Source organism: Cellulomonas sp. P4_H12, from assembly GCF_056400905.1.
The window spans coordinates 1-113,931 of record NZ_JBFUKJ010000007.1; the positions used below are offsets into that span (position 1 = coordinate 1).

Here is a 113,931-nt window from a genome sequence, read left to right on the forward strand (position 1 = left end):
CCGGTCGTGCCGCGCGAGGCRCCACCCGTCGAGCCGCCGCCGCGCGGCGCGCCCCCGGTGCCGGACCCTCCGCGGTAGCCGCCGCTGTCGCGGGAATCGCCGCCGCYGGAACCGCCGCGGTACCCGCCGCTGTCGCGCGAGTCGCCGCCGCCGGAACCGCCGCGGTACCCGCCGCTGCCACCGCGCGAGTCGCCGCCGCCGGAGCCACCGCGGTACCCGCTGCCGCCACCGCTGCTGCGGTACCCGTCGCCGCCGCCCGTGCTGCCGCGGTAGCCCTCGCCGCCGCCGGCGCCGCGGTACCCGCCGCCGCCCGACGTGCTGCCCGACCCACCGGAGCCGCCGCGGTACCCGCCGGACCCGCCCGCGCTGCCGCCGCGGTTCCCGCCTGCGCTGCCGCCGCGGCTCGCGCCGGATCCGCCGCTGCCGCGGGGTGCACCGGAGCGGGGCGCGCCAGATCCTCCGCGCGAACCCGACTGTCCGCCGGACGAGCCGGAGCCGCCTGTTCGTCGTTCCTGCGGGCTCATCTGTTGTCTCCGATCGCCTGGTCGACACCCTCGAAGGAGTCGATGTCCGGCAGGTAGGGCGCGAGCGGGGGCATCTCGTCCAGGCTGGACAGCCCCATCCGCTCCAAGAAGTATCCCGTGGTCTGGTAGAGGACGGCACCGCTCGACGGATCGGTCCCCACCTCGGCGACGAGCCCGCGCGTCGTCAGGGTGCGCACGACGCCGTCGACGTTGACGCCACGGACCGCCGACACCTGGCCGCGCGTCACCGGCTGGCGGTACGCGATCACCGCGAGCGTCTCGAGCGCCGCCTGGGTGAGCCGGGCCGTCTGCCCGTCGAGGACGAAGCGCCCGACGACGTCGGCGTAGACCGGCGCCGAGTAGATCCGCCAGCCCTCCCCCGCGCGCCGCACCTCGAACCCTCGCGGGCGGCCACCCAGGTCGCCGCGGTACTCGGCGGCGAGCTCGTCGAGCAGCGCCTCGACGCGCGCCGTCGGCAGCGCGAGGACGGTCGCYAGCCGGACGGCGGGGATCGGCTCGTCCGCGACCATGAGCACCGCCTCGAGCGCGGCCAGCGCACCGCCGGGCAGGTCGTCGACGTCGAAGGCCAGCTCGTCGGCCGCGGCCGACTCCCCCACCGCCAGCTCATCGGCCGCGTCAGCCAGAGCCTCGTCGGGCGTCGACTGCTCGGGCACTGCGTCGTCCGTCATGCGTCCTCCTCGGCCGACCCGTCACGGGCCAGCTCGGCGTCCAGCGTGGTGTCCAGCGTGTCGAAGTCGTCGCTCACCTCGACCTCGCCGTCCTCGGCGCCGGTCCATCGCACGGTCAGCTCGCCGAGGGGCGTGACCTGGTCGAACGCGACCGCACCTTCCCGGAACAGCTCGAGCAGGGCGAGGAACCGGGCGACGACGACGATGGTCGCGTCCGCGTCCGCGGTCAGGGCGCGGAACGACATCGAGCCCACGTGACGCAGCCGGTCCACGAGGACGGCGGCCTGCTCCCGGACGCTCACGGCTGGGGCGTGCAGGTGGCTGATGTCGACGCCGGCGGGGGCGGCCCGGGGCATCGCGGCCTTGGCCGCCAGCATCGCCAGCTGCTCGGGGCCGATCTGCCAGACCAGCTCGGGCAGCAGCGCGGCCAGGTGCGGCTCGAGCGTCACCAGGCGCGGGAACCGGCGGCCCTCGGTGGCGAACCGCTCGGCCAGGTCCGCCGCCACCAGCTTGTAGGCGCGGTACTGCAGCAGGCGCGCGAACAGCAGGTCCCGCGCCTCCAGCAGCTCGAGGTCCTCGGCGTCCTCGACGTCGGCCGACGGCAGCAGCCGGGCGGCCTTCATGTCGAGCAAGGTCGCGGCGATGACGAGGAACTCGCTCGCCTGGCCGAGGTCCCACTCCTTCTCCGCGGCGCGGATGTGCGCGATGAACTCGTCGGTGACCTGCGCGAGCGCGACCTCGGTGATGTCGAGCTTGTGCTTCGCGATCAGGCCCAGCAGCAGGTCGAACGGGCCGCTGAAGTTGGTGAGGTGGACCTCGAAGGCCTGGGTGCCGACGGGCGCGGGCGTCGAGACGGGCTGCTCGGGCGGGACCGCGCGCCGGTCAGGCGGCGTCGCCACGAGCGACGAGCTCACGAGCCAGCTGACGGTAGGCCGCCGCACCGGCGTGCGTCGGGGCGTAGGTGGTGATGGGCTCGGCCGCGACCGTGGCGTCGGGGAACTTCACCGTCCGGCTGATCACCGTGTGCAGCAGCGTGTCCCCGAACGCCTCGCTGACGCGCGCGACGACCTCGCGGGCGTGCAGCGTGCGGGGGTCGTACATGGTCGCCAGGATGCCGTCGACCTCGAGCCGCGGGTTCAGCCGGTCCCGCACCTTCTCGATGGTCTCCACCAGCAGAGCGACGCCGCGCAGCGCGAAGAACTCGCACTCGAGCGGGATCAGCACGCCGTGCGCTGCCGTGAGCGCGTTGACCGTGAGCAGGCCGAGCGACGGCTGGCAGTCGATCATCACGACGTCGTAGTCGTCGAGGATCGGGCGCAGGGTCCGGGACAGCACCGACTCGCGGGCGACCTCGCCCACCAGCTGCACCTCGGCCGCGGACAGGTCGATGTTCGCGGGCAGCAGGTCCAGACCCGGGGTCGCGGTCTGCTGGATCAGCGACCGGATGTCCGCGTCCCGCTCCATGAGCAGGTTGTAGACGGTGCGGTCCAGCTCGTGCGGGCTGATCCCCAGGCCCACCGAGGCGGCACCCTGCGGGTCGAAGTCGACGATGAGCACCTTGCGCCCGTACTCGGCGAGCGCGGCGGCCAGGTTGATGGTGGTCGTCGTCTTGCCGACGCCGCCCTTCTGGTTGCACAGCGCGATGACGCGGGCAGGACCGTGGGAGGCGAGCGGCGGGGGCTCGGGGAACACGGGCATCGGCCGCCCGACGGCGTCGAGCTGCGGGTCGGTCGTCTGCTGGCTCACCACGCGGGACAACCTACCGGAGCGCGCGGCCCGATGACCGCGCGACAGACCGAGGCGGGCGTGACGCTCATCGCGCCCGCGGGTGGGCCGCGGCGTAGACCTCGCGCAGCGTGTCGGGCGTGACCATCGTGTAGATCTGCGTCGTCGTGACCGACGCGTGCCCGAGCAGCTCCTGCACCACCCGGACGTCCGCGCCGCCGGCCAGCAGGTGGGTGGCGAACGAGTGCCGGAGCGTGTGCGGCGAGATGTGCTCGGCGCCGGCCAGGCCGGCGCGCTCCGCCGCGACGCGCAGCACGGCCCACGCGCTCTGCCGGCTGAGCCGGGCCCCGCGCGTGTTGAGGAAGATGCCGGGCGAGCCGCCCTTGCTGCCCACCGCCAGGGCCGGGCGTCCCCGCACCAGGTACGCCTCGAGGGCCTCCAGCGCGAACGACCCGAGCGGCACCACGCGCTCCTTGCTGCCCTTGCCGAACAGCCGCACGGCGGCCCGACCGGGGGTGCGGTCCAGGTCGTCGACGTCCAGCCCGACCGCCTCCGAGATGCGCGCGCCGGTGCCGTACACGAGCTCGAGCAGCGCCCGGTCGCGCAGCGGGACGCAGCCGTCGCCCAGACCGGCCGCGTCCAGCAGCCGTTCCACGTCGTCCACGGAGATCGCCTTCGGCAGCCGCTTCGGCTGGGCCGGGGGCTTGACCGTGCTGGCCGGGTCGAGGCTGGTCATCCCGTCCAGGAGCAGGAACTTGTGCCAGCCMCGGACGGCGACCACGATGCGCGCCGCCGACGACGCCGACAGAGCGCTGCGCCCGTCCGATCCCGTGCGCACCGCCAGCAGGAAGTCCTCGACGTCMTGCTCGTCGACCTCGACGGGCGTCGTGCGGCCCCGCCCGAGCAGGAAGGCCGTGTACCGCGCGAGGTCGCGGCGGTAGGCGAGCAGCGTGTTGGTGGACAGCCCGCGCTCGACGGTCAGGTGCGCGAGGTAGACCTCCAGCGCCTCGTCGATCACCGTGCCAGTCATCGCCCGCTCATCAGAACGGCAGGAACACGTCCACCGCGATCGCGACGGACAGCAGCGTGAGGTACGTGATCGACGCGTGGAAGACGCTCATCGCCTTGAGCTTGCCCGCCTCCGGGTGCTCCGCCCGCCGCAGCAGGCCGATGCACGACCAGAGGAACCAGGCGCCGAGGGCCAGCGCGACGACGCCGTACACCCAGGTCATGCCCTGCACGGGGACCAGGAGCAGCGAGCACGCGATCATCGCCACCGTGTACGCGATCATCTCGCGCGCGACCTTGGTGTCCTTGGCGACGACGGGAAGCATCGGCACGCCCGCGGCCGCGTAGTCGCGCCGGAACTTCATCGACAGCGGCCAGTAGTGCGGCGGTGTCCAGAAGAAGATGACGCCGAACAGCAGCGCCGCCGTCCACGAGACGCCGCCCGTGACCGCAGACCAGCCGATGAGGACCGGCATGCAGCCGGCCGCGCCGCCCCACACGATGTTCTGCGGCGTGCGGCGCTTGAGGATCATGGTGTAGCCGACGACGTAGATGAGGATCGCGATCGCGGTCAGCCAGGCGGACGCCGGGTTCACCATGATGGCGAGCCACGCCAGCGACGCGACGCCGAGCGCCAGCCCGAACACCAGGGCCGCCCGCGGGGACACCTCGCCGGTGACGATCGGGCGCCGCTTGGTGCGGTTCATGATCTTGTCGATGTCGCGGTCGAGATAGCAGTTCAGGACGTTGGCGGAGCCGGCGGCGGCCGCTCCTCCGACGAGGGTCGCGACGACCAGGCCGAAGCTCGGGAACCCGCCCTGCGCCAGGATCATCGTCGGCAGCGTGGTGACCAGCAGCAGCTCGATGACGCGCGGCTTCGTCAGGGCGATGTACGGGCCGACCGTGCCGCGGAGACGCGCCCACGCGCTCCGCGGAGGCGCCGGAGCCGGCGGAGCAGCGGCTGTCGGGGTCGACGCGGAGGACGCTCCGGCGTCTTCGACTGACAGGGGGCTGCTGAGGCGCACGCGCTGCGGTTCCGTTCCTGAATCCGACAAGGGTTCCGAGAGGGTCAAGGTCGCGCAGCCATGCTACGGCCTGCACCTGCGCCCGGGCGCGACGCGGGCCCCGGAACGGCGCGGGGACTGTGTGAGATCTGTCGCTCGGCCTCCTGGTGGTCACGCCCGGCGGTGGTGCCTGGGTGCGCTATAGGGTCGGAAGGCACGGTCCGACGACCGCCGAGACGGCGTGACGTCCCACCTGCCCGGCATCCCGCAGTGGGTGCTCGATCTCGTCCGACACGACACCCGGCCGACGGCGCGGGTGGGAATGAGGTGCGGTGAACGCGAAGGCTCCCCTGGCCGAGACGGTCGGATGGACGGACCTCGACCTGCGGGCGGTGGACACGGTGCGTGTCCTGGCCGCCGACGCGGTCGAGAAGGTCGGCAACGGCCACCCCGGGACGGCGATCAGCCTGGCTCCCGCCGCCTACCTGCTCTACCAGAACGTGCTCCGGCACGACCCGAAAGACCCGCACTGGCTCGGCCGGGACCGGTTCGTCCTGTCCGCGGGTCACTCCAGCCTGACGCAGTACATCCAGCTGTACCTCGCGGGCTTTGGCCTCGAGATCGAGGACCTGGAGGCGCTGCGCACCTGGGGCTCCAAGACCCCGGGGCACCCGGAGTACAAGCACACGACGGGCGTCGAGATCACGACCGGCCCGCTGGGCCAGGGCCTCGCGTCGGCGGTCGGCTTCGCCATGGCGTCGCGCCGGGAGCGCGGGCTCCTCGACCCCGAGGCCGCGCCGGGCACCAGCCCGTTCGACCACTTCGTCTACGTCATCGCCTCCGACGGCGACCTGCAGGAGGGCGTCACCTCCGAGGCGTCGTCGATCGCGGGCACGCAGGAGCTCGGCAACCTCATCGTGCTGTGGGACGACAACCACATCTCGATCGAGGGCGACACCGAGATCGCCTTCACCGAGGACGTCGTCGCGCGCTACGAGGCGTACGGCTGGCACGTCCAGTTCGTCGACTGGACCGGCGGGCCCGACGGGTACCGCGAGGACGTCGACGCCCTGCACGCCGCGATCGAGGCGGCCAAGGCCGTGACCGACCGCCCGTCGTTCATCGGCCTGCGCACGCTCATCGCCTGGCCGACGCCGACGAAGACCAACGACCACTCCTCGCACGGCTCGAAGCTGGGCGGCGAGGCGATCAAGGGCCTCAAGGAGCTCCTCGGTTTCGACCCCGAGAAGACGTTCGAGGTCGACCCCGAGGTCCTCGCGCACACCCGCGGCCTGTCCGACCGCACGGCACCGGCGAAGGCCGACTGGCAGGCCGCGTTCGACGCGTGGCGCGCCGCCAACCCCGACAACGCGGCCCTGCTCGACCGCCTCGTCGCCGGCAAGCTGCCCGACGGCTGGAGGGACGCGCTGCCCGTGTTCCCCGCCGGCAAGGCGGTCGCCACCCGCGCGGCCTCCGGCGAGGTGCTCAGCGCGCTGGCGCCCGTGCTGCCCGAGCTGTGGGGCGGCTCCGCCGACCTTGCCGGCTCCAACAACACGACGATGAAGGGCGAGCCGTCCTTCATCCCCGCGAAGCGCTCGACCCACGAGTTCGCGGGCGACGAGTTCGGCCGCACGCTGCACTTCGGCATCCGCGAGCACGCGATGGGCGCGATCCTGTCGGGCATCCGGCTGCACGGCCTGACCCGGCCCTACGGCGGCACGTTCTTCACGTTCAGCGACTACATGCGCGGCTCGGTCCGCCTCGCGTCGCTCATGGGGGTGCCCGCGGTCTACGTGTGGACGCACGACTCCATCGGGCTCGGCGAGGACGGTCCGACGCACCAGCCGATCGAGCACCTGGCCGCCGTCCGCGCGATCCCCGGTCTCACCGTGGTCCGCCCGGCCGACGCCAACGAGACGGCGGCGGCGTGGGCCGCGACCATCGAGCACACGACCGGGCCGGTCGCCCTCGTCCTCACGCGCCAGAACGTCCCGACGTTCCCGCGCGGCGAGGAGGGCTTCGCGACGACCGACGGTGTCGCGAAGGGCGCCTACGTGCTGCTGGAGGCGAGCAGCGGCACGCCGGACGTGATCCTCATCGGCACGGGCTCCGAGGTCCAGCTGGCCGTGGAGGCGCGGACGACGCTCGAGGCCGCCGGGGTGGCCACGCGCGTCGTGTCGGCGCCCTCCCTCGAGTGGTTCGCCGAGCAGGACGAGGACTACCGCCAGTCGGTGCTGCCCTCGTCGGTGAAGGCCCGGGTCTCCGTCGAGGCCGGCATCGCGCTGTCGTGGCACAAGATCGTCGGCGACGCCGGCCGCTCGGTCTCGATCGAGCACTACGGGGCGTCCGCCGACGACAAGACGCTGTTCCGCGAGTTCGGGTTCACGCCCGAGGCGGTCGTCGCGGCGGCGCACGAGTCCATCGCGGCCGCACGCGGCGGCGCCGGACCGGCGACCACCGCGGGCCTGCCGAACAACGCTGGTCTGACGGGCGACCAGCAGGTCTGAGTCTGAACGGTCACGCCGCCCCGGGCAGACCGGGGCGGCGTGCGGGAGAAGGGGATCGACCATGGCACCGAGCAGCACCCCCCTGGCACGGCTGGCGGACGCCGGCGTCGCGATCTGGCTGGACGACCTCTCGCGCGAGCGGCTGCGCACGGGGAACCTCGCCCAGCTGGTCGCCGACAAGGGCGTCGTCGGCGTGACCACCAACCCGTCGATCTTCGCGAGCGCGCTCGCGAAGGGCGACGCCTACGACGAGCAGCTCCGGGAGCTGGCCGCGGACGGCGCCGACGTCGACGCGGCGGTGTTCCGGATCACGACGGACGACGTGCGCCAGGCGGCGGACGTGCTCCGCCCCGTGTACGACGCCACCGACGGCGTGGACGGACGCGTGTCCATCGAGGTGGACCCGCGGCTCGCCAAGGACACCGAGGCCACGATCGCCTCCGCCAAGTCACTCTGGTCGACGGTGGACCGCCCGAACGTCTTCATCAAGATCCCGGCCACCCGCGAGGGCCTCCCGGCGATCACGGCCGTGCTCGCCGAGGGCATCAGCGTCAACGTCACGCTGATCTTCTCGCTCGAGCGCTACGGCGCGGTCCTCGACGCGTTCGAGAGCGGCCTGGAGAAGGCGAAGGCCAACGGGCACGACCTCGCGCCCATCGCCTCCGTCGCCTCGTTCTTCGTGTCGCGCGTGGACACGGCGATCGACCCGCTGCTCGACAAGATCGGCACCCCCGAGGCGGCGGCGCTGCGCGGCAAGGCGGCCACCGCCAACGCCCGCCTCGCGTACGGGCTGTACCAGGAGGTCGTCGCCGACGAGCGCTGGACGGCGCTCGCCGCAGCCGGCGCCCACCCGCAGCGCCCCCTCTGGGCGTCCACGGGCGTCAAGGACCCCGCCTACCCCGACACGCTCTACGTCGACGAGCTCGTCGTGGCCGGCGTGGTCAACACGATGCCGGAGAAGACGCTGGACGCGGTCGCGGACCACGGCGGCGACGCCCACGACACCGTGACGGGGACCCGGGCCGAGTCGGAGGCCGTGATCGCCGGCCTGCGCGACCTCGGCATCGACATCGACGAGGTCACGGAGCAGCTGGAGGTCGAGGGCGTGGACAAGTTCACCGCGAGCTGGGGTGAGCTGCTGACCACCGTCTCCGACGGCCTCGCCGGCGCCGCCGAGCAGGTCACGTCCGGGGACGCCAGGTGAGTCCGAACAAGGTCGGGCCCGGCCAGAACCCGCTCCGGGACCCCCGCGACCGCCGCCTCCCCCGGATCGCCGGCCCCTGCGGGCTCGTGATCTTCGGGGTCACGGGCGACCTCGCGCGCAAGAAGCTCATGCCGGCGGTCTACGACCTCACCAACCGCGGCCTTCTCCCGCCCGGCTTCGCGCTCACCGGCTTCGCCCGGCGCGACTGGGCGACGCAGGACTTCGCCGAGATCGTGCACGACTCGGTCAAGGAGCACGCCCGGACGCCGTTCCGGGAGGCCACGTGGCGCCAGCTGTCGGAGGGCATCCGGTTCGTCCAGGGCACCTTTGACGACGACGACGCGTTCGACCGGCTGCGCGACACCGTCGAGGAGCTCGACGTGTCCCGCGGCACGGGCGGCAACCACGCGTTCTACCTGTCGATCCCGCCCAGCTCGTTCCCGGTCGTCTGCAAGCAGCTGGCCCGGTCCGGGCTGTCGCAGCCCGAGGAGGGCACCTGGCGCCGCGTCGTCATCGAGAAGCCGTTCGGCCACGACCTCGCCAGCGCGCGCGAGCTCAACGAGATCGTGTCGGACGTCTTCCGGCCCGACGACATCTTCCGGATCGACCACTACCTCGGCAAGGAGACGGTGCAGAACCTGCTCGCGCTCCGCTTCGCCAACCAGCTGTACGAGCCCATCTGGAACGCGAACTACGTCGACCACGTCCAGATCACCATGGCCGAGGACATCGGCATCGGCGGCCGCGCGGGGTACTACGACGGCATCGGCGCGGCGCGTGACGTCATCCAGAACCACCTGCTGCAGCTGCTCGCGCTCACGGCGATGGAGGAGCCCGCGTCGTTCGAGGCGAAGAGCCTGACCGCGGAGAAGATCAAGGTCCTCTCGGCCGTCAAGCTCCCTCGCGACCTGGGCAAGCACACGGCCCGCGGGCAGTACGCGGCGGGCTGGCAGGGCGGCGAGAAGGTCGTCGGCTACCTCGAGGAGGAGGGGTTCAACCCGAACTCCACCACCGAGACGTTCGCCGCCATCCGGGTCGACATCGACAACCGCCGCTGGGCCGGGGTGCCGTTCTACCTGCGCACCGGCAAGCGGCTGGGCCGACGGGTCACCGAGATCGCTGTCGTCTTCAAGCGCGCGCCCCACCTGCCGTTCGAGTCGACGGCCACGGAGGAGCTGGGCAAGAACGCCCTGGTCATCCGCGTGCAGCCCGACGAGGGCGTGACGCTGCGGTTCGGCGCCAAGGTGCCCGGCACGGCCATGGAGGTCCGCGACGTCACGATGGACTTCGGCTACGGCCACGCGTTCACCGAGTCCTCCCCCGAGGCCTACGAGCGCCTCATCCTCGACGTCCTCCTGGGCGACCCGCCGCTGTTCCCGCGGCACGAGGAGGTCGAGCTGTCCTGGCAGGTGCTCGACCCGGTCACGTCGTACTGGGCCGGCAAGGGCAAGCCGGAGGAGTACCGCTCGGGCACGTGGGGCCCGGAGTCGGCGGACAAGATGATGGCCCGCGACGGGCGCGTCTGGAGGCGGCCATGATCATCGAGATGCCCGACACGACCACGCGGGACATCAACAAGCGCCTGCTCAAGGAGCGCGACGAGGGCGGTGCGATCGCCCTCGGGCGGGTGCTGACCCTGATCATCCCGGTGGGCGACCACGATCCCGACGAGGCGATCGACGCCGCGAACGACGCCAGCCGCGAGCACCCGTGCCGCGTCATCGTCATCGCGAACGACACCAAGGAGCGGACGTCCACGCTGGACGCACAGATCCGCCTCGGCGGCGACGCCGGTGCGAGCGAGGTGCTGGTGCTGCGCCCGTCCGGGCAGCTCGAGCGGCACCTCGACACGCTCGTCATCCCGCTGCTGCTCCCCGACACCCCCATCGTCACCTGGTGGCCCTACGAGATCCCCGAGAACGTCGCCGAGGCGCAGCTCGGGCGCATGGCGACCCGCCGCATCACCGACTCGACCCAGGTCGCGCGCCCGAACGCGGCGCTGCGCAAGCTCGCCGCGTCCCACGTCGACGGCAACACGGACCTGGCGTGGACCCGGGCGACCCTGTGGCGCGGGCTCATCGCCGCGACGCTCGACCAGCCGCCGTACGAGCCGGTGCACAAGGCCGTGGTCGTCGGCGAGAGCACGCACCCGTCGGTCGACCTGATGGCCGCGTGGCTGGCCTACGCGCTCAAGATCCCCGTCGAGATCGAGCGCATCAAGGACGCGCCCGCGATCACGCAGGTGCGGCTCGAGCGCTCGTCGGGCGACATCGTGCTCGACCGGCCCGACGGCAAGACCGCCGCGCTGCGGCAGCCCGACCAGCCCGAGCACCGGATCGCCCTGCCCATCCGCCAGCTGCGCGAGTGCCTGGCGGAGGAGCTGCGGCGGCTCGACGCGGACGAGGTCTACGGCGAGGTGCTGCAGAAGGGTCTCGCGAGGATCGACGCATGACCCGCGACGTCGTCGTCCATCCGGACTCCCGGGTGCTCGCCGAGTCCGTCGCGGCGCGGCTGCTCACGCACCTGGTCGACGTGCAGTCGCACCGCTCGCCGGTCCACGTGGTGCTCACCGGCGGCACGGTCGGCATCGCGTCCCTCAAGGCCGTCGCGGCCAGCCCGGTGCGCGACGCCGTCGACTGGTCCGGCGTGCACCTGTGGTGGGGCGACGAGCGCTTCCTGCCCGACGGGGATCCCGACCGCAACGAGACCCAGGCGCGGGACGCCCTGATCGACGCGCTGGGCGACGCCCTGCCGGTGGAGAACGTGCACGCCGTCCCGGCCCAGTCCGACGAGGTGCCGACGCCCGAGGCCTCGGCCGACGCGTACGCGCGGACCTTCGCCGAGGCCGGGTCGCCGGCCTTCGACGTGCTGCTGCTCGGCATGGGACCCGACGGGCACGTCGCGTCGCTGTTCCCCGGCCACGAGGCCCTGTCGGTCACCGGTCGGCCCACCGTCGGCGTGCACGGCTCCCCCAAGCCGCCGCCGGAGCGCGTCTCGCTGACCTACGACGCCATCCAGGCCGCGCGCGAGGTCTGGGTCGTCGCGGCCGGCGCGGAGAAGGCCGCCGCCGTCGCCTCGGCCCTGCGTGGGGCGCCGGTGGAGACGACCCCCGCGTCCGGCGCGCTCGGCACCGAGCGCACGCTCTGGCTGGTCGACATCGCCGCGACCGAAGGCCTGGGCACCTCCGCCGCCCTCTCGACCACCGCCTCGGCGTTCCCGGCACCGGTCGAGTCCCAGGCCGACCTGTGGACCCGGGTCGACCACTACCTCGGCGCGCTCGTCCCCGAGGACGTCGCGCTGGTGGACACCCGGCACTCGGCGTCGGCCGGCGGGCTGCCGGACATCGCCGTGGCCCCCAACCAGGGCAAGTTCCTGCACCTGCTGGCCCAGACCGCGGGCGCCCGCCGCATCCTCGAGATCGGCACCCTGGGCGGCTACAGCACCCTGTGGCTCGCCCGCGCCCTGCCCGCCGACGGGCACCTGACCACCCTCGAGCTCGAGCCGGAGCACGCGCGGGTGGCGACGGAGTCCCTCACGCGCGCGGGCGTCGACGAGCTCGTCGAGGTGCTGGTGGGTCCCGCGGCCGACACGCTCGACCGGCTGATCGCCGACGGGACCGAGCCGTTCGACCTCGTGTTCATCGATGCCGACAAGCAGTCGATCCCGCGCTACCTCGAGCAGACGCTGTCCCTCACGCACCCGGGCTCGGTCGTCGTCGTCGACAACGTGGTGCGCGGCGGAGCCGTGGTCGACCCCGAGCACTCCGACGAGCGCGTCCAGGGCGTCCGCGCCATGGTCGAGCTGCTCACCGACCACCCGCGCTACGACAGCACGGTGATCCAGACGGTGGGCGCCAAGGGCTACGACGGCTTCGCGCTCCTCCGCGTCCTCGACTGACTCCCCCACGACGACGAAGGGCCCCCGAATCGGGGGCCCTTCGTCGTCAGTGCGGTGTCAGCCGCCGCGCTTGGCGCGCAGGGCGGCGAGCGCCTCGTCGAGGATCGCGGCGCCGTCCTCGTCGGACCGCCGCTCCTTCACGTAGGCGAGGTGCGTCTTGTACGGCTCGTTCTTGGACGGCGACGGAGGGTTCTCCTGGTCCTGCCCGGCGGGGAACCCGCAGCGGGGGCAGTCCCACGTCACCGGGGCGTCGAGCGCCGCCTCCTCGGCGAAGCTGGGGCGTGTCTCGTGGCCGTTGGCGCACCAGTACGACACCCAGATCCGTGGAGCGGTGTCCCCGCGCTCGGCCTCGCCCATCGGGCCGGCGCCGACTCGCGACCCCCTGATCGCACTCCCGCTCGCCATCGTCTACCGCCTCAGACCGTGCGCTCGAGGAGACCGAGCAGGATGATGATCGCCGTCCACACGAGGGCGGTGCCGATCGTGATGCGGTTCAGGTTCCGCTCCGCCACGCCCGAGCTGCCCGCGCTGCTCGTGATGCCGCCACCGAACATGTCCGACAGGCCACCGCCCTTGCCCTTGTGCAGCAGGACGAGCGGGATGAGCAGGAGGCTGGTCAGCACCAGCAGCACCTCGAGGGCGATACGAAGGCCAGTCACGTCGGTGTCAGTTCCTTACTGGGCGGGCACGTCGTCGGCGGTGGAGCCAGCGGCGCTGCGGTGGACCGCGGTACAGGGTAGGCGACGAGTGGGGCGATAAGCCACCACCGCGCCCAGGTGGGTCCCAGGAGCTCCCCGGGACCCACCCGTGCCGGCTAGAGGCCGACCGCGTGCGACTGGTAGCGCGCGATCGCCGCGAACTCCTCGGGGTCCAGGCTCGCGCCGCCGACGAGCGCGCCGTCGACGTCGGGCTTGGCCATGATCGAGGCGACGTTCGACGACTTCACCGAGCCGCCGTAGAGCACGCGGACCGCGTCGGCCGTCGCGGCGTCGTACAGCTCGCCGATGCGCGTGCGGATGGCAGCGGCGAGCTCCTGCGCGTCCTCGGGCGTCGCCGTCTCGCCGGTGCCGATGGCCCAGACGGGCTCGTAGGCGACGACGAGCGTGGCGACCTGCTCGGCCGTGAGGCCCGCCAGGGCGCCGTCCAGCTGCGCGAGCGTGTGCGGGACGTGCTCGCCGGCCTTGCGGACCTCGAGGACCTCACCGACGCACAGGATGGGGACCAGGCCCGCGCCGAGCGCGGACTTGACCTTGGCGTTGATCAGCTCGTCGGACTCGTTGTGGTACTCGCGGCGCTCCGAGTGGCCGATCGCGACGTACGTGACGCCGAGCTTGGCCAGGAACAGCGGCGAGATCTCGCCCGTGTACGCCCCCGACGTGTGCGCCGAGACGTCCTGCGCGCCGTAGACGAGCTCGAGCTTGTCGGCGTCGACGAGCGTCTGCACGCTGCGCAGGTCGGTGAACGGCGGCAGCACGCACACCTCGACCTTGCCGAAGTCGTGCCGTGCGTCCTTGAGCGTCCACGCGAGCTTCTGCACGGTGTGCGTGGCCTGGTGGTGGTCCAGGTTCATCTTCCAGTTGCCCGCCATGAGCGGGGTGCGAGTCGCCACGATCAGTCCTCCAGAACGGCGATGCCGGGGAGCGTCTTGCCCTCGAGGAACTCGAGGCTCGCGCCACCACCGGTCGAGATGTGTCCGAACCCGGCCTCGTCGAAGCCGAGCGTGCGCACGGCCGCGGCGGAGTCGCCACCGCCGACGATGGTGAAGCCGCCGTTGGCGCCCGCCTCGATGAGCGCCTGCGCGACGGCGCGCGTGCCGCCCGAGAACGCCTCGAACTCGAACACGCCGGCCGGGCCGTTCCAGACCACGGTCTTGGCGTCGACGATCTTGCTGGCGAAGAGCCGGCTCGAGTCGGGGCCGATGTCGAGCCCGATCTTGCCGTCGGGGATGGCGTCGGCCGCGACGACCTGCGCCGGGGAGTCGGCCTTGAACTCGTCGGCCACGACGATGTCCGTCGGCAGCACGATCTCGACGCCGGCCTCCTCGGCCTGCGCCAGGTAGCCCTTGACCGTGTCGATCTGGTCCGCCTCGAGCAGCGAGTTGCCCACCGAGTAGCCCTTGGCAGCGAGGAACGTGAAGAGCATCCCGCCGCCGATGAGCAGGCGGTCCGCCTTGGTCAGCAGGTTGGCGATGACGCCGAGCTTGTCCGACACCTTCGACCCGCCGAGCACGACGACGTACGGCCGCTCGGGGTCGTCGGTCGCCTTGCGCAGCGACGCGACCTCCTTGAGGACGAGCTTGCCGACGGCGTGCGGGAGCACCAGCGCGACGTCGTAGACGGACGCCTGCTTGCGGTGCACGACGCCGAAGCCGTCGGAGACGAAGACGTCGGCGAGGCCGGCGAGCTCCCCCGCCAGCTCGGCGCGCTCGGCGTCGACCTTGGACGTCTCGCGCGGGTCGAACCGGATGTTCTCGAGCAGGGCGATCTCGCCGTCCTGCAGGGCCGCGACGGTGGCCTTCGCGGAGTCGCCGACGACGTCGGTTGCCAGGGCGACGGGCTGGCCCAGCAGCTCGGACAGCCGGTCCGCGACGGGCTTGAGCGAGTACTTGTCCTCCGGCGCACCCTTCGGGCGGCCGAGGTGGGCCATCACGACGACCCGTGCCCCGGCGGCGAGCAGCGCCTGGAGCGTCGGGAGGGCGGCGCGGACGCGGCCGTCGTCGGTGATGGTCGTGCCGTCGAGCGGCACGTTGAAGTCGGAGCGGACGAGCACGCGCTTGCCGCGCAGGTCGCCGAGGTCCTCGATGGTCTTCATACGTCTTCTTCCCTTGACTGGAGCAGGGCCGGACACGGCAGCGTCCGCGTGCGCCGGGGCCGGAAGGGCCGGGGCGCACGCGGACGCATGACCGTCACTACAGGTGCGACAGGACCGTCAGAGACGCTCGCCGACGTACGAGGTGAGCGCGACGAGGCTGTTCGAGTAGCCCCACTCGTTGTCGTACCAGGCGATGATCTTGACCAGGTCGCCGCTCACCTTGGTGAGCTTCGAGTCGAAGATGCTCTGGTGCGGGTTCGTGACGATGTCGCTCGACACGATCTCGTCCTCGACGTACTCGAGGATGCCCTTGAGGGGGCCCTCGGCGGCGGCCTTGACCGCGGCGTTGACCTCCTCGACCGTGACCTCGCGCGAGGCGGTGAAGGTCAGGTCCGTGGCCGAGCCCGTGATGACGGGGACGCGGAGCGCGAAGCCGTCGAGCTTGCCCTTGAGCTCCGGCAGCACGAGCGCCACGGCCTTGGCCGCACCGGTCGACGTCGGGACGATGTTCTGCGCGGCGGCGCGGGCGCGACGCAGGTCCTTGTGGGGACCGTCCTGCAGGTTCTGGTCACCGGTGTAGGCGTGGATCGTGGTCATGAGACCGCGCTCGATGCCGATCGAGTCGTTGAGCGCCTTGGCCACGGGGGCCAGGCAGTTCGTCGTGCACGACGCGTTCGAGATGATGTGCTGCGTCGCGGCGTCGTACTGCTCGTGGTTCACGCCGACGACGAACGTGCCGTCCTCGTTCTTCGCCGGGGCGGAGATGATGACCTTCTTGGCACCGGCCTCGAGGTGCGCCTTCGCCTTGGTCGCGTCCGTGAAGAAGCCGGTCGACTCGATGACGATGTCCGCGCCCAGCTCCTTCCAGGGGAGGCTGGCGGGGTCACGCTCGGCGAGGGCGCGGATCTTCTTGCCGTCCACGATGATGTTCTCGTCGTCGAAGTCGACGCTCAGCGGGAAGCGGCCGAGCACCGTGTCGTACTTCAGCAGGTGCGCGAGCGTCTTGTTGTCCGTGAGGTCGTTCACGCCGACGATCTCGATGTCGGCACCGGACGCGATGATCGCCCGGTAGAAGTTACGCCCGATACGGCCGAAGCCGTTGATACCGACGCGGATGGTCACTTGCCCTCCTCGGCAGCGCCGACGGGGGGCCGGCGCACACATTTTGGTGATGGGGTCACGCACGCCGCTGTGCGCTCCGGACGCCTACGGCTCGTGCTGCTCCACATGCCCAGCACGTGACCGTCGTGTGACGTTCGGATGACACGACCCTATACCAGGTGACCGGGCTCACGCCGCGACGTAGGTCCCTGGTGAGACTCCCCGGGACGCCGCTCAGAGATCCAGCAGGTCGGGGCTGAGGCCCGCTTCCGTGTCCGGGATCCCCAGCTCCGCGGCGCGCTTGTCCGCGGTGGCCAGCAGGCGCCGGATGCGGCCGGCGACAGCGTCCTTGGTGAGCGTGGGGACGGCCAGCTTGCCCAGCTCCTCCAGCGACGCCTCCTTGTGCGCGAGGCGCAGCTCGCCGGCCTCCCGCAGGTGCTCCGGCAGCTCGTCGCCGAGGATCTCGAAGGCACGCTCGACGCGTGCGCCCGCAGCGACCGCGGCGCGCGCCGAGCGGCGCAGGTTGGCGTCGTCGAAGTTGGCGAGCCGGTTGGCGGTKCCGCGGACCTCGCGACGGACGCGGCGCTCCTCCCAGACCAGGACCGTCTCGTGCGCCCCGAGCCGGGTGAGCATCGCGCTGATGGCGTCCCCGTCCCGGATGACGACGCGGTCGATGCCCCGCACCTCGCGCGCCTTGGCGGCGATGCCCAGGCGGCGTGCGGCCCCGACGAGCGCGAGCGCCGCCTCCGGACCGGGGCACGTGACCTCGAGCGCCGACGACCGACCCGGCTCCGTGAGCGAGCCGTGCGCGAGGAACGCGCCACGCCAGGCCGACTCGGCCTCGGCGACGCCGGCGGACACGACCTGCGGCGGGAGCCCGCGGACCGGACGGCCCCGGTTGTCCAGCAGGCCCGTCTGCCGGGCCAGCGACTCGCCGTCCTTGACCACGCGGACCACGTACCGGCTGCCGCGGCGCAGACCGCCGCCCGAGACGACGATGATCTCGCTCTCGTGCCCGTACACCTCGGCGATCGCCTGTCGCAGACGACGGGCCGCCATGCCCGTGTCCAGCTCCGCCTCGATGACGATCCGACCCGAGATGATGTGCAAGCCCCCGGCGAACCTCAGGGTGGCCGAGACCTCGGCCTTCCGTGAGGACGTCTTGTCCACCTTCAGACGGGCGAGCTCGTCCTTCACCTGTGCCGTCAACGCCATGGCTGCATCCTGCCATTGCAGGACACCTGCCCGGGACCGCTCCCGTCACCTACTCGGGTGGGTTCTCGCGGGTCCCGACGTCCCCGAGGAAGCCGTCCAGCACGTCCGAGTAGGCCCCTGCGAGCCGCAACGGGTCGTGCCGCGGCGTGCCGTCGCCGCGGCTCACCTGCCGCAGCAGGAGACGTGCCCCCAGGTCCGCGCTCCGCGCGGCGAGCGCCGCGACGTCCTCGACGGCCGACGGGTCCGCGACGACGGCGTCCACCCGGAGCTCCGGCGCGTGCACCCGGAGCACGTCGAGGTACTGGTCGGCACTCATCCCGGCGGTCTCGCCTGATTCACCCGACGCCAGGTTCAGCGTGACGATCGTGCGTGCACTCGTCCGGCCCAGCGCGTCGCGCAGGCCCGGCACCAGCAGGTGCGGGAGGACGGACGTGTACCAGGAGCCCGGTCCGAGCACGACCCAGTCCGCCGCCTCGATCGCCGCCACCGCCTCCGGGCACGCAGGCGGGTCGGCCGGTTCCAGCCGTACCTGCGTGATGGTGCCGGTGGTGACCGCCACGGCGCTCTGCCCGACGACCAGGGTCGTGGCCCCGCCGGCGTCGACGACGTCGGCCTCGATGAGCAGCGGCACCGACGCCATCGGCAGCACCCGTCCCCGGGCACCGAGCAGCTTGCCCACCCAGTCGAGGCCCTGGACGGTGTCGCCCAGCAGCTCCCAGAGCGCCACGATGAGCAGGTTCCCGACCGCGTGCTGGTCCAGGTCCCCCGACGAGCGGAACCGGTGCTGCAGCAGGTCGCGCCAGGTCCGGCCCCAGTCGGAGTCGTCGCACAGCGCGGCGAGGGCCATCCGGAGGTCACCGGGCGGGAGGACGCCGAGCTCGTCGCGCAGCCGGCCGGAGGATCCGCCGTCGTCCGCGACCGTGACCACGGCCGTGATCCGGTCGGTCATCAGCCGGAGGGCCGACAGCGACGCCGACAGGCCGTGCCCACCACCCAGAGCGACGACGGCCGGCGCGGCCGCCCTCATTCCTTGCCGAGGTCGCGGGCGGAGACGGCGACCAGGTGTCCCCGCTCCCGCAACCTCGAGGCGATGGCCTCGCTGACGGCCACCGAGCGGTGCTTGCCGCCCGTGCAGCCGACCGCGATGGTCACGTAGCGCTTCTCCTCGTTGAGGTACCCCGCCAGCACCGGCTCGAGCGCGTCGACGTAGCGCTCGATGAACGTCACGGCGCCGGGCAGGCCGAGCACGTAGTCGCGCACGGGCGCGTCCCGGCCCGTGAGGTGGCGGAGCTCGGTGATCCAGTACGGGTTGGCCAGGAACCGCATGTCCACCACGTGGTCGGCGTCGAGCGGGATCCCGTACTTGAAGCCGAACGACACGACCGAGATGCGCAGCGCGTCCTCGGCACCGTTGGCGACGACGGCGCGGACCTCCCGCGCGAGGTCGTGCACGTTGAGCTCGGAGGTGTCGATGACCGTGTCGGCGCGCTCGCGCAGGTCGGCCAGCACCGCGCGCTCCTCCGCGATGCCGTCGAGGATGCGGCCCTGGCCCTGCAGCGGGTGCGGGCGCCGGACCTGCTCGAACCGCCGCACCAGCACCTCGTCCGAGGCGTCGAGGAACAGGATCCGGTACTCGACCCCGGACTCGCGCAGCCCCTGCAGCACCGGCGACAGGTCGCGGAAGAACTCCCGCCCGCGCACGTCGATGACCGCCGCGAGGCGTTGCGCACCGGCGCCGGCCGGCCCGCTGGTGAGCATCCCGACCAGGTGCGTGAGCATCTGGGCCGGCAGGTTGTCGATGACGTACCAGTCGAGGTCCTCGAGCACCGCGGCCGCCCGCGTGCGGCCCGCGCCGGACATGCCGGTGATGATCAGGACCTGCGGCTGGCTCAGGTGGGGCGCCGCGGTGGCCGCCTCGAGGGCGGGGATCCCGGCGGGCACCGTGATCGGCGAGGGCTCGTCGCTCATGCGTCCAGCATGCCAGCCGGCTCGCTCGCCGCGGCCGCCGCCACACCCGGAGCGGCCAGCGCCGCGACGACCGCCGCCGCGGTCCGGTCCCCCATGCCCTGCACCGACGCGATCTCCTCGACGGAGGCGGCCCGCAGGCGCTTCACCGAGCCGAAGTGCCGCAGCAGCGCCGCCTGCCGCGCCGGGCCGAGGCCGGGCACGCCGTCGAGCACCGACGCCGTCATGCCCTTGCTGCGACGCTTGCGGTGGGCGGTGATGGCGAACCGGTGCGCCTCGTCGCGCAGCCGCTGGAGCAGGTAGAGCCCCTCGGAGCTGCGCTGCAGGATCACCGGATACTCCTCCCCCGGCAGCCAGACCTCCTCCAGGCGCTTGGCGAGCCCGACGAGGGCGACGTCGTCGATGCCGAGCTCCGCCATGGCCGCGGCCGCGGCCGCGACCTGCGGTGGCCCGCCATCGACGACGACGAGGTTCGGCGGGTACGCGAAGCGGACCKGCTTGCCGGTGACCTCGTCAATGGGTCCCGAGCGCAGCGGCTGGTCGTCGTCGTCCTCGCCGGTGCCCAGCTCGACGTCCCGCGCGTCGGCGCGGTCCGCCAGGTACCGCCGGAACCGCCGCGTGATGACCTCGTGCATCGCCGCCGTGTCGTCGCGCGCGCCCTGCCCCTCCGGCCCGCGGACGGTGAACAGGCGGTACTCGCTCTTGCGCGCGAGCCCGTCCTCGAACACCACCATGGACGCCGACTGGTACGTCCCCTGGTTGTGCGAGACGTCGTAGCACTCGATGCGCAGCGGGGCCGACGGGAGGTCCAGCGCCTCCTGGATCTCCTGCAGCGCCTGGCTGCGGGTGGTCAGGTCGCCGGCACGGCGGGTGCGGTGCAGCACGAGCGCGTGCTCGGCGTTGCGGTGCACGGTCTCCGCCAGCTCGCGCTTGTCGCCGCGCTGCGGCACCCGGACCGAGACCTTGCTGCCGCGCAGCCCGGTGAGCCACGCCTGCACCTGGTCGACGTCCGGCGGCAGCACCGGGACGAGGACCTCGCGCGGGACCGCCGACGACCCCGGGTCTCCGTCACCGGACGCCTCGTTGCCGTAGATCTGCTGGAGCAGGTGCTCGACCAGCTCGCCGTCGGTCACGTCCTCGACCTTCTCGACGACCCACCCGCGCTGGCCGCGGATGCGTCCGTCGCGCACGTGGAACACCTGGACGGCCGCCTCCAGCTCGTCGCCGGACAGCGCGAAGATGTCCGCGTCCGTGCCGTCGGCCAGCACCACCGCGTTCTTCTCGGTGGCCCGCTCGAGCGTCGCGATGTCGTCGCGCAGCCGCGCGGCCCGCTCGAACTCCAGCTCGGCCGACGCCTCCTTCATGCGCGCCGTCAGCCGCCGCGTGAACTTGGCCGTGTCGCCCGCCATGAAGTCGCAGAAGTCCTGGGCGAGCTGGTGGTGGTCGTCGGGCGAGATGCGCCCGACGCAGGGCGCCGAGCACTTGTCGATGTAGCCCAGCAGGCACGGTCGGCCCTGCTGGCGTGCGCGCTTGAACACGCCCGCCGAGCACGTGCGGACCGGGAACACCCGCAGCAGCAGGTCGACGGTCTCGCGGATCGCCCACGCGTGCGCGTATGGCCCGAAGTACCGCGTGCCCTTGCGCTTGGCGCCGCGCATGACCTGGATGCGCGGGAACTCGTCGGCCATGGTGACCGCGAGGTACGGGTACGACTTGTCGTCCCGGTACTTCACGTTGAAGCGCGGGTCGAACTCCTTGATCCAGGAGTACTCGAGCGCGAGCGCCTCGACCTCCGTGCCCACCACGGTCCACTGCACCGAGGCCGCCGTGGTGACCATCTGCCGGGTGCGCTGGTGCAGGCCCGAGAGGTCCTGGAAGTAGCTGGACAGCCGTGAGCGCAGGCTCTTGGCCTTGCCGACGTAGATGACGCGGCCGTGCTCGTCGCGGAAGCGGTAGACCCCCGGCGAGTCCGGGATCTCCCCCGGCGCGGGGCGGTACGTGGCGGGATCAGCCATGCGTTCGAGCCTAGTTCGCGCGACCGACGCTGCGGACCGCACGCGGCCTTGCCGACGCCGATACCGTGGACCGATGGGCCCCCTGCACACGTACTCCGTCGACGTCACCTGGACCGGCGCCGGCGCCACCGGGACGTCGAGCTACACCTCCTACAGCCGCGACCACGAGGTGCGCATCGGCTCGAAGCCGCCGCTCCTCGGGTCGTCCGACCCGGCGTTCCGCGGAGACCCGTCCCGGTACAACCCGGAGGAGCTGCTGGTCAGCGCCCTGGCCCAGTGCCACATGCTCTGGTTCCTGCACCTGGCCTCGGCGGCCGGCGTGGTCGTGGTCGGGTACGAGGACAAGGCCGTCGGCACCATGCGCATCGAGGCCGCAGGCCAGGGCCAGTTCCGCGAGGTCGTCCTGCGGCCGCGCGTGACCGTCGCCCCCGGCGCCCACCTGCCCGACGGCGGCGCGGTGACGGACGCCGTCCTCGGCGGGATCCATCACCAGGCCCACGAGCACTGCTTCATCTCCCGCTCCGTGAACTTCCCCGTCCGGCACGAGCCCGTCCCGGTCCGGATGGCCGTCGCCGGCTGAGCGCGCGACTGACTCGACCTCAGCCCGCCGGAGGCTGAAGCCGGGGTTCCGCCGCCGGCAGCCGCGACGACGTGCTGCCTCTCGCCCGCGGGCGTCAGCCGACCGGTCACGCGGGGACGCGCTGCTTGACCGCCCGACGCTTGACGGGCTGCGCGACCGGCTCGAGCACCTCGGCGAGGAACCGGCCGGTGTGGCTCTCCTCGACGGACGCCACGTACTCCGGCGTCCCCTCGGCGATGACCAGCCCGCCGCCGCTGCCACCCTCCGGGCCCATGTCGATCACCCAGTCGGCGTTCTTGATGACGTCGAGGTTGTGCTCGATCACGATCACGGAGTTGCCCTTGTCGACCAACGACTGCAGCACGCCGAGCAGCTTGCGGATGTCCTCGAAGTGCAGGCCCGTGGTCGGCTCGTCGAGCACGTAGATGGTGCGCCCGGTCGAGCGGCGCTGCAGCTCCGCCGCGAGCTTGACGCGCTGAGCCTCACCGCCCGAGAGCGTCGGGGCCGGCTGGCCCAGACGCACGTAGCCGAGGCCGACGTCGACCAGCGTGCGCAGGTGCCGGGAGATCGCGGGCACCGCGGCGAAGAACTCCGCGGCCTCCTCGATCGGCATGTTGAGCACGTCGGCGACCGTCTTGCCCTTGAAGTGCACCTCGAGCGTCTCGCGGTTGTAGCGGGCGCCGTGGCAGACCTCGCACGGGACGTAGACGTCCGGCAGGAAGTTCATCTCGATCTTCAGCGTGCCGTCGCCCGAGCAGGCCTCGCAGCGGCCGCCCTTGACGTTGAACGAGAACCGGCCCGGCGTGTACCCACGCACCTTCGCCTCGGTGGTCTCCGCGAACAGCCGGCGGACGTGGTCCCAGACGCCCGTGTACGTGGCCGGGTTGGACCGCGGCGTGCGCCCGATCGGTCCCTGGTCCACGTGCACGACCTTGTCCAGGTGCTCCAGGCCCGTCACGCGCTTGTGCCGGCCCGCCACCTGGCGTGCGCCGTTGAGCTCGTTGGCGAGCACCGTGTAGAGGATCGCGTTGACCAGCGTCGACTTCCCCGAGCCCGACACGCCGGTCACCGCGGTGAGCACGCCGAGCGGGAACGACACGTCGATGCCCTGCAGGTTGTGCTCGCGCGCCCCGACGACCGTCAGCTGGCGCTTCTTGTCGGTGGGGCGCCGCACGTTCGGCATCGGGATGGTCCGGCGGCCCGACAGGTACGCGCCCGTGACCGACTCGGCGGACGACAGCAGCCCGGCGAGGTCGCCCGAGTGGACGACGCGACCGCCGTGCTCGCCGGCGCCCGGCCCGATGTCGACGATCCAGTCCGCGGTGCGGATGGTGTCCTCGTCGTGCTCGACGACGATGAGCGTGTTGCCCAGGTCCCGCAGGCGGGTCAGCGTGTCGATGAGGCGGCGGTTGTCCCGCTGGTGGAGCCCGATCGACGGCTCGTCCAGGACGTAGAGCACGCCGACCAGGCCGGAGCCGATCTGCGTCGCCAGCCGGATGCGCTGCGCCTCGCCGCCGGACAGCGTCGCCGCCGGTCGCGTCAGCGAGAGGTAGTCCAGGCCCACGTCGAGCAGGAACCCGAGCCGCGCCTGGATCTCCTTGAGCACCTGCGCGGCGATCGCGCGCTCGCGCTCGCCCAGCTCCAGCGCGTCGAGGAACTCGCGTGCGTCCCGGATGGGCAGGTTGCAGACCTCAGCGATGGAACGGCCACCGACCTTGACGGCGAGCACCTCGGGCTTGAGGCGCGCACCCTCGCACACGGGGCACGGGACCTCGCGCATGAAGGCCTCGTACTTCTCCTTGCTCCAGTCCGAGTCCGTCTCGTTGTGCCGGCGCTCGAGGAACGTGATGACGCCCTCGAACCCGGTCGAGTACTGCCGCTCACGACCCCAGCGGTTCTTGTAGCGGACCTTCACCTCGTGGTTCTGACCGTGCAGCACCGCGTCCTTGGCCCGCTGCGGCAGCGCGCGCCACGGCACCGACGTCGAGAAGCCCATGTCGGCGGCGAGCGCGCTGAGCACCCGGCCGAAGTACTCGCTCGAGATCTGCGACCACGGGGCGACCGCGCCGTCGTCCAGCGACAGGTCCTCGTCCGGGACGACCAGGTCGGGGTCCACCTCGAGGCGCGAGCCGATGCCGGTGCACTCGGGGCACGCGCCGTACGGGGCGTTGAACGAGAACGTGCGCGGCTCGATCTCGTCGAGGGTGAGCACGTGGTCGTTCGGGCACGCGCGGTGCTCCGAGAACCGACGCTCGCGGTTGAGGTCGTCGATGTCGGCGTCGACCAGCTCGACGACCAGGAGGCCGCCGGCCAGGCCGAGCGCGGTCTCCACGGAGTCGGTGAGCCGGCGCTGCACGCCCTCGCGCGCGACGAGGCGGTCGATGACCACCTCGATGTCGTGCTTGAGCTTCTTCTCCAGCGCGGGCGGCTCGGTGAGCTGCACGACCTCGCCGTCGACGCGGGCGCGGGCGAAGCCCTTGGCCTGCAGCTCCTTGAAGAGGTCGGCGTACTCGCCCTTGCGGCCGCGCACGACCGGCGCGAGGACCTGGTACCGCGTCCCCTCGGGGAGCTCGAGCAGCCGGTCCACGATCTGCTGCGGGGTCTGGGCGGTGACGCGCTCCCCGCAGACCGGGCAGTACTGCGTGCCCGCGCGCGCGTAGAGCAGGCGCAGGTAGTCGTAGACCTCGGTGATGGTCCCGACCGTCGACCGCGGGTTGCGGTTGGTCGACTTCTGGTCGATGGACACCGCCGGCGAGAGGCCCTCGATGAAGTCGACGTCGGGCTTGTCCATCTGCCCGAGGAACTGGCGCGCGTACGCCGACAGCGACTCGACGTAGCGCCGCTGGCCCTCCGCGAAGATCGTGTCGAACGCCAAGGACGACTTCCCCGAACCGGACAGACCGGTGAACACAATGAGCTTGTCGCGCGGGAGATCGAGGTCGACGTTCCGAAGGTTGTGCTCGCGGGCGCCCTGCACCACCAGTCGTTCGTTCACGGCGGGGAGTCTACGTGGCGCCACCGACAATCGCACATCTGTTCGACGTGAGCGAACGCACATCCGGCCCGACGTGCCGCTCCCCCGCCGCGGCGTCATGCTTCGCTCGTGGACAGACCCGACGCCGCCGTCGACCCGCCGCTGGTGCCCATCGAGGACTACGCCGTGCTCGGGGACGGGAAGACCGCCGCGCTCGTCTCGCGCCGCGGCTCGGTCGACTGGATGTGCCTGCCCACGTTCGACTCCGCCGCCTGCTTCGCCCGTCTGCTCGGCACCCCGGACAACGGGCGGTGGCTGCTCAGCGTGCGGGACGCCACCACGGTGACCCGGCGCTACCTGGACGACTCCTTCGTCCTGGAGACCACGTACGAGACGGCCGACGGGACGGCGGTGGCCCAGGAGACCATGCCGCTCAACGACGGCCGCGCCGACCTCGTGCGGCGGCTCGTCTGCACCCGCGGCACCGTCGAGGTCGAGCATGAGTGGGTCGTGCGGTTCGGGTACGGGGCCGTCGAGCCCTGGGTGCGGCGCATCACCGACGACGCCGGCGACGACGCCATCCGCGCGATCGCCGGTCCGGACTCCCTGCTGCTCCGCGGCGACCGGCTGCCCGTGCCCGACGACCACCGGCACGCGGACCGGTTCACGCTGCGCGAGGGCCAGTCCGTCGAGCTGGCCCTGACCTGGACGCGGTCCTGGGACCCGGTGCCGCCGCGGCTGACCATCGAGGACCGGATCGACAGCACCCGGATCAGCTGGGGCCTGTGGGCGCGCAGCTGCGCGTACACGGGCTCGTACCGCGAGGCCGTGGTCCGGTCCCTGCTGGTGCTGCGGATGCTCACCGACTCGGAGACCGGCGGCATCGTGGCGGCGGCGACCACCTCGCTGCCCGAGGACTTCGGCGGCGAGCGCAACTGGGACTACCGCTTCTGCTGGCTGCGCGACGCCGCCATGACGCTCGAGGCGCTGCTCGAGCACGGCTACCGCGTGGAGGCGACCGAGTGGCGCGACTGGCTGCTGCGAGCGGTCGCCGGCAACCCCGCGGACCTCCAGATCATGTACGGCATCGACGGAGGGCGTGACCTGCCGGAGCGCGAGCTGGACCACCTCGCGGGGTACGCGGGATCGACGCCGGTCCGCATCGGCAACGCCGCCGTGGGCCAGGTGCAGAACGACGTGCTCGGCGAGGTGATGTGCGCGCTCGAGCTGGCCCGGGCGGCCGGTCTCGTCGAGACCGACGACTCCTGGTCCCTGCAGCGCCGGCTGGTCGACGACCTGCTCACGCGCTGGCGCGAGCCCGACCGCGGCATCTGGGAGGTCCGCGGCGACCCGCAGCACTTCACGCACTCCAAGGTCATGGCCTGGGCCGCGGTCGACCGCGCGGTCCGCGCGATCGAGAAGCACGGCCTCGACGGCCCGGTGGACCGGTGGCGCGAGGAGCGCGAGGCCATCCACGCGGACGTCCTCGCCCACGCCTGGGACGCCGAGCGCGGCACGTTCGTCCAGGCGTACGGCGCGGCGCACACCGATGCGGCACTGCTCCAGATGACGCAGGTCGGGTTCCTGCCGGCCGACGACCCCCGCATCGTCTCCACCCTCGCCATGATCCGCGCCGAGCTCGAGGTCGCGCCCGGCCTGCTGCGCCGCTACCGCACGGAGCACACCGACGACGGGGTTCCCGGTGACGAGCACGCGTTCCTCGCGTGCTCGTTCTGGCTCGCCGACGCCCTCGCCCGGGCCGACGACGTCGCCGGCTCGACCAAGGTGCTCGACATCCTCGTCGGCCTGGCCAACGACGTGGGGCTGCTGGCGGAGCAGTACGACCCCGGGGGCCGCCGGATGGCGGGGAACTTTCCGCAGGCCCTGTCGCACCTGGCGCTGGTCCGCGCGGTGCACAGCCACGACCTCGCGCTCGAGCGGGCCGCCGGATGACCGACGACGTGCTCGAGATCCGCCGAACGTCCGTGGGCCCGATGGACAACAACGCCTACCTGCTGACGTGCCGTGTCACCGGCGCGCAGCTGTTGGTCGACGCCGCCGACGACGCCGACCGGCTGCTCGCCCTGGTCGCCGAGGGGACGGGGAGCCTCGACCAGGTCGTCACCACGCACCGGCACCCCGACCACCACCGCGCCCTCGCGTCGGTCGTCGCGGCGACCGGAGCGTCGACGGCCGCGGGAGCGGACGACGCGGACGCGATCACGGAGGCGACCGCCGTCCCGATCACCCGGCGGCTGCAGCACGGCGACACGGTGACGCTCGGCCGGGTCGTCCTCGACGTCATCGCCCTGCGCGGCCACACGCCCGGGTCGGTGGCTCTGGCACACACCGAGCCCGGCGGACGGGTGCACGTGTTCACGGGCGACTCGCTGTTCCCCGGCGGCGTCGGCGCCACGAAGGGGCCCGAGGCCTTCACCCAGCTGTACGACGACGTCGTCAGCCGGCTCTTCGACCGCTTCCCCGACGAGACCCGCGTCTACCCCGGGCACGGCCGCGACACCACCCTCGGGGCCGAGCGCCCCCAGCTGGCGGAGTGGCGCGCCCGCGGCTGGTGAGGCTCAGCCCTCCAGGATCTGCTCGCGCACGACGCGCCGCAGCACCTTGCCCACCTGCGACCTCGGCAGCTCGTCGACCATGACGAGCCGGCGCGGGAGCGCGTAGCGGGCCAGGTGCTTCTCGCCCCAGGCGCGCACGGCCTCCAGGTCGACTCGGTGCGCGCCCGGCTCGAGGACCACCGCGGCGACCACGGTCTCGCCCAGATCCCCTCCCGGCACGCCCACGACCGCGACGTCGGCGATGCCGGGCATGGTCCGCAACCAGTCCTCGACCTGCGACGGATACACCTTGAAGCCGCCGCTGACGATGACCTCCTTGATGCGGTCGACGAGCACGACCCACCCGGTCTCGTCGACGGTGACGATGTCGCCGGTGCGCAGCCATCCGTCGTCGAGCAGCTGCTCCGCCGTCTCGTCGGGCCGGTTCCAGTACCCGGCGAACACCTGCGGGCCCCGGATCAGCAGCTCCCCGCGCTCCCCCGGCTCGACCTCGCGGGTGACGTCCGTCGGGTCGACCACGCGGATGCTCGTGCTCGGGAACGGCAGGCCGAGCGTGCCCGGGCGGCGCGCGTCGGTGAGCGGGTTGCCCAGCGCCACCGGCGAGGTCTCGGTCATGCCGTACCCCTCGATGACGAGTCCGCCGGTGACCTCCTCCCAGGCCTGGGCCGTCGAGGCGGGCAGCGCCATCGCGCCGGAGATCGCGTAGCGGAACGACGTGAGGTTCGCCCCGGTGGCGCGCGCGGCGGCGGCGAGGCGGTCGAGCATCGGCGGGACGGCCGGCAGGAAGGTGCCGGGGACGCGCTTCTGGGTGTCGAGCACGCGCTCCGGGTCGAACGACGGGAACGCGACGAGCGTCGCGGCGACGCGCATCGCGTAGCTGAGGCACAGCGTCAGCCCGAACGCGTGGAAGAACGGCAGGACGCCGTAGACGACCTCCGTACCCGGTGCGGCGCCGGTCCACGCCTGCCCCTGGACCGTGTTGGCGACGAGGTTGCGGTGCGTGAGCATGGCTCCCTTCGGCGTCCCCGTGGTACCGCCGGTGTACTGCAGCAGGGCGACGTCAGCCGCGGTCGGCACCGGGTGACCGGGGTCGAGCGGGGCCGCGCGGGCAACCAGCCGGTGCCACATGGGAAAGGCGGGCGGCACCTTGCCGCACATCGCCGCGCGTGCCTTGCGGGCGCTCGGCAGGGGCAGCCGCAGCGCGAGGCGCTTGCCGCGCGGCAGGTCGGCGGAGAGGTCGACGGCGACGACCGCCTTGAGCGCGGTCCGCGGCAGCGACTCGAGCACGCGCGGCACGGCCTTCTCCCACACCACGGCCACGACGGCGCCCGAGTCGGCGAGCTGGTGCGCGAGCTCGCCGGCCGAGTAGGTGGGGTTGTGCTCGACGACCACCGCGCCGATCCGCAGGGCCGCGTAGAACGCGACCACATGGCTCGTGCAGTTCGGCATGACCAGGGCGACGCGGTCACCGGGCCGGACGCCCAGGTCGAGGAGCACCTGCGCGCCGCGGGCGACGGAGTCGGCCATCGCGCGGTACGTCGTGGCGGCGCCGAGGAAGTCGACCGCCGTCCGCTCGGGCCACGTCTGGGCGGCGCGATCGAGCGCGGCGGTGAGCGGTTCGTCGGGGATCGCCACCTCGCGGGGAGCGCCGGTGGAGGCTGCGGACGGACGGCCTGATCCCACGGTGGTCATCTCCCGAGCCTAACCTACGGTTGCGTAAGTTACTTGTGAGTAGGTTGTGCGTCGCGCTCGCGGGACCAGCGCGTCACCGTGAGGCCGTCGGCCTCCACCTCGACGATCCCCCGGACGAACGAGGCCCGCTCCAGGACCCGCTCGCTCGCCGTGTTCTCGAGCATGGTGAGCGCCTGCACGCGGTCCGCACCGTGGGACAAGGCCCAGCCCGACAGGGCGCGAACCGCCTCCGTCGCGAGGCCGTGCCCGCGCCCCTCGGGCAGGAACGCGTAGTACAGGTACGGGCCGTCGACACGGAGCACGATGCCGGCCGTGCCGAGTGCGAGCCCGTCGCGCTCGACGACGAAGCGCCCGCCCCTCCCCTCCGCCCGGTTCGCCAGGTTGCGCGCCACCCGCTCGCGCGCCTCGTCGGCGCCGATGTCCGCCGGGTAGTACGTCCAGCGCGGCACGTCGGGCACCCGAGAGAGGGTGTAGTCGAGCTCCCAGTCGTCCTCGCGCACCGCACGGAGGCGCGCGGCACCGAGATCCAGCTCGTCGGGCAGCTCCACGTCAGGCCTCCGGCGGTCCGAGCACCGAGGTGGCGACGGTGGCGTGCGCGGACTCGTCGTCGGACGGGTGGAACAGGCCCGCAAGAACGTCGCGGTACAACCGCCCGAGCTCGCTGCCGCTGAAGTACGAGCCCCCGCCGGAGACGCGGATCGCGTTGTCGACGACCACGCGGGCGGACTCGGTGGCCCGCACCTTGAGCCCCACCAGCTGGGCGAACCACCGGCTGCCGTGGTCGACCTGCTCGTCGACGTCGCGGGCCAGCGCGAACACCTGGAGCTCCGCGCCGTCCTGCGCGAGCACGGCGTCGGCGATCCTCCAGCGGATGTCCGGGTCCTGGGCGTAGGCGCGGCCGTCGTACTTCAGGGACGTCCGGCGCCGCGCCGCTGCGACGCCCAGCTCGATCGCGCGCCGCCCGATCCCCGTGTAGACGGCGCCGAGCAGGATCTCGAAGACGGCGAAGAGCGCGAAGACGAACGAGTCCGCGCTCGGGCCGGCCGGCAGGGAGCGGTAGACCCGGTCGGGCCGAGCGAGAGCACCGTCGAGGACGGTGGTCGCCGACTGCGTGGCCCGCATGCCCAGGGTGTCCCAGTCGTCGCGGGCCTGGATCCCGCCGTCCTCGCGCGCGACGACGCCGTGCACGAGGCGCGGGTCGTCGGGGTCGGAGTCGTCCAGCCCGAACGTCGCCAGCCGGGTCCACACCGGAGACAGCGACGTGAAGATCTTCGTGCCCGTGTACCGGTACGCACCGTCGGGCTGGCGCTCGGCGCGCGTCCGGGAGCCGAACATGACGAGGTCGTTGCCCGCCTCGGAGTTGCCGAACGCGAAGATCTCGCCCGCCGCGGCGTCTCGCAGCACGAACTCGACGGAGTCGTCCCCGCGACCCACCAGCAGCGCGGCCAGCCCGGTGACGACGAGGTGCATGTTGACCGCCAGCGCGGTCGCGGGCGCGGCGGCCGCGAGGCGGACCTGCTCGCGCGCGACCTCCTCCAGCGTGAGACCCGCGCCGCCGAGCGACTCCGGCACGAACGCCCTCAGGTAGCCGGCCGCCACGAGGTCCGCCAGGTCGTCGTGCGGAAAGGTGTTCTCGCGGTCGTGCCCGGGCGCTCGCTCGTGGATCCGCTCGAGCAGGTCGTCGGTGAGCAGCGTGCGCAACGTGCGGGCCATGTCAGCACTCTGCCACCGGCTCGGGCAGGATGGCGCCATGCCCACCTATGCCGTCCGCTACACCTACGACGAGCGCGACGACGTGCGCGACGTGTTCCGGGCCGAGCACCGCGCCTACCTGTCGGGGCTGGCCGACCAGGGCACGCTCCTGGTCTCCGGACCGTTCGCGGACGGCGCCCCCGGCGCCCTGCTCGTGTTCCGCGCGGACGACCGGGCGGTGGTCGACGCCCTCCTCGCGGCCGACCCCTTCGCGCGCGAGGGCCTGGTGGCCGACGCCGACGTGCGCGCGTGGGAGCTGGTGCTCGGCCCCTGGGCGGCCTGACCGCTCAGTCCCCGGCCTGCTTCGTCCCCGCGGCCGCGGCCGAGCGCTCGTCGAGGCGAACCTTGAGGATGCTGGCGAGCGCCGTCACGGTCAGGATCGCGACGATGGTGCAGAGCGACAGCCAGATGGGGATCTCCGGCGCCCACTGCACGGGCTCGCCGCCGTTGATGAACGGCACCTCGTTCTCGTGCAGCGCGTGCGCCACGAGCTTGACGCCGATGAACCCCAGCAGGACGGCGAGCCCGATGTTGAGGTAGACCAGCCGCTTGAGCAGGTCGCCGAGCAGGAAGTACAGCTGGCGCAGCCCCATGAGCGCGAACAGGTTGGCCATGAGAACGAGGTACGGCTCGCTGGTCAGGCCGAAGATCGCCGGGATCGAGTCGAACGCGAACAGCAGGTCCGTGGCACCCAGCGCGACGAGCACGACGAACATCGGCGTCATCAGCCGGCGGCCCTTCTCCACCACCGTCAGCCTGACCCCGTGATACTCCGGCGTCGCCGGGAAGACGCGCTGCACGATCCGGAGCAGCAGCGGCGGGTGGAACTCGTCGTCGTCGCCCGCCGCGCCCTCGCGCCCCACCTTCCAGGCGGTCCAGACGAGGAACGCGCCGAACAGGTAGAACACCCAGCTGAACGCGTCGATGACCGCGGCGCCGGCCCAGATGAAGATCCCGCGGAACACCAGTGCCAGGATGATCCCGATGAGCAGCGCCGTCTGCTGGTAGGCACGTGGGACCGCGAACTTGCCCATGATCAGCAGGAACACGAACAGGTTGTCCACCGACAGCGAGTACTCCGTCAGCCAGCCTGCGTAGAACTGGCCCGCGTACTCCGCCCCCCAGTGCATCCACACCCACCCGCCGAACAGCACGGCGAGCCCGATGTAGATCGCCAGGTAGCGCAGGCACTCGGCCGTCGTCGGCACGTGCGGACGCCGACCGACGACGGCGATGTCGACGACGAGCAACGCGCCGGCCAGGCCGAGCGAGACGATCCAGACGAGAGAGTCGACGTGCAAGGGGTGGTCCTCAGTTCTCGGTCTTCGACGCGATGCTCGCGTCGCTGCGGGTCTTCAGCAGGCTCAGGACGGTCGCCACGACGAGGGTGCCGAGGATGACCGTGAGCGACAGCCAGATGGGGATCTCGGGCGCCCACGACACGGGCTCGCCGTTGTTGATGAACGGCAGCTCGTTGACGTGCAGGGCGTGCAGCACCAGCTTGACGCCGATGAACCCGAGGATGATCGCGAGGCCCTGCGAGAGGTAGATGAGCCGCTCGAGCAGGCCGCCGATGAGGAAGTACAGCTGGCGCAGGCCCAGCAGCGCGAACGCGTTCGCCGTGAAGACGATGTACGGCTCCTCCGTCAGGCCGTAGATCGCGGGGATCGAGTCGAGCGCGAAGAGCACGTCCGTCGACCCGATCGCGACCATGACGACGAGCATCGGCGTGAAGAACCGCTTGCCGTCGAGCCGCACCGTGAGCCGGTCGCCGTGGTACTCCTCGACGGTCGGGACGAAGCGCTTGAACAGGCGCACGGCGATGCCGTCGCGCTCCTCGCGCGGATCGGGGTGCTCGGCGTCGTGGTGCTCGCGCGCCAGCTTGACGGCCGTGTACACCAGGAACGCGCCGAAGATGTAGAACACCCACGAGAACTGCTCGATGGCGGCCGCGCCGGCCAGGATGAACACCGTCCGCAGGACCAGCGCGATGACGACGCCGACCAGGAGCACCTTCTGCTGGTACTCACGGKGTACCGCGAACTTCGTCATGATGATGAGGAAGACGAAGAGGTTGTCCACCGAGAGGCTCTTCTCGGTGATGTACCCGGCGAAGTACTCGGTACCGGGTCCCCAGCCCCACGCCAGGCCGACGACGACGCCGAACACGAGCGCGAGCACGATGTAGAAGATCGACCAGCGCGCCGACTCCGAGAAGCTCGGCGCGTGCGGCGTGCGCACGTGGGCGTAGAAGTCGAAGACGATCAGGCCGACGACGAAGACCGCCGTTGCCCCCCAGACCCAGCCGGCCACGTCCATGCAGATACCTCCGGTACGAGAGTTGCTTCGGTACCGAAGGTCTCCCCCGCCCGCACCGGACTGTCGCGGACCGATCCAGCCGGGCCCCGCGCGGGCGGGTCCGTGATGACGACGGGATCGTGTGTGGGGTACTCCCCTTCAACGAGCGCCAGCATAGGGCACGCAGGCCTCGGTGACGCTGCCCGGCGGTCCCTCGACGCCGCGGGCGCCTGCCTCACTGCAGGCAGAACTCGTTGCCCTCCGGGTCGGTCATCACGATCCAGAAGGAGCCCGGCCCCTCCTCGCCCTCGAACACCTGTTGCTCCGTCGCGCCGAGCGCCACCAGCTCCGCGGCCCGCGCCCGGCAGCGCGCGGGCCGGTCGGCGCGCGGCAGACCCGACCCGACGTTGACGTCGAGGTGGACGCGGTTCTTCGCCGTCTTGCCCTCCGGCACCTTCTGGAACAACAGCCGGGGACCGGCGCCGTCGGGGTCGACCACCGCGTACGCCGTGTCCCGCTGGTCCGGCGGGACGCCGGTCGCGTCGAGGAAGTCGTCCCAGCTGGCTTGGCCGTCGGGCGGCGGCTGCTCGATGTAGCCGAGCACCTCACCCCAGAACCGCCCGAGCGCTGCCGGGTCGGCCGCGTCGAACGTCACCTGGACCGGGACCGCCATGGTCGCTCCTCTCTGTGCGCGCTCAGGCCGTGGCGGCCTGCATCTGGCGCAGCTCCTTCTTCATGCCCGAGATCTCGTCGCGCAGGCGCGCCGCCAGCTCGAACTGGAGCTCGGCGGCCGCGGCGTGCATCTGGTCGGACAGCTGCTGGATCAGGTCCGCGAGCTCGCCGGCGGCCGCACCTGTGAGACGCGTCCGCTCGTCGCGCGGCCCGCCCTTGGAGCCGAAGCCGGGCACCGGGGCCTTGCCCCGGCTGGTCTGCCGACCACCGCCCCCGAGCAGCTCCGCCGTGTCCGCGTCCTCTCGGGCCAGCAGGTCCGTGATGTCGCCGATCTTCTTGCGCAGCGGCGTGGGATCGATGCCGTTCTCGAGGTTGTAGGCCACCTGACGCTCCCGCCGGCGGCTGGTCTCCTCGATGGCCTGCGCCATGCCGTCGGTGATCCGGTCCGCGTACATGTGCACCTCGCCGGACACGTTGCGCGCGGCGCGGCCGATCGTCTGGATCAGCGATCGTCCCGAGCGCAGGAAGCCCTCCTTGTCGGCGTCGAGGATGGCCACCAGCGACACCTCGGGCAGGTCGAGGCCCTCGCGCAGCAGGTTGATGCCGACGAGCACGTCGTACTCGCCGAGCCGCAGCTCGCGCAGCAGCTCGACGCGCCGGAGGGTGTCGACCTCCGAGTGCAGGTACCGGACCCGCACGCCCTTCTCCAGGAAGTAGTCCGTGAGGTCCTCGGCCATCTTCTTGGTGAGCGTGGTGACCAGCACGCGCTCGTCCTTCTCCACGCGGTCGTGGATCTCGCCCAGCAGGTCGTCAATCTGCCCCGTGGTGGGCTTCACCACGACCTTGGGGTCCACCAGGCCGGTGGGGCGGATGATCTGCTCGACCACGCCGTCGGAGATGGACAGCTCGTAGTTGCCGGGGGTCGCCGACAGGTACACGGTCTGCCCGATCCGGTCGACGAACTCCTCCCACCGCAGCGGTCGGTTGTCCGTGGCGCTGGGCAGGCGGAACCCGTGGTCGACGAGCGCCCGCTTGCGCGACATGTCGCCCTCGAACATCGCGCCGATCTGCGGCACGGTCACGTGCGACTCGTCGATGACCAGCAGGAAGTCCTCGGGGAAGTAGTCGATGAGCGTGTTGGGCGCCGTGCCGGCGCTGCGCCCGTCGATGTGCCGCGAGTAGTTCTCGATGCCCGAGCACGAGCCGATCTGGCGCATCATCTCGATGTCGTACGTGGTCCGCATGCGGAGCCGCTGGGCCTCGAGGAGCTTGTTCTGCCGCTCGAGCTCCGCCAGGCGCTCCTCCAGCTCGAGCTCGATGCCGTTGATCGCGCGCTCCATGCGCTCCGGCCCCGCCACGTAGTGGGTGGCCGGGAAGATGTGCATCTGCTTCTCCGACCGCACGACGTCGCCCGTCAGGGGGTGCAGCGTGGCGATCGCCTCGATCTCGTCGCCGAAGAACTCGATCCGGAYGGCSAGCTCCTCGTASRMCGGGATGATCTCGACSGTGTCGCCSCGSACCCGGAACGWSCCGCGGGTGAACGCSAYGTCGTTGCGGKTGTACTGCATGGTGACGAACTTGCGGAGCAGCTGGTCGCGGTCCACCTGGTCGCCCACCGACAGCGTCACCATCCGGTCGACGTACTCCTGCGGCGTGCCCAGGCCGTAGATGCAGCTCACCGACGCGACCACGATGACGTCCCGGCGCGTGAGCAGCGAGCTGGTGGCGGAGTGCCGGAGGCGCTCGACCTCGTCGTTGATCGACGAGTCCTTCTCGATGTAGGTGTCCGTCTGCGCGATGTACGCCTCGGGCTGGTAGTAGTCGTAGTACGACACGAAGTACTCGACGGCGTTGTTGGGCAGCAGCTCGCGGAACTCCGTGGCCAGCTGGGCGGCGAGCGTCTTGTTGGGCGCCATGACCAGCGTCGGGCGCTGCACCCGCTCGATCAGCCAGGCCGTGGTCGCCGACTTGCCGGTACCCGTGGCGCCGAGCAGCACGACGTCCTTCTCGCCCGCGTTGATCCGGGCCGACAGCTCCTTGATCGCCTTGGGCTGGTCACCCGACGGCGTGTACTCGGAGATCACCTCGAACGGCGCGACGGTCCGCTGGAGGTCGGTGACTGGACGCATGCCACAACCGTACGTGCCGCCACCGACACGTGCGGGCTACGCCAGGGTGCCCGCGGAGACCCTCACATCCGTGGTCGTCGACAGCGCGGCACGCACCACGGCGAGCAGCGCCGTCGCGGCGTCGGAGACGTCGAGCGCGGGTGCGCCGTCGACCACCTGAGCCGGGGTGCGTGGGACGTGCACGAACCCGCCGCGGACGCCGGGGCGCCCGGCCAGCAGGTGCTGCAGGGCGTAGAACGTGGCGTTGCAGACGTACAGCCCGGCGGTGTTCGACACCTCGACGGGCACGCCGGCGTCGCGCACCGCGGCCGCGCACGCCTTGACGGGGAGCGTCGAGAAGAACGCGGCCGGCGCGCCGGCGATGACCGGGACGTCGATGGGCGCGGACCCGTCCACGTCGGGGATCCGCGCGTCGATCACGTTCACGGCCACCCGCTCCACCCGGACGGCCGACGACCCGCCGGCCTCCCCGGCGCACACGACCAGGTCCGGCTCGACCTCCGCGATCGCCGACCGCAGCTGCTGTCGCGCGCCCCGGAACGACACGGGCAGCTCCCGCACCTCGAGCTCGATCGGCCCGGTCCACCGCGCCGCCACCTCGCGCACCGCGAGCCACGACGCGTTGACCGCCTGCCCGTCGAACGGCCCGAACCCCGTCAGCAGGACGCGGGTCACGGCGTCTCGGCCGCGAGCTCGTCGGCCCGCTCCACCGCGAGCCGGTCCCAGAGGGCGTCCACCTGCGCGCGCAGGTCCTCGTCGCTGCCCGTGCCGTCCAGCACCACGTCGGCCACGGCCAGGCGCTCGTCGTCGCTCGCCTGCGCGGACACGCGCGCCTCCGCCTCGACCCGGTCCATACCCCGGAGCCGGACCAGCCGCTCGACCCGCAGGACCGCCGGCGCGTGCACGACGACCAGGACGTGGAAGGCGTCGGCCTGACCGGTCTCGACCAGCAGGGGGATGTCGTGCACGACGACCGCGCCGTGGTCAGTCACGGACGACGACGCCTCGCGCTCGGCCGAGAGCCGCCGCACGATCGGGTGCACGATCGCGTCCAGCCGCGCCCTCGCCGCCGGGTCGCTGAACACGATCCGGGCCAGTGCGGCCCTGTCCAGGGACCCGTCCGGCGCCAGCACCCCGGCCCCGAACTCCTCGACGACCGCGTCCAGACCGGCCGAACCGGGGGCCACGGCCTCACGCGCCAGCACGTCGGAGTCGATCACCACCGCCCCGAGCTCGCCCAGCCGCCGCGCCGCGACGGACTTGCCGGCCGCGATCCCGCCTGTCAGACCGATGCGTTGCATCCGTCCATCCTGCCCTGCGCGGGGCCCGGGTGCCGAGCCCGGGTACGCCGAAGGCCGGCCACCGCGAGGGTGACCGGCCTTCGAGCGTCAGGCGTGGATCAGTTGCCCGTGAGCTTCTCGCGCAGAGCGGCGAGCGCCTCGTCGGACGCGAGCGTGCCCGCGGCCTCCTCGGTGGACGACGAGTACGTCGACGGCACGGGGCCGGCGGACGAGCTCGACGAGCTGGAGGACGACGTCGCACCGTCGGCACCGGCCGAGGCAGCCTCGGCGTCGGCCTTCGCGGCGTCGGCGACCTGCTTGCGGTGCGCCTCCCAGCGCTCGTGGGCCTGCGCGTACTGCGCCTCCCACACCTCGCGCTGAGCCTCGAAGCCCTCGAGCCACTCGTTCGTGGCCGGGTCGAAGCCCTCGGGGTACTTGTAGTTGCCGGCGTCGTCGTACTCGGCCGCCATGCCGTACAGCGCGGGGTCGAAGTCCTCGCTGGCCGGGTCGAAGCCCTCGTTCGCCTGCTTGAGCGACAGCGAGATACGGCGACGCTCCAGGTCGATGTCGATGACCTTGACGAAGACGTCGTCGCCCACCTGGACGACCTGCTCCGGGATCTCGACGTGGCGCACGGCCAGCTCCGAGATGTGCACGAGGCCCTCGATGCCGTCCTCGACACGCACGAACGCGCCGAACGGGACCAGCTTGGTGACCTTGCCCGGGACGACCTGCCCGATGGCGTGCGTGCGGGCGAAGGCCTGCCACGGGTCCTCCTGCGTCGCCTTCAGCGACAGGGAGACACGCTCGCGGTCGAAGTCGACGTCGAGAACCTCGACGGTGACTTCCTGGCCGACCTCGACGACCTCGGACGGGTGGTCGATGTGCTTCCAGGACAGCTCGGAGACGTGCACGAGCCCGTCCACGCCACCCAGGTCCACGAACGCACCGAAGTTGACGATCGAGGACACGACACCGGGGCGGACCTGGCCCTTCTGCAGCGTCTGCAGGAAGGTGGAGCGCACCTCGGACTGCGTCTGCTCGAGCCAGGCACGGCGCGACAGGACCACGTTGTTGCGGTTCTTGTCGAGCTCGATGATCTTGGCCTCGATCTCCTTGCCGACGTACGGCTGGAGGTCGCGGACGCGACGCATCTCCACCAGCGACGCGGGCAGGAAGCCGCGCAGACCGATGTCGAGGATGAGGCCGCCCTTGACGACCTCGATGACGGTGCCGGTGACGACGCCGTCCTCCTCCTTGATCTTCTCGATCGTGCCCCAGGCGCGCTCGTACTGTGCGCGCTTCTTGGACAGGATCAGCCGGCCTTCCTTGTCCTCCTTCTGGAGGACGAGGGCCTCGACTGCGTCGCCGACCTTGACAACCTCACCGGGGTCCACGTCGTGCTTGATGGACAGCTCACGGGAGGGGATGACGCCCTCGGTCTTGTAACCGATGTCGAGCAGGACCTCGTCGCGGTCGACCTTGACGATGGTGCCCTCGACGATGTCGCCATCGTTGAAGTACTTGATGGTGGCGTCGATCGCGGCGAGGAAGTCCTCGGCCGAGCCGATGTCGTTGATCGCGACCTGCGGGGTGGCGGGCTTCGCGGGGGTGGTGATGCTCATGTAGGGATGGGCTCCGATGCGGACAGGGATGTTGTTCGGGCTGTGCGTTGTGCCGGCGGCACGGTGATGTACGTAAGACAGACAGATGGTGATCGCGATCTGGTGGGACGCCCTCGACTCCCCGGAGAGAGCCCCCGCACGAGCAGTACGAGTGAGGACACGCCGACGCAACAAGGCGCGCGGCACCGCCGTCCACCCTATCCGGGTGACGATGGGCAGGTCAAAGCCGGTCAGGCGAGCGCCCGGGCGACCGCGAGGAGCTCGTCGGGAACGTACTTGACCTTCCCCGCCACCTCGCTGAGCGGCACCATCTCGACCGACTCGCCGCGCAGCGCCGTCATGACGTCCGACTGGCCCGCGCTGGCGGCGTCGATGGCGGCGACGCCGAACCGCGAGCCGAGGATCCGGTCGACGTGCGTCGGGATGCCGCCGCGCTGCACGTGGCCCAGCACGACGACCCGGGTGTCGAAGCCCGTCCGCGTCTCGATCTCCACCTTGAGCCGCTCACCGATGGCGCCCGCGACGATGTCGCCGAACTTCCCCGTCTGCGTCTCGTAGTCCATGGAGGTGCCCGGCGCCGGGACCGCACCCTCGGCCACGACGATGATCGAGAAGCTGGCGTGCGCGCGGTGCCGGTGCTTGAGGAACCGCTCGATCTTGTCGATGTCGAACGGCGCCTCGGGGGTCAGCACGATCTCGGCTCCCCCGGCGATGCCCGAGGTCGCCGCGATCCACCCGGCGTGCCGGCCCATGACCTCGACGATCATCACGCGGTTGTGGCTCTCCGCGGTGGTGTGGATGCGGTCGATCGCCTCGGTGGCGATGGAGACGGCGGTGTCGAAGCCGATCGACTGGTCGGTGCCCCACACGTCGTTGTCGATGGTCTTCGGGATGGCGACGATGCGGACGCCGGCCTCGGCCACCTTGCTCGCGGCGTGCAGCGTGCCGTCGCCGCCGATGCAGATGAGCGCCTCGATGCGCTCCGACTCGAGCGTGGAGAGCACCGCGTCGAGCCCGCCGTCGGAGGCGTGCGGGTGGTACCGCGCGGTGCCGAGCAGCGTGCCGCCGACGGCCAGCTGGTTGCGGATGTGCTGACGGGTCAGCGGCACGCTGAAGCCGTCGACCACGCCGCGCCACCCGTTCCGGAACCCGATGATCGTGTGGCCGTACTCGCCCTCGCCACGCTTGACCACCGCGCGGATCGCCGCGTTCAGACCGGGGACGTCGCCGCCGCCCGTGAGCAGACCGACTCGCACGTGGCACTCCCTTGATGGTCGCGGGGCTCGCATGAGCCTTGCCGGAGCGCATCGTCGGGCTGCCGTGCCGACAGCGTATCCAGGTGCAGCGGCCCGCAGAGGTGACACTGGTCCTATGGATGACGACCCGTTGGCCGAGGCCGGCTACCTCGACGTGCCGGCCGAGTCGGGCGGGGCCGCGAGCCGCGGCTGGTGGGACGCGAACGCCGACGAGTACCTCGACGAGCACGGGTCGTTCCTCGGCCCCGCCGACTTCTGCTGGTGCCCCGAGGGTCTGCGCGAGAAGGACGTCCACCTGCTCGGGGACCTCACCGGCGCACGGGTGCTCGAGGTGGGCGCGGGGGCCGCGCAGTGCGCGCGCTGGCTCGTCGGCCAGGGCGTCGACGTCGTGGCGACCGACGTCTCGGCGGGCATGCTGGCGGCGGCAGCGCGGTACGACGCGGAGGTCGGTCGTGCAACGCCGCTGGTGCAGGCGGACGCGCGGGCGCTTCCGTTTGCCGACTCCTCGTTCGACGTGGCGTTCACCGCCTTCGGTGCGCTGCCGTTCGTGCCCGACGCCGACCGGGTGCACGCCGAGGTCGCTCGGGTGCTGCGCCGCGGCGGGCGGTGGGTGTTCGCCGTGACGCACCCCGTGCGGTGGGCGTTCCCCGACGACCCCGGCGAGGCCGGCCTGACGGCCACGCGCTCGTACTTCGACCGCACGCCGTACGCCGAGGTGGGCGAGTCCGGCGCCGTGCTCTACGCCGAGTACCACCGGACGCTCGGCGACCACGTCGCTGAGCTGGCGGCCGCCGGCTTCGTGCTCGATCGGCTGATCGAGCCGGAGTGGCCCGCCGGGCACGACCGGATCTGGGGCGGATGGGGACCCGTGCGGGGCGCGCGCATCCCGGGCACCGCGATCTTCGTGACGCACCTCGGGCGGCCGGTCTGAGTGGTCGGCCGCCCGAGGTGGAGCGTCAGTGCACGACCGCCTTCTCGGAGCCGGCGCCGGTCAGCGACCGGACCTCCATCTCCGCGAACTTCTCCGGGCTGGACCCGTCCTTGCTCAGGTAGGTGCCCAGGATCCCGAGGAGGAACGCCAGGGGGATCGAGATCAGGCCCGGGTTCTCCAGCGGGATCACGGCGAAGTCGATGTCCGTGTTGGTGATCATCGACAGGCTGGCGCCGGTCACCGGGTCGACCTTGCCGGACACCACGGGCGAGAACGCGATGAGCACCAGGCAGCTGATCAGGCCGCCGTACATGCTCCAGAGCGCGCCCGAGGTGTTGAACCTCTTCCAGAACAGCGAGTAGAGGATCGTCGGCAGGTTGGCGCTCGCGGCCACCGCGAACGCCAGCGCCACGAGGAACGCGACGTTCTGCCCGTTGGCGAAGATGCCGCCGATGATCGCGAGGATGCCGATGACCACGACCGTGATCCGGGCCACCCGCACCTCCCCGTCGGGCTTGACCTCGCCGTGCTTGATCACCGACGCGTAGATGTCGTGCGCGAAGGACGCCGCGGCCGTGATGGTGAGGCCGGCCACGACCGCGAGGATCGTCGCGAACGCCACCGCCGAGATGAGTCCGAGCAGCACGGTGCCGCCSAGCTCGWAGGCCAGCAGCGGCGCCGCCGAGTTCACCTTGCCCGGCGCCGCCAGGATCTTCTCCGGCCCCACGAGTGCCGCGGCGCCGTAGCCGAGCACCAGCGTGAACAGGTAGAAGATGCCGATGAGCCAGATCGCCCACACGACCGACCGACGGGCCTCCTTCGCCGACGGGACCGTGTAGAACCGCATCAGCACGTGCGGCAGGCCGGCGGTGCCGAGCACCAGGGCCAGCGCCAGCGAGAGGAAGTTCAGCTGGCTCATCGCCGTCGCGCCGTACTGCTTCCCGGGCGCGATCAGCGCCTCGCCGCCCTCGCCGGCGGTGTCGATGGCCCCCTGCAGCAGGTCGGAGAAGTTGAACCCGAACTGCGCCAGGACCCAGACCGTCATGACCGCGGCGCCGAGGATCAGCAGGACCGCCTTGATGATCTGGACCCAGGTGGTGCCCTTCATGCCGCCCACCAGGACGTAGAGGATCATCAGCGCGCCGACGACCGCGATGACGACGGACTGACCCGCCTTCGTGTCGATGCCCAGCAGCAGCGCGACGAGGCCTCCGGCGCCAGACATCTGTGCGAGCAGGTAGAAGAACACCACCGTGAGGGTGGCCAGCGCCGCCGCCATCCGCACCGGCCGCTCCTTGAGCCGGAACGACAGGACGTCCGCCATGGTGAACCGGCCCGTGTTGCGGAGCAGCTCCGCGACGAGCAGCAGGGCGACGAGCCACGCGACCAGGAAGCCGATCGAGTAGAGGAACCCGTCGTACCCGTTGACGGCGATCGCGCCGCAGATCCCGAGGAACGACGCCGCCGACAGGTAGTCGCCGGCGATGGCCGTGCCGTTCTGCGGACCGGTGAACGAGCGGCCGGCCGCGTAGTAGTCGGCGGCCGTCTTGTTGTTGCGGGAGGCCCGGAAGACGATCACGAGGGTGATCGCCACGAAGACGCCGAAGATGGCGATGTTGACGGCCGGGTTGCCGATGTCCTCGGTCTCGGCCGCGCGCAGCAGCGTGGTCAGCGACGCGCTCATGCGACACCGTCCAGGCTGTCGCCGTCCTCGATGTGCTTGCGGAGGCGCTCGGCCACCGGGTCCTGCTTGTTGTTGGCCCAGCGCGCGTAGACCATCGTGATGACGAACGTCGAGACGAACTGCCCCAGCCCGAGGAGCAGCCCGACGGTGATGTTGCCCCACAGCTTGGTCGCCATGAAGTCGTGCGCGTAGTCCGCGAGCAGCACGTACAGGAAGTACCAGGCAAGGAAGAGGGCGGTCATCGGGAACACGAAGCGACGGAACCGGCGCCGGAGCGCCTGGAACTCGTCGCTGTTCTGTACCCGTTGGTAGTCGGTCTCGCGATCTCCGAAGGTGTCGGTCACCAGCGCCTCCCGGGAGGGTGTCAGCGGCTCCGTTGCCGCTCGTGTGCGCCATACTGTGGCGCAGATCACCCTGGCGTGCACCCGATACTTACGACGAATCGGCCGCAATCCACACTTTCGGGGCGCCTGGTGCGCCCGTGTCAGTGCCCGGCGTCGTGCCAGGAGCCTCCGACGCCGACCGTGACGTCGAGCGGCACGTCGAGCGGACCGTCGGTCCCCGCGTCGCCCGCCGCGGCCATCTGCTCGCGCACGAGGGCCTCGACCTCCTCGCGCTCGCCCGCCGCCACCTCGAGCACCAGCTCGTCGTGCACCTGCAGAAGCATTCGTGAGCCGAGGCCGCGCCGCGTGAGCTCGCGGTCGACGCCGAGCATGGCGACCTTGATGAGGTCGGCCGCGCTGCCCTGGATCGGCGCGTTGAGCGCCATCCGCTCGGCCACCTCGCGGCGTTGGCGGTTGTCGCTGGTCAGGTCCGGCAGATAGCGGCGTCGGCCCAGGATGGTCGCCGTGTAGCCGGTCCCGCGGGCCACGTCGACGACGCCGGTGAGGTAGTCGCGCACGCCGCCGAACCGCGAGAAGTAGTCCTGCATGAGCGCCGCCGCCTCGGACACCTCGATCGACAGCTGCTGCGACAGCCCGTAGGACGACAGCCCGTACGCGAGGCCGTAGCTCATCGCCTTGATCTTGGAGCGCATGGCCGGCGTGACCTCGTCGGTCGGCACGCCGAACACGCGGGAACCGACGTAGCTGTGCAGGTCCTCGCCCGAGCGGAACGCGTCGATGAGGCCCTCGTCGCCCGAGAGGTGCGCCATGATCCGCATCTCGATCTGCGAGTAGTCCGCCGTCAGCAGCGTCTCGTAGCCGCCGCCCACGACGAACGCGCGCCGGATCTGCCGACCCGCCTCGGTGCGGATCGGGATGTTCTGCAGGTTCGGGTCCGCCGACGACAAGCGCCCCGTCGCCGCGATGGTCTGCTGGAACGTGGTGTGGATCCGGCCGTCCGCCGCGATCGAGCGCAGCAGGCCCTCGACCGTCTGCCGGAGCCGGATGGTGTCGCGGTGCGCCAGCAGGTGCTCGAGGAACGGGTGCTGGGTCCGCGCGAACAGGTCGTTCAGCGCGTTGGCGTCGGTGGTGTAGCCCGTCTTGTTGCGCTTGGTCTTCGGCATCCCCAGCTGGTCGAAGAGGACCTCCTGCAGCTGCTTGGGCGAGCCGAGGTTCACCTCGCGCCCGATGACCGCGTACGCCTCGGCGGCCGCGTTCTGCACCTGGGCGTCGAACGTCCTCTCGAGCCCGGACAGGTACTCCTGGTCGATCGCGATGCCCGTCCGCTCCATGCGCGCCAGGACGTCGACCAGCGGCAGCTCGAGGTTCTCGAGCAGGCCGGTGGCGCCGCGGTCGGCGAGCTCGCCGCCCAGCACGTCGGCCAGGTCGCGGACGGCGGCGGCACGGACCGCCGCGCGGCGACCCTCGTCGGTGCCGTCCAGCTCGAGATCGAGCGCGCCCTGGGCGCCGTCGGCCGCCTCGTCGGCACCGAGCTCGCGGTGCAGGTAGCCGATCGCAAGGTCGGTCAGGTCGTAGGCACGGCGGTCGGGCTGGCACAGGTAGGCGGCGAGCTCCGTGTCGAAGACGACTCCCGCGAGCGGCAGACCGCGCCCGGTCAGCGCGTGCCAGGCCTCCTTCGCCGCGTGCACCACCTTCGGCGCGGCCGGGTCCGCCAGCCACGCCGCCAGCGCGGACTCGTCGGCAGGCCGGATCTCCGCGAGGTCGAACGCCGCGGCCTGCCCGTCCGGGTCCGCCAGCGCGACACCCCACGCGTCGCCGCCCGCCGGAGCGCCGGATCCGCGGACGTCGAGGCCGAGCGGGCGCCCGGCACGCTCGGCGAGCCACGACCCGAGCTCGCCCGAGCCCAGCACCGTGAGGTCCAGCTGGGCCGCAGCGACGGTGCCCGGCCCCTCGCCGCCCTCGTCGGGAAGCATGGCGAAGAGGCGGTCCCGGATCGCGCGGAACTCGAGCTCCTCGAGGATGGCGTGCAGCGCCGTCCGGTCCCACGGGCGCGCCGCGAGGTCCTCCGGCCCGAGCGGGAGCTCCAGGTCGGTGAGGAGCGCGTTGAGCTGGCGGTTCAGCCGCACCTGCTCGAGGTTCTCGCGCAGCGACTCCCCCGCCTTGCCGGGCACCTGGTCCGCGGCCGCGAGGATGCCCTCGAGGCCGTCGTACTGCACGATCCACTTGGCGGCCGTCTTCGGCCCGACGCCCGGGATCCCCGGGAGGTTGTCGCTGGACTCCCCGACCAGCGCGGCGAGGTCCGGGTAGCGGGCCGGCGGGACGCCGTACTTGGTCTCGACCGCGGCCGGCGTCATGCGGGCCAGCTCCGAGACGCCCTTGACGGGGTAGAGCACGGTCACGTCGCCGTTCACCAGCTGCAGGGCGTCGCGGTCGCCCGTGCAGATGAGGACCTCCATGCCCTGGGCGCGCGCCTGCACGGACAGCGTGGCCAGGATGTCGTCGGCCTCGAACTGCGGCTTGGACAGGTACGGGATGTGCATCGTCTCCAGCACCCGCTGGATGACGGCCACCTGTCCCTTGAACGGGGCCGGGGTGGCGTCACGGTTGCCCTTGTACGACTCGTACACCTCCGTGCGGAAGGTGGTCCGGCCGGCGTCGAACGCCACCGCCACGTGCGTGGGCGCCTCGTCCCGCAGCAGGTTCGCGATCATGGAGAAGAACCCGAAGACCGCGTTCGTGGGCTCCCCCGACGACGTCGCGAACTTGTCCACCGGCAGGGCGAAGAAGGCGCGGTAGGCCATCGAATGACCGTCGATCAGGAGGAGTCGGGCAGGCGTTCCGGGAGTGGCCGGCGGGACCGCTGGCAGTGCGTCGCTCACGGGTGCCAACCTATCTGCCATGTCCGACACGACGATCACCGACCAGGCCTACGCGGGCACCCTCATCGAGCGCATGGGCATCGTGGTGACCGAGTCCACGGCCGAGCGCACGGTCGGCACCATGCCGGTGGCCGGGAACACCCAGCCGTACGGCCTGCTGCACGGCGGCGCGTCGGCCGTGCTGGCCGAGACGCTGGGTTCGATCGCGGCCATGACGTACGCCGGCGAAGGACGGGCCGCGGTCGGGATCGAGCTGAACGCGACCCACCACCGCTCGGCGCGGTCGGGCGTCGTCACCGGGACCGCGACGGCTCTGCACCTGGGCAGGACGCTGGCCAGCTACCAGGTGGTCGTCGAGGACGAGGACGGCCGGCCCGTCTGCACCGCGCGGCTCACCTGCATGTTGATCGACGCGCGGGGCTGATCGGCGCCCGACGCCCGGGACGCCGGCGCCGGTTCGTCCGCCTGCTGTCGCGCCTGGCGCACCTGCCGCCGCCGGGCGATGAGGTCCTCGAGCCCGCGCGGTGCCGAGCGCCGGACGGAGCCGCCGGCGCCGTGCTCGTGCGCGAGCCGGCGCTGCAGGGCGGACGTGGTGACCACCCGGTGCGACGCCGCCGGTGCGAATCCCAGGCGGGCGAGGAAGCGCTGCATCCCCCGGGCTCCCGGGAGGGGCGACGAGTACAGCTCGGTGGCGTCCGCCTCCTCCGCCACGGTCGCCGCGCCGACGAGCAGCGCGTGCCCGAGGCCCCGACGCCGGGCGGCCGGCAGCACGTAGACGGCCTCGATGTCGAGGCTCACCACGTCGGTGAACGGACCGGGGCCGACCACGCGGGCGAGCAGCAGCCCCGCGGGCTCGTCGTCGAGCAGGGCGAGGAGCACCCGCCCACCAGGCACGGCGAGGAGGGCTCCCAGCTGGTCGCGCAGCCGGTCCGCGTCGTCGGTGCAGAGCTGCGCGCCGACCGCGGCTTCCTGCCGCGCAGCGAGGCAGAGCGCGACCAGGCTCTCCAGGTCGCCAGGCAGGGCTTCGCGGACTTGCACACCGAGACGCACGGCAGCGGTACCTCCAGACGGGACGAGGGGGATCCGGTCGGGGTGGCGCCACCTCTGCCCGCGATGGCGCCGCCCTCGATCATGGACCAGCCCGGACGCCGGTGCCTAGCCCTGCGGGGTCCCTCATCCGGACGACAGTCGACCAATTCTGGACGAATGACCAGAAAAACTTCGACACGCGGGCACCGCAAGGGTCCCAAGTCTCGCCTTCACGAAATGAACGCGACACAATCCCTGCCTATCGTCCTGCCACCCGGCAGACGTCGGGCGGTGGCGGCAACGACGCTGCGACCCACGACGTGCCACACCCGAACAGACGGACGGAGGTCCCAGGTGCGAGAGCTCGCCACCCTGGACCGTTCCCCCACCCTGCGCCGAAGCGCGAGCGTCCTGCTCGTCCTGCTCGTCGCGTCGCTCGCCCTCCTGATCGCGCCGTCCCCGGCGCGCGCAGCGACGGGACCGTGCGTCGCCGACGCGGCCACAGGGTGCATCAACGGCACCATCCGCACCTCCGCGGGCCAACCAGCCGTCGGCGTCACGCTGACCATCGAGGGCGGCGGCGCGACCGTCACCGTCACCACCGACGCCGAGGGCAAGTGGACCGCCCCGGTGACCGCGGCGGGCGACTACACGGTCACCCTGGACCCGGCGACGCTGCCCGCCGGCGAGACGCTGCGGAACCCGTCGGGCAACCCCCGCACGGTCACGGTCACGCTGGGCTCCTCGAGCGGCGCGCTGTTCCCCCTCGGGGAGCCGGCCGCCTCGGGCGGCGGCTCCGGGCCGAGCCCGACGGCGTCCGCCGGCGCGGGCACGGGCGAGACCGACGGGGAGACGGGCGCCCCCACGGGCTCGTCCACCGAGGGCGGGTTCAGCTGGTCCCGGCTCGCGCAGCAGACCGTCAGCGGCATCGTCTTCGGCATCCTGCTGGCGCTGGCCTCGGTCGGCCTGTCGCTGATCTACGGCACCACCGGCCTGAGCAACTTCGCGCACGGCGAGCAGGTCACGCTCGGCGCGATCCTCGCCTACATCGGCGTGCAGACGTTCGGCCTCCCCCTCGTGGTCTCGGGCGTGCTCGCCGTGATCGCGGGAGCCCTCAGCGGCTGGATCCAGGACGCCGGCATCTGGCACCCGCTGCGCCGCCGGCGCGTCGGCACCACGCAGCAGATGATCGTCACGATCGGTCTGTCGATGGCGCTGCAGTACACGTACCAGTTCTTCTTCGGGGCGAGCGCGCTGCGCATCGTCACGGCGAACCCGGACATCGTGACCATCGGCACGGTCCGCATCTCGGTGACGTCGATCTGGTCCGTGATCATCGCCTCGGCGGTGCTCGGCGCGGTCGCGTACTTCCTGCTCGCCACCCGGATCGGGCGGGCCACCCGGGCCGTCTCGGACAACCCGGCCCTCGCGGCGGCCTCGGGCATCACGGTCGAGCGCGTCATCCGGCTCGTCTGGACGCTCGGCGGCGCGCTCGCCGCGCTCGGCGGCGTGCTCATGGGCCTCTACCTCAACGCGACCAGCTGGAACATGGGCGGCGCCCTGCTGCTGCTGATGTTCTCGGCCGTGACGCTCGGTGGCCTCGGCGCCCCGTTCGGCGCGCTCGTCGGCTCGATCGTCATCGGGCTCGTCGTCGAGCTCTCCAACCTCGTGCTCCCCAGCGACATGCGTTACGCCGGGGCGCTCCTCATCCTCATCCTCGTGCTGCTGCTGCGCCCCCAGGGTCTCCTGGGCCGCGCCGAGCGGATCGGTTAAGGAGCAGACATGGACTGGTCCCGCATCTTCACCAACGTCGCCGGCGAGATCTTCGCGCCGACGACGGCCGCCTACGCGCTCGGCGCCATCGGCCTCAACATCCACTTCGGCCTCACCGGGCTGCTCAACATGGGCCAGGCAGGCTTCATGCTGCTCGGCGCCTACGGGTTCGCCATCGCGACCATCGCCGGCTGGCCGCTGTACGCGGCCGTCCTCGTCGCCATGGCGGCGGCCGCGGTCTTCGCGCTCATCCTCGGCATCCCCACGCTGAAGCTGCGCGGCGACTATCTCGCGATCGTCACGATCGCCGCCGCGGAGATCGTCCGGCTCGTCGGCCGCTCGACCGCCCTGACGGAGATCACCGGCGCCTCGTCGGGCCTGCGCGGCAACGAGTACAAGCACACGTTCACCGGCGCCTCGCCGTTCCCGGACACCGTCTGGTCGCTGGGCCCGTTCTCGTACGCCACCAACGCGTCGAACAGCTGGTGGATCCGCATCGTCGCGTGGGTCGTCGTCGGCCTCGCGTGCCTGCTCGTGTACCTGCTCATCAAGTCGCCGTGGGGCCGGGTGCTCAAGGGCATCCGCGAGGACGAGGACGCCGTCCGCTCCCTGGGCAAGAACGTCTACTCCTACAAGATGCAGTCGCTCATCCTCGGCGGCGTCATCGGCGCGGTGGCGGGCATCATCTACGTGCTGCCACGAGCCGTCCAACCCGACTCCATGGGCCGCCCGATGACGTTCTTCATCTGGACGATCCTGCTGCTGGGTGGCGCCGCCACGGTGTTCGGTCCCGTGCTGGGCTCGATCATCTTCTGGGCCGGCCTCATGCTGATCAAGACGGTCATGCGCGACGGCGTCCCGGAGACGATCATGCGGAACGAGCAGATCGAGCAGTTCGGCTGGATCATCGTGGGCGTCACGCTCATGCTGCTGGTGATCTTCCGGCCACAAGGCATCCTCGGAGACAAGAAGGAGCTGGCGATCAATGTCCGCTGACCTTCCGACGACCGACGTCCGGGAGAGCCGCCGCGCAGCCGTCGCGGCGACCCTGGCCGACGTCGAGCGGGTCCCCGGCGCCAAGAAGCCCGACCCGATCGTCGTCGCCGACCACATCACCCGGCACTTCGGCGGGATGACGGCCGTCGACGTCGACCACATCGAGATCCAGCGCGGCGCGATCACGGCGCTCATCGGGCCGAACGGCGCCGGCAAGACCACGCTGTTCAACCTGCTCACGGGCTTCGACAAGCCCAGCACCGGGACCTGGTCGTTCGACGGGAAGTCGCTGCACGGCGTCTCGGCCGCGCGCGTGGCCCGGTCCGGMATGGTCCGGACGTTCCAGCTGACCAAGGCGCTGAGCCGCATGCTCGTCATCGAGAACATGCGGCTGGGCGCCAGCAAGCAGCCCGGCGAGAACCTGGCCACCGCCCTGTTCCCGCCGCTGTGGAAGGCGCGCGAGAAGGAGATCACGGTCCAGGCCGAGGAGCTCCTGGCCCGCTTCAAGCTGGACACCAAGCGGGACGACTTCGCCGGTTCGCTGTCGGGCGGTCAGCGCAAGCTGCTCGAGATGGCCCGCGCGCTCATGAGCAAGCCGACCATGGTCATGCTCGACGAGCCGATGGCCGGCGTGAACCCCGCGCTCACGCAGTCGCTGCTGGGCCACGTCGAGGCCCTTCGCGACGAGGGCACCACGGTGCTGTTCGTCGAGCACGACATGCACATGGTGCGGCACATCTCGGACTGGGTGATCGTCATGGCCGAGGGGCGCATCGTCGCCGAGGGGCCGCCCGAGACCGTCATGCAGGACCAGGCCGTGGTCGACGCCTACCTGGGCAAGCACCACGACACGGACCTCGGCGACGACAGCCTGCTCGACGACGACACCACCGAGCAGCTGGAGGCGGAGGTCCGCGCCGAGGCGATCGCGCGCGGCGAGCAGGAGGAGACCTCATGAGCACGACGGCCACCGACACCAGCGACGCCGCCTCCGTCCACCGCGGCGCCCCGACCGGCGAGCCCCTGCTCGACGCGCGGGACGTCTACGCCGGCTACATCCCGGGCGTCGACATCCTCAACGGCTGCAACCTCGTGGTGCACCCCGGCGAGCTCGTCGGCATCATCGGGCCCAACGGCGCCGGCAAGTCGACGCTGCTCAAGGCGCTGTTCGGGCTGGTCACGGTCCGCCAGGGCGCCGTCACGCTGCACGGCGAGGACATCACCCACCTGCGCTCCGACTCGCTGGTCAAGCGCGGCGTCGGCTTCGTTCCGCAGTCGAACAACGTGTTCCMCTCGCTCAGCATCGAGGAGAACCTGCAGATGGGGATCTTCCAGGCACCGAAGAAGTACAACGAGCGGTTCGACTTCATCGTCGACCTGTTCCCGACCCTCGKCGAGCGTCGCAAGCAGCGGGCAGGCTCGCTGTCCGGCGGCGAGCGCCAGATGGTCGCGATGGCGCGGGCGCTGATGATGGACCCGTCGGTCCTGCTGCTGGACGAGCCCTCCGCCGGCCTGTCGCCCGTGCGCCAGGACGAGACGTTCATCCGGACCCGCAAGATCAACAAGGCCGGTGTCTCGATCGTCATCGTCGAGCAGAACGCCCGACGGGCGCTGCAGATCTGCGACCGGGCCTACGTCCTCGACCAGGGGCGCAACGCCTACTCGGGCCCGGGCCGCGAGCTCATGCACGACCCGAAGGTCATCGAGCTCTACCTGGGGACGCTGGCGACCGACGTCGAGACGGCGAACAAGCCGACGACGCCTCCCGAGGCCTGACCGCTCACTCGTCGAGCCCGACCGCGTCCGCGCGGCCGGGCTCGACGTCCGTGCCGGGCGTCGGGCGCACGTCGGTGATGCCGAGCTCGTCGGCGAGGAAGAGGAACGCGCGGCCGTACGGGTGGGCGCCCACGTCGGCGCGGACCCGGTCGAAGTCGATCTGCTCCCGCAGGGCCCGCACGATCGCCAGCAGGCGCCCGAAGTCGCAGGCGTGCTCCCCGAGCACCCGGATCTTCGCCGAGACGACGTCCGTGGCGCTGAGCACCGGCATCCGGACGGCCAGCACCTCGAGCATGTCGCTGCGGGCCAGCAGCTCCTCGGTGACGGGCTCCCCCACCATCCGGAACAGCACGTCGACCAGCTGCCCGTGGTGGAACGCCTTGAACAGCCAGTTCTCCGCGGGGTCCTCGACGTCGAGGCCGGCGGCGGCGATGGCGTCCTTGGCCCGCTCGACGTCCTTCTCGGTCACGGCGAAGTCGGCGTCGTGGCTGGGCTCCGGCGCACCCCGCGCCCACGCGGCGTAACCGCCCACGAGCGCGAACGGGATCTCCGCGTCGGTCAGGGCGACGGCGGTCAACCGCAGCCCGTCCTGGAGGGCCGTGCGGTCGTCGGGTGGGTGGGCCAGGGCGCCCGGCTGCGTCATGGGTCCACTGTCTACACGCCGACGCGCGGGCTCGCAGGTCGACGTGTTGAATCGACGTGATGCGACTGGCGACCTTCAACATCCTGCACGCGCGCTCGATCACGGACGACAAGGTGGACCTGGACAGGTTCTCCGCGGCGATCCGTGACCTCGACGCCGACGTCCTCGCGCTGCAAGAGGTGGACCGGGACCAGCCGCGCTCGCACCGCGCCGACCTCACCCTCCTCGCCGCGGAGGCGATGTCCGCCCCGGAGCACCGGTTCGCGGCGGTGCTGCACGGCGAACCCGGGCTGTGGACCGCCGCGACCGGCGACAACCAGCCGCCGACCGCGTCCTACGGGATCGCCCTGCTGAGCCGGTACCCGGTGCGCGAGTGGCGCGTGCTGAACCTGCCGGTGCTGCGACGGCGCACCCCGATCCTGTGGCCGGGCGAGCGGTGGCCGGCGCTGGTCAGCGACGAGCCGCGCGCGGCCCTCGCGGCCGTCCTGCAGACGCCGGAGGGCGACCTCACGGTGGTGGCGACCCACCTGACCTTCATCCCCGGCTGGAACATGCGCCAGCTCCGGACCCTGGTCAGGCGCGTGGCTCCGCTGCCCCGGCCGCTGGTGATCATGGGTGACCTCAACATCGGCGGCGCACGCCCGGCGCGTGCCACGCGCATGCAGGCCCTCGCCAAGGCGCACACCTTCCCGGTAGCCCACCCGCTGCGCCAGCTCGACCACATCCTGGCGAAGGGGGACGTGCGTCCGTGCGGACCCGCACGGGCCCTCGACACCGGCCTGTCCGATCACCGCGCCCTCGTCGTCGACGTCGCCCTCGGCTGAGACGCAGCGAAGGCCGGTGCGGATCGCTCCGCACCGGCCCCCGGTGGTGGTTCAGCGTCGGACGACGCAATCAGCGCACGGTCACTTGACCGAGCCCTCGACCGCCTTCACCCAGACGTTCTTGTTGTCGTTGCCGTACTTGTAGACACCGATGAAGGCGCTGGACGGGTCGTTGTCCGCGTTGAACGGACCCACGCCGGCCTGGCCCTTGTACTGGATGTCCTTGCCGTCGTCGAGCAGCTTGACGCAGTCGGCGAACGACTTGCACTCCTCGCCGCCGTTCGCGCCGGAGACCGCCGCCAGGTTCTTCTGGATCGTCTCGCCGTCGGTGCCCTTGCCCTTCACGGCCGCGAGGGCCGCGAGGATGGTGGCGTCGTACGACTCGGGACCGTAGGCGAAGTCCTTGAGGTTGGCGTCGACCGTCTTGAGCTTGGCCTGGAAGTCGTCGCTCGGGAACGCGCCCGGGATGGTGCCCTGGGCACCCTCGAGCGTGCCCGGCTGGAAGTCAGCCGAGTAGTCGGCCGTGTTGCCGTCGACCAGGTAGATGGTCGAGGGGTCCACGCCGGCGCCGACGAGCGCAGGGATGATCTGCTTCGTCTGCTCGAACGCCAGGACCACGACGGAGTCGGGGTTGGTGGCCAGCAGGGCCGTGATGTCGGAGTCGAAGCTGCTCGCAGCGGGGTCGAACTCCTGGCCCTTCAGGCCGTACGTGATGGTGCCGCCCGCGCCCTCGACGGTCTCCTGGACGACGTCGCGCAGCGACGTGCCGTAGTCGTCGTTGAAGACGAGGATGCCGACGTTGGAGTGGCCGTCACCGGTGATCAGGTTGCCGAGCGCTGCGCCCTGGACCGTGTCCGGCGGCGCGGTGCGGAAGTAGTACGGCGAGTAGCCGGACAGCTTCGTGGCCGTGTTGGCGGGCGAGATCTGGACGACCTTCGCTGCCGTGATGTCGTCCACCACGTTGAGCGTGACCGACGAGGAGGCCGCACCGATGATGACCTGGACCTTCTTCGAGAGAAGGTCGGTCACCGACTGCGTGGCGACCTCGGCGTGGTCGGCGTCGGACGAGTCCGCGTCCTCCTGGACGACGTCCTTGCCCAGCACACCGCCGGCCTCGTTGATCTCCTTGATGGCGAGCCCGACGCCCGCGATCTCGGGCGGGCCGAGGTAGGCGAGCGAACCCGTCTGCGGGAGGAGCGTGCCGACGATCAGGGCGTCGGAGGATCCGGCGGCGCTGGCGCCGTCCGTCGCGTCGTCGCCGCTGTCGCCGGAACCGCCGCAGGCGGTCAGAACCAGCGCTGCCGCTCCGGCGAGCGCCGCGGCCCGAACTGCGTGAGTCGAACGAATCATGCGTGGTACCCCTCTGTGAGTACTGCGATCCGCGGGACCCCGGTAGGAATCCTGCAGGTGTGGCGCGAAAGTACTCATTGTTTGTGTCCGCGATGTGAATCGACATGTCTCAGCGCGGGTTGTTGCCAAGTTGTGACCCACCAGTAACTAGTCCATCTGGACAGTTGACCGGGATCCGGAGCGTGCTCAGACGGCGGAGGCCGGCCCGGAGATCCCCGGACCGGCCTCGTCGTTCACTCGTCAGTGGTCACCCGTCAGGACGAACCGCCACCGACCTGCTCGATGACCGCATCGGCCACCTCGCGCATGGTCAGGCGCCGGTCCATCGACGTCTTCTGGATCCACCGGAACGACTCGGGCTCCGTCAGCCCCATCTTGGTCATGAGCAGGCCCTTGGCCCGGTCCACGCGCTTGCGGGTCTCGAACCGCTCGGCCAGGTCGGCCACCTCGGACTCCAGCGCGGTGATCTGCGCGTACCGGGAGATCGCGATCTCCACGGCGGGCAGCAGGTCCGCCGGGCTGAACGGCTTGATGACGTATGCCATCGCCCCGGCGTCGCGGGCCCGCTCGACGAGCTCCTTCTGCGAGAACGCCGTGAGCAGCACCACCGGCGCGAGGTGCGCCTTGCCGATGCGCTCCGCCGCCGAGATCCCGTCGAGGATCGGCATCTTGACGTCCATGACGACCACGTCCGGCTTGAGGTCCGTCACCAGTTGCACGGCCTGCTCGCCGTCGCCCGCCTCGCCGACCACGTCGAAGCCCGCGTCGCGCAGCGTCTCGACGACGTCCATGCGGATGAGCGCCTCGTCCTCCGCGACGACCGCGCGCCGCGCGGGCCGGCTCGGGGCCGGGGTGGGCTCACCCGCGGGAGCGGGGGTGCTCAGGTCGAGGGCGGCGTCAGGGGCCGCCACGGTCGGGGGGGTCGCGTCGGTGCTCACGCCCTCAGAGTAGTGGGCGGCGACTGCCGCTTCGCAGTGATTGCACCTGTGAGGCAGCCCACGCGGTTCTCGGCAGCCGCGCGGCCGTATGAGCAGGGGCGTGCGGGCCATCCCGACGCGACTATCCTGCTGCACGGCCCCGATAGCCCAACCGGCAGAGGCGTTCGGCTCAAACCCGATCCAGTGTGGGTTCGAATCCCACTCGGGGCACTCCTACTCGACACAAACTCGCAGGTCGGGCTCATGGCCTCCGTGCGAGACGCGGCATCTCGTGGGGACATGACTACCGTCCTCGTCCCACATCGGATCGCGCGGACAGGTCGAGTGGTCGGCTCGGTCGTCGCACCCGGTCCTTCCCCGCTTCGCTCGAACGCAACCCCCACGCCCTTCGGTTCGCGGGGGGACACAGCGTTCTTCGTATGGCGCTCTTGCTGCGGCTGCGGTGTGTGCGCCGCGTCCCCCTCGTTGCGGGCGCTACTCCACCGGCTCCGCCGCGTCCTCGTGGGCGTACCGCCTCAACAACTCGTTCTCTTCGTCGCGACGGGGGAAGGCGAAGAACACGAGCACGGTGCCGAGCGCGATCGCGATGATCCCGGCGGCGTAGGCCTCGTCGGACCCGTCGAGGAATGACTCCTGCGCCGCCGCGACGATTGACTTCTCGTACTGAAGGGGGGATACGGCCGGGCGGTCGCGTCGACCGCTCGAACCGGCCTTGCGCAAACGCCGCCACGTACTGTGCACCCGTGCTCGCTCGGGCTCGGGCGCGGCGCGCGCCCCGGGAGGATCTGGCCCGAGGGGCGACGTTCGCGACGTCCCCCGCCTCGGCGCACAGCGTCATCGGGTCGTCAGCCCCCAGGAGCCGGTCCAGAACTCCCACGGTGCGATGGTCACCACGGCAACCCTGACCGGAACGCGTGCGGTGGACAGGACTCGTGAAGCGTCGCCCCGACCTGGGTGAAGACAACGACGTCATCACCGCTCGTGATGACGTACTGCCGGCAACACCCCGCGCCTCGCTGTGTCCACACCGACGAAGGCCGCAACAGGGTCACGGTCATCTTCATCCGGACGGGATGACGCCACAGAAGCGGCCCATGCAATGTTGGAGATGCGGGGGCTTCGCCCGTGCGTTCGGCACAGGCCTGTACCCAGTCCCTGGGGGCCGGGATGGGGCGAGCAGCGAAGACAAGAACCATCGACGTCGGACTGAAGGAGATCACGATGCCGCGGATGCTACGTCGCGCAGCAGTACTCGGGGCCACAGCTCACGTCGCCTCAAGCCGAGGGGCCGCGAAAGCGAACGCGCAGAATGCCGCCGCGCAGGAGGCGAGCGCTTCAGAGCAGGTGGCCGCCCCTGCGGAGGCTGCGCCGGCCGTGGCGCCCGCAGCGGCGCCGTCGGACGTCTACGCGGAGTTGGCGAAGCTCAAGGAGCTGCTCGACGCCGGAGTGCTCACCCAAGCGGAGTTTGACGCACAGAAGACCAAGCTCCTCAACGCCTGACGCCAGGCAAAGAAGTGCCGTCATCCGACGGCACCGCGAGGACCCGCAGCCGCCAAGAAAGAGAGCAGAGCATGCCCATCGGCCCCGTTCAGCTGCTCGTCGTCAGCTTCGACCAGCCCAACTTCTCCGGAGAGATTCTGGCGGAGCTGACCCGTCTTCGGGAGAACGACCTCATTCGCCTCGTCGACGTCCTCGTGGTCGAGAAGACGCTCGACGACGACGTCGTCGCGCTGAGCTGGAGCGACCTGTCGATCGACGAGGCGGAAGACTTCGGTGCCACGGTCGGAGCGCTCCTCGGCCTCGGCCTTGCGGGCGAGGCAGGTCTCGAGGCCGGCGCCCTGGCCGGTGTCGAAGCGGGTTCCGACGGCCACGTCATCGACGAGGAGCGGGCGTGGGACGTCGCCGCGCAGATTCCCACGGGCAGCGTTGCGGCGATCGCCCTGATCGAGCACGTCTGGGCGGCGCCGCTGCGGGCGGCGATCGCACGCGCCGGTGGTGTCCCCATCAGCGATGAGTGGATACACCCGCTCGACCTCGTCGAGGTGGGGCTGCTCGCCGCCGACGAGCTCGAAGACGCCTGACTCACGGGTGGCGCCTCGGCTCGCTGGGGCCGCGGCAGGCAGAATCGCGTCGGAGCGCCCCTCGACCAGCGACTCTGCACGTCCAGGTGCGGGCGCCCTGACTAGGCGTCGCCGCTCTCGACATCCGGTACGGAGAGCTGGTTGAAGGCGTAGTAGACGGCCAGTGCCCCGTGCACCGCGAGGGTGAGGACCGGAGAGACGAAGGCCAGTCCCACGGTGATCGGGTACACGACCAGGCCGAGGGCGAAGCGAGGGACGGTGGCGCGCGCCGCCTTCGCGTCCACGTCGGGGACGAGGAGGCGCCCGCTCCTGGTGGCGTACCACCAGAAGATGGTGAAGGCCAGCGACGCGAGCACCATGACACCGCTGTAGACCGCGACGGCGACCCGCGCCTGGCTTCCCCCGCGATCCAGATAGTCAGCGACCAGGTTGGTGGGCCACGGGAGGAGGGCCACCACCATGAGCAGCAACAGGTTCAGGAAGATGAGCGTGCGGTCGACCTGGCCGATGTAGCTGAAGAGCGTGTGGTGGTTGGCCCACATGATGCCGATGACGAGGAAGCTGACGACGTACGCGGCGTAGGACGGCCACTGCTCTCCCAGCGCCGACCACAGCGACGCCCCCGCCGCGATCTGCGGTATCCCGATCTCGAGCACGAGCAGCGTGATGGCGATGGAGAAGACTCCGTCGCTGAAGGCCTCGACGCGACCGGGGTCGTGGCGCGACCGCCTGGATCGACCAAGGGCCATGGAGCCGCACGCTAGTCCTGGACGCGGTCGTCGGGACACCGCACAGCGGGCGGGCGCGGTCTGCAGGCGACGGATCGCGGGGCTCCATTCCGCGGTGTTCGGCGGCGACCCTTTCCCCTGGACGCCCACGGCGGGAGCATGAGGCACTGCCATCGAAGGGCGAGTGAGACCCCATGGTCATCCCGACCGACGGCCCCGGCCCACCGCTGCCTCCACCGAACCCCTGCAACACCCCCGCCTGTCTCGACGCGAAGACCGAGGTGACGGACGCCCGGACCGCGTTCGCCCGGACCTGCAACAGCCTCACGACGATCGTCAACATCCTGCGATTCCTCAAGCCGATCGTCACGATCTCGCTGTGGTAAATCGCGGTCATCATCGTCGTCGCCGTCGTTCTGGTGTTCCTCGGTCTCGGCTGGCTCGCGGCCCTGCTCTGGGCGCTGATCCTGCTGTACCTCATTGCCTGGATCGCCTACCTGGCCTTGGCCGAGCTGCCGCGTCGCTCGTCCAGGAGCTCGTCGCGCGCACCAAGGCGGTGCAGGACGCCATCGCGAAGGTCCTGCTGGCGTGCCCGGAGAGCTGCCGCGGTGATCTCTCGATCCCTACCTGCAACGCCGTGATCCCCTGACCCCACGACGCCGGGCGAGCGGGCCTCGTGCCGTGCGTGCCAGGACGTCATGATCGCCAAGCCCAGCACCGAGGGCCAGGTCGGCGCGGAGCTCAGCCGACAAGGTGCAGCGCGTAGGCAGTGGCGAAGCCGAGGGTGGTCGCGATGCCGACCAGCTGCCCGCCGTCCTCGAAGGCCTCGGGCATCATCGAGTCGGCCAGCATGGTGAGGATGGCGCCGGCCGCGAAGGTGAGCACGAACGCGACGACGTCGGGAGCCGCGGTCTGGAAGAACCCGTAGCCGGCGGCGGAGGCCAGGCCCGACACGATCGCGATCCCGCCCCACATCCACAGGACCCGCGACGTTCTCCACCCTGCCGAGACGAGGCCGGTGGTCGAGCCGATGGCCTCGGGCAGGTTGGAGATGAAGACCGCGACCAGGTAGGCGACCCCGATCGACCCGCCCTGGAAGAGGGTCAGACCGATGACCATGGACTCAGGGACGCCGTCGAGGACGGACCCGAGGACGATCGCGAGGGGCGATCCCTCCTGCTGCTGGCGAGCGGGATGCTTGCGCCGGCCCCCACCCTGGCGGCCGATCAGGTAGTCCCCGCCGAAGAAGGTGAGGCAACCCGCGAACAGACCACCGATGACGGCACCGTGGCCGGACGACATCCCGGATGCCTCTTCGACGAGGTCGAACGCGACGGCACTGATCAGGACGCCTGACCCGAACCCCATGACCAGGCCGATCAGGCGCTTCCCCGGGTGCAGGAGCACCGCGAGCACGGCACCGATCACGAGCGAGCTCGCAGCCAGCGCGCCCCAGCCGAAGGCGCCGAGCATCTGCGACCCCTTCCGACCAGCCGGGAACCGTCGGCACGCGACTCGACCTGTACGGGCGGTGGCCCGCGGAGCCCACACTTCCACGCCCATCCGGCGATGCAAGCGCGGGGGCTCGACTCGACGACGCGGCGACGAGGGCGCCCGTAGAGCGCGACGCGTCTCGCGATCAGAGGTCGGGCAGAGCCCCCCGGCTCAGGTTCGTGACGGTCGCCGTCATCGCGCTCGCACGGTCGGACGCGAGGAACGCGACGGTCTCGCCGAGGGCGGTGAGCGTGAGCGCACCGCTCAGGAGCGCACCGGGAACCCCGGGTCCGCCCGTCGCCATGACGTCCTCGAGCGTCGAGCCGCGCGCCTCGGCCGCCCGCGACCACATCGCGCCTGCGTACGACCCGGCGGCCACGGAGCCCGGGATGGCATCGGCGCGGACGCAGACCACCCGCACTCCGTGCGGTCCGACCTCACCGGCCAGCTGCCGGGCGAACGCCTCGACGGCCGCGCACGCGGGACCGAACCCGTCGGACGGCAGTGCGACCCGGGCCGCCGTGGTCGAGAGCAGGACGATGACGCCGTGCCCGACGGCGGTCATGTGGATGCCTGCCGTCGCGCCGGCCACGTATGCGTTCGTCGCGATCGACGCGATCGGTGCCAGGTAGTCCGCGAGTCCAACCTCTCGCAGGGGCACGCCCTGGACGTGGTCCTGACCTGTTGCGTCGACCACGATGTGGAAGTCGCCGGCCTCGTCGACCACGCCGTGCAGAAACGCGCTGACTGCGTCCCAGTCGGCGAGGTCGACGGCCGCGGCGGACGCCCTCCCGCCGGACGCCATGATCTCGTCGGCGACCGTCTGCGCCGCCGCCGACGCGCGGCCAGTCAGGTAGACCCGTGCGCCCTCTCTCGCGAGCGCCCTCGCCACCGCGCCCCCGACGGCGCCGCCGCCGCCATGCACCACTGCCACCCGCCCCGTGAGCTCCATGACCTGATGACGCGCGATACCCGCTCGATCGACAAGCCGCCCTTCACCAATCACGTTCGCCCGACTGGTCGCCTACTGCGCCGTGGCGGACAGCCCCCGCAGGAGGACGTCGAGCGCGAACGTGAGCTCGGCGTCCGGGTCGGACCAGTCGCGGTCCATCGCGGACGCGAGCACGGGGTGCCGCGCGGCGATCGCGTCCGGGAGCCACTCGGGCGGTGCGGACCCCGAGACGCCGGCGACGGCCGCGTGGCTGCGGACCAGGCCGTCGAGAAGCAGGGCCACCCGCATGCCGTCGATCCCGGGCGCGTCCTCGAGCGCCTCGACCAGCGAAGCGATCCACCCGATCGGGTTCGGCACGCGGGGCGCGCCGGTCGGCACCACCTGCGCGAGCCAGGGATGCAACCGGTAGCGCTCACGCAGCGCCGTCGCCCACTCGCGGGCGGCGTCCTGCCAGGTGCCGGCCGCCAGCGTCGGCGGCTCGCCGACCGCGACCTCGACCATGAGCTCGACCAGGACGTCCTTGGAGTCGACGTACCGATAGAGCGCCGAGGTGGTCATCCCGAGGCCGGCGGCGACGTGGGCGAGCGTCACGCCGTCCAGCCCGTGCGCGTCGGCGAGGCCGACCGCGGCGTCCGCTACCTGCGGCAGCGACAGCCGCGGCCGCGGCCCTCGGGCAGCACCGCCCTCGGTGCCCCACAGGGCTCGTAGCGTCTTCGACCCGTCCCCTTGACCTGCCATGGCGCCCATCGTACGGTATTTCTGTCAATGTGAATCACATTCACAGTTAAGATTTCCCAAGGAGATGGCCATGATCGTTCTCGTCACCGGCGCGTCCTCCGGCATCGGCCGGCGCACCGCGCAGCTGCTCGCCGACGCAGGTCACCAGGTCTACGGCGCGGCCCGTCGCACGCACGATGTCCCCACGGGGGTCGTCCCGGTCCCCCTCGACCTCACCGACGACGCGTCCGTCGATGCGGCCATGCGCCGGGTGCTCGACGATTCCGGCGCCATCGACGTCCTCGTCAACTGCGCCGGGTACGGCGAGTTCGGCTCTGTCGAGGAGACGTCGATCGACGACGCCCGCCGGCAGCTCGAGGTCAACGTGCTGGGCGCGGCCCGGCTGATCCAGGCTGTCCTGCCGGGCATGCGCGCGGCCGGCTCGGGCCGCATCGTCAACGTGTCGTCGCTCGCCGGCGAGTTCGCCGCGCCGCTCGGCGGCTGGTACCACGCGTCGAAGTTCGCGCTCGAGGCACTGTCCGACTCCCTGCGCGGCGAGGTCGCCCAGTTCGGCATCGACGTCGCCGTCGTCCAGCCCAGCTACGTCGACACCGGCTGGCACGACACGGCGATGGATCGGCTGTCCGAGGCGTCCGGCGCCGGCCCGTACCAGCGGATGGCTGAGCGGATGCGGGCGTACTTCGCGAGCGGCCCGGTCGCCCGACAGATGAGCAGCGTCGATCAGGTCGCGCTGGTCGTCGCCCGTGCGGCGCAGGAGCGCAAACCGAAGACCCGGTACCGCGTCGGCAAGGGCGCGCGCCTCGCCGTCGCGCTCGCCACGTACCTGCCGGACCGCACGTTCGACGCCCTCACGCGCGCCCAGTTCGGCTACGGACGGCCCGAGGCGGCGTAGACGGGCCCGCCGTGTGGCGTCGGCTGCCGTCGGTCCTCCCCGACCCCGGATACTGCGTCGACGTAGCAGGGCGTTCTCCAGCCCGCGGGTCTCGCCCGGTTGGGGTCGCCGCTACTTCTTCTTACGGTCCGCGGCCTCGCGTCGGCGACGGTGGGGATCACGCTTGACGCGGTCCGCAGTGCGGCACGACTTGCCCGGAGCCGCATGGCACCGGGGGCACTCGACATCAAGGGGCTTGGCCATGAGCCGGACGATAGACGGTGAAGATGAACACCCGCCACGCCCTGCCGGGGCCGCGACAACAAAGGATCCCAGGGCGATCAGCCCGACCACCCTCGCCGACTAGCGTCCCGTTCGTGCGGCGTAGGCGCGCTTCATCTTGACGCGGTTGCCGCAGTCGATCATCGAGCACCACCGGCCCGAGCGGTTGCGCGAGGCGTCGTAGTAGGCCCACCGGCACTCGTCGCGAGCGCAGACCTTCAGGCGCTCCCACACGCCCTCGGTCCGAGCCTGGTCGACGGCCGACACGAGCGCGGCGAGCACGTCGTCCACCGGGCCGGGGTGAGCGGGGGCGAGCGTCCGGCCCCCTGTCGCGTCGAACCTCGCGACCAGAGCGGTGGAGCCCAGTGCGGAGTTCAGCCCGCCCAGGGCCGCCGTGTCGGGAGCGTGCCCGGCGTTGAGGAGCAGGAGCTGCCGCAGGCCTTCCCGCACGGCGACGGCGCGCCGGCGGTCGGCCTCGCTCGGCTCCGTGCCCGCTCGAGTCAGACCGTGCCGCTGCAGCCACGCACCGAGCCCGGCCGCGGTCGCCAGCCCGTCCGTGCCGGCCGCGAGGTCGGCCGAGTTCACGAAGTCCTTGACCACGAGCGCCGGTGCGGGGATGGCCGCCCGGATGGTGGGGTCCGCACTGTCGACGTCGCGCATGACACCAGCGTACATCTATAACTGGTGTGACACCGACGATTGGGCTTCACTGGTGTGATGAGCGACATCGAGAACCGCGCCGGCGCTCGCGAGTGGACCGGCCTCGCCGTCCTGGTGCTCCCCTGCCTCGTGGTGTCCATGGGCGCGGGCGTCCTGCACCTGGCGATCCCCGAGATCTCCCAGGCGCTGCGACCGACGAACGAGCAGCTGCTGTGGGTGGTCCAGGGCTACGTGTTCTTCCTCGCCGGATCGCTGATGACGATGGGTGCGTTGGCGGACCGGATCGGGCGCCGACGGCTGCTGCTGCTCGGCGGGGCGGCGTACGGGCTGCTGTCCGTCCTGGCGGCCCTGTCGACGTCCTCGGCGATGCTGATCGGGACACGCATGCTGCTCGGCGTCGCGGGCGCCACCCTCATGCCCTCGACGTTGTCGCTGATCCGCTCGATGTTCCGCGACCCGAGGCAGCGCAACACGGCGCTCGGGGTGTGGACGGCGAGCTTCGCGCTCGGCGGGGTGATCGGGCCGATCGTCGGCGGCCTGCTGCTCGGCGCCTTCTGGTGGGGGTCGGTGTTCTTCATCGCTCCCCCGGTGATGCTCGCGCTGGTCGTCCTCGGTCGACGCCTGCTCCCGGAGTTCCGTGACCCGGCCGCCGAGCCGCTCGACGTGGTGAGCGCGCTGCTGTCCTTGGTCGCGGTCCTGCTCGTGGTGTACGCGATCAGCAGGACGGCGGAGTCGGGTGCCGGCCCCGCGCCGTTGGGTGCGCTGGCAGTCGGGACGGCCACCGGCGCCCTCTTCCTCCGCCGTCAACGCCGCCGCCCGACGTTCGGTCTGGAGCTCTTCGAGCGCCGCGCCTTCACCGTCCCGCTGGTGACGAACGCGATCGCGTTCTTCGTCCTGTACGGCATGCAGTTCGTCGACGGCCAGTACCTGCAGCTGGTGCTCGGGCTCTCCCCGCTGCAGGCCGGGCTCTGGACCATCCCGTCCGCGCTCGGCTACATGCTCGGATCGGCACTGGCCCCCCGGATCGCGAACCGGTTGTCCCCTCGCGCCGCCCTCGGAGCCAGCGTGCTCGTGTCGGCGGCCGGGTTCGGGCTGCTGGTGGGCGTGCCCGCCGGCGGAGGGCTGCCTCTCTTCGTCGTCGCGACGGTCGTCCTGTCGATCGGCCTGGCCCCGGTGTACGTCGTCGCCACGGGGCTGGCCGTGTCCGCCGCTCCCGAGCGCCACGCCGGCAGGGCGTCGGCACTCCTCGAGACGTGCACCGAGCTCGGGGGCGCCCTCGGCATCGCCGTTCTCGGGAGCGTCGCCGGTGTCGTGTTCCGCACCCGGATGACGGACACTCCGCCGGCAGGCATATCCGCCGAGGCCTGGCGCGAGGCCCGCAGCACCATCGGTCGCTCCGTCGACGTCGCGCGCGACCTGCCCGCGCCCCTCGCCGCTGACCTCCTCGACGCCGCGCGCTCCGCCTACTCCGCCGCGATGCAGACGGTCCCGCTCGTCGGCTCCGTGCTCCTCCTCGCGACAGCCGGCGCCGTCGTCGTGCTGCTGCGCCGTAGCGCGTCCGACTCTCCCCGAGCGCACCGGTCGCAGGAGGTATCGCGGGCGCGAGCCGGTGGGCGAGACGACCGCGCTCAGGTCGATCAGGTCGTGCCACGACGAGCCCGTCGCGAGAGTCAGTCCTCCTGAGCCTCGAGCTCACCGACGACCTCGTCGACCCACCGAGCGACGTGCTCCGGGTCGCGCCAGTCTCCTGACTTCGTCTTCGCCATCGCGCTCGCGGGGAAGCCCTTGGCGTCGGGCTCCAGGCGTCCGCCGAATGTCTGGACTCCCCGCGCGCCTACGCGCTGGGCCGCATCCTTGACCTGCGTCACGGGCGGGATCTGCCGCTCTTCCGCGGTGCCGTCGAGCGGACCCGTGGCGACGATCCACACCGGCAGCTCGGAGAGTCGACGTGCCAGGCGCTTGACGAACTTTCGGGCGTCCTTGTGCCAGCGGCCCGCGTAGAGCGCACCGGCGACGATGACCGCATCGACGTCCTGGAGATCCTCGACGCTTCCCGCCGGCAGCACGACTGACCTGTGCCCGCGTGCCCGCAGGTCTTCCCCGATCAGTTCTGCGAGCCCCTGGGTGCCGCCTCGAGATGTCCCGTATGCCACAAGTACGTGGGTCACGATGTCCTCCGTCCACTGACCGCTCGCGCACCGCGAGCATCAGCTCGATCGTCGATCGGGCCGGAGCGGCACGGCAGGGCCGGAGGTCCCGACCTCGCGCGCGCTTCACCCGCGCGCGCCGTTGGCCCCGCCACACGGACAGGTCATCACCCCGTCGTGGTCTCGACGTGAGGCGACGTGGGAGGCGCAGGGCGCGGCATGGCCGTGGCTGCCAGCGCGGAGCTATGGTCGAACCGGACCGACCCACGGTCGCGGACGATGCCTCGGGGAGGCTGTCATGCACGAGCTCATCGGCATTCTGCGGGACGACGAACGCGACCTGATCCGTGAGACCGAGCCCGACCGGATGCAGGAGCTCGACGAGGACGCGCTCATCGCGCTGCACTCGCGAGTCCGGCGTGCTCGCAAGAAGTACCAGTCCAACTACCGTCGTCAGGCCGCCGCGGGCGTCGCCGAGCACGGCGGCCGGGGCAAGTCCCGACCCAAGAACACGAAGGCCGCCCAGAAGGCGGAGATCTTCGAGGACGCCCTGGCGCGGGTGAGCGGGCTTCTCGAGACGCTCGCGCGGCAGGCGGCGGAGGAGCTCAAGGTGGAGCGGCTCGCCGCCGCCCGCGCCAACCGGTCGACGGGGCCTGAGAGCAGTCCCGAGTCATCGACGCCGCTCGACACCGGGATCCCGCGCGAGCACCAGCAGACGTCGGGCGGCGCCAAGCGGGACGCCTCGTCCCAGGCCGCCGGCGCTCGACGCCAAGCCAGCCGCGACGGCCGCTGAACGTCGCCTACCAGCGCTGCTCGACATCCTCCGCGGAGCCCAGGAGCCCGTCGAAGGACAGGCGTGAGCCGTCGTCGAGGATCACCCACCCCGACCAGTGCCCGAAGCACTGGTGCGTCGACGAGCGCACGACCCGCAGGTCGGTGAGCGACGCGCGGTCGTGGAACGGCGTGAAGGTGAGGTCGGCCGACGCACCGCTCACGTGCCACGGGTCGGTCCATGCACCGGGCGTCCACGACCACGTCAGGTCCTCGCGCAGCTTGTGCAGCCGCCCGTCGACGAAGACCGCGTTCTCCGTCGACCCGGTCCCGTCGGTCCACCTGCCGCCCAGCTGCAGGGCGACCTCGCTCGTGCCGACGAACCCGGCGCCGAAGCCCCAGTTCCAGGCGAGCTCGCGCGGCCAGTAGCCACGCCCGTGGTCGAGGACGGCCCACGAGCCCGACGCCACGTCGTGCGTCACGCCGTCGACCCGCAGCCGTCCCTGCGCCGGCCGGCCGACGTCCTTGACGGTGTACTGGAACGTCCGGTCGTCCCACGGCACCACGACGCCCAGACGCTCGCGGCCCGGCGGCAGCGCCGCTACGACATCGAGCCGCACGCGGTCGGTCGAGGGGCGCAACCGCGTCCCCTGCGCCTGCTCGTCGAACCGGAGGTGGACCTGCCTCGACGACGCCGACGCCGGTCCGCGCCCCAGGGTGCCGGGCAGCCGCGTGCCCACCGCGAAGGGCACGACGGCGACGGCGTCGACCTCCTCGCCGGTCGCCCGATCCAGCACCCATACCTGGCTGAGGCCCGCGTAGTCGAGCGACGAGACGGTCAGGCCGACGACGTGCGTCCCGGTGAGCAGCGCCCAGTACTCCCAGCGCTTGGCGCGGCCCCACCGCCGAGCCACCCGCCCCACGCGGTCCGTCTCGTGCAGCGGCGTGCGGGTCCACCCGACCGCGGCGGGGTTGAGCGCCCCGGACGGCAGCTGCAGCGCGACGGGCTCGGTGATCTCGTGGGCATCGGTGGCCATGCGCACATCCTGCCGCGAGCCCGCTCAGGACACCGGCTCGTGGCGGCGTCCCCGAACGCGCCCGACGTGCGCGGTCGGCCCGGGTGATCGACAGTGGTCCGACGGCGAAGCAGCGGCAGGCGTCCGCGACGGCGCCGGGCCGGGGGCGCTCGTCGTCGCGGGCGCTGCCGACGCCCTGGGGTACGGCGGCGCGGCCGTCGACCACGTCGTCGTCACGTGCGAGACCGCGCGCACGTCTCGGCTCCACCGGCGTCCGGCGTAGTCATCAGGGGGTCAGGACGATCCGGCCGAACACGTTGCCGGCGTCCATCCGGCGGTGGGCCTCGGCGGCCGAGCCCAGGGGCAGGACGTCGTCGACGACGGCAGCGAGCTGTCCGCGTGCGGCCGCGGCGAAGGACTCCGCGCGGACCTGATCGCGATCCGCGACCGGGACGGTGCTGAGGCTGAACGTGGCGAACGAGCGCGACTGCTGGAACGCGTCCAGCAGACGCATGCCGAACTCCGCCGGCGGGAACCTTGCGACCATGCCGACGGCGACCAGGCGCCCGTCGGGCGCGAGCCGGTCGAGGAAGATCGGCAGGCCGAGCCCGCCGACGACGTCGAGGACCACGTCGAAGAACGCCGGTGCCGCCGGGTCGCCGTGGCCCGCGCGATCGAGCACGTGAGTGGCGCCGAGCGCCTGCAGCCTGGAACCGCGCTCCTGCGAGGACGTCGTGACGGCCACCGCTCCGGCGCCGGCGCGCGCGGCGAGCTGGACGGCGGCGATCCCGAGGCTGCCCGCCGCCCCCCGGACGAGGACCGCCTCGCCCGGAGCGAACCGGGCGTGTCTGAGGGCGAAGTGCGCGACCGGCGCCCCGCTGCCGAGCGTGACCGCATCGACGGAGGACAGACCGTCGGGAAGCGCCACCGTATCGGCGACCGCCGCGACCGCCAGCTCGACATACCCGCCGCCCACCCCCGTGAACGCCCAGACGCGACGCCCGACCCATGCCGGGTCGACGCCGTCGCCGACACCGCTCACCCTCCCGGCGACCTCGCTGCCCGGCACCATGCCCGCACTGAACCCGTGCCCACCGAGCGTCCCCCGGCGGATCATCGCGTCGACCCCACCGACCCCGATCGCCTCCGTCCGGATCATGACCTGCCCCGCGGCAGGGCGCGGGGTCGGCAGGTCGACGACCTGCATGCCGCTCGGGTCGCCGAGCTGCTGGATCGCTACTGCTCGCACGGTTGCCTCCATCCGGTCCGTCACCTGCGTTACCGTCGGGACGCTAACGGACGCCCGCGTCCACTTCGGCGGAAGTGAGAGCCATGACGGAGCAACCGGCTCACATGCTGCGAGCCGACGCGCGAGACAACCGCGACAAGACCCTCGAGGCAGCGCGCGCGCTGTTCGCCGAGCTCGGCCTGGAGGTCACCATGCGGGAGATCGCGAGGAAGGCCGGCGTCGGGCCTGCGACGGTGTACAGAAGGTTCCCCACCAAGCAGCACCTCGTCCTCGAGGTGTTCGCGGACGAGATGCGGGCGTGCCGCGCGATCGTCGACGACGCCTGCGCCGACCCCGACCCGTGGCGAGGGTTCCGCACGGTCGTCGAGGAGCTGACCGCTCTGAACGTCGAGAACAGGGCGTTCGTCGAGGTGTTCCTGTCGGCGAACGCGGACCTCGAGACGCTCGCCACGCACCGCGCCGATCTCCTGCGGGAGCTGGCCGCGCTCGCCGCGCGCGCTCAGACGGCAGGCGCCCTGCGCCGGGACTTCGTCATCGACGACCTCGTCCTCGTTCTGCTGGCCGCTCGCGCCCTGTCGGCCACACCCTCGGCCGACCCGCCCGCCGCCGCGCGCCGACTCGCGGCCCTCGCCATCGACGCCTTCCGTGCGTCCGACGCCCATGCGACCCTCCCCCGTGCGCCTGGGCTCGCCGCGCGGCTCTGAGCACGACGGCCCCTCCCCCGCGCCCCCGAGCTCCGGCGCGGTCGTGGTCGTCGAGGAGCCCGTGTCCCCCGCGCGAGCTACCGCGACTGTCCACCGGGCGGTGACTCGCTGGGCCTACCCGGATCCCTAGCGTCCTGGAAGAGCCGCAGCACCGAGCTGCGGCACCTGGGAAGGGACACGTCGTGCGTCTGGTGAAGCAGCTCGGAACGGTCGGGGGGGTCGCCCTGGTCGGAGGCCTGGTGGTCCATGCGGTCGAGGGGAGCTGGCTCCTCTCGCTCCTGCTGGGCCCGGCGACGGCGGCGCTCACCCTCCTCGCGTACGCGTGGGTGGTGCGCAGGACCGAGGGTCGGGAACCGGTCGAGGTCGGGTCGGCGGGGGCGGGATCGGCCTTCGGCAGGGGGCTCGCGATCGGGACGCTGATGTTCGTGGCCGTCATCGCAAGCCTCGCCCTAGTCGGCAGCTACGAGATCGTCGGCCGCGGGTCCGTCCCCGTCGCCCTGGGGTACCTCGGCGTCACGGCCGCCGCCGCCGTGTCCGAGGAGCTCGTGTTCCGCGGCGTTCTGTTCCGGATCGTCGAAGAGCGCGCCGGGACGTGGGGTGCGCTGCTGCTGACCGCCGCGTTGTTCGGCGCGTTGCACCTGCTCAACCCCGACGCGACGCTGTGGGGGGCGTTCGCGATCGCCGTCGAGGCTGGCGGCATGCTGGCCGCCGCGTACGCCGCGACCCGCACCCTGTGGTTGCCGATCGGCCTGCACCTCGGCTGGAACTTCGCCGCGGCCGGCATCTTCGGCACCGTGGTCTCGGGCAGCGACACCCCGCAGGGTCTGCTGCACGGCGCGACGTCCGGGCCCGTCATCCTGTCCGGCGGCGCGTTCGGCCCGGAGGCGAGCGTGTTCGCCTTGCTGGCGGGGTTGGTGATGACCGCCGTGTTCCTGCGACTTGCCCACCGACGCGGTCGCCTGGTGCCGCGCCGGGCGCGCGCCGCGCGAGCCCGGTCGACCGTTACGGTCTGACCGTGATCGACTTCCGTCGGGCGTCCGCGACGTGGCACGGGTACGACGTCGTCGTCCGAGACCTTCCGCTCGCCGTCATCCTCGGGGTCGGGTCGTTCGTCGGGGCGCTGCACGACCAGGGCACACAGCTCGGTGACCTGCCGGACCGTCCGATGGACGCGGTCGCCGTCGCGGTGGTCGCGCTCGAGTGCCTCCCGCTGGCCGTCCGCCGCCGGTGGCCCGCCGTCTGCCTGGCGCTGGTGTCGCTCGGCTTCGCCGTCGACCAGGTCCGCGGCTACCACACGGTCGCCGGCATCGCGCTGCCGATCGCGCTGCTCAGCGCGGCGGCGCACCTGGAGCGCCACCGGCGCATCACGCTGGTCGTCGCCTCCGCCGCGTACGTGGCGCTGGCGGTCGCGCTCGCCCGGCAGGGTTCGGCCGAGGGCGTCGCGGGGTTCGTAACGTTCTACCTGGTGCTGGCCGTCGCGTGGGGCATCGGCGCATGGCTCCGGCAGACGAGGGCGGCCGAGGCCGAGCACCGCCGGCGCGTCGCCGAGACCACCCGCGCCGCCGAACGCGCCCGCCTCGCCGCCGAGCTGCACGACGTCGTCACGCACCACGTCACGGCGATGGTCGTGCAGGCGGAGGCGGCACGGTACCTGATCGCCGATCCTGACCGCCTCGACTCGACCCTCACGGCCGTCACCGACACCGGGCGTCGGGCGATCGGTGATCTGCGGACCCTGCTCGACGTGCTCAACCCGGACCACACCGGTTCGCGGACGCCCGCCGTCGGCCGGCTCGACGTGCTGGTCGAGCAGACCCGCCAGGCGGGCCAGCCGGTGGAGTACGTCGCGGAGGGCACGGCACCCGACGATCCCGGCAGCGCCGAGATCGTCGCCTACCGAGTGGTCCAGGAGAGCCTGACCAACGCGCTCAAGCACGCCCACGGCAGCCGCACAGTCGTCCGCGTCCACCACGACTCCGAGGGCATCACCGTCGAGGTCAGCACCGACGGCTCCACCTCGCCCACCACGTCACCGGGCGGGAGCGGGCGGGGTCTGGCCGGGCTCCGGGAGCGTGTCGCCCTGCTCGGTGGCGAGCTCAGCGCGGGTCCTCGCTCCGGCGGCGAGTTCGTCGTCCGCGCCCAGATCCCCGCCACGGGCCGATCGTGACTGTGCCCATCGACGGGGCCGTCGACGTGCCGATCCGCGTGCTCGTCTGCGACGACCAGGCCCTCATCCGCACGGGTTTCGCGACGATCATCGACGCTCAGCCCGATCTCGAGGTCGTCGGAGAGTGCGGCGACGGGCGCGCGGCGGTCGACCTGACCCGCCGGCTGCGGCCGGACGTCGTGGTGATGGACGTGCGCATGCCCGTGCTCGACGGCATCGAAGCGACCCGTCTGCTGGCCGGCGCGGGCGTGGCGGACCCCGTCAAGGTCCTCGTCGTCACGACGTTCAACCTGGACGAGTACGTGTACGAGGCGCTGCGCGCAGGTGCGAGCGGCTTCCTGCTCAAGGACGCCCCGGCCGCCTCGCTCCTCGCCGGGATCCGCACCGTCGCGGCCGGTGCCGCACTGCTGGCGCCCGAGGTCACACGTCAGCTCGTCGGTCGCTACGCCGACCGCATCAGCCCCCCGCATCGCCCGACCGGCGACGACCGGCTCGCCCCGCGCGAGCTCGAGGTGCTCCGCCTGCTCGCCGCCGGGATGTCCAACAGCGAGATCGCCGAGGCGCTCGTCCTCAGCCCCGAGACCGTCAAGACGTACGTGTCGCGCATCCTCACGAAGCTCGACCTTCGCGACCGCGTGCAAGCCGTGGTCTACGCCTACCGCACGGGCCTGGCGACCTGAGGCCGCACCGCCTCCGCCGGCGCCGCTGAGCGGCTCTCGTCCCAGGCCACGATCCGGGCGAGCAGCGGCACAGCTGCCGCGATCGTGGCCTTCTCCTGGGGATCGAGCGCCTCGGCGAGCGCCTGGGTGAGCCAGTCCGTCCGGCGGCGGCGTTCCCGCTCCAGCGCGGCGCGACCCTCCGCGGTCAGCGCCAGCGGCGACTTGCGAGCGTCCTGGGGATCGGTCGTGCGTTCGACGAGCCCCTCCGTCTCGAGCGTCCGGACGGTGCGGGCCATCGACTGCGGCCGCACTCGCTGCGCGGCGGCGAGCTGGCTGGTGGTGAGGGGCCCGTCGCGATCGAGCAGCCCCAGCACGGCGCTGACGGCCTGGGGCCGGGGGTCCTCGGCGCGGCCGCGTCGGACGAGCCGGCCGAGCTGGAGGCGGAGCTCCGCGGCGAGCAGGGCGTTGTCCATGAGCGGAGCCTACGACGTCGAACAGCACAACTGCGCAGCCTTGCTTGACATCTCAGGTCGTCTCGATAGACAGTCTTGCTGTACTTTTCGCCCGCGAGTCAGGAGCCCCCCGTGCCCGTCGACATGCTCGATCCCGCCACCGCCCTCGTCCTCGTGGACCTCCAGAAGGGCATCACGGGCCTGCCGACCGTCCACGACCCGGCGACGGTCGTCGCCCGGGCTGCGGTGCTCGTCGACGCCGCCCGTCGTGGCGGGCGCCCGGTCGTGCGCGTCCGCGTCCAGTTCTCGCCCGACGGTGGAGACCTGCTCCGCGGGCGCACCGACTCACCGGGACCCGCGATCGCGCCCGCTGCCGACTTCGCCGAGCTGGACCCGCGCGTGCCCTCGGCGCCGGACGACCTGCTCGTCACCAAGCGAGGATGGGACGCGTTCACCGGCACCGAGCTCGACTCCCGGCTGCGACGACGTGGCGTGCGATCCGTGGTCATCGCCGGGATCGCGACGAGCATCGGCGTGGAATCCACCGCGCGGACGGCACGCGAGCTCGGGTACGAGGTCGTGATCGCCCACGACGCCGTGACCGATCTGGTCGCCTCGGCGCACGCCACCAGCCTCGACGTGATCCTGCCGAGGATCGCCCGGCTGGAGTCCGCAGCGGTGCTGGCCGATCAGCTGGCCGGGCGAGGCTCGTCGTCCGCGCCCTGCGACGCTCCGTCTCAGGCGAGCTGACGCGCCAGCTCGAGTGGGTCCGTCGTCGGCAGGGCGCAGACGAACCCGCGGCAGACGTAGGCGGTGGGCGTACCCGCGACGACGGGCCGGTCCTGCAGGAGCTCCGGTCCGCCGTCGCGGCCGCCCGGTTCGCCGACCGCGACGACCAGTCCGGGTGCGACCGACCGCAGCGCGACGCGACGCAGCGTCCTCGTCCGCGGGTCGTCGCCAGTCCCGACGATCGCCACCTCCCGTGGCCCGTCGAGCATCGCCTCGAGCACGGCGAGGGCGGCTCCGGCTGCGCGCGGGAACCGCGTGGCGAGCGAGAGCCCACCGCGGACCGCGCGCTCGGCGGCCTCCCGGTGGCGCAGCGAGCCGGTCAGCGCGGCGTAGGTGAGGAGGGCGCCGGCGGCGGCGGACTGACCCGACGGCGTCGGCCCGTCGGCCGGGTCCTGGGGTCGGCCGATGCGAGCGACGACCACGTCGGTCGCGTCGTCGGCGGTGTCGTAGAAGCCGCCGTCCGGGGCGGCGAAGTGGTCGAGCAGGGTCTCGAGCAGGCGGCCGGCGACGTCGAACCACCGGATGTCCCCGGTCACGGCGAACAGCGCCAGCAGTCCSTCCGCGACGTTCGCGTAGTCCTCCAGCACGCCGGTCGCGGCGCCGGGGACTCCGTCGCGCGACGCCCGGACCAGGCGCGTCGAGCCGTCGACCTCCTCGCGCACGTGCGTGGACACCACCAGGTCCGCGGCATGGACCGCCGCCTCGAGCAGGTCGGGCCGCTCGAGCAGCACCGCCGCCTCGGCCAGGGCGGCGACCGCCAGACCGTTCCATCCCGACACCACCTTGTCGTCCCGGGCCGGTCGCGGCCGTCGCTCGCGGGCCTCGCGGAGCCGTGCGCGCACGTCGGCGAGGCGGTCCGCGTCCTCGGGGTCGCTCCGGAGCTGCAGCACGGACGTGCCGTGCTCGAAGGTGCCCGCCGACGTCACTCCCAGCACGGTCGCCGCCCAGGCGCCGTCCTCCTCACCGAGCACCTCGCGCAGCTGGGCCGGGCTCCACACGGAGAACGCGCCCTCGCGGCCCTCGCTGTCCGCGTCCAGGGAGGACGCGAAGCCGCCCTGCGCCGTGCGCAGCTCGTCGAGCATCCAGTCGGCCGTCTCGACGGCGACCCGGCGCATCAGGGGCTCGTCCGTCGCGCGCCAGCCGTGCGCGTACACCCGCAGGAGGAGGGCGTTGTCGTAGAGCATCTTCTCGAAGTGCGGCACGACCCAGTGGGCGTCCACCGAGTACCGGGCGAAGCCGCCGGCGACCTGGTCGTACATGCCACCGCGCGCCATGGCGTCGAGCGTGCGCCGCGCCATCTGGAGCGCGCCGTCGTCGCCCGTGCGCGCGTGGTGGCGGAGCAACCACTCGAGCACCATCGACGGCGGGAACTTGGGCGCGCCCCCGAAGCCGCCCGAGCCGGCGTCGAACGTGGTGGCGATGCCGGCCAGCGCCTCCGCGGCCAGGTCGGCGTCGTGGACGGCGGCGGGCGAGCCGGGCGTCGGCCGGCCCGACAGGGCGTCGGTGATCGCGGCGGCGGTCGACTCGACCTCGTCGCGACGCTCCTGCCAGGCGGCGGCCACGGCGGCCAGCACCTCCGAGAACGACGCGATCTGCTGCACGCGGCGCGGCGGGAAGTAGGTGCCGCAGAAGAACGGCTCCCCCGCCGGCGTGGTGAACGCCGTCATGGGCCACCCGCCCGAGCCCGTCATCGCCTGCGTCGCCGCCATGTAGACGGCGTCGACGTCCGGTCGCTCCTCGCGGTCCACCTTGACGCACACGAAGTGCTCGTTCATGAAGGCGGCGACGTCGGGGTCCTCGAACGACTCGTGGGCCATCACGTGGCACCAGTGGCACGCCGCGTAGCCGACCGACACCAGCACCGGGACGTCCCGGGCCGCAGCCTCGGCGAACACCGCGTCGCCCCACTCGCGCCAGTCGACCGGGTTGTCGGCGTGCTGAAGCAGGTAGGGGCTGGTGGCGTTCGCGAGCTGGTTGGGCACGCCTCAGGTTCCGTCACGGACCGCCCGAGCGCGACCCCGCCCGCCCTCGATTTGCCGGTCGCGGGCCGCCGGGCTGGGAGGGGTCGGTCGCGGCGGTCGATGAGAGGACGCGCTGACAGACGGATCCTCGCCGACTAATCGTTTCGGACTTCGCCGGACGCGTCCCCCGGCGCCCGCCGACTGGCAGCATGAACGGCGATGTTAGCGCTCACATCGACTCCCCTCCGAGTCGACGGCGCATCGCGCACGCGCTGAGGCAGCGCCCAGTGCCGCGCATGTCTGAACACTTTCCTCAACGACAAGGAGCAGACGATGACGTCCTCTTCTACGGGCCTACCCGACCGTCGGGCGACCACCCTCGTCGCGGCGCTGGCCGCGGCCGTGGTCGGCGTGGTCCTGGCTCTGGTGCCGGCCTCCCCGGCGGCAGCAGCCACCATCGACACCACCGCCTCGTACGTCCTGCTGAACCGCAACAGCGGTAAGGCCCTCGACGTGTACAACCTCGCGACCAACGACGGCGCCCGCATCACGCAGTGGTCCCGCAACGACGGCCTGCAGCAGCAGTGGCAGTTCGTCGACTCGGGCAGCGGCTATTACCGGCTCCGGTCACGGCTGTCGGGCAAGGTCCTCGACATATCCAACCGCTCGACCGCGGACGGCGCCGCCGTCATCCAGTGGACCGACAACAACGCCACCAACCAGCAGTTCAGCCTCCAGGACATCGACGGCTACATCCAGCTGATCAGCCGCAACAGCGGCAAGGCGGTCGAGGTGCAGGGCGCGTCCACCGCCGACGGCGGGAACGTCGTCCAGTACTCGGACTGGAACGGCAGCAACCAGCAGTGGCAGCTGGTCCGGGTGGGAGGCTCGACGACGCCGCCGCCGACCGGCTCGTGCACCCTGCCGTCGTCCTACCGGTGGACGTCCACCGGCGCGCTCGCCACGCCGCGGTCCGGGTGGGCCTCGCTCAAGGACTTCACGACGGCCGAGTACAACGGCCGGCACCTCGTGTACGCGACCACCCACGACAACGGCTCGTCGTGGGGCTCCATGAACTTCGGCCTCTTCTCGAGCTGGTCCGACATGGGCTCGGCCTCGCAGAACGCCATGTCGTCCGCCACCGTGGCGCCGTCGCTGTTCTACTTCGCGCCGAAGAACATCTGGGTGCTCACCTACCAGTGGGGCGGCACCGCGTTCTCCTACCGGACGTCCAGCGACCCGACGAACGCCAACGGCTGGTCGTCGCCGCAGACCCTGTTCTCGGGCAGCATCTCCGGCTCCGGCACCGGACCCATCGACCAGACGGTCATCGGGGACGGCACGAACATGTACCTGTTCTTCGCCGGGGACAACGGCAAGATCTACCGCGCGAGCATGCCGATCGGGAACTTCCCGGGCAGCTTCGGATCGTCCTCGACCGTCGTCATGAGCGACTCCACGAACAACCTGTTCGAGGCGCCGCAGGTCTACAAGGTCAAGGGCCAGAACCAGTACCTGATGACCGTCGAGGCCATCGGTGCCAACGGTCGGTACTTCCGCTCGTTCACCGCCAGCAGCCTCTCCGGCTCATGGACGCCGCAGGCCGCGTCGGAGGGCAACCCGTTCGCAGGCAAGGCCAACAGCGGCGCGACGTGGACCAACGACATCAGCCACGGTGAGCTCATCCGGTCGAGCAACGACCAGACGATGACCATCGACCCCTGCAACCTGCAGCTCCTGTACCAGGGACGCTCTCCCAGCTCCGGCGGGGACTACGGGCTGCTCCCCTACCGCCCGGGGCTGCTGACGCTGCAGCGCTGACGGCCCGGCCCGGGTGGTCGACGGGCACGGGAAAGATGACCGCGGAGGGCGGGCTCGGTCGGACCGGGCCCGCCCTCTCGTGTGCTCCCCGCCGCTCGCTGCTCGGCGAGCGCGTCCGGCCAGGTCGCGCAGCACGAAGGCCCGGGAGCGGCGGTCTGCACCGCCGCGCCCGGGCCTCCGTCAGTGTGTCCGCCTCAGGAGCGGGACCACTGCATGCTGGACGCCGAGCTGCAGGTGCGCTGCTCCAGCGCGGCGCCGGCAGTGGTGGAGCCGTTGACCACGGTGAGGTACTTGCCGCTGCCGAGGTTCACCAGCTGGGAGTAGCCGTCGCCGGTCGAGCGCCAGGTGAACACCTGGTTGGCGCCGTCGTGGCACGTGTACTGGATGGCCGCTGCGCCGTCCGCCGTCGAGGCGTTGGCGACGTCGACGCACTTGCCGCTGTGGACGCTCTGCAGCCGCACGGTGCCGTTGCCGGCGTCGAGGAAGCGCCACTGCTGCCACGCCGCGCCGTTGCTGGTCCACTGGCCCACCACCGCGAGGTTGTCGAGGTTCGGCTGCTGGACGTCCATCACCTGCCCGCTGTTGCGGTTGGTGATGCGGAAGGCGGTGCTCCCCCCTGCGCTGAACTGCCACCAGTTCATGTTGAACAGGTTCCCGCTGCCCCCTGCGAACCGCAGGTACAGGTCGTGCGTCCCGGAAGCTCCGGAGATCGGGCAGGTCGTGGTCGTCCAGCTCTGCCACCCGCCGGTCCCCGCGACCGTGCAGGTGCCGACGACCGGACCGCCGGCGCTGTCCAGCCGGACCTCGATCCGGCCGCCGCTGGTCGCGGAGGCCACCCGCGCGGAGAACGAGCCCGCGCCGGCGCCGAACGCCACACCCTTGACCTTGAGGTAGTCCCCGTTCTCGATCCACCCGACGTCGCGGCCGCCCTCGCTGGACGCCTCCGTCTCGATGCCGGAGCTCCAGGCGATGGTCTCGGCCTCCTGCCGGACGTACGGGTCGAGCGTGCCTATCTGCGGCGCACCCGTCGTCGTCATGCTCAGGGTCGGGATGGTGCCGTCGGCGTTGTAGCTGAACTTCTCCACCGCCACGGACCGCGTGTAGCCGCCCCCTCCCGGTAGCGCACCGTCGTGGTAGAAGAGGTACGACCCGCCGTTGAAGTCGATGACTCCGGGATGGTTGGTGAAGCTGCTGCCCTGCGTGGGCATCACCGTCCCCCGGTACGTCCACGGTCCCGTGGGCCCGGGCGCCGTCGAGTAGCCGAGGAACTCCGAGCAGCAGCGGGCCGCGAAGACGTTGTAGTACAGCCCGCCGCGCTTGTAGACCCAGGGCCCTTCCTCGAAGAGGGTCGGGCGGTCGGGGTTCCCGGTGCGGGTGCCGAATCCGGCGGTGGTGAGCGGGATCTGCGTCGGGCTGCCGGAGAACGAGATCATGTCGGCGTTCAGCCGGACGTACCAGAGGTGGGGGTTGCCCCAGTACAGGTACGCCTGCCCGCCGTCGTCGACGAGCACGGTCGGGTCGATCTCGCCGTTGCCCACCAGAGGGTGGCCGAGGGCGTCGCGGAACGGACCGGTCGGGCTGTCGGCCACGCCGACGCCGATGACCATCTGGCCGTTGGACCGCTGCCGCACCGGCACGTACCAGTAGAACTTCCCGTTGCGCGGGACCACCTGGCCGGCCCACGCGTTGGCGTCCGCCCAGGCGAAGGTCGCCAGCGACATGGGCGAGCCGTGATCGGTCCAGTTCACCATGTCGGTGGACGAGAACACCCGCCACTCGCGCATGGTGAAGTACGTCGAGGCGTCCTCGTCGTGCCCGGTGTAGAGGTAGACGCGGCCGCCGTACACCATGGGTGCCGGGTCGGCCGTGTAGATGTGCTGGACGATCGGGTTGTCGGCCTGCGCAGCCGAGGGAGCGAGGACGACCGCACAGACGAGCGCGGCCAGCAGGGCGACGACCGCCTGCAGCGTCCGGCGAGCGGGCCGGGCGGTCACGCCCGGCTCCATCGCTGGTTGGTGCCGCCGTGGCAGGACCACAGGATCACGGCCGTGCCGTTCGCGGTGTCGCCACCGCTGACGTCGACGCACAGCGACGGGAAGCGGACGTTGCTCACCGTGCCGTTGCCGTTGAACGCCCACTGCTGGTTGGTCCCGCCGTTGCAGTCCCAGACCTGCACGCGCGTGCCGTTGGCGGCGCTCGGCGGGACGTCCAGGCACTTGCCGAGGATCCGCAGGGCCCGACCGTCCTGGGTGATCTGCTGGTTGGCGTTGCCGTGGCAGTCCCAGATCAGCGTGCCGGTGCCGTTCGTCGTGGTGCCGTTGTCGAGGTCGAGGCATCGCCCGGAGGACTCGCTCCGCAGCCGGAACGTGCTCGGCGTCGACGGGTCGGTGGTGGTGCCGCCGCTGACCCGGTAGACCACCGTGCCGTGCGCCGGGACGCTCGCCGAGATCGTGCCGGTCGAGGTCGAGGTGGCGTTGGTCCACGCGTCCCGCAGCGTGAACGACGTGCCGTTCTTGCCGACCGCGGCGGCCGTCGTGGAGACCGTGGTGGTCGAGGCCCCCTGGTTGAACAGGGCGACCGCGACGTCGCCGTTCGCCAGCCGCTTGGCCAGCACGCGTCGGGTGCCGTCGTTCGACACCTGGACGGCCTGGCGGGCGAGGGCGTCCTGGTTGATCGCGACCAGGTTGCCGTTGCGCAGGATGTCCAGCGTCGCCGAGCTGGCCGAACGCAGGTCGTTGCCCATGATCAGCGGCGAGGCCATCACCGCCCACAGGGCGAAGTGGCTCCGCATCTCGGTGTCCGTCATGCCGCCGTTGCCGACCTCGAGCATGTCCGGGTCGTTGAACCCGCCCGCCCCCGCATAGCTCGCGAGCGGCGCGGTGACGTTCACGATGTTCTGGATGCCCATGGGGTAGCCGTTGGTCTGGCCGGTGTCCCACGCCCGCGTGATGTCCTCCGTGGTCCGCCACAGGTTGGCCACGTCGCTCCAGCTGCGCTGCGGGCCGGTCTTGGAGTGGACGCTGTTCGAGTTGATGCTGTAGACGATCGGCCGACCCGTGGACGCCAGCGCGTCGCGCATGATGCCGAACCGGGCGACCTGCTCGGTGATGGTGCCCGTCGGTGAGCACCAGTCGTACTTGAGGTAGTCGACGCCCCAGGCGGCGAACTGCCGGGCGTCCTGGTACTCGTGGCCGAGACTTCCGGTGGAGCCGGGGTAGCTGTCGAAGTACTGCGCGCACGTCTGGTCCAGCGGGCCCTGATAGATGCCGAACAGCAGGCCGCGGGAGTGCAGGTAGTCGCCGAGCGCCTTCATGCCGCTCGGGAAGCGCTGCGGGTCTCCCTGCAGGTTGCCCTGCGCGTCGCGGTTCGGGTTGAACCAGCAGTCGTCGACCACGACGTACTTGTAGCCGAGGTCGCGCAGGCCGTCGTTCACGATGGTGTCGGCCATCTGGCGGATCAGCGACTCGTTGATGTTGCAGCCGAACGTGTTCCAGGTGTTCCAGCCCATCGGGGGCGTCCGCGCCACGCCGTTCTCGAGCGCCTGCGCCGGCGGGGGCGCGACGAACGCGTCGGTCAGCATCGTGGCCAACGTCAGCGCCAGGACGCCCAGGACTGCCGTGAACCATCTCGTCGGTCTACGCACGTGCATCTCCTTGGTCGGGGACCGCGGCGTGCCGGTGCTCGCCGGTATCGCCGGGCCGTTCAGGAGCCGACACCGGTCGTGGCCAGGGACGTGCGCCACGTCGGGCGTGCGGCAGCTTCGGAGGCGAGGAGTGCCCCTCCCCCTGGGGCGGCGATCCCGGGTCGCGGTCGTCGCCGGCGTCGCGCACCGAGCGGTCCGGCGAGGCTTCGTTGCCCTCGCGACGGCGCGATGTTATCGCTCACATTTGGTCAAGAATCGTTTAAGGGAGCGCTTTTGGTGCGCATCCCGCCGCGGGCGCACAGGCGCTCCCGGTGCGGGCGGCGCGCCCCGCGGTTGCCGCTCCTGCACGGCGGAGTTACGTTCTCGCGGACGTGGTCCTCGACCACGCGCGGAGGTCAGGACGCGGCCCTCACATGCGGCAGCCCCCGGCTGCGCGCGAGCGGAGGAGCCATGGCGCAGCTCAGTGCGGAGCGGACCGCAGCAGGGCAGGCGACCGCCCGGCGACGGACCGCGCGCTTCCATCGGCGCGAGGCCATCGCCGGCTACCTGTTCATCTCCCCCTGGATCGTCGGGTTCCTGGTGTTCACCGCCGGCGCCATGATCTACAGCCTCGTCATCTCGTTCAGCCACTACAACCTCGCCACCAACACCGCCCGGGCAGCGGGTGTGGAGAACTACCGCCAGCTGCTCGAGGACCCCAAGGTGGCCACCGCGCTGGGCAACACGTTGTTCTACGCGCTGCTCGCCGTGCCGCTCGAGATCACGTTCGCGCTGTTCCTCGCCTCGCTGCTCAACGGCGTCGGCCGGGGCGCCGGCTTCTTCCGCACGGTCTTCTACCTGCCCCGGATGACCCCGATCGTCGCCACCGCCGCGATCTTCTTCCTGCTGCTCAACGGCAACACCGGAGCCGTCAACCAGTTCCTCGGCGTCTTCGGCATCGAGGGACCGCAGTGGCTGGTGGACCCGACGTGGATCAAGCCGTCGATCGTGCTCATGCAGCTCTGGGCGGTGAGCGGCACCATGGTCATCTTCCTGGCCGCCCTGAAGAACGTGCCGCGCGAGCTCTACGAGGTCGCCTCCCTGGACGGCGCCGGACCCGTGCGGCGGTTCTTCAGCATCACGCTGCCCATGATCTCCAGCGCGGTCTTCTTCAACGTCATCGTCCTGACCATCGCGGCGTTCCAGGTGTTCGACTCCGCCTACCTGCTGTTCTGGCGCGACCAGTCGAACTCGTCGCCCGAGGCGTCCCTCTTCTACGCCGTCTACCTGTTCCAGCAGGCTTTCCGACAGTTCAACTTCGGGTTCGCGGCCGCGATGGCGTGGCTGATGTTCGTGATCATCATGATCGTCACGTTCGGGCAGATGCGGTTCGGCAACCGGCTCGTCTACTACGAGGGAGACCGCTGATGGCGACGATTCCCCTGGCCGGCCCTCGGGCCCTGCCGCCCTCCGTGGAGACCACCCCGGCTCCGGCCCCGCCCCCCGAGCCGCGGAGCCCCGGACGCCGGGTCGGCCGGGTGCTCCTGTGGGTGCTGCTGGCCGCGTTCACCCTCATGTTCCTGTATCCGTTCGCGTGGCTGCTCGCCGCGAGCCTCAAGGGTCGCGGCCAGGTGTTCGACAACTCTCTGTGGCCGTCGGAGTTCCACTGGCAGAACTACGCCGAGGTCTGGCACCAGCTCCCCCTGCTCAGCTGGATCTTCACCAGCGTGTCGATCGCGCTGCTGGCGGCCGTGAGCGTGGCGCTGTCCAGCTCGATCGTCGCGTTCGGGTTCGCGTACTTCCGGTTCCCTGGCCGCGGGATCCTCTTCGGGCTCGTGCTGGCGACGATGATGCTGCCGGGCGCGGTGACGATGATCCCGATCTACCTGATCTGGAAGAACCTGGGCGCGCTCGGCACGTGGATCCCGCTGTTCGGCGCCAACCTGTTCGGCTCGGCGTTCTACATCTTCCTGCAGCGGCAGTTCTTCCTCGGACTGCCCCGCGAGCTGTTCGAGGCGGCGCGGATCGACGGCGCGAGCTACTGGAAGATGTTCTGGAAGGTCGCCATGCCGTTGTCGATCCCCTCCTTCGTCATCGTGTTCCTGTTCGAGTTCCAGGCCAGCTGGAACAACCTGCAGGCCGGCCTCATCTACCTCAACGCCGGCACCGTCGAGGGCTTCACCGCGCCGCTCGGCATCGCCTACGCCATGACCAAGTACAGCCCGACCGCCGGCGGCCAGGGCGACTACCAGTACGTGATGGTGGCGTCCTTGCTGGTCACGCTGCCGATGCTGCTGCTCTTCGCGTTCGGTCAGCGGTACTTCATCGAGGGGGTCGCGACGACGGGACGCAAGGGCTGAGTCGCGCGACCAGCATCCAGGTCTGGCCAGTGCCTGCTCGCAGGCCAGCGTCCGCGCGGTGTGCGCACCACGCGTGCTCACCGATCCACGACGTCGACCAGCGCCTCGGCGTGCTGCCCGAGGTGCAGGTCCCCGATCCGGACGTCGACCGCGACGGGGACCCGCCGCCGGGGTTGCTCGTCCGCACTGACGGCCACCTCCACCGCGAGGTCGCCGCCGCCCGGCAGCACGGCCTCGACCGCCTCCGGCGTGGCGCGCCAGCCCGCGGGCACCACGGGCACCAGGACGAGCGCCTGCGGTTCGTCGGACGGGTTGTGCACGTTCACCGTGAACACCCGGGTCCCACCGACCCGCAGCTCCGACCGGTACGGCTGGATCCGGGCGAGGATGCCGTCCGCGACGCCACCGAGGACGTCGGGCAGTAGCTCCCGGTGCCGCAGCACGACCTCCTCGCCCTGCGCCTCGAGCATCGCCAGGTAGGGCTCGTCGACCCAGCGGGGCTCCCAGTGCCCCGAGACCATCACCCCGGGCGCGACCCGTCGGTACAGGGCCGCGCTCGCGCGGTAGTCCTCGACCCGGAACCGGTTGCGGTACTGGTAGTTGAGGAACTCCCGGCGCTGCCCGGGGATCCCCAGCCCGTCCTGCTGGTCGCCGGTGACCAGCACCCGCAGCCCGTCCACGTCGAGCTCGAACGCGGCGGCGTACAGCGTGTGCCCGGGCAGTTCGTGGACGGTAATCGCGTGCTCGCGCCAGCGCACGGCCGCGCCCGTCGGCAGCCGGCGGTCCACGGGGATCGGGTCGAACCACAGGCACGGCAGGTCGTAGTCGCGCGGCGCCTCCAGCACGGGGGCCACGTTCTGCGGGGCCCAGACCTGCGTGCCCTCGACGTCGCGCAGCAGGTTGAGACCGGCGACGTGGTCGTCGTGGTAGTGCGTGACCAGCGCGACCTCGACGTCCTGGACGCCGTACGAGCGGCGCAGCGCGGGCAGCGAGGCGAGCCACGGGCGACGGGACGAGCGGTCGTGGCCGGAGGGGAGCCCGGTCGTCATGTCGTAGCCGTAGTCGATGACCAGGGCGGCCCCCGAGTCCGACAGCAGGACGTAGCTGCAGGACGTGCTGGACGTGTTCAGCAAGAGGTGTTCCGTCAGCTGCAGGTACGGCTGGTCGAGCCGCGCCCGCAGGTCCCACGGCAGCGGCCGGCGTGAGTCGACGTACGCGCGCATCCGCGCCGCCAAGAGCCCGAGCGCGTGCGGCGGATCGTCCATGGGCTCGCCGTGGGATGGCAGCAGCAGGTCGAGGTCCCGGTCGAGCAGCGTGTAGCAGCTGAGCGCCGTCATCGCGGCGCCCTCCGTCTCCGTGTAGCTCCACTGCGTGGCCGCCAGTGACCACACCTTGCCGGGGGCGTAGACGAGGTCCCCGGTGAACGCGATCGTCGCGCCCTCGCGCTCCAGCAGGTAGGTGACGGACCCGGTCGTGTGACCCGGCGTCGGCACGGTGGTGACGTCGATGCCGCCGAACGACGCGGTCCGGTACTCGGGCACGACGTCGTGCACGGGCACCGGCGCCACGAGGGCGAACCGGTCCTGCCGGAGGTTGTAGTCGTTGTCGACCGGTCGCGTCCGCCACATCTCGGCGACGCCGTCGAACAGGTCGCGCTCGATCGGCGGCACGTGGATGCGGATGCCCGCGTCGACCGCGCGCGGAAGGCCCTGTGCCTGGTCCCGGTGATGGTGGGTCATGAGCACGTCGGTGATCCGGTCGATGCCCATCTCGGCCAGGAGGTCCAGCGCCAGGCCGGAACCGAAGTCGATCGCGATCCCGGTCCGCCCCGGGTGGGCCACCACGACGTAGACCCGGCACGTGTCGCTCACCCGGAAGACGCCCGGGGCCACCTCCGCGAGCAGCGATGTGGCCATGTCTCCCCCTGCTAGGAACAGGCTCGAACCGCGACAGCTGGCCTCGGGCGCCGGCGCCACCAGTGCGCGGTCGGCGGCGAGGTCAGCCACCGCCGATGTGCACGGCCACCTCGTCCGTGCCGGAGCGCCGCACCGTCCCGCCGAACTCGCGGCTGTGGTGGACGAGCCACGTCAGAGCCGCCGCGCCCGCGTGGTCGCCGACGGTCAGACCCGACAGGTCGATGTGGGGTCGCTCGCCGGCGACCTCGAGCAGGCGGCCGACCGTCTCGCGGAAGCCGGGCGCCGAGTGCACGTCCAGCTGCCCGCTCGCGACGATCACGGCGGGGTGGTCGTGCGTGCCCAGCTGGATGGTGACGTCCATCGCGCCCTCCGGGACCACGAGGTCGCACCGGCTGTTCTCACGGTGCCGCCACACGGAGGTTACGCCGGCTCCCGGGCGAGGGCGACACGCGCCGCCATCATGAGACCTCCTGGCAGGACCCGGAGCGCTCGACCTGGTGGAGCGGCCGCTGCTGCCGTGAGCCCGGCGCGCGTCTCGGGATGCGGACCAGGCCACTTGAGCCGACCCTGGGTGAAACGGCTCTCCGGCACCACGTGCCCGGAGCAGCCCCTGCGTCGAGAGCACGGCGCGATCACACCGGTCCTGCGGGACGGAGATCGCCACTCTCGGCCCTCTCCCGCCGCGGCCCGGCCACGGACCGTCCCCGACCTGCAGGGTCGCAGACCTGGGCGGAAAAGGAGCACCCATGAGCAAGAGGCAGCGCTGCGCCATCGCCGTCCTCCCCGTCGCCGCGCTGGTGCTGGCCGCCTGCAGCTCGGGCGGAGGCGACGCCGCCTCCACGGCGAGCACCGACTTCACCGGCACGCCGAGCGGGACGATGAACGGCTGGGCGTTCGACAACGCCGACGACGTCGGGACCTCGCGCATGGACTACGCGGCCGGTCAGCTGGACGGGGTCACCATCAAGCTGGACCAGACTGCCTTCGACGCCCAGAAGTTCACCACCCGCCTGGCCGGCGGCGACGTCCCCGACGTCGTGCAGATGGACCGTCGCTACGTCACCACGTACGCCGCGCAGAACCTCATCGTCCCGCTCGACCAGTGCTTCGCCGCGCACGACGTGGACCCGGACACCCAGTGGTACCCGTTCGTCGTCGACGACGTCCGCTACCAGGACAAGGTTTGGGCGGTCCCGCAGTTCTACCAGCCGCCGGCGATCCTGCTGAACAAGAAGGTCATGGATGCTGCGGGCGTCACCGACGACCAGATCGACACGTCGAACCCGGACACCCTGCTGGCCGCGATCGCGACGATGTACAAGGAGTCGGGCGGCAACCCGGCGACGCTCGGCCTCGACCCCGTCGCCACGGGGCAGGCCGGGCTGTGGGTCCTCGCCCAGGGCGGCAAGCTGACGGACGAGAACGGCAAGCCGACGCTCGACGACCCGTCGAACGAGGCCGGCCTGGAGCTGCTCAAGAAGATCACCGATGCGCAGGGCGGGTTCGCCAAGATCAAGAGCTTCACGGACTCGTTCGACACCTTCGGCGACAACAACCAGTTCGTGGCCGACCAGGTGGGCGCCCAGGTGGACGCGCAGTGGTACCCGAACGTCCTGTCGCCGTACCTGAGCACCATCCAGCTCGCGGCGGTGCCCTTCAAGGACAAGGACGGCAAGCCCTTCTCCGTCGCGTCCGGCACGGCGTTCGTCATCCCGGCCGGCGCGAAGAACCCGGACGCCGCGTGCGCGTGGGCGCTCGCGCTCACCACGCTCGACGCGTGGAAGGCGGCCGGCGAGGCACGCAGCGCGACGCTGAAGGAGAACGGCGGCCTCAACACCGGGCTCTTCACCGGCTCGCCGGAGGCGGACAAGGCGCTGCGCGAGCAGTTCGTCGTCCCGACCGGCAACGCCGGCTTCGACCAGGTGGTCTCGACCTACTACGACGTCCTCGGCTTCGGCAAGACGTTCGGTTCCTCGCCCGCCGGGCAGGACATCGAGAGCGAGCTGAACAACGCCGTGACCGCCACGCTGCTGGGCGACAAGTCGGCGAAGGAGGCGCTCGCGGACGCGCAGGGTGCGGCGCAGCGCGCCTTCGACAACGCCACCGCGGGGGGCTGAGCGATGCAGCCCGACGCCGACAGGGTCCCGCCGCGACCTCGGGACGACCCGCGCCCCCGCGAGCCCGACGACGTCCCGACGGCGCCCGACGACCCGACCGACCCGCCGCCCGCGGACGGGCCGCTCAACTCCGCCTGAGGTCTCCGCGTTGTCCGGCAGTGGTCCGCCGAGTTGCGACCACTCCCGGACGGCACTCCAATTCCAGCAGGGGGCCCATCCCGAGGAGGTAGCAGCATGGACCAGACAGGTTGGATCATCGTCGCCATCGTGGTCGTCGTGATCCTGGTGATCGCGGCCGTGGCGCTGAGCCGGCGCCGGGGGGCGCGCCGCGTCGACGCGGAGCGCGCCCGCGCGCAGCAGATCCGTGAGCAGGCGGCCGCCGACCAGGTGGAGGTGCAGCGGCGTGAGGCCGAGGCGGCGCGGCTGGACGCGCAGGCGCGGCTCACCCAGGCGGAGGCCGACGCCCGCGCCGCGGACGCCGCCGCGCTCCAGAACGAGGCGCGGGCCCGGGGCGCGGAGGCGAGCAGCGCCCGCTCCGAGCTGGACGAGCGGCTGAGCACCGCGGACCGCATCGACCCCGATGTCACCATCGAGGAGCAGCGTGACGTGGCGGCCGGCGAGCCGCGGGACGTGCCGGTCGAGCAGCAGCAGCGCACCGACCCTCGCGTGTGAGGACGGGGCAGGGGCGCGGACGAGCCGCGCCCCTGCCGCAGTCGGTCACGCGGTGGCGTCGGCCCCGGACGTGATCTGGGTCGTCTCGCTGCCGTGCTGCACCTCGATGCGGCGCGGCTTGGCCTCCTCCGTCACCGGGATGCTCAGCGTGAGCACGCCGTCGGCGGAGATGGCGTCCAGCGCGAGCCCGCGGCCGACGCTCAGCTCGTGCGACGCTCCGCGAGATGGGCGAGCCGGCGCAGCGTCTCGGTGTTGCGCGGGACCAGGAGGGCCGTGCGCACGGGGCGCGGGACAAGGGTTCCCGGGCCGCGGACCGCGTCCTCGGCGATCCGCACGGTGCTCCCGCCGCCCGGTCGCGCCCGCACCGAGAGGGCGACCCGGGCCTCGCCGGCCGGCCAGCCGCGCGCCGTCAGCTCGATGCCCCGCTCCGGGTCCCAGCTGCGCACCACGGTCTCGTCGTCGATGACCGCGGGCCACACCCCGAACGAGTGCAGCACCCGCGCCCCGGGCTCCGGCCAGGAGCTCTCCACCGCGCGGATTCGCGACGTGCCGACCACCCACGTCGCGTACGTCCAGCCGTCCGCCAGGACCGCGAGGACRGCGGCGGGCGAGCACTGCAGATCACGTGTCACGGTGGCCATGGCCCGACGCTAGCCACTCCGAGGCGGGCGGCAACTCGGCGGGCGTCCGCGACGGTCGCCTCAGGGGCGACGTTCCCCGTCCCCCGCGGCGACGCCCAGACCCTGACGATCGGGCTCCAGCGCAACCTCGACATCACCGGCTCGAGGGACCACCTCCCGGACCGTCTCACCGAGCAACCGGAGCTGGCGGTCCAGGGCCGCCTCTCGGTCCGGGGGCACGACGTCCGCGAGGTCGCGGAGGGCCGCGATCAGGCGACGGGAGACCTGCGGCGAGGCGGCGCCGGCGATCCGGATCTCGTCGAACGCGAGGTGGACGTAGGCGTCCCAGTCCATCACCGGCTCGAGGAGCCGGACCTGACCGGCCGCGTCGCGGTACACCCCGTCCGAGAGAGGTCGCCGGGCGATCTGGCGGAGGCAGTCGTGCAGGCGGTCGATCGCCTGCACCGCGGTGGTCGGGTCCTGCAGCGGCGAGTCGGACAGCGAACGCTGGGCGATGTCGACCAGCAGCCGCAGACCGTACGCCGCATCCCGGTCCAGCGTCCGTTCGAGCCCCAGCATKATCGCCTCGTGCACCTTGCGCTCGTCGAGCCCGACGGGCTCCCCGTGCACCTGGAAGAGCGGTGCCTCCGCCGGCACGAACTCCCCCAGCGCCGGCAGCAGCTCCAGGACGCAGCCGGCCCTCGTGGCTTCGTCGACGAGGTGCTGGTACCCGATCACCGTGATGACCCCGGACCTCGGCGCACGGATCAGGCGTCGGCCGTCCTCGGGGGCGTCCTCGCCGCGATCCGGGTAGATGTCGTCGAGGAGCTTGCGGGTCTGCTTGCCGACGAGCTCGATGAGGCTCGAGACCCGCAGCGACTGCCCGATGTGATGCACGTAGATGATCAGCACGGCGATGCTGACGATCACGAGGACGAATGCCGTCAGGACGGCCGTGCCGGGCACCTTGCCCGTCCCGTCCCCGTTCGAGGTGACCTCGTGCAGGGCCACGATCGCGAACGCGAACGTCGCGACGAACAGCCCGATGGCGCTCTGGCTGGGCTTGTCGCGCAACAACCGCTGCACGATGCGCGGGGAGAACTGGCCCATCGCGAGCTGGACCACGACCATCGTGATCGTCAGCACGAGGGCGGCCATGCTCACCATCGAGGCCGCGACCGTCGACAGGATCGCGATCGCGGCCTCGGGGCCGCCCACCACGGAGGTGGGGATCAACGAGTAGTCGTACCGCCGGTCGACGGTGATCGTGATGAGGGCGAGGGCGACGCCGCCCAGGACGAACAGGACGGGCACGAGCCACAGGCTGTTGCGGACGGTCAGCCACAGCTTGTGGAACCACATGCGCGGAACCGCCCGTCGTCGAGGGCGACCGGATGCACGCCCGGGAGGAGCCGACCGTATCCTCGCGCTGCGCCGACCGCGATCGCAGGGCCGCACGTGGTGGATCGCCCGACGGGCGGGGGCGCGGGTCCGGCTCGACCGCACAGGTCGTCCCGGACTGCCTTGGCCGGCGCTCTCGCTACCGGAGCGCCCCCGCCTCCTGCGTCAGGCGACCGCGTCCGCGTCCGCCGTGATCTGCGTGGCCTGGGTCCCGTGCTGCACCTCGATGCGCCGCGGCTTCGCCTCCTCGGCGACCGGGATGCTGAGGGTGAGCACGCCGTCGGTGTACGTCGCGGAGATCGCGTCGAGCTTGAGGCCGCGGCCCACCGTGAGCTGCCGGGCGTACGTGCCGACCGGGCGCTCCTTGGCCAGCCACTGCACGTCGCCCTGCTCGCTGCGTGCCGTCCGCTGCGCGCGGATGGTCAGCGTGCGGTCCTCGACGTTGACGTCGATGGTGCCCGGGTCCGCGCCGGGCAGGTCGACGTGCACGACGTAGTGGTCACCGGAGCGGTACAGGTCCATCGGCATCGTGGCCGACGCACGCTCGGCGGTGAGCACCTGGCCGACCAGGCGGTCGAGCTCCTGGAACGGGTCGAAACGGGTAGCCATGACCATCACCTCCTCGATGTCGAGGCACCGGACCGTCCGGGCCTCGGGGCTGTCCGGCCTGGCGGCCGGACTGGCTACAGAGGAAGAATTAGCACTCTCGCCTGTCGAGTGCCAGTCGTCCGGGGGCGTCGTTCGCGCGCGGCGAACGCTCGTCGTGCGACGTCGAGCGACGCCTGCGATGCTCGGACGAGGTGGAGCAGTCGGCCTGACGCGCTGGCCCGGAAGGGACGAGTGCCATGGACCCTGCCGACGCTCCGCTACCCCGCCGACTCGCCCGTGCGGCTGAGACGTCATCGGCACTCGACTCGCTCGTCGCCGTCCTTCGGCCGGTGGCAGACGCACTCGACGCGGCCCCACGCGTGAGCGCCGTGCTCGGCGGTGCGGTCGCCGGCCACGCTCTCCACCCGCCGCTGACCGACGTGCCCCTCGGCCTCTGGCTGAGCAGCTCGGTGCTCGACGCCCTCGGCCCCGACCACGGACCGTCCGCCGACCGATTGCTCGGCCTCGGCATCCTGGCGGCCGCGCCGACGGCCCTGACCGGGCTCGCGGACTGGCGCCGAGGTGGCCAGCGGGTCCGGCGCGTCGGCGCTCTGCACGCCGCGCTCAACAGCGGAGCGCTCGCCCTCTACTCGACGTCCTGGCTGCTCCGTCGTCGGGGCAACCGTGCCGCCGGAGTCGCTGCGAGCCTCGTCGCCGGCGCCGCCGTCGCGGCCAGCGGCTACCTCGGCGGTCACATGGTGCTGGTGCTGCACTCGCCCGGCGAGCCCAGGGCGGAGCCGGACAGCGGTCTGGACGGCGGCGACACCGTCCGGATCGACGTCGAGTCCGACCTGCCCTGACCGACCGTGAGGGTGGACAGATGAACGAGAGGAAGCGCGACGACGACGCGCTGCCGCCGGCGCCCGGACCCGAGTCGTGGTCGGCGGCCGAGGCCGCGGACTGGGAGCCGGACGACGGGGCGGCGCCAGACGAGAGCGCTACGGGGTAGCCACGCGGCTCCCACGCTCAGCAGGAGGCCGAAGGGACTGCCGGCGAACGACGACGGGTCGAGGGGCCGTGACCGGCGCCCGGGTCCGTCGGCGTTCGCCGGGAGCCGCGGCACGCTCCCCCGTTTCTCGAGGAGCTTCAGCCCGACCATCCTGGCAGAGCGGTGCCGTGAGGAAGGCACGCCCGTGGTGCGGCGCCGGACTTTCGCCTCGCCCGAGAGCTCCCGTCAGAGATGGCCGGCGACCGTCTGCGGCTGCCGCGCGGACCCCGACAGTCCGGCGCCGGCCGTCGCGTCGCCCCCCACCCCGACCACGTCCATCGCGATGTCCCGGGCGGCGCTCCGACGCTGCGCCGACTGGACGAGGAACCTGACGACGGCGCCAGCCTCCTCGACGCGAGTGAGGTCGACCACGACGCGGCCGGTCTCCCGGCCCGCTGCCATGAGGGAGCCGAGAGCGGCCGCCAGCTCCGCCATCGCCGTCGCATCGACGCGCCCGCAGACCCGCAGCACGGGAGCTGCTGACCCTGGGTGATCCAGCTGGATCTCCATGCTGCGCCGCCGCACCTCGCGGGCCGGCAGGCGGACGTCGTCCATCGACGCGATGAACAGCTCGTCGATGGCGCCCCGGGCCTTGGGACCGACCCCGCCGACCGACAGGACCGACTGGACGAGCCGGTCCGCGAGCACGCGCAGGCGGACGTTGCGCTGCTGGGACGCCCATCGCAACAGCTCGAAGGCGGCGTCGCCGTCGACTCCGTAGACGAGCATGAGCATGCCCTTGGCCTGGTCGATCGCCGCGTGGGACTCGAGAGCGACCTGCAGCTCCGTGTTGACCTCCGCGGAGACCGCCTGCCGTTCTCGCTCCGAGTCGTCGACCACGAAGCCGGCGACGGTCTCGCTCCCGACGACGGGCGCCACGGTGATGAGCACCTGGCGCTCCTGTCCGCTGAGGTCGACGAGCCGGTACGCGCACCCGTGCGGCTGGCCGTCCGCGGCATCGAGCACCTCGCCGACGTGCTCGCGGTCCTCGGGGTGGACGTGGCTGAGGAAGAGCGCGCGGGTGGGCACGACGTCGCCCGGCGCCATGCCGTGCAACGCGAACATCCCGTCGGACCAGGTCCAACGGGGCGCCGCTGGTGTGTAGCTGAAGCTCCCGATCGAGAGTGTCGAGGTGGTCACAAGTTCCTCCTGCGCGCCTGGACACGTGGAGCGGCCCCGCGGCACGGCTCCGAGCTGAACCGGGCGGGGCCCTGCAGGTCGACCAGTGACCGGGCCGACCAGTGCTTTTCTGCGCTCCGGAGAGGGTAAGGCCGGGTACTCGGTCCCGCGACGGGAACGGCCTGCAGCTCGGTGGCAGACCCGGCGCGCGCGTCGCTAGCATCGAAGGACGGCGGGACGCCGACCCGGGCGGGACCGCGCGCACGAGCAGCGGAGGTGGCGGTGAGCGATCCGGTCGCCGTCCTGGCGGACCTGGCCCGGGTGATCGCCTGGGCACCCGCGGACGAGCCGCTGCACGCCCGGCTGTGCCGCGCCTCGGTCGAGATCCTCGGCGCCGACGGGGGCGCGATCACCCTGGCGTCCACGGACCCCGAGCGGTGGACGATCAGCACCTCGAACGGGACGTCGGCGCAGATCGAGGACCTGCAGGACGTCCTGGGTGAGGGCCCCGGGCAGGAGGCCTACCGCGCGGGCCGCGCGGTGGTGACGCAGGTCGACGGGTTCGACGGCGAGCGGTTCCCCATGTTCGCGCAGCAGGCCAGCACCGTGACCGGCCCGCTGACCGTCTGGGCCCTGCCCATGCACCCGGGTGGGACGACGTTCGGCGTCATCACGCTGTACCGGCGGACGGGCGAGCTGGCGCACAGCCTGGAGGTCGCGCAGTTCCTGGCCGACGCCGTCGGCGCTGCCCTGCTCGACGAGTCCGGCACGCCGGGAGCACTCCCGCACGCCTCGTGGTCGGACCGGGCGCGGGTCCACCATGCCACCGGGATGGTGGTCGCCGAGCTCGGCGTCGCGCCCGAGGACGCGCTGGCGCTGCTGCGCGCGCACGCCTACGCCGAGTCCCTGACCCTGGACTCGGTCGCGGTCGAGGTCACCGGGCGTCGGCTCCGCTTCGCGGACCGCCCGAACGGTGCCGCGCCGACCGAGCCACCACCGGGCGCCGCGAAGGACGGTGAGACATGAGTGCCCACAACGCTGAGCAGGCTCTCGCCCAGATGCTGGGCGCCCTCGTCCGCGAGCACGAGACGGCCGACGTGCTCGCCGAGCTGGTCCACGACTGTGCGACGTTGCTGCCGGCCGACGCCGCCGCGCTGCTCGTCACCAACGGCCGGGGCTCTCTCGAGCTGCTGAGTGCCACGTCGCACCGGGCCAGCGAGCTCGAGATCTACCAGGCGCAGCACCGCTCCGGGCCGTGCGTCGACGCCCTGCGCCACGGTGACCAGGTGGTGGCCGTGGGGGCGGACGACATCGTCACCCGCTGGCCCGACGTGGGGACCGTGATCGTCGAGTCGGGGTTCCAGGCCGTGCACGCCCTCCCGATGGTGTGGCACGGGCGCGTCCTCGGCGGGCTCAACGTGTTCTCCGAGGAACCGGTCCCGCTGGACGGTGCGGCGCTCCAGCTCGCGCAGAACTTCGCGGACGTCGCCTCGCTCGCCCTGGCGCAGCCCGGCATGCTCGAGGACGACGAGCTCGACGAACGGATCAGCGCGGCGCTCGAGGGACGCGTGGTGATCGAGCAGGCCAAGGGCGTCCTCGCGCAGACCCTCGGGGCGGACATGGCTGTCGCGTACGACGAGCTCCTCCGCCGCACCCTCGACGCGGGCTCGACCCTGAGCGTGACCGCGCGCGAGGTGATCCGCGAGGCCCACCGGCGCTGAGCGGAGCACGCACCCGAAGGCCGTCAGCTGGCGCCAGGCGCCGCCTCGAGATGCACGGCCTTCAGCACGGTCATGGCCTCGAGGAGATCGGGCCCGTAACCGGCGCCGGAGCCGCTGTCCTTCCGGGGGTCGGCCGAGCCGCCTGGGGCGCCGCCGAAGACCGCGTTCACCTTCACGGTGCCGACCTCGAGCTCGTCGGCGGCGCGCAACGCGTGGTCCAGGCTCGGCGTCAGCACGGTGGCGGCGAGCCCGTACCGGCCGCCGCCGGCGAGCTGGAGGCCGGTCGCGAAGTCCGGCACCCGGGTGATCGCCGCGACCGGTCCGAACGTCTCCTCGGTCATCACGTCCATGGTGGGCGTGCACCGGTCGAGCACGGTCGGTGGGTAGAAGGACCCCGCGCGCACGAGCCGGCGACCGCCGACCAGCAGCCGGGCTCCGGCGGCCACCGCGTCATCGACGTGCCGCTCGACGACGGCGAGCTGCTCCTCGTCGACGAGCGGGCCGAGGTCGGTCGACCCCTCGAGGGGATCGCCCACCCGGAGCGTGGCGCACACCGAGACCAGCTCGGCGAGGACGGCATCGGCGACCCGTTCGTGCAGGTAGACACGCTCGACGGACGTGCACAGCTGGCCGGTGTTGGTGAAGGCACCCGTCGCGATCTGCCGCGCGGCCCACGCCGGGTCCACGCCCTCGTCGACGAGCAGCGGGTCCTTGCCGCCGTTCTCCCGGATCACCCGCGCCCCTCGCGCACCCGCGACGGCCGCGATCCGACGACCGGTCGCCGTGCTCCCGACCTGCGCGACGAGCGCGACGCGCGGGTCCGCGACGAGCGCCTCCCCCGTAGCACCGTCGCCGTTCACGACGTCGAGCACGCCGTCCGGCAGGTGCTCCGCGATCAGGCGGGCCAGGTGCCAGCCGGGCAGGGCGCTCCGCTCGGACGGCTTGTGGACGACCGTGTTGCCGGTCACCAGCGCCGCGGCCATCAGGCCGGCCGCCGCCGGGTACGGGTCGTTCCACGGGGTGATCACGGCGACGACCCCGTGGGGCGCGCGCCGCACGACGTCGAGCGCCGAGGAACCCCCGCTCAGCACCCGACCCGCCGCGCCGAGCCCGGCGGCGGCCGCCTCGTCGAGCAGGTCGGCGGCGACGCGGGCGGACTCCGTGGACTGCGACAGGAGCCGCCCGGTGCTCCGGCACAGCTCGTCGCCGAGCACGTCGGCCGCCTCCCGCACGGCGGCTGCGGCGGCGCGCAGCGCGTCGGCACGTGCGCCGGGCGCGGTCCGCCGCCACTCGGCCCGGGCCTCGTGGGCGGCCGCGACGGCGGCCGACACCTCGTCCTGCGTGGCAGCGACCAGCACGAGCGCGGCGTCGCCGGTGACCGGATCGAGCCTCTCGACGGTCCTGTGCCCGACGGCGGGGACGCTCCGACCTGCGACGAAGTGCTCCGCGAGCCGCTGTGGCGAGGGCTCGTCGCGCCGGACGGGCGAAGAAGTCGATGCGGCGAGGGTCATGGCGACGGCTCCGTTTCCTCGGCGGAGAAGCGGTTCAACGTGCGGCTCTCGGAGAAGTGCTCCACAGTGGCCAGCAGAAGGCGCCGAGAACCGAGCACCACTCATCGTGTGCAGAACACGCACGACTCTGGACCACCGATGAGAGGCCCGCCACTCATGCGCGTCCTGGGCATCAACGCGATCTATCACGACCCTTCTGCCGCACTCGTCGTCGACGGCCACGTGGTCGCCGCCGCCGAGGAGGAGCGGTTCAGCCGCCGCAAGCACGGCAAACGACCCGTGCCGTTCTCGGCCTGGGAGCTGCCCGAGCTGTCGATGCGGTGGTGCCTGGCCGAGGCCGGTCTGCGGCCCGAGGACCTCGACGCCGTGGCGTACGGGTGGGACCCCGCACTCGCCAAGAACGCCGAGGACCTGGGGCTCGACGACCCGTGGGACCACCTGCGCACCACCTACGCCGAGCGCGTGCCCGGATTCCTGACGAGCGCCCTGCCGGGCATCGACCCGTCGATCGTGCGGTACGTCCCCCACCACGTCGCGCACGCGGCGTCGGCGGCCCTCGCGTCCCCGTTCGACGAGAGCAGCGTCCTGGTCCTCGACGGCCGGGGCGAGCGCGCGTCCCACCTCGCGGGCCGCTACACGGGTGGCCGCCTCGAGATCTTCACCACGCAGGAGCTCCCGAGCTCGCTCGGCCTGGTCTACGAGTCGCTGACGGAGCACCTCGGCTTCCTGCGCTCCAGCGACGAGTACAAGGTCATGGCGCTCGCGTCCTACGGGAAACCCGCGTTCCTCGACGACCTGCGGCCGCTGATCTACGCGACGGGCGACGGCGGCTTCGTGGGCGAGGCGCCCGACTGGGAGCGGTGGGCGCCGCGCCGGGTCGACGACGGCACGTGGGGCGGCGAGCACGCGGACCTGGCGTGCTCGGTCCAGGCCCGCCTGGAGGAGGTCCTCGTCGACCTCGCGCGGTGGTTGCACGACCGAACGGGTGACCGCGTCCTCACCATGGCGGGCGGCATCGCGCTCAACTGCGTGGCCAACTCCCGGATCTGGCGCGAGAGCGGGTTCGAGGAGGTCTGGGTGCAGCCCGCCTCGGGGGATGCCGGGACGGCGCTGGGGGCGGCGATGCAGCTCGCCGCCGAGCTGGGCGACACCCCGCAGCCCATGCCGGGCGCCGCGCTCGGCCGGTCCTGGAGCGACGACGCCCTCGCCGACTGGCTCCGCGCGGCGGCCGTGCCGTTCAGCACCCCCGCCGACCTGGCGGGCGAGGTGGCCGACGTGCTCGCCGACGACGGGGTCGTCGCCTGGTTCGACGGGCGCAGCGAGTTCGGGCCGCGCGCCCTCGGGCACCGCTCGCTGCTGGCTCACCCCGGCCACGCCGAGAACCTCGAGCGGCTCAACGACGTGAAGGGGCGCGAGCAGTTCCGCCCGGTGGCCCCGATGGTCCTGCTCGACCAGGCGACCGAGCTCTTCTCCGGCGGTCCCGTGCCCAGCCCGTACATGCTGTTCGTGCACGACGTCGACCCGACGTGGCGCAGTCGCATCCCCGCAGCCGTGCACGTCGACGGGACCGCCCGCATCCAGACGGTGGACCCCGCGACGCAGCCGCGCCTCGGCGCGACGATCGAGGCGTTCCGGGAGCGCACGGGGCTGCCGGTGGTGATCAACACCAGTCTCAACACCGCGGGTCGGCCCATGGTCGACGACCCGCGGGACGCGCTCGAGCTCTTCGGCTCGGCGCCCGTCGACCTCCTCGTGCTCGGCCCGCACCTGGTGCGTCGCGCGGAGCTCTTCCGGACGACCCGATGACCGGGACGCCGTCGTGGTCGGTCGTCGTGCCCACCGTGGGCCGGCCGTCGCTCGACGTGCTCCTCACCAGCCTGGCCGGCCAGGACTGGGCCGCYGCCGGCACCCAGCCGTCGGTGGTCGTCGTCTGCGACGACCGTCCCCTGGCGTCCAGGCTGCCGCTGGTCCTGCCGGACCTGCCGTGGCCGAGCCGGGTGGTCCGGACGGGCGGCCGAGGGCCGGCGGCCGCGCGGAACGCCGGTTGGCGCAGCGCCGACACGGCGTGGGTGGCGTTCCTCGACGACGACGTGGTGCTGCCCGCAGGCTGGGCGTCCGCGCTCGCCGACGACCTGCAGGCAGCCGCTCCCGATGTCGCCGGCACCCAGGCCCGCCTGCGCGTCCCCCTGCCGCCCGGCCGTCGACCCACCGACTGGGAGCGCAACACCGCCGGGCTCGAGCACGCCCGGTGGCCCACCGCCGACATGGCGTTCCGACGCCCGGCGCTGCAGGAGGTGGACGGGTTCGACGAGCGCTTCCCGCGCGCCTACCGCGAGGACGCCGACCTGGCGCTGCGCCTCCGGCAGGCGGGCTGGCGGCTGGTCGTCGGGTCGCGGACCACGCACCACCCGGTCCGTCCGGCCGACGACCGGGTGAGCGTCCGCGTGCAGGCTGGGGCCCAGGACGACGCGCTCATGCGCGCCCTGCACGGCCGGTCCTGGCGCGAGCTCGCCGGTACCGGTCGTGGCCGCTTCCCCTGGCACGTCGCGACGGTCGTGGCCGCCGGGACCGGCCTCGCGGCTGGGGTCGCGGGACGCCGTCGGACGGCCGCCGTCGGGATCGGCGCGTGGGCGCTGCTCACCGCCGACTTCGCGCGTCGCCGCATCGCCCCCGGCCCGGGGCCCGGCGAGCCGGGTGCGCTCGCCGAGTGGCGGCGCATGGCGTGGACCAGCGCCGTCATCCCGTTCGTGGCGGTCCGCCACCGTGTGCGCGGGACGATCGCGCACCGGCGGGCGACCCCCTGGCGCCCCGCGACGCGGGCGGTCCTCTTCGACCGGGACGGGACCCTCGTCCACGACGTGCCGTACAACGGCGATCCCGACCGCGTCGACCCGGTGCCCGAGGCGGACGAGGCGGTCGCCGCCCTCCGCGCCGCGCACGTGGCCGTCGGCCTGGTCACCAACCAGTCCGGCGTCGCCCGCGGGCTGCTCAGCCGGGGTCAGGTCGACGCCGTGAACGACCGGGTGGCCGAGCTGGTCGGGGCGTTCGACACCGTCCAGGTGTGCCCGCACGGGCCCGAGTCGGCCTGCGCGTGCCGCAAGCCGGCCGGCGGGATGGTGCTCCGCGCCGCRGACGAGCTGGGACTCGCGCCGTGGGAGTGCGCCGTGGTCGGGGACATCGGCGCGGACGTGGACGCCGCGCGGGCGGCCGGCGCGCGGGCGGTGCTCGTGCCCACCGAGGCCACGCGTCCCGAGGAGATCCGGTCCGCCGAGCTGGTGGCCCCGGACCTGCGGGAGGCGGTCGCACTCCTCGTCCCGGACACCGGGCGTGCGCGATGACCGGCGTGCTGGCGGTGCGGCTCGACTCGGACGGCGACGTGCTGCTCACGGGTCCGGCGGTGCGCGCGCTCGGTGCGCTCGGCGATGTCGACCTGCTCGTGTCGCCGGCCGGCCGCCAGGCGGCGGCCCTGCTGCCGGGGGTGCGGGACATCGCGGTGTTCGACGCGCCGTGGAGTGGCCTGTCCCCCGCGCCCGTGGACGCCGGCGAGATCTCGGAGCTGGTCAACCGGCTCGGCGCCGCCCGGCACGAGCGCGCCGTCGTCTTCACGTCGTTCCACCAGAGCCCGCTCCCCATGGCGCTGGTCCTGCGGCTCGCCGGCGTGCCCGTCGTCGCCGCCACGAGCGAGGACTACCCCGGCACCCTGCTCGACGTCCGGCACCGCCGGCCCGACGGCCTGCACGAGGTCGAGGCCGCGCTCTCGCTCGCGCGCGCCGCGGGCGGCTCGCTGCCACCGGGGGACGACGGGCGCCCGGCGGTCCAGGCGCCGCTGCCGGACGTCAGCCGGCTGGTCCCCCGCGCCCGGTACGTCGTCGTGCACCCGGGCGCGTCCGTGCCGTCGCGCGCACCGTCGCGGGACCAGGCGCGCGAGATCGTCACGGGCCTGGCCGACGCCGGGTGGGCAGTCCTCGTCACCGGCGGACCCACCGAGACAGGCCTCACCGCCGACGTCGCCGCCGCCTCGCCCGCCGCCGCCGACCTGGGTGGCCGCACGAGCCTGGCCGAGCTGGCGGGCGTGCTGGCCGGCGCGGACGCCCTGGTCGTCGGCAACACCGGGCCCGCCCACCTCGCGTCGGCGGTCGGCACGCCCGTCGTCTCCCTCTTCTCCCCGGTGGTGCCCGCCGACCGCTGGGCGCCGTTCGGCGTGCCGCACGTGCTGCTCGGCGACCAGGGCGCCGCGTGCGCCGGGAGCCGGGCGCGCGTCTGCCCCGTCCCCGGCCACCCGTGCCTGACGTCGGTGACCACGGCGCAGGTCGTCGCCGCCGTCGACGCGCTGGCCCGGGCGTCCCGCGAGGAGGTCGTCGCATGAGGGTGCTCGTCTGGCACGTGCACGGCTCGTGGATGACCTCCTTCGTCCAGGGTCCCGACGAGTACGTCATGCCCGTGGACCCCGCCCGATCGCCGGACGGCCTCGGGCGCGCGCGGACGTGGGACTGGCCGGCGTCCGCGCGCGAGGTGCCGCTGGAGCGCCTGCGCGACGAACCGGTCGACGTCGTCGTGCTGCAGAGGCCGCGCGACCTCGAGCTGGTCGAACGGTGGACCGGCAGGCGCCCCGGGGTCGACCTCCCGGCCGTGTACGTCGAGCACAACACCCCTGCGGGTCCTGCGGCGGCGACCCCGCACCTGCTGGCCGACCGGTCCGACATCGTGGTGGCCCACGTCTCCGACTTCAACGCCCTGATGTGGGACAGCGGGCGCGCTCCGACGGCCGTGATCGACCACGGCATCCCCGACCCCGGCTACCGGTACACCGGCGAGCGCGCGCGGGTCGCGGCGGTGGTGAACGAGCCGGTGCGGCGCTGGCGGGTGGCCGGGACGGACCTGCTGCTCGACGTCGCCTCGCGGGTGCCCGTGGAGGTCTACGGGATGGGCGTCGCGGGGCTGGCCGAGCACGCGAGCGACCTGGCGCCGTTCCTGCACGACGACGTCCCGCAGCACCGGCTGCACGACGACCTCTCCGCCGCGCGCGCCTACCTGCACCCGTTCCGCTGGACCAGCCTGGGCCTCTCGCTCATCGAGGCGATGACCCTCGGCATGCCGGTGCTCGCCGTCGCGTCCACGGCCGCCCCCGAGGCGGTGCCGCCCGAGGCCGGCGTGGTGAGCGCGCGGCCCGACCGGCTGGTGGACGCGGCCCGCCGCTGGCTGCACGAGCCGGAGGACGCCCGGGCGCACGGCCGCGCGGCGCGGGAGYACGCGCTGCGGGTGTTCGGGCTCGACCGGTTCCTGTCCGACTGGCAGTCCCTGCTCAAGGAGGTGACGCGATGAGGATCGCGATGGTGTCCGAGCACGCAAGCCCTCTCGCCACGCTCGGTGGCGTGGACGCGGGTGGGCAGAACGTCCACGTCGCCGCACTCGGCGCCGCCCTGGCCCGCGCCGGTCACCAGGTCGACGTCTACACCCGGCGCGACGACCGCGACCAGCCCGAGTGCGTCGAGCTCGTGCCCGGCGTCACGGTCGTGCACGTCCCCGCCGGCCCCGCCCGACCCGTCCGGAAGGACGAGCTCGTGCCGTACATGCCGGCGTTCGGCGACCTGCTCGCGGAGCACTGGAGCGGGCAGCGGGCGCCGGACGTGGCGCACGCGCACTTCTGGATGTCGGGGATGGCCGCGCTGCAGGCCGCCGCCGTGACCGGCACGCCGGTCGCGCAGACGTTCCACGCGCTCGGATCGGTGAAGCGCCGGTACCAGGGCGACAAGGACACGAGCCCGCCCGGGCGCATCGCGACGGAGGCCTCGATCGGGCGACGCGTCGACGTCGTCGTCGCCACCTGCTCCGACGAGGTGGCCGAGCTCGTCCGGCTCGGCGTGCCGACGGGCAAGGTCCGGGTGGTGCCCTGCGGCGTCGACGTCGAGCACTTCCGTCCGGGTGGCCAGGTCTCCGAGCTTCCCCGGCGCGCCCGCTACCGCCTGCTCGGCATCGGGCGGCTGGTGGAGCGCAAGGGGCTCGAGACCGTCGTCGACGCTCTCACCGAGCTGCCCGACGCGGAGCTCGTCGTCGCGGGCGGTCCGGCGGCCGACGGGCTGGGCGCGGACGCCGAGGCCCGACGGCTGCTCGCCCTGGCGTCGTCGCGCGGCGTGCGCGACCGGGTCCGGCTGGTCGGCCGCGTGGACCACGACGAGCTGCCGGCACTCGTGCGCTCCGCGGACGTGGTCGTCGCGACGCCCTGGTACGAGCCCTTCGGGATCGTGCCCATCGAGGCCGCGGCCTGCGGGGTGCCCGTCGTCGGCTCGGCGGTCGGGGGCCTGCTCGACACCGTGCAGGACGGTCGGACCGGGCTGCTCGTCCCGCCGCGCGACCCCGGCGCCCTCGCCGCCGCCCTGCGGTCCCTGCTCGACGACGCCGACCGCCGCKCCGCGTTCGGTGCGACCGCCCGGCGGCGCGCGGTCGCCCGGTACGGCTGGGACCGGGTCGCCGCCCAGACCGAGCTGGTCTACCGCACCATGACGCACCGCGCGGTGCTCTCGGAGGTGGCGGTCGGATGAGCGGCACCGGATGGCTCGAGGAGCACCTGGCCGAGCTGGCGGACTCGCTCGGGGCGGTCGAGGACCAGGCCGCCCTGGTCGACCGGTGGGGTCAGCAGCTGGCCGAGCGGCTGGTCGCCGGCGGTCGGCTGCTCGCGTCCGGGAACGGTGGCAGCGCGGCCGAGGCGCAGCACCTCACCGCCGAGCTGGTGGGGCGGTTCGTGGCCGAGCGGCGCCCGTACTCCGCGATCGCGCTGTGCGCGGAGAGCTCGAGCCTCACCGCGATCGTCAACGACTACGGCGCCGACGAGATGTTCGCGCGGCAGGTCGAGGCGCACGGCCGCGCCGAGGACGTGCTGGTGCTCCTGTCGACCTCGGGACGCAGCCCGAACGTCCTGGCGGCCGCCGAGCGCGGGCGCAGCCTGGGCATGCGCGTGTGGGGGCTCACCGGTCCCGGTCCCAACCCGCTGGCGGAGGCGTGCGACGAGGCCGTCTGTGTCCCGGCCGCGTCGACCGCCGGCGTCCAGGCCGTGCACCTGGTCCTCGTCCACGCGCTGTGCGCGGCGGTCGACGCCCACCTCGACCGCCTGGAGCACGGCGAGCCCGCGGTGGACACCACCCCCGGCGACCGCCCGCACGTCGTGGTGGTCGGGGACACCGTGCTGGACCGCGACGTGGACGGCAGGACCGAGCGGCTCTGCCCGGACGCGCCGGCGCCCGTCCTCGACGTGACCGCCACGCACGACTCCCCGGGCGGGGCCGGCCTCGCCGCGCTGCTCTGCGCGGCGAGTGGCGCGCGGGTCACGCTGGTCACGCCGCTGGCGTCCGACGCCGACGGCAGGTCCCTGCTGCGCGACCTGCGGCAGGACGTCGACGTCCTCGCGCTCGGGCACGAGGGCCCGACCCGTCGGAAGGTGCGGGTGCGCAGCGACGGCCACTCGCTGGTGCGCGTCGACGACGGCGGACCGGGCAGCCCGACGGCGTTGCCCGAGGACCGGGTCCGCGCCGTCCTGGCGTCGGCCGACGCGGTTCTCGTCGCGGACTACGGCGCGGGCGTCACCCGGGACCCCCGCCTCCGGGAGCTGCTCGCGGACGCCGCCGGGCACCGCCCCGTGGTGTGGGACCCCCACCCGCGCGGCGGGCCGCCGGTCCCCCGCGCCACGCTGGTCACCCCGAACCTGGCCGAGGCCCGGCTCGCGGCGCCGGCGGACGCGTCGCCCGACGCCCTCGCCCAGACCCTGCGCTCCATCTGGGACGCGCGCGCCGTCGCGGTGACCGCGGGCGACCAGGGGGCGTTCCTCGCCACGTCCGGCGACGAGCCGTCGTTCGTGCCGGCGAGCCCGGCCCGGGGCGGCGACACGTGCGGCGCCGGCGACCGGTTCTCCGCCACGGCGGCCGTGTCCCTCGCCCGCGGTGGGCTCGTGTCGGCGGCGGTGGGTGCCGCGGTCGCCGAGGCGTCGGCGTGGGTGGCGGCCGGCGGCGCCGAGGCGTTCCGGACGCGTCGTCGGAGCGCACCGTCCGAGCAGCCCTCCGCGCCGCCCGAGGAGGACGTCGCCACCCTGGCCGCACGCCTGCGGATGGGCGGCCGGACGCTCGTCGCCACCGGCGGGTGCTTCGACATCGTGCACGCGGGTCACGTCGCGACGCTCCAGGCGGCCCGCCGACTCGGCGACGCGCTCGTCGTGGTGATGAACTCCGACGACTCCGTCCGTCGCCTCAAGGGCGCCGGTCGACCCGTGGTGGGCGCCGCGGACCGCGCGCGCGTGCTCGAGGCCCTCGACTGCGTCGACGCCGTCGTCGTGTTCGACGAGGACGACCCGCGCGCGGTGCTGGCGGCGCTGCGGCCCGACGTCTGGGCGAAGGGCGGCGACTACGGCGGCCGGCCCCTGCCGGAGAGCGAGGTCGTGCGGTCCGCGGGGGGTCGCGTGGTCCTGCTGCCCTACCTGGACGGCCGGTCCACGTCGTCCATCATCGAGCGGACGGGCCGCGCCCGGACGCCTGTGCCCGAGGAGGTCGCATGACCGACACGTCGACAAGACCGTTCACCATCGAGACCCGGCGGCTCGGCACCGTCGTGGTCACCGGCGGCGCCAGCGGCCTCGGAGCCGCGGTCGTCGACGCCGTGGCCGCGGCCGGCGGCACGCCCGCCGTCCTCGATCGGGTGCCGCCCCGCGACGGGGTCGCGCACGTCCTGGTGGACCTGTCGGACTCCACCGCGGCCGCCCGCGCGGTCGAGGAGCTGGTCGACCAGGTGGGCGCGCCGAGCGGTCTGGTGACCGCGGCCGGCACCGACGCCTGCGGGCCGCTCGACCAGGTCGACACCGAGACGTGGGAACGCGTCGTGCGCGTCAACCTCTTCGGCACCGTCGCCGTCGTGCGCGCCTGTCTGCCGCACCTGGAGCAGACGCGGGGCACGGTCGTGACGGTGGCCTCGACGCTGGCGCTCCGCGGGATGAGCGACGCCACCGCCTACTGCGCGTCCAAGTTCGCCGTCCGCGGATTCACGCACGCCCTCGCGGCCGAGCTCGCCGGCCGCGTCGGCGTCACGCTGCTGATCCCGGGCGGCATGCGCACACCGTTCTTCGACGGCCGCAGCGAGCAGTACCGGCCGGGACCGGACGCGCAGCTCAACGACCCGGCCGCCACCGCGGGTGCCGTGCTGACGGCGCTCACCCAGCCGGTGGGCAGCGAGATCCGGGAGATGCTCGTGATGTCGTCCGGGGAGAGCTCCTGGCCGTGACCGGCGACGTGCTGGTGCTGCGGGCGCTCGGGCTGGGCGACGCGCTGACCGGCATCGCGCCCCTGCGCGGCGTGCGGCGGGCGTGGCCGGACCGGCGCCTCTGGCTGGCCGCCCCCGAGGCGGTCGGGCGGTGGCTGCTGGGCCTCGGGCTCGTCGACGAGGTCGTCGCGACCGCCGGCCTCGACCAGCCGCTGGCGTGGAGCCGTCCGGGGCACGTCGCGGTCAACCTGCACGGGCGCGGGCCGCAGAGCCACGCGCTGCTGCGTGCCACGGATCCCGACCGTCTGGTGGCGTTCGCGACGCCGGACCACCCCGACGGCCCGGCGTGGCGAGCCGACGAGCACGAGGTCGACCGGTGGTGCCGCCTGGTCGGCTCGGCGGGAGGCCGGTGCGACCGCGAGGACCTGCGCGTCGACGTCGGCGGCGAGGGCCGGTCCGACGAGGTGCTGCTGCACCCGGGCGCCGCCTCCGCGGCACGTCGCTGGCCGCCCGAGCGGTGGGCGGGCCTGGCGCGGACACTCGCGTCCGACGGAGCGCGCGTGACCCTGACGGGAGGACCGGACGAGCAGCACCTGTGCGCACGGATCCGCGCCCTCGCCGGCCCGGGGGTCGACGTCGCGGGCCTGCTGCCGCTCGCCGACCTGGTCCGCCGTGTCGCCGCGGCGCGGTTGCTCGTCTGCGGCGACACGGGTGTCGCCCACGTGGCCACGGCGACCGGCACGCCGTCCGTGCTGCTGTTCGGTCCGGTGCCGCCGAGCKGGTGGGGACCCGCGATCGACCCCGACCTGCACACCGTGCTCTGGCACGGCGACGGGCTCCCGGCCGGCGATCCTCACGGCACCAGCATCGATCCCGCCCTGGACGCGATCGGCACCGACGAGGTCGTCGCCGCGGTCGACCGACTGCTGAGGGTGCGGTCAGGCTGAGATGCTCTCCGCCTGCCGGAACCACCGGACGGTCCGGTCCAGTCCCTCGGCCCACGGGACCTGCGGCGCCCAGCCCAGCTCCCGGGACGCCAACGACGTGTCGGGGCGGCGCACCTCCGGGTCGTCCACGGGCCGGCCCACGAACGTGATCCCTGACCGGGAACCCGTCGCGGCCAGCACGTCCTGCGCGATCTGGAGGACGGTGAGCTCGGTCGGGTTGCCGATGTTCATCGGCCCCGAGTGGCCGTGCGCCGCGAGCGCGAGGATCCCGCGCACGAGGTCGTCCACGTAGCAGACCGACCGCGTCTGGCTCCCGTCGCCCGCCACGGTGACCGGCTCCCCCGCCAGCGCCTGCCGGATGAACGTGGGGATCGCGCGCCCGTCGTGCGGGCGCATGCGGGGACCGTAGGTGTTGAAGATCCGCACGATGGCCGTGTCGACCCCGTGGGTCGTGCGGTAGGCGGTGGTGAGCGCCTCCCCGTACCGCTTGGCCTCGTCGTAGACGCCGCGCGGCCCCACCGGGTTCACGTGACCCCAGTAGTCCTCCGGCTGAGGGTGCACCTGCGGGTCGCCGTACACCTCGGACGTGGAGGCGAGCACGAACCGCGCGCCCTTCTCCTTGGCCAGGCCGAGYGCGTGACCGGTACCGATCGAGCCCACCTTCAGCGTCTCGATGGGCAGCTGCAGGTAGTCGACAGGGGACGCCGGCGACGCGAAGTGCAGCACCAGGTCCACCGGGCCGGGCACGTGCACGAAGTCGGTGACGTCGCAGCGGGCGAGCCGGAAGCCGCGCCGGTCCATCAGGTGCGCGACGTTCGAGGGTGCGCCCGTGAGAAAGCTGTCCAGGCAGACCACCTCGGCCCCGCGGTCCAGGAGCTCCGTGCACAGGTGGCTCCCGAGGAAGCCTGCCCCGCCGGTGACGACGACGCGTCCCCGGGTCGGGTCGGACGAGGTGGGTCGGTTCACGGCGGTCGGCATGGGTACGCGTCCCCTCGTCGGGATCGTCCGCGTCGTCGGCCCCGTCTTCGCCGGCTGGTGGTTCCTGGGACAGTCCTACCGCCCTTTGCGACGGCCCGCGCGCCGAGCCGGCGCCTCCTGGCTGAGACCGTCGGGACGCGAATCAGCGTGGATATCGGTCAAGCTCGGGGTGGCGCCAGGCGCAGCGCCCGGCGCCCGATGGGTGAGCGCCGGCTCCGCCCGCCGGCCCGGCTCGTGTGGCACGTCCGACGCCGCGTCCCTACGCTGACCTCCGGTCGAGCCGTGGCCTCTCTCGACCCACGAAGGTGTGCGCGGCGATGACAGACCCGATCACGAAGCCGTCGGTGGACGACCCGACCGGGGGCCCCGGGCCCCGGCGGGTCCTGGTGAACGGTGCCGACTCCGGCATCGGCAAGGCGTGCGCGGTCGCCCTCGCCGACGAGGCGGAGCACGTGGCGGTCGTCGCCGCGCTCGAGCTCGCCGAGCACGGGATCACCGTGAACGCGGTGGTTCCCGGCGAGATCGCCACCCCCATGAAGGGCCAGGAGGACGAGTCGGTCCTCGAGGGCAAGCATCGGCCCGGTGTCCCCCTCGGGCGCCCGGGCGACGCGCGCGAGGTCGCCGCCGTCGTCCGCCTGCTGTGCCGTCCCGAAGGCGGCTACGTCACGGGTGCGTCGTGGGCGGTCGACGGCGGGATGCCCACCATGGGACCCATGGCCGGGTCGCACCTGCGGTCCGACGACTGGCGCCGACCGTGAGCGCCGCGTGAGCGCGAACGTCGACGACGCCGCCCGGCGGGTGCTGGGCCCCGGTGCGCAGCTGCGGGACGTCCAGTCGGACGCCCTGCGCGGTCTGGCGGACCACGACACGGTGCTGGTCGCGCGCAGCGGCGCCGGCAAGACCGCGGTGTACGCCATCGCGACGCTCATGACGGGCCGGCTGACCGTCGTCGTCTCGCCGCTGCTCGCCCTCCAGCGCGATCAGGTCGACGCCCTGGCCGCGGCGGGCCTGCGCGCGGACGCCGTCAGCTCCGCCGTGTCGCCGGGACGGCGCCGACGGGCGCTGGACGACGCCGCCGCGGGCCGGCTCGACGTGCTCCTCCTGGCCCCCGAGCAGCTGGTCCGCGCTCAGGTGGCCGAGGCCCTGGCCCGAGCCGACGTGGGCCTCGTCGTGGTCGACGAGGCGCACTGCGTGAGCGAGTGGGGCCACGACTTCCGACCCGACTACATGGCCGTCGCCGAGACCGTCCGCCGGCTCGGGTCTCCCCGGCTCTTGGCCCTGACCGCGACCGCATCCCCGCGCGTCCGCGCCGAGATCGTCGAGCGGCTGGGCATGCGCGACGCCCGCGTCCTCGTCCGCGACGCCGACCGCCCCAACATCTGGCTCGGCGTGCACCACGCACCGACCACCCGCGACCGGGACGACCTCGTCGTCCGCGCCGCCCTCGCCGAGGACGGAGCCACGCTCGTCTACGCGCGCACCCACGGCCACGCCGACGCCTTGGCCAGAGCGCTTACCGAGGCGGGACGGCCGTGCGACGCGTACCACGCGGGCCGCGCCGCCAAGGTGCGGGAGAAGCTCCAGGACGCCTTCCTGGGCGGCCGCGCGGACACCCTCGTCGCGACGAGTGCGTTCGGCATGGGCGTCGACCGTGCCGACGTCCGCCTCGTCCTGCACGCCGGCCTGCCGCCGTCGCTCGACTCCTACTACCAGGAGGTCGGCCGAGCCGGTCGCGACGGCATGCCCGCGCGTGCCGTCGGTGCCGTGCTCCCGGGCGAGGTGGGCCTGAACCGCTTCCTCAGCTCCGCCGCCGGCCCGCGACCGGCGTCCGCCCGCGCGGTGCTGCGGGCCGTCGCCCGGGGGGCGACGACGCGGGCGGACGTGATGGCCGCGACCGGCCTGGCGCCGCGCACCGTCTCCCGGACGCTCGCCGCGCTGGTGGACGTCACGGCGCTGGACGCCGACGAGGGCGGGTACCGCCCCGGAGCGGTCGAGGAGGGCGCCGTGCTGCGCGCGCTGCGCGACCGGCGCGTCCGGCGGCAGGCGCTCGACCGGTCGCGCGTGGAGATGGTGCAGACGTACGCCGACTCGTCCGACTGCCGGCGACGCCTGCTCCTGGAGCTGCTGGGCGAGTCGCACCCGGACCGGTGCGGCGCGTGCGACAGCTGCGATGCCGGGACGAGCATCGACGTGCTCGACGCCCGGCTGCGGGGCGGCCAGCCGGTGGTCCATGCCGAGTGGGGGCCGGGCACGGTGAGCGCCGTCGAGGCCGACCGGGTCACCGTGCTCTTCGACGACCGCGGCTACGTCACGCTCGACACCGCCATCTCGCTCGACTCCGGGCTCCTCGTGCCGGGCTGACACCCGCCGAGCGGCTCGTCGTCGCGCGGTCCGACGTCAAGGTTGCGCAGGGCCGGCCGTCATGTGGCGCCCGCACTCAGGCCTGGATGAGCGGGCCGTGCGCGTCGGGGTTGTCGGGGTCCTGGATCGCCGGCGGCGCGTTCGGCGGCTCCTTGTCGGGGATCCCGTCGAGCTCGTCCGGCAGGTCCGGGACGTCGTCCCGGGCCGGTGACTTGTCGTCCATGGCTGTCCCTTCGTGTGCTGTCGTGATCGTCGTGGTCGGGGTTCTGTTCTCGATCGTGATCGTTGCTGCTCTGCTCGCTCAGAGCTGGAGCCGCACCCCTGCCTCGTGGGGCACGGCGACGAGCTGGCGCTCGGCGTCGCCCTCGAGAGCGGCCGCGCCCGGGCCGCGTCGGAGCAGCGGGAGCACGGTGCGGTGCTGCACGTCCTCGAGCTCGAAGGCCAGCGCGGCGTACAGCGCGAACACGGCCAGTGCGATGCCCGTCCAGCCGGCGAGCTGCGTCCACGCGGCAGACCCGGTCAGCTGCACGACGCCGGTGAAGGCGAAGCGCACGGCGCTGAGGCCCATGACGGCGGCGGCGACGAGCTTGCCGGACGCGGACACCGCGGGCACGAGCATCGCCGCGGCCGCTGCCAGCAGGAGGACGCCGAGACCCGGCGAGTGCGCACCAGGAGCGGCCTGGACGGTCGTGACGCAGACCGCCGCCCACGTGCCGGCCAGCACGCCCATCCCGGTGCCGGCGACCGGATCCCGAGCAAGGAACCCGAGGACGCTGGCGAGCAGCTGGACCGGCACCGTGAACACCAGGACGCCGAGCGCGACGACCGCCCCCTGGTCCGCGGGGACCCAGCCGAGCTGCACGGCGGCGAACCCGGTGGTGGCCACGACCAGCCCGAGGAACCCCAGAGGCAGCGGCGTGCCCACGGGCCGCAGCACGACCCGGACCCGGCTGCTGTCGACCGCGCTCATCGCAGGACGGACCTGGCCTTCGTCGCCGTGGTCTGCACCGCGCGCAGGCCGCGCGAGCCCAGCGTCGGTCCGTCCTGCTGGCGCTCGACCCGCTCAGCGAGCCGGCGGGCGATCGACGCGACGACGGGGAGCAGGACGACGACCAGGACGAGGACCCGCAGTCGGCGGAAGAGCAGGAACCACATCGGTGCCTCCGAGGATCGGTCAGCCACCGACGCGCCTTCCCGACGTCGACCTCCATCGTCGGCCCGACCCGGCGCCAGCGCACGTCGGCGCGGTCAGTCGCGCACGATCTGCGCGGCCGACTCCTTGCGCTTGGCGCGCAGCCACGTCACCTGGCGACGGTTCTGCGGGGCGCAGAGCTCGACGAGCTCCAGGAGCTCGTCGTCCCGGCGGGCCTTCGCCGCCTGGCCGAGCACGTCCCAGTCGGTGGCGAGCCCGCACGCCGTGCCGTAGACGTCGCGCAGGTCGGCCAGCAGGGCGGCGCCGGTATCGTCGCGCGCCAGCGACGGCGCGGAGACGTCGGGCAGGCGGAGGTCCGCGTGCTCGGCCAGGGCGGCCGCGTGGTCCTGCGACCACCGGGCCAGGTCGCGCGCCACGAAGTGCACGTCCTGCTCAGCCCGGTGGACGTCGGCCAGGGCGATCAGCCGGGCGGCGAGGTCCGCCTCCGCGGTCGCCATCTGCTCGAGCAGCCGCGCGACCTTCATGACGCGCTCCCCGCCGGCAGCACCTCGTCGACCTCCGCCGCGGGGCCGCCGCGGGTGGCCGGCACGCCGGGCACGACCGGGGCGGACGCCGTCGTGGTCGGTGCGGGGGCGCTCCGTCCGCCGCCGTCGGCGACCTTGCGTACCCGCGCCGCGCCCGACTTGAACAGCGGCTGCTTGGACACCGCGTCCCACTCGGTGGGGGTCAGCTCGTTGGCGGCGCGCCCGGCATCGTCCGGACCGGAGCCCGACGGCGTGTCCCAGTAGCCGTAGTGGAAGGGCAGGAACACGACGCCGGGGCGGATCCCGGTGACCCGGACGCGCGCCTGGACGCTCCCGCGTGGCGTCGTGATCTCCGCCAGGTCGCCCTCCGCCAACGCCAGCGCAGCGGCGTCGGGCGCCGCGAGCTCGACCCAGACGTCCGGTGCGGCCGCCTGCAGCTGGGGCGTGCGGCCCGTCTTGGTCCGGGTGTGGAAGTGGTACAGCGTCCGGCCCGTGAGCAGCGCGAACGGGTAGTCGCCGCCGGGTTGCTCATGCGGCGGGCGGTACTCGGCACCCTTGAGCATCGCCTTCCCGTGCGGGTTGCTCGCGCGGTACTCGCTCGCCTCGACCGGCGCGCCCGTGACCAGGTCACGACCGTAGGTCTCGCACCGGTCCGGGTCGGCCCAGAACTCGCCGTCGGCGTAGAGGCGCTCGGTACCGCCGGGGTTCTCCGGGGTGCACGGCCACTGCACCCCGCCGGAACCCCGGAGCGCGTCGTACGACAGACCGCTGTAGTCGCACAGCCGACCGGCGCTGCACCGCTTCCAGGCCTCGAACGCCTCCTCGGGCGTGCGCCAGGCGACGAGCGGTGCACCGTCGCGGTCGACGAGCTCGAGGCGGTCGGCCAGGTCGACGAAGATCTCGAGGTCGGAGCGTGCCTCCCCCGGCGGGTCGACGGCGCGCTCCGAGAGGTGGACCGTGCGGTCGGCGTTGGTGAACGTCCCGGTCTTCTCGGCCCACGCGGCGGCCGGCAGCACCACGTCCGCCAGCTGCGCGGTCTCGGTGAGGAAGATGTCCTGCACCACGAGGAACAGCCCGTCCCCCGAGAGCACCGACCGGATCCGCGCCAGCTCGGGCAGCGAGACCGCCGGGTTGGTCGCCTGGACCCACAGCATGCCGATCGACCCTTGCTCGGCGTAGCGGAAGATCTGCATCGCGTGCGTGGGCGGTGAGTGGTGCGGGATCGCCGTGGTGTCCACGTTCCACACGTGCGCCAGCTGGGCCACGTGCTCGGAGTTCGCCCAGTTGCGGAACCCCGACAGGTCCCCGTCGGCGCCGCACTCGCGGGTGTTCTGCGCGGTGGGCTGCCCGTTCATCTGCAGCAGGCCGCACCCGGGTCGGCCGAGCATCCCCCGCAGCAGGTGCACGTTGTTGACCTGCACGGCCGCCGCGGTGGCCTGGTTCGACTGGTAGAAGCCCTGCAGCACCGTGGAGAGCAGACGCTCGGCGGTGCCCAGCAGGCGGGCGCCCGCGCGCAGGTCGTCGACGTCCACCCCGCAGATCTCGGCCGCGCGTTCCGCCGGGTAGTCCTGCACGATCGCCTGCAGGTCCTCGAACCCGACCGTGTGCGCCGCGACGTACGCCGGATCGATCCAGTCGTTCAGCAGCAGCTCGTGCAGCAGCCCGTTCATCAGCGCCAGGTTGGTGCCCGGTCGAGGAGCCAGGTGGACCGTGGCAGCACGCGCGACCGGCGTCGGGCGAGGGTCGACGCACAGGATCGCCGGCGGCCGCGGACCGGCGAGCCGGTCGAGGATCCTCGACCACAGCACCGTCTGCGTCTCGGCCACGTTGTGCCCGTAGAGCGCGATGACGTCGGCGTGGTCGACGTCGGTGTACGACCCCGGCTGGCCGTCGCAGCCGAACGACTCCTTGAGCGCCTCGGCGGCCGTCGCGGTGCACAGCCGCGTGTTGCCGTCCAGGTGCGCGGTGCCGATGCCGCCCCGCGCCACCACGGCGAGCGTGTAGTACTCCTCGAGGAACAGCTGGCCCGACGTGTAGAAGCCGATGCTGCTCGGCCCGTGCTCGTCGAGCAGGTGCCGGGTCCGGGCGACCACGCGCCCCATCGCCTCGTCCCACGACGCCTCGACCAACCGGCCTCCCTCGCGGACCAGCGGGCGGGTGAGCCGGTCGGGCGAGCGGTTGGCCTGCCACCCGAACAGGTCCTTCGGGCCGAGCCGCCCGTGGTTCACGCGGTCCTCGGCCCGGCCCCGCACCCCGACGATGCGCCCGTCCCGCACCGCGATGTCCAGCCCGTCGCCGTTGGAGTGCAGCACGGACGCGCTCTGCACCCAGGCGTCCACCTGGTCGCCCGTGGTCCCCTCCTCGAGGAAGGTGTCCACCCGCACCGGCCACGGGTCGCCCGCGCCGTACGGCGTCCGGGCTCCCCACGGCTCCGCGATCCGGTCGCGCGACATGTGGGCGCCGCCCCTCAGAAGACGGGTTTTCCGCCGGTGACCCCGATGACGGTCCCCGACACGTACGAGGCGGTCGAGCTGGCCGCGAGGAACACGAAGGCGGGGGCCACCTCGGCGGGCTGTCCGGCCCTACCCAGCGGGGTGTCGGAGCCGAACTTCTCGATCTTCGCCTCCGGCTGGGTCGCGGGCTGCAGGGGGGTCCAGATGGGCCCCGGCGCCACAGCGTTGACGCGGATGCCGCGCGGACCGAGCTCGCCGGCCAGGTTCACCGTGAAGTTGTTGATCGCCGCCTTGGTGGCGGCGTAGTCGAGGAGCGACTCCGACGGCTGGTACGCCTGGATCGAGGACACGTTGATGATCGACGCGCCGGCCTCG

Annotated in this window: 106 protein-coding genes, 1 tRNA gene and 2 pseudogenes (1 of these 109 only partly in view); 47 read left to right on the forward strand and 62 right to left on the reverse strand. The window is 72.5% G+C overall.

Going from position 1 to position 113,931, the window contains the following annotated elements; all coding sequences use genetic code 11:
• The 6 genes from AC1DQC_RS05330 to AC1DQC_RS05355 form a co-directional block, all read right to left on the reverse strand.
• On the reverse strand, nt 1-524 hold a 524-nt coding region (locus tag AC1DQC_RS05330; protein WP_477050182.1), incomplete at its 3' end, for a hypothetical protein.
• Nucleotides 521-1,213, reverse strand: coding sequence for an SMC-Scp complex subunit ScpB (gene scpB, locus AC1DQC_RS05335; protein WP_477050183.1), 693 nt, complete (start codon nt 1,211-1,213; stop codon nt 521-523). The genes scpB and AC1DQC_RS05330, both read right to left, overlap by 4 nt.
• Entirely contained in the window at nt 1,210-2,112 is a 903-nt protein-coding gene (locus AC1DQC_RS05340; RefSeq protein ID WP_477050298.1) for a segregation and condensation protein A, read from the reverse strand. Before AC1DQC_RS05340 ends, scpB begins: the two co-directional genes overlap by 4 nt.
• Nucleotides 2,096-2,911 carry a ParA family protein gene (locus tag AC1DQC_RS05345; protein ID WP_477050299.1) on the reverse strand — a complete coding sequence of 272 codons (816 nt, stop codon included), beginning with the start codon at nt 2,909-2,911 and terminating at the stop codon, nt 2,096-2,098. The genes AC1DQC_RS05340 and AC1DQC_RS05345 overlap by 17 nt, the downstream gene beginning before the upstream one ends.
• Nucleotides 2,912-3,026: 115 nt before the next feature.
• Nucleotides 3,027-3,968, reverse strand: a complete 942-nt coding sequence (locus AC1DQC_RS05350) for a site-specific tyrosine recombinase XerD (protein ID WP_477050184.1) — start codon at nt 3,966-3,968, stop codon at nt 3,027-3,029.
• 10 nt (nt 3,969-3,978) lie between these two features.
• Nucleotides 3,979-4,971 carry a heme o synthase gene (locus tag AC1DQC_RS05355; protein WP_477050185.1) on the reverse strand — a complete coding sequence of 331 codons (993 nt, stop codon included), beginning with the start codon at nt 4,969-4,971 and terminating at the stop codon, nt 3,979-3,981.
• A 311-nt stretch (nt 4,972-5,282) separates the two neighbouring features.
• On the opposite strand from AC1DQC_RS05355, the gene tkt reads away from it, so the two are divergent.
• The 5 genes from tkt to pgl all read left to right on the forward strand — a co-directional run bounded on the left by tkt (nt 5,283) and on the right by pgl (nt 12,558).
• Nucleotides 5,283-7,457, forward strand: a complete 2,175-nt coding sequence (gene tkt / locus AC1DQC_RS05360) for a transketolase (RefSeq protein ID WP_477050186.1) — start codon at nt 5,283-5,285, stop codon at nt 7,455-7,457.
• A 61-nt stretch (nt 7,458-7,518) separates the two neighbouring features.
• A complete protein-coding gene (gene tal, locus AC1DQC_RS05365) occupies nt 7,519-8,661 on the forward strand; it encodes a transaldolase (protein ID WP_477050187.1) in 1,143 nt (380 codons plus the stop codon).
• A complete protein-coding gene (gene zwf / locus AC1DQC_RS05370) occupies nt 8,658-10,199 on the forward strand; it encodes a glucose-6-phosphate dehydrogenase (RefSeq protein WP_477050188.1) in 1,542 nt (513 codons plus the stop codon). Before tal ends, zwf begins: the two co-directional genes overlap by 4 nt.
• The gene (locus tag AC1DQC_RS05375; protein ID WP_477050189.1) at nt 10,196-11,113 is read left to right on the forward strand and encodes a glucose-6-phosphate dehydrogenase assembly protein OpcA; all 918 of its coding nucleotides are present in this window, start codon (nt 10,196-10,198) and stop codon (nt 11,111-11,113) included. Before zwf ends, AC1DQC_RS05375 begins: the two co-directional genes overlap by 4 nt.
• Nucleotides 11,110-12,558: a 6-phosphogluconolactonase gene (pgl, locus tag AC1DQC_RS05380; RefSeq protein WP_477050190.1), complete on the forward strand. Its 1,449-nt coding sequence runs from the start codon at nt 11,110-11,112 to the stop codon at nt 12,556-12,558. The genes AC1DQC_RS05375 and pgl overlap by 4 nt, the downstream gene beginning before the upstream one ends.
• 57 nt (nt 12,559-12,615) lie before the next feature.
• Here the strand turns inward: pgl and AC1DQC_RS05385 are convergent, their stop codons facing one another.
• From AC1DQC_RS05385 to uvrC, 9 genes are all read right to left on the reverse strand, one after another.
• Complete coding sequence (locus AC1DQC_RS05385; RefSeq protein WP_370503994.1) at nt 12,616-12,963, reverse strand: RNA polymerase-binding protein RbpA; 348 nt, start codon at nt 12,961-12,963, stop codon at nt 12,616-12,618.
• Between the two features lie 11 nt (nt 12,964-12,974).
• Nucleotides 12,975-13,217 (reverse strand): preprotein translocase subunit SecG, encoded by a 243-nt coding sequence (gene secG, locus AC1DQC_RS05390; protein WP_477050191.1) that lies wholly within the window; start codon nt 13,215-13,217, stop codon nt 12,975-12,977.
• 155 nt (nt 13,218-13,372) lie between these two features.
• Nucleotides 13,373-14,167 (reverse strand): triose-phosphate isomerase, encoded by a 795-nt coding sequence (gene tpiA / locus AC1DQC_RS05395; RefSeq protein WP_477050192.1) that lies wholly within the window; start codon nt 14,165-14,167, stop codon nt 13,373-13,375.
• Nucleotides 14,168-14,169: 2 nt separating this feature from the next.
• Nucleotides 14,170-15,369, reverse strand: coding sequence for a phosphoglycerate kinase (locus tag AC1DQC_RS05400; RefSeq protein WP_477050193.1), 1,200 nt, complete (start codon nt 15,367-15,369; stop codon nt 14,170-14,172).
• A gap of 117 nt (nt 15,370-15,486) precedes the next feature.
• A complete protein-coding gene (gene gap, locus AC1DQC_RS05405) occupies nt 15,487-16,491 on the reverse strand; it encodes a type I glyceraldehyde-3-phosphate dehydrogenase (RefSeq protein WP_477050194.1) in 1,005 nt (334 codons plus the stop codon).
• Nucleotides 16,492-16,704: 213 nt separating this feature from the next.
• Nucleotides 16,705-17,685 (reverse strand): DNA-binding protein WhiA, encoded by a 981-nt coding sequence (whiA, locus tag AC1DQC_RS05410; protein WP_477050195.1) that lies wholly within the window; start codon nt 17,683-17,685, stop codon nt 16,705-16,707.
• A gap of 49 nt (nt 17,686-17,734) precedes the next feature.
• Nucleotides 17,735-18,712, reverse strand: coding sequence for a gluconeogenesis factor YvcK family protein (locus AC1DQC_RS05415; protein WP_477050196.1), 978 nt, complete (start codon nt 18,710-18,712; stop codon nt 17,735-17,737).
• A complete protein-coding gene (gene rapZ / locus AC1DQC_RS05420; RefSeq protein ID WP_477050197.1) occupies nt 18,709-19,653 on the reverse strand; it encodes an RNase adapter RapZ in 945 nt (314 codons plus the stop codon). The genes AC1DQC_RS05415 and rapZ overlap by 4 nt, the downstream gene beginning before the upstream one ends.
• Entirely contained in the window at nt 19,650-21,665 is a 2,016-nt protein-coding gene (gene uvrC / locus AC1DQC_RS05425) for an excinuclease ABC subunit UvrC (protein ID WP_477050198.1), read from the reverse strand. The genes rapZ and uvrC overlap by 4 nt, the downstream gene beginning before the upstream one ends.
• Nucleotides 21,666-21,738: 73 nt before the next feature.
• Between uvrC and AC1DQC_RS05430 the strand changes: the two genes are divergently transcribed.
• On the forward strand, nt 21,739-22,245 hold the full coding sequence (locus tag AC1DQC_RS05430) for an OsmC family protein (RefSeq protein ID WP_477050199.1): 507 nt from the start codon (nt 21,739-21,741) through the stop codon (nt 22,243-22,245).
• A 106-nt stretch (nt 22,246-22,351) separates the two neighbouring features.
• On the opposite strand, the gene uvrA is transcribed toward AC1DQC_RS05430, so the two are convergent.
• On the reverse strand, nt 22,352-25,240 hold the full coding sequence (uvrA, locus tag AC1DQC_RS05435; RefSeq protein ID WP_477050200.1) for an excinuclease ABC subunit UvrA: 2,889 nt from the start codon (nt 25,238-25,240) through the stop codon (nt 22,352-22,354).
• A gap of 108 nt (nt 25,241-25,348) precedes the next feature.
• On the opposite strand from uvrA, the gene AC1DQC_RS05440 reads away from it, so the two are divergent.
• Both AC1DQC_RS05440 and AC1DQC_RS05445 read left to right on the forward strand, forming a co-directional pair.
• Nucleotides 25,349-27,172 (forward strand): glycoside hydrolase family 15 protein, encoded by a 1,824-nt coding sequence (locus AC1DQC_RS05440; protein WP_477050201.1) that lies wholly within the window; start codon nt 25,349-25,351, stop codon nt 27,170-27,172.
• Nucleotides 27,169-27,795, forward strand: a complete 627-nt coding sequence (locus AC1DQC_RS05445; RefSeq protein ID WP_477050202.1) for an MBL fold metallo-hydrolase — start codon at nt 27,169-27,171, stop codon at nt 27,793-27,795. The genes AC1DQC_RS05440 and AC1DQC_RS05445 overlap by 4 nt, the downstream gene beginning before the upstream one ends.
• Nucleotides 27,796-27,798: 3 nt before the next feature.
• Here AC1DQC_RS05445 and AC1DQC_RS05450 read toward each other — a convergent pair whose 3' ends face one another.
• The 3 genes from AC1DQC_RS05450 to AC1DQC_RS05460 are packed head-to-tail and all read right to left on the reverse strand — an operon-like array spanning nt 27,799 to nt 31,200.
• Nucleotides 27,799-29,487, reverse strand: a complete 1,689-nt coding sequence (locus tag AC1DQC_RS05450; RefSeq protein WP_477050203.1) for an AMP-binding protein — start codon at nt 29,485-29,487, stop codon at nt 27,799-27,801.
• Nucleotides 29,488-29,516: 29 nt separating this feature from the next.
• Entirely contained in the window at nt 29,517-30,035 is a 519-nt protein-coding gene (locus AC1DQC_RS05455; RefSeq protein ID WP_477050204.1) for a GNAT family N-acetyltransferase, read from the reverse strand.
• Nucleotide 30,036: 1 nt separating this feature from the next.
• On the reverse strand, nt 30,037-31,200 hold the full coding sequence (locus AC1DQC_RS05460; protein ID WP_477050205.1) for an acyl-CoA dehydrogenase family protein: 1,164 nt from the start codon (nt 31,198-31,200) through the stop codon (nt 30,037-30,039).
• 37 nt (nt 31,201-31,237) lie between these two features.
• On the opposite strand from AC1DQC_RS05460, the gene AC1DQC_RS05465 reads away from it, so the two are divergent.
• Complete coding sequence (locus AC1DQC_RS05465) at nt 31,238-31,522, forward strand: YciI family protein (protein WP_477050206.1); 285 nt, start codon at nt 31,238-31,240, stop codon at nt 31,520-31,522.
• A gap of 4 nt (nt 31,523-31,526) precedes the next feature.
• Here the strand turns inward: AC1DQC_RS05465 and AC1DQC_RS05470 are convergent, their stop codons facing one another.
• The 8 genes from AC1DQC_RS05470 to AC1DQC_RS05505 form a co-directional block, all read right to left on the reverse strand.
• Nucleotides 31,527-32,540, reverse strand: coding sequence for a TerC family protein (locus AC1DQC_RS05470; RefSeq protein ID WP_477050207.1), 1,014 nt, complete (start codon nt 32,538-32,540; stop codon nt 31,527-31,529).
• A 10-nt stretch (nt 32,541-32,550) separates the two neighbouring features.
• Complete coding sequence (locus AC1DQC_RS05475; RefSeq protein ID WP_477050208.1) at nt 32,551-33,558, reverse strand: TerC family protein; 1,008 nt, start codon at nt 33,556-33,558, stop codon at nt 32,551-32,553.
• Between the two features lie 214 nt (nt 33,559-33,772).
• Nucleotides 33,773-34,210 carry a VOC family protein gene (locus AC1DQC_RS05480; protein ID WP_477050209.1) on the reverse strand — a complete coding sequence of 146 codons (438 nt, stop codon included), beginning with the start codon at nt 34,208-34,210 and terminating at the stop codon, nt 33,773-33,775.
• Between the two features lie 22 nt (nt 34,211-34,232).
• Complete coding sequence (gene uvrB, locus AC1DQC_RS05485) at nt 34,233-36,338, reverse strand: excinuclease ABC subunit UvrB (RefSeq protein WP_477050210.1); 2,106 nt, start codon at nt 36,336-36,338, stop codon at nt 34,233-34,235.
• Nucleotides 36,339-36,374: 36 nt separating this feature from the next.
• On the reverse strand, nt 36,375-37,013 hold the full coding sequence (pcp, locus tag AC1DQC_RS05490; protein WP_477050211.1) for a pyroglutamyl-peptidase I: 639 nt from the start codon (nt 37,011-37,013) through the stop codon (nt 36,375-36,377).
• Nucleotides 37,010-37,639, reverse strand: coding sequence for a dephospho-CoA kinase (coaE, locus tag AC1DQC_RS05495; protein ID WP_477050212.1), 630 nt, complete (start codon nt 37,637-37,639; stop codon nt 37,010-37,012). Before coaE ends, pcp begins: the two co-directional genes overlap by 4 nt.
• A gap of 98 nt (nt 37,640-37,737) precedes the next feature.
• Nucleotides 37,738-39,243 (reverse strand): 30S ribosomal protein S1, encoded by a 1,506-nt coding sequence (gene rpsA, locus AC1DQC_RS05500; protein WP_456847097.1) that lies wholly within the window; start codon nt 39,241-39,243, stop codon nt 37,738-37,740.
• Between the two features lie 230 nt (nt 39,244-39,473).
• Nucleotides 39,474-40,499, reverse strand: coding sequence for a 6-phosphofructokinase (locus AC1DQC_RS05505; RefSeq protein WP_477050213.1), 1,026 nt, complete (start codon nt 40,497-40,499; stop codon nt 39,474-39,476).
• 115 nt (nt 40,500-40,614) lie between these two features.
• On the opposite strand from AC1DQC_RS05505, the gene AC1DQC_RS05510 reads away from it, so the two are divergent.
• Nucleotides 40,615-41,430, forward strand: coding sequence for a class I SAM-dependent methyltransferase (locus AC1DQC_RS05510; protein WP_477050214.1), 816 nt, complete (start codon nt 40,615-40,617; stop codon nt 41,428-41,430).
• Nucleotides 41,431-41,455: 25 nt separating this feature from the next.
• On the opposite strand, the gene AC1DQC_RS05515 is transcribed toward AC1DQC_RS05510, so the two are convergent.
• From AC1DQC_RS05515 to polA, 3 genes are all read right to left on the reverse strand, one after another.
• Nucleotides 41,456-43,114, reverse strand: coding sequence for a solute symporter family protein (locus tag AC1DQC_RS05515; RefSeq protein ID WP_477050215.1), 1,659 nt, complete (start codon nt 43,112-43,114; stop codon nt 41,456-41,458).
• Nucleotides 43,111-43,458, reverse strand: a complete 348-nt coding sequence (locus tag AC1DQC_RS05520) for a DUF485 domain-containing protein (RefSeq protein WP_477050216.1) — start codon at nt 43,456-43,458, stop codon at nt 43,111-43,113. The genes AC1DQC_RS05515 and AC1DQC_RS05520 overlap by 4 nt, the downstream gene beginning before the upstream one ends.
• Nucleotides 43,459-43,598: 140 nt before the next feature.
• Nucleotides 43,599-46,358 carry a DNA polymerase I gene (gene polA, locus AC1DQC_RS05525; protein WP_477050217.1) on the reverse strand — a complete coding sequence of 920 codons (2,760 nt, stop codon included), beginning with the start codon at nt 46,356-46,358 and terminating at the stop codon, nt 43,599-43,601.
• Here polA and AC1DQC_RS05530 point away from each other — a divergent pair.
• Nucleotides 46,357-46,761: a hotdog fold thioesterase gene (locus AC1DQC_RS05530; protein ID WP_477050218.1), complete on the forward strand. Its 405-nt coding sequence runs from the start codon at nt 46,357-46,359 to the stop codon at nt 46,759-46,761. The two genes, polA and AC1DQC_RS05530, sit on opposite strands and share 2 nt — an antisense overlap.
• Here AC1DQC_RS05530 and AC1DQC_RS05535 read toward each other — a convergent pair.
• Entirely contained in the window at nt 46,677-47,375 is a 699-nt protein-coding gene (locus tag AC1DQC_RS05535; RefSeq protein ID WP_477050219.1) for an N-acetyltransferase family protein, read from the reverse strand. The two genes, AC1DQC_RS05530 and AC1DQC_RS05535, sit on opposite strands and share 85 nt — an antisense overlap.
• 345 nt (nt 47,376-47,720) lie before the next feature.
• Here AC1DQC_RS05535 and AC1DQC_RS05540 point away from each other — a divergent pair, with 345 nt between their 5' ends.
• From AC1DQC_RS05540 to AC1DQC_RS05555, 4 genes are read left to right on the forward strand one after another with little or no spacing between them, the layout of a single operon-like run.
• On the forward strand, nt 47,721-49,139 hold the full coding sequence (locus tag AC1DQC_RS05540; RefSeq protein ID WP_477050220.1) for a branched-chain amino acid ABC transporter permease: 1,419 nt from the start codon (nt 47,721-47,723) through the stop codon (nt 49,137-49,139).
• A 9-nt stretch (nt 49,140-49,148) separates the two neighbouring features.
• Nucleotides 49,149-50,135 carry a branched-chain amino acid ABC transporter permease gene (locus AC1DQC_RS05545; protein ID WP_477050221.1) on the forward strand — a complete coding sequence of 329 codons (987 nt, stop codon included), beginning with the start codon at nt 49,149-49,151 and terminating at the stop codon, nt 50,133-50,135.
• Entirely contained in the window at nt 50,125-51,093 is a 969-nt protein-coding gene (locus AC1DQC_RS05550; protein WP_477050222.1) for an ABC transporter ATP-binding protein, read from the forward strand. The genes AC1DQC_RS05545 and AC1DQC_RS05550 overlap by 11 nt, the downstream gene beginning before the upstream one ends.
• Nucleotides 51,090-51,911: an ABC transporter ATP-binding protein gene (locus AC1DQC_RS05555; RefSeq protein WP_477050223.1), complete on the forward strand. Its 822-nt coding sequence runs from the start codon at nt 51,090-51,092 to the stop codon at nt 51,909-51,911. The genes AC1DQC_RS05550 and AC1DQC_RS05555 overlap by 4 nt, the downstream gene beginning before the upstream one ends.
• A 4-nt stretch (nt 51,912-51,915) precedes the next feature.
• Here the strand turns inward: AC1DQC_RS05555 and AC1DQC_RS05560 are convergent, their stop codons facing one another.
• Nucleotides 51,916-52,554, reverse strand: coding sequence for a nucleotidyltransferase family protein (locus tag AC1DQC_RS05560; RefSeq protein WP_477050224.1), 639 nt, complete (start codon nt 52,552-52,554; stop codon nt 51,916-51,918).
• A gap of 59 nt (nt 52,555-52,613) precedes the next feature.
• On the opposite strand from AC1DQC_RS05560, the gene AC1DQC_RS05565 reads away from it, so the two are divergent.
• Nucleotides 52,614-53,378, forward strand: coding sequence for an endonuclease/exonuclease/phosphatase family protein (locus AC1DQC_RS05565; RefSeq protein WP_477050225.1), 765 nt, complete (start codon nt 52,614-52,616; stop codon nt 53,376-53,378).
• Nucleotides 53,379-53,459: 81 nt separating this feature from the next.
• On the opposite strand, the gene AC1DQC_RS05570 is transcribed toward AC1DQC_RS05565, so the two are convergent.
• A complete protein-coding gene (locus AC1DQC_RS05570; protein ID WP_477050226.1) occupies nt 53,460-54,728 on the reverse strand; it encodes an ABC transporter substrate-binding protein in 1,269 nt (422 codons plus the stop codon).
• A 254-nt stretch (nt 54,729-54,982) separates the two neighbouring features.
• Nucleotides 54,983-55,666 (reverse strand): ANTAR domain-containing response regulator, encoded by a 684-nt coding sequence (locus AC1DQC_RS05575; protein WP_477050227.1) that lies wholly within the window; start codon nt 55,664-55,666, stop codon nt 54,983-54,985.
• A gap of 136 nt (nt 55,667-55,802) precedes the next feature.
• Here AC1DQC_RS05575 and AC1DQC_RS05580 point away from each other — a divergent pair.
• A tRNA-Leu gene (locus tag AC1DQC_RS05580) sits at nt 55,803-55,876 on the forward strand.
• A 264-nt stretch (nt 55,877-56,140) separates the two neighbouring features.
• Here AC1DQC_RS05580 and AC1DQC_RS05585 read toward each other — a convergent pair.
• Nucleotides 56,141-56,407, reverse strand: coding sequence for a hypothetical protein (locus AC1DQC_RS05585; protein WP_477050228.1), 267 nt, complete (start codon nt 56,405-56,407; stop codon nt 56,141-56,143).
• Nucleotides 56,408-56,887: 480 nt separating this feature from the next.
• On the opposite strand from AC1DQC_RS05585, the gene AC1DQC_RS05590 reads away from it, so the two are divergent.
• Together AC1DQC_RS05590 and AC1DQC_RS05595 are read left to right on the forward strand one after the other, a co-directional pair.
• Nucleotides 56,888-57,166: an SHOCT domain-containing protein gene (locus AC1DQC_RS05590; protein ID WP_477050229.1), complete on the forward strand. Its 279-nt coding sequence runs from the start codon at nt 56,888-56,890 to the stop codon at nt 57,164-57,166.
• Nucleotides 57,167-57,237: 71 nt separating this feature from the next.
• Complete coding sequence (locus AC1DQC_RS05595; RefSeq protein WP_477050230.1) at nt 57,238-57,747, forward strand: hypothetical protein; 510 nt, start codon at nt 57,238-57,240, stop codon at nt 57,745-57,747.
• Nucleotides 57,748-57,848: 101 nt separating this feature from the next.
• On the opposite strand, the gene AC1DQC_RS05600 is transcribed toward AC1DQC_RS05595, so the two are convergent.
• Nucleotides 57,849-58,496, reverse strand: a complete 648-nt coding sequence (locus tag AC1DQC_RS05600; RefSeq protein WP_477050231.1) for a TMEM175 family protein — start codon at nt 58,494-58,496, stop codon at nt 57,849-57,851.
• A 173-nt stretch (nt 58,497-58,669) separates the two neighbouring features.
• Between AC1DQC_RS05600 and AC1DQC_RS05605 the strand changes: the two genes are divergently transcribed.
• A complete protein-coding gene (locus AC1DQC_RS05605; RefSeq protein WP_477050232.1) occupies nt 58,670-58,861 on the forward strand; it encodes a hypothetical protein in 192 nt (63 codons plus the stop codon).
• Between the two features lie 355 nt (nt 58,862-59,216).
• Here AC1DQC_RS05605 and AC1DQC_RS05610 read toward each other — a convergent pair whose 3' ends face one another.
• The 3 genes from AC1DQC_RS05610 to AC1DQC_RS05620 form a co-directional block, all read right to left on the reverse strand.
• Nucleotides 59,217-59,948 (reverse strand): ZIP family metal transporter, encoded by a 732-nt coding sequence (locus tag AC1DQC_RS05610; RefSeq protein WP_477050233.1) that lies wholly within the window; start codon nt 59,946-59,948, stop codon nt 59,217-59,219.
• 166 nt (nt 59,949-60,114) lie between these two features.
• Nucleotides 60,115-60,921 (reverse strand): SDR family NAD(P)-dependent oxidoreductase, encoded by an 807-nt coding sequence (locus AC1DQC_RS05615; protein ID WP_477050234.1) that lies wholly within the window; start codon nt 60,919-60,921, stop codon nt 60,115-60,117.
• Between the two features lie 72 nt (nt 60,922-60,993).
• A complete protein-coding gene (locus AC1DQC_RS05620; RefSeq protein WP_477050235.1) occupies nt 60,994-61,659 on the reverse strand; it encodes a TetR/AcrR family transcriptional regulator in 666 nt (221 codons plus the stop codon).
• Between the two features lie 70 nt (nt 61,660-61,729).
• On the opposite strand from AC1DQC_RS05620, the gene AC1DQC_RS05625 reads away from it, so the two are divergent.
• Nucleotides 61,730-62,551, forward strand: a complete 822-nt coding sequence (locus AC1DQC_RS05625) for an oxidoreductase (RefSeq protein ID WP_477050236.1) — start codon at nt 61,730-61,732, stop codon at nt 62,549-62,551.
• Between the two features lie 111 nt (nt 62,552-62,662).
• On the opposite strand, the gene AC1DQC_RS05630 is transcribed toward AC1DQC_RS05625, so the two are convergent.
• Entirely contained in the window at nt 62,663-62,794 is a 132-nt protein-coding gene (locus AC1DQC_RS05630; RefSeq protein WP_477050237.1) for a zinc finger domain-containing protein, read from the reverse strand.
• A 99-nt stretch (nt 62,795-62,893) separates the two neighbouring features.
• Entirely contained in the window at nt 62,894-63,472 is a 579-nt protein-coding gene (locus AC1DQC_RS05635) for a CGNR zinc finger domain-containing protein (RefSeq protein WP_477050238.1), read from the reverse strand.
• 57 nt (nt 63,473-63,529) lie between these two features.
• Between AC1DQC_RS05635 and AC1DQC_RS05640 the strand changes: the two are divergent.
• Nucleotides 63,530-65,023, forward strand: a pseudogene (locus AC1DQC_RS05640) (MFS transporter); the annotation flags it as partial.
• Between the two features lie 119 nt (nt 65,024-65,142).
• Here the strand turns inward: AC1DQC_RS05640 and AC1DQC_RS05645 are convergent.
• Nucleotides 65,143-65,640 carry a flavodoxin domain-containing protein gene (locus AC1DQC_RS05645; RefSeq protein WP_477050239.1) on the reverse strand — a complete coding sequence of 166 codons (498 nt, stop codon included), beginning with the start codon at nt 65,638-65,640 and terminating at the stop codon, nt 65,143-65,145.
• Between the two features lie 277 nt (nt 65,641-65,917).
• On the opposite strand from AC1DQC_RS05645, the gene AC1DQC_RS05650 reads away from it, so the two are divergent.
• Nucleotides 65,918-66,412, forward strand: a complete 495-nt coding sequence (locus tag AC1DQC_RS05650) for a hypothetical protein (protein WP_477050240.1) — start codon at nt 65,918-65,920, stop codon at nt 66,410-66,412.
• A 7-nt stretch (nt 66,413-66,419) separates the two neighbouring features.
• Here the strand turns inward: AC1DQC_RS05650 and AC1DQC_RS05655 are convergent, their stop codons facing one another.
• Entirely contained in the window at nt 66,420-67,427 is a 1,008-nt protein-coding gene (locus AC1DQC_RS05655; RefSeq protein ID WP_477050241.1) for a DUF2804 domain-containing protein, read from the reverse strand.
• Nucleotides 67,428-67,692: 265 nt separating this feature from the next.
• Nucleotides 67,693-68,655 carry a zinc-binding dehydrogenase gene (locus tag AC1DQC_RS05660; RefSeq protein ID WP_477050242.1) on the reverse strand — a complete coding sequence of 321 codons (963 nt, stop codon included), beginning with the start codon at nt 68,653-68,655 and terminating at the stop codon, nt 67,693-67,695.
• An 83-nt stretch (nt 68,656-68,738) separates the two neighbouring features.
• Here AC1DQC_RS05660 and AC1DQC_RS05665 point away from each other — a divergent pair, with 83 nt between their 5' ends.
• The 4 genes from AC1DQC_RS05665 (at nt 68,739) to AC1DQC_RS05680 (ending at nt 72,206) form a co-directional block, all read left to right on the forward strand.
• Nucleotides 68,739-69,359 carry a TetR/AcrR family transcriptional regulator gene (locus tag AC1DQC_RS05665; protein WP_477050243.1) on the forward strand — a complete coding sequence of 207 codons (621 nt, stop codon included), beginning with the start codon at nt 68,739-68,741 and terminating at the stop codon, nt 69,357-69,359.
• Nucleotides 69,360-69,550: 191 nt separating this feature from the next.
• Entirely contained in the window at nt 69,551-70,372 is an 822-nt protein-coding gene (locus AC1DQC_RS05670; RefSeq protein WP_477050244.1) for a lysostaphin resistance A-like protein, read from the forward strand.
• Nucleotides 70,373-70,374: 2 nt separating this feature from the next.
• A complete protein-coding gene (locus AC1DQC_RS05675; RefSeq protein WP_477050245.1) occupies nt 70,375-71,526 on the forward strand; it encodes a sensor histidine kinase in 1,152 nt (383 codons plus the stop codon).
• Nucleotides 71,520-72,206: a response regulator gene (locus AC1DQC_RS05680; protein WP_477050300.1), complete on the forward strand. Its 687-nt coding sequence runs from the start codon at nt 71,520-71,522 to the stop codon at nt 72,204-72,206. The genes AC1DQC_RS05675 and AC1DQC_RS05680 overlap by 7 nt, the downstream gene beginning before the upstream one ends.
• On the opposite strand, the gene AC1DQC_RS05685 is transcribed toward AC1DQC_RS05680, so the two are convergent.
• Complete coding sequence (locus AC1DQC_RS05685; RefSeq protein ID WP_477050246.1) at nt 72,182-72,658, reverse strand: MarR family winged helix-turn-helix transcriptional regulator; 477 nt, start codon at nt 72,656-72,658, stop codon at nt 72,182-72,184. The two genes, AC1DQC_RS05680 and AC1DQC_RS05685, sit on opposite strands and share 25 nt — an antisense overlap.
• A 111-nt stretch (nt 72,659-72,769) precedes the next feature.
• Between AC1DQC_RS05685 and AC1DQC_RS05690 the strand changes: the two genes are divergently transcribed.
• Nucleotides 72,770-73,387: an isochorismatase family protein gene (locus AC1DQC_RS05690; protein WP_477050247.1), complete on the forward strand. Its 618-nt coding sequence runs from the start codon at nt 72,770-72,772 to the stop codon at nt 73,385-73,387.
• Here the strand turns inward: AC1DQC_RS05690 and AC1DQC_RS05695 are convergent.
• Entirely contained in the window at nt 73,375-75,408 is a 2,034-nt protein-coding gene (locus AC1DQC_RS05695; protein WP_477050248.1) for a thioredoxin domain-containing protein, read from the reverse strand. The genes AC1DQC_RS05690 and AC1DQC_RS05695 overlap by 13 nt on opposite strands.
• A 312-nt stretch (nt 75,409-75,720) precedes the next feature.
• Between AC1DQC_RS05695 and AC1DQC_RS05700 the strand changes: the two genes are divergently transcribed.
• Nucleotides 75,721-77,208, forward strand: a complete 1,488-nt coding sequence (locus AC1DQC_RS05700) for a non-reducing end alpha-L-arabinofuranosidase family hydrolase (protein WP_477050249.1) — start codon at nt 75,721-75,723, stop codon at nt 77,206-77,208.
• A 194-nt stretch (nt 77,209-77,402) separates the two neighbouring features.
• Here AC1DQC_RS05700 and AC1DQC_RS05705 read toward each other — a convergent pair whose 3' ends face one another.
• Both AC1DQC_RS05705 and AC1DQC_RS05710 read right to left on the reverse strand, forming a co-directional pair.
• Nucleotides 77,403-79,202, reverse strand: coding sequence for a family 43 glycosylhydrolase (locus AC1DQC_RS05705; protein ID WP_477050250.1), 1,800 nt, complete (start codon nt 79,200-79,202; stop codon nt 77,403-77,405).
• Nucleotides 79,199-80,851, reverse strand: coding sequence for a glycoside hydrolase family 27 protein (locus tag AC1DQC_RS05710; RefSeq protein WP_477050251.1), 1,653 nt, complete (start codon nt 80,849-80,851; stop codon nt 79,199-79,201). Before AC1DQC_RS05710 ends, AC1DQC_RS05705 begins: the two co-directional genes overlap by 4 nt.
• A gap of 450 nt (nt 80,852-81,301) precedes the next feature.
• Between AC1DQC_RS05710 and AC1DQC_RS05715 the strand changes: the two genes are divergently transcribed.
• The gene (locus AC1DQC_RS05715; protein ID WP_477050252.1) at nt 81,302-82,258 is read left to right on the forward strand and encodes a carbohydrate ABC transporter permease; all 957 of its coding nucleotides are present in this window, start codon (nt 81,302-81,304) and stop codon (nt 82,256-82,258) included.
• Nucleotides 82,258-83,190: a carbohydrate ABC transporter permease gene (locus tag AC1DQC_RS05720; protein ID WP_477050253.1), complete on the forward strand. Its 933-nt coding sequence runs from the start codon at nt 82,258-82,260 to the stop codon at nt 83,188-83,190. Before AC1DQC_RS05715 ends, AC1DQC_RS05720 begins: the two co-directional genes overlap by 1 nt.
• 77 nt (nt 83,191-83,267) lie before the next feature.
• Here the strand turns inward: AC1DQC_RS05720 and AC1DQC_RS05725 are convergent, their stop codons facing one another.
• On the reverse strand, nt 83,268-85,106 hold the full coding sequence (locus tag AC1DQC_RS05725; protein WP_477050254.1) for an MBL fold metallo-hydrolase: 1,839 nt from the start codon (nt 85,104-85,106) through the stop codon (nt 83,268-83,270).
• A gap of 82 nt (nt 85,107-85,188) precedes the next feature.
• Nucleotides 85,189-85,467 carry an STAS domain-containing protein gene (locus AC1DQC_RS05730; RefSeq protein ID WP_477050255.1) on the reverse strand — a complete coding sequence of 93 codons (279 nt, stop codon included), beginning with the start codon at nt 85,465-85,467 and terminating at the stop codon, nt 85,189-85,191.
• 385 nt (nt 85,468-85,852) lie between these two features.
• Between AC1DQC_RS05730 and AC1DQC_RS05735 the strand changes: the two genes are divergently transcribed.
• Both AC1DQC_RS05735 and AC1DQC_RS05740 read left to right on the forward strand, forming a co-directional pair.
• Complete coding sequence (locus tag AC1DQC_RS05735) at nt 85,853-87,223, forward strand: ABC transporter substrate-binding protein (protein ID WP_477050256.1); 1,371 nt, start codon at nt 85,853-85,855, stop codon at nt 87,221-87,223.
• 234 nt (nt 87,224-87,457) lie between these two features.
• Nucleotides 87,458-87,895, forward strand: a complete 438-nt coding sequence (locus AC1DQC_RS05740; RefSeq protein ID WP_477050257.1) for a hypothetical protein — start codon at nt 87,458-87,460, stop codon at nt 87,893-87,895.
• A gap of 200 nt (nt 87,896-88,095) precedes the next feature.
• Here the strand turns inward: AC1DQC_RS05740 and AC1DQC_RS05745 are convergent, their stop codons facing one another.
• From AC1DQC_RS05745 to AC1DQC_RS05755, 3 genes are all read right to left on the reverse strand, one after another.
• Nucleotides 88,096-88,536 (reverse strand): SRPBCC family protein, encoded by a 441-nt coding sequence (locus AC1DQC_RS05745; protein ID WP_477050258.1) that lies wholly within the window; start codon nt 88,534-88,536, stop codon nt 88,096-88,098.
• Nucleotides 88,537-88,596: 60 nt separating this feature from the next.
• On the reverse strand, nt 88,597-89,877 hold the full coding sequence (locus AC1DQC_RS05750) for a DUF2254 domain-containing protein (protein ID WP_477050259.1): 1,281 nt from the start codon (nt 89,875-89,877) through the stop codon (nt 88,597-88,599).
• A gap of 204 nt (nt 89,878-90,081) precedes the next feature.
• Nucleotides 90,082-90,525, reverse strand: coding sequence for an Hsp20/alpha crystallin family protein (locus AC1DQC_RS05755; protein ID WP_477050260.1), 444 nt, complete (start codon nt 90,523-90,525; stop codon nt 90,082-90,084).
• 329 nt (nt 90,526-90,854) lie between these two features.
• Between AC1DQC_RS05755 and AC1DQC_RS05760 the strand changes: the two genes are divergently transcribed.
• Nucleotides 90,855-91,364 (forward strand): DUF2231 domain-containing protein, encoded by a 510-nt coding sequence (locus tag AC1DQC_RS05760; protein WP_477050261.1) that lies wholly within the window; start codon nt 90,855-90,857, stop codon nt 91,362-91,364.
• A 20-nt stretch (nt 91,365-91,384) separates the two neighbouring features.
• The gene (locus tag AC1DQC_RS05765; RefSeq protein ID WP_477050262.1) at nt 91,385-91,513 is read left to right on the forward strand and encodes a hypothetical protein; all 129 of its coding nucleotides are present in this window, start codon (nt 91,385-91,387) and stop codon (nt 91,511-91,513) included.
• Between the two features lie 225 nt (nt 91,514-91,738).
• Here AC1DQC_RS05765 and AC1DQC_RS05770 read toward each other — a convergent pair whose 3' ends face one another.
• Entirely contained in the window at nt 91,739-92,692 is a 954-nt protein-coding gene (locus AC1DQC_RS05770) for a PAS and ANTAR domain-containing protein (protein WP_477050263.1), read from the reverse strand.
• Between the two features lie 261 nt (nt 92,693-92,953).
• On the opposite strand from AC1DQC_RS05770, the gene AC1DQC_RS05775 reads away from it, so the two are divergent.
• Both AC1DQC_RS05775 and AC1DQC_RS05780 read left to right on the forward strand, forming a co-directional pair.
• Nucleotides 92,954-93,697 (forward strand): GAF and ANTAR domain-containing protein, encoded by a 744-nt coding sequence (locus tag AC1DQC_RS05775; RefSeq protein WP_477050264.1) that lies wholly within the window; start codon nt 92,954-92,956, stop codon nt 93,695-93,697.
• Nucleotides 93,694-94,392 carry a GAF and ANTAR domain-containing protein gene (locus AC1DQC_RS05780; protein WP_477050265.1) on the forward strand — a complete coding sequence of 233 codons (699 nt, stop codon included), beginning with the start codon at nt 93,694-93,696 and terminating at the stop codon, nt 94,390-94,392. The genes AC1DQC_RS05775 and AC1DQC_RS05780 overlap by 4 nt, the downstream gene beginning before the upstream one ends.
• A gap of 23 nt (nt 94,393-94,415) precedes the next feature.
• Here AC1DQC_RS05780 and AC1DQC_RS05785 read toward each other — a convergent pair whose 3' ends face one another.
• A complete protein-coding gene (locus tag AC1DQC_RS05785; RefSeq protein ID WP_477050266.1) occupies nt 94,416-95,903 on the reverse strand; it encodes an aldehyde dehydrogenase family protein in 1,488 nt (495 codons plus the stop codon).
• A 138-nt stretch (nt 95,904-96,041) separates the two neighbouring features.
• On the opposite strand from AC1DQC_RS05785, the gene AC1DQC_RS05790 reads away from it, so the two are divergent.
• The 8 genes from AC1DQC_RS05790 to AC1DQC_RS05825 are packed head-to-tail and all read left to right on the forward strand — an operon-like array spanning nt 96,042 to nt 106,087.
• Complete coding sequence (locus AC1DQC_RS05790) at nt 96,042-97,709, forward strand: carbamoyltransferase family protein (RefSeq protein ID WP_477050267.1); 1,668 nt, start codon at nt 96,042-96,044, stop codon at nt 97,707-97,709.
• Nucleotides 97,706-99,241, forward strand: coding sequence for an HAD-IIIA family hydrolase (locus AC1DQC_RS05795; protein ID WP_477050268.1), 1,536 nt, complete (start codon nt 97,706-97,708; stop codon nt 99,239-99,241). Before AC1DQC_RS05790 ends, AC1DQC_RS05795 begins: the two co-directional genes overlap by 4 nt.
• Nucleotides 99,238-100,269 (forward strand): glycosyltransferase family 9 protein, encoded by a 1,032-nt coding sequence (locus tag AC1DQC_RS05800; RefSeq protein WP_477050269.1) that lies wholly within the window; start codon nt 99,238-99,240, stop codon nt 100,267-100,269. The genes AC1DQC_RS05795 and AC1DQC_RS05800 overlap by 4 nt, the downstream gene beginning before the upstream one ends.
• The gene (locus AC1DQC_RS05805; protein WP_477050270.1) at nt 100,266-101,225 is read left to right on the forward strand and encodes a glycosyltransferase family 4 protein; all 960 of its coding nucleotides are present in this window, start codon (nt 100,266-100,268) and stop codon (nt 101,223-101,225) included. Before AC1DQC_RS05800 ends, AC1DQC_RS05805 begins: the two co-directional genes overlap by 4 nt.
• Nucleotides 101,222-102,442, forward strand: a complete 1,221-nt coding sequence (locus AC1DQC_RS05810) for a glycosyltransferase (RefSeq protein WP_477050271.1) — start codon at nt 101,222-101,224, stop codon at nt 102,440-102,442. Before AC1DQC_RS05805 ends, AC1DQC_RS05810 begins: the two co-directional genes overlap by 4 nt.
• Nucleotides 102,439-104,442: a PfkB family carbohydrate kinase gene (locus AC1DQC_RS05815; RefSeq protein WP_477050272.1), complete on the forward strand. Its 2,004-nt coding sequence runs from the start codon at nt 102,439-102,441 to the stop codon at nt 104,440-104,442. The genes AC1DQC_RS05810 and AC1DQC_RS05815 overlap by 4 nt, the downstream gene beginning before the upstream one ends.
• Nucleotides 104,439-105,161, forward strand: a complete 723-nt coding sequence (locus AC1DQC_RS05820; RefSeq protein ID WP_477050273.1) for an SDR family oxidoreductase — start codon at nt 104,439-104,441, stop codon at nt 105,159-105,161. Before AC1DQC_RS05815 ends, AC1DQC_RS05820 begins: the two co-directional genes overlap by 4 nt.
• Nucleotides 105,158-106,087: a glycosyltransferase family 9 protein gene (locus AC1DQC_RS05825; RefSeq protein ID WP_477050274.1), complete on the forward strand. Its 930-nt coding sequence runs from the start codon at nt 105,158-105,160 to the stop codon at nt 106,085-106,087. Before AC1DQC_RS05820 ends, AC1DQC_RS05825 begins: the two co-directional genes overlap by 4 nt.
• Here the strand turns inward: AC1DQC_RS05825 and AC1DQC_RS05830 are convergent.
• Nucleotides 106,079-107,053 carry a UDP-glucuronic acid decarboxylase family protein gene (locus AC1DQC_RS05830; protein ID WP_477050275.1) on the reverse strand — a complete coding sequence of 325 codons (975 nt, stop codon included), beginning with the start codon at nt 107,051-107,053 and terminating at the stop codon, nt 106,079-106,081. The two genes, AC1DQC_RS05825 and AC1DQC_RS05830, sit on opposite strands and share 9 nt — an antisense overlap.
• Before the next feature lie 476 nt (nt 107,054-107,529).
• Between AC1DQC_RS05830 and AC1DQC_RS05835 the strand changes: the two are divergent.
• Nucleotides 107,530-107,823, forward strand: a pseudogene (locus AC1DQC_RS05835) (SDR family oxidoreductase); the annotation flags it as partial.
• A 7-nt stretch (nt 107,824-107,830) separates the two neighbouring features.
• A complete protein-coding gene (locus AC1DQC_RS05840) occupies nt 107,831-109,426 on the forward strand; it encodes a RecQ family ATP-dependent DNA helicase (RefSeq protein WP_477050276.1) in 1,596 nt (531 codons plus the stop codon).
• A 76-nt stretch (nt 109,427-109,502) separates the two neighbouring features.
• Here the strand turns inward: AC1DQC_RS05840 and AC1DQC_RS05845 are convergent, their stop codons facing one another.
• From AC1DQC_RS05845 to AC1DQC_RS05870, 6 genes are all read right to left on the reverse strand, one after another.
• Complete coding sequence (locus AC1DQC_RS05845) at nt 109,503-109,649, reverse strand: hypothetical protein (RefSeq protein WP_477050277.1); 147 nt, start codon at nt 109,647-109,649, stop codon at nt 109,503-109,505.
• Nucleotides 109,650-109,727: 78 nt separating this feature from the next.
• A complete protein-coding gene (locus AC1DQC_RS05850; RefSeq protein ID WP_477050278.1) occupies nt 109,728-110,396 on the reverse strand; it encodes an acetate uptake transporter family protein in 669 nt (222 codons plus the stop codon).
• The gene (locus tag AC1DQC_RS05855) at nt 110,393-110,608 is read right to left on the reverse strand and encodes a hypothetical protein (RefSeq protein WP_456844470.1); all 216 of its coding nucleotides are present in this window, start codon (nt 110,606-110,608) and stop codon (nt 110,393-110,395) included. Before AC1DQC_RS05855 ends, AC1DQC_RS05850 begins: the two co-directional genes overlap by 4 nt.
• A gap of 66 nt (nt 110,609-110,674) precedes the next feature.
• On the reverse strand, nt 110,675-111,103 hold the full coding sequence (locus tag AC1DQC_RS05860) for a hypothetical protein (RefSeq protein WP_477050279.1): 429 nt from the start codon (nt 111,101-111,103) through the stop codon (nt 110,675-110,677).
• Nucleotides 111,100-113,556 carry a molybdopterin oxidoreductase family protein gene (locus AC1DQC_RS05865; protein WP_477050280.1) on the reverse strand — a complete coding sequence of 819 codons (2,457 nt, stop codon included), beginning with the start codon at nt 113,554-113,556 and terminating at the stop codon, nt 111,100-111,102. The genes AC1DQC_RS05860 and AC1DQC_RS05865 overlap by 4 nt, the downstream gene beginning before the upstream one ends.
• Before the next feature lie 14 nt (nt 113,557-113,570).
• Nucleotides 113,571-113,931, reverse strand: the 3' portion of a protein-coding gene (locus AC1DQC_RS05870) for an SDR family oxidoreductase (protein ID WP_477050281.1). The gene runs 503 nt beyond the window's last position; only the last 361 of its 864 coding nucleotides appear in the window; its start codon lies beyond the right edge, outside the window — the gene reads right to left on this strand; it ends in the stop codon at nt 113,571-113,573.

Bases quoted from the DNA above. Each gene is read 5' to 3' on its own strand.
- AC1DQC_RS05345 (WP_477050299.1), bottom strand. From the start codon at position 2,911: ATGCCCGTGTTCCCCGAGCCCCCGCCGCTCGCCTCCCACGGTCCTGCC.
- tal (WP_477050187.1), top strand. From the start codon at position 7,519: ATGGCACCGAGCAGCACCCCCCTGGCACGGCTGGCGGACGCCGGCGTC.
- AC1DQC_RS05375 (WP_477050189.1), top strand. From the start codon at position 10,196: ATGATCATCGAGATGCCCGACACGACCACGCGGGACATCAACAAGCGC.
- pgl (WP_477050190.1), top strand. From the start codon at position 11,110: ATGACCCGCGACGTCGTCGTCCATCCGGACTCCCGGGTGCTCGCCGAG.
- AC1DQC_RS05385 (WP_370503994.1), bottom strand. From the start codon at position 12,963: ATGGCGAGCGGGAGTGCGATCAGGGGGTCGCGAGTCGGCGCCGGCCCG.
- AC1DQC_RS05400 (WP_477050193.1), bottom strand. From the start codon at position 15,369: ATGAAGACCATCGAGGACCTCGGCGACCTGCGCGGCAAGCGCGTGCTC.
- AC1DQC_RS05415 (WP_477050196.1), bottom strand. From the start codon at position 18,712: ATGAGGGCGGCCGCGCCGGCCGTCGTCGCTCTGGGTGGTGGGCACGGC.
- rapZ (WP_477050197.1), bottom strand. From the start codon at position 19,653: ATGAGCGACGAGCCCTCGCCGATCACGGTGCCCGCCGGGATCCCCGCC.
- AC1DQC_RS05430 (WP_477050199.1), top strand. From the start codon at position 21,739: ATGGGCCCCCTGCACACGTACTCCGTCGACGTCACCTGGACCGGCGCC.
- AC1DQC_RS05445 (WP_477050202.1), top strand. From the start codon at position 27,169: ATGACCGACGACGTGCTCGAGATCCGCCGAACGTCCGTGGGCCCGATG.
- AC1DQC_RS05450 (WP_477050203.1), bottom strand. From the start codon at position 29,487: ATGACCACCGTGGGATCAGGCCGTCCGTCCGCAGCCTCCACCGGCGCT.
- AC1DQC_RS05460 (WP_477050205.1), bottom strand. From the start codon at position 31,200: ATGGCCCGCACGTTGCGCACGCTGCTCACCGACGACCTGCTCGAGCGG.
- AC1DQC_RS05465 (WP_477050206.1), top strand. From the start codon at position 31,238: ATGCCCACCTATGCCGTCCGCTACACCTACGACGAGCGCGACGACGTG.
- AC1DQC_RS05480 (WP_477050209.1), bottom strand. From the start codon at position 34,210: ATGGCGGTCCCGGTCCAGGTGACGTTCGACGCGGCCGACCCGGCAGCG.
- coaE (WP_477050212.1), bottom strand. From the start codon at position 37,639: ATGCAACGCATCGGTCTGACAGGCGGGATCGCGGCCGGCAAGTCCGTC.
- rpsA (WP_456847097.1), bottom strand. From the start codon at position 39,243: ATGAGCATCACCACCCCCGCGAAGCCCGCCACCCCGCAGGTCGCGATC.
- AC1DQC_RS05510 (WP_477050214.1), top strand. From the start codon at position 40,615: ATGGATGACGACCCGTTGGCCGAGGCCGGCTACCTCGACGTGCCGGCC.
- AC1DQC_RS05530 (WP_477050218.1), top strand. From the start codon at position 46,357: ATGTCCGACACGACGATCACCGACCAGGCCTACGCGGGCACCCTCATC.
- polA (WP_477050217.1), bottom strand. From the start codon at position 46,358: ATGGCAGATAGGTTGGCACCCGTGAGCGACGCACTGCCAGCGGTCCCG.
- AC1DQC_RS05545 (WP_477050221.1), top strand. From the start codon at position 49,149: ATGGACTGGTCCCGCATCTTCACCAACGTCGCCGGCGAGATCTTCGCG.
- AC1DQC_RS05560 (WP_477050224.1), bottom strand. From the start codon at position 52,554: ATGACGCAGCCGGGCGCCCTGGCCCACCCACCCGACGACCGCACGGCC.
- AC1DQC_RS05565 (WP_477050225.1), top strand. From the start codon at position 52,614: ATGCGACTGGCGACCTTCAACATCCTGCACGCGCGCTCGATCACGGAC.
- AC1DQC_RS05570 (WP_477050226.1), bottom strand. From the start codon at position 54,728: ATGATTCGTTCGACTCACGCAGTTCGGGCCGCGGCGCTCGCCGGAGCG.
- AC1DQC_RS05590 (WP_477050229.1), top strand. From the start codon at position 56,888: ATGCCGCGGATGCTACGTCGCGCAGCAGTACTCGGGGCCACAGCTCAC.
- AC1DQC_RS05595 (WP_477050230.1), top strand. From the start codon at position 57,238: ATGCCCATCGGCCCCGTTCAGCTGCTCGTCGTCAGCTTCGACCAGCCC.
- AC1DQC_RS05600 (WP_477050231.1), bottom strand. From the start codon at position 58,496: ATGGCCCTTGGTCGATCCAGGCGGTCGCGCCACGACCCCGGTCGCGTC.
- AC1DQC_RS05605 (WP_477050232.1), top strand. From the start codon at position 58,670: ATGGTCATCCCGACCGACGGCCCCGGCCCACCGCTGCCTCCACCGAAC.
- AC1DQC_RS05610 (WP_477050233.1), bottom strand. From the start codon at position 59,948: ATGCTCGGCGCCTTCGGCTGGGGCGCGCTGGCTGCGAGCTCGCTCGTG.
- AC1DQC_RS05615 (WP_477050234.1), bottom strand. From the start codon at position 60,921: ATGGAGCTCACGGGGCGGGTGGCAGTGGTGCATGGCGGCGGCGGCGCC.
- AC1DQC_RS05620 (WP_477050235.1), bottom strand. From the start codon at position 61,659: ATGGCAGGTCAAGGGGACGGGTCGAAGACGCTACGAGCCCTGTGGGGC.
- AC1DQC_RS05625 (WP_477050236.1), top strand. From the start codon at position 61,730: ATGATCGTTCTCGTCACCGGCGCGTCCTCCGGCATCGGCCGGCGCACC.
- AC1DQC_RS05630 (WP_477050237.1), bottom strand. From the start codon at position 62,794: ATGGCCAAGCCCCTTGATGTCGAGTGCCCCCGGTGCCATGCGGCTCCG.
- AC1DQC_RS05635 (WP_477050238.1), bottom strand. From the start codon at position 63,472: ATGCGCGACGTCGACAGTGCGGACCCCACCATCCGGGCGGCCATCCCC.
- AC1DQC_RS05650 (WP_477050240.1), top strand. From the start codon at position 65,918: ATGCACGAGCTCATCGGCATTCTGCGGGACGACGAACGCGACCTGATC.
- AC1DQC_RS05655 (WP_477050241.1), bottom strand. From the start codon at position 67,427: ATGGCCACCGATGCCCACGAGATCACCGAGCCCGTCGCGCTGCAGCTG.
- AC1DQC_RS05665 (WP_477050243.1), top strand. From the start codon at position 68,739: ATGACGGAGCAACCGGCTCACATGCTGCGAGCCGACGCGCGAGACAAC.
- AC1DQC_RS05685 (WP_477050246.1), bottom strand. From the start codon at position 72,658: ATGGACAACGCCCTGCTCGCCGCGGAGCTCCGCCTCCAGCTCGGCCGG.
- AC1DQC_RS05700 (WP_477050249.1), top strand. From the start codon at position 75,721: ATGACGTCCTCTTCTACGGGCCTACCCGACCGTCGGGCGACCACCCTC.
- AC1DQC_RS05715 (WP_477050252.1), top strand. From the start codon at position 81,302: ATGGCGCAGCTCAGTGCGGAGCGGACCGCAGCAGGGCAGGCGACCGCC.
- AC1DQC_RS05720 (WP_477050253.1), top strand. From the start codon at position 82,258: ATGGCGACGATTCCCCTGGCCGGCCCTCGGGCCCTGCCGCCCTCCGTG.
- AC1DQC_RS05725 (WP_477050254.1), bottom strand. From the start codon at position 85,106: ATGGCCACATCGCTGCTCGCGGAGGTGGCCCCGGGCGTCTTCCGGGTG.
- AC1DQC_RS05730 (WP_477050255.1), bottom strand. From the start codon at position 85,467: ATGGACGTCACCATCCAGCTGGGCACGCACGACCACCCCGCCGTGATC.
- AC1DQC_RS05735 (WP_477050256.1), top strand. From the start codon at position 85,853: ATGAGCAAGAGGCAGCGCTGCGCCATCGCCGTCCTCCCCGTCGCCGCG.
- AC1DQC_RS05740 (WP_477050257.1), top strand. From the start codon at position 87,458: ATGGACCAGACAGGTTGGATCATCGTCGCCATCGTGGTCGTCGTGATC.
- AC1DQC_RS05755 (WP_477050260.1), bottom strand. From the start codon at position 90,525: ATGGCTACCCGTTTCGACCCGTTCCAGGAGCTCGACCGCCTGGTCGGC.
- AC1DQC_RS05765 (WP_477050262.1), top strand. From the start codon at position 91,385: ATGAACGAGAGGAAGCGCGACGACGACGCGCTGCCGCCGGCGCCCGGA.
- AC1DQC_RS05780 (WP_477050265.1), top strand. From the start codon at position 93,694: ATGAGTGCCCACAACGCTGAGCAGGCTCTCGCCCAGATGCTGGGCGCC.
- AC1DQC_RS05785 (WP_477050266.1), bottom strand. From the start codon at position 95,903: ATGACCCTCGCCGCATCGACTTCTTCGCCCGTCCGGCGCGACGAGCCC.
- AC1DQC_RS05790 (WP_477050267.1), top strand. From the start codon at position 96,042: ATGAGAGGCCCGCCACTCATGCGCGTCCTGGGCATCAACGCGATCTAT.
- AC1DQC_RS05800 (WP_477050269.1), top strand. From the start codon at position 99,238: ATGACCGGCGTGCTGGCGGTGCGGCTCGACTCGGACGGCGACGTGCTG.
- AC1DQC_RS05815 (WP_477050272.1), top strand. From the start codon at position 102,439: ATGAGCGGCACCGGATGGCTCGAGGAGCACCTGGCCGAGCTGGCGGAC.
- AC1DQC_RS05820 (WP_477050273.1), top strand. From the start codon at position 104,439: ATGACCGACACGTCGACAAGACCGTTCACCATCGAGACCCGGCGGCTC.
- AC1DQC_RS05845 (WP_477050277.1), bottom strand. From the start codon at position 109,649: ATGGACGACAAGTCACCGGCCCGGGACGACGTCCCGGACCTGCCGGAC.
- AC1DQC_RS05850 (WP_477050278.1), bottom strand. From the start codon at position 110,396: ATGAGCGCGGTCGACAGCAGCCGGGTCCGGGTCGTGCTGCGGCCCGTG.
- AC1DQC_RS05860 (WP_477050279.1), bottom strand. From the start codon at position 111,103: ATGAAGGTCGCGCGGCTGCTCGAGCAGATGGCGACCGCGGAGGCGGAC.
- AC1DQC_RS05865 (WP_477050280.1), bottom strand. From the start codon at position 113,556: ATGTCGCGCGACCGGATCGCGGAGCCGTGGGGAGCCCGGACGCCGTAC.